Origin of the sequence: Pseudomonas mucidolens (assembly GCF_900106045.1) — a bacterium.
GTDB lineage: Bacteria > Pseudomonadota > Gammaproteobacteria > Pseudomonadales > Pseudomonadaceae > Aquipseudomonas > Aquipseudomonas mucidolens.
The window spans coordinates 3,325,768-3,439,060 of sequence record NZ_LT629802.1 but is presented as its reverse complement, the minus strand read 5'-3'; the positions used below and the strand labels follow the sequence as shown (position 1 = coordinate 3,439,060).

Here is a 113,293-nt window from a genome sequence, read left to right as displayed (position 1 = left end):
GATACGCCAGCGATCAGGTAGCCGATGCCCTGCACGAACGCGGTCAGGCCGCCCGCGCGACGCGGGTTGTGCAAATGGTCCAGCGACAGGATCAAGCTCATGGGAAACAGCCCACCAATGCCCAGGCCCAACAGGCACGGCCACAACAGGCTGAGGTGTTGCGGAGACACAATCAGGCCACAGAAGCCGGCGATGATCAGTACCAGCAAGACTGCGACCACGCCCCGCTTGTCTTGCCGTCGGTTGGCAATGGCCGGAGTGATCAGCCCCGACACCACTTCCATGGCGGTCAGAAAGCCCAGCAACAGCCCGGCATTCTGTTCGCTCCAGCCTTGCTCCACGTAGTACGGCGCCAGCCAGGCCAGTACGCAGGTGTAGGACGCGGTGCCAAGGCCGAAGAAAATCGCCAGCAACCATGCCCGGCGATTGCCGAAAAACGATTCTTGCGCAGCGTCGCGGGCTTGCGGCAGGGGCGGCAACACCGAGCGTTGCGCGTACCAGAACACCAGCGCCAGGACCGCGAGCACGGCCCAGATCGCCAGACCGATGCGCCAACTGCCGGTCTGCATTTGGACGAAGGGGGAGAACGATGCCGCCAGGGCCGCACCGCCCATGATGGCGGTGACGTACAGCCCCATGAACAGTGAAACGTTGTCACTGAAACGCGATTTGATCAGCGCCGGCATCAACGCCTGGATCAATGCAATCCCGACTCCCGCCACGATGGCACTGAGGATCAGTTCGGCGGCGGAATCGAGAAACAGCCGCGACACGGTGGCTAGGCCGATGACCAGCAATGACACGACAATGCTGCGGTGTTCGCCAAACCGCTTGGCCACGCCCATGCCGAAGAACATCGCCAAGCCCATGGCCATCACGGGTAGCATGGTCAGTAACGCGGCACCGCTGAAGCTCAGTGGCACCTCGCCGCGAATCGACGACAACAACGGACCGACCGCGGCCATGGAAGGGCGCAGGTTGAGGGCCACCAACACCACGCTGAGCATCAGCCAAAGGGCGGTGGCGGGTTTTGCGTGAACGTTTTCCATGGGCGGGCCTTGAGCGGACAAGGGCATTATTAGGCCGGGCTGCAAGGGATGGAGGCAAATCAGAAAGTCGCAGGCACTATTGAAAAAATGCGTCCTTGGGCGCTGTTTCGCCCGCCATCAACATCGCCTTTTGTGACAACCACTTCTTCTGTGGCGAGGGGGCTTGTCCCAATGCCGTTCAGTTAAGCCAGTAGCGATCACTGTAGGAGCGAGCTTGCTCGCGAAAAACCTCAACGATAACGTGTGTTTTTTGGATAAACGCGGCACCTATGAGTGGTTCGCGAGCAAGCTCGCTCCTACAAAAAGCCTTAACTGAGCGGTATTGGGGCTAGCTCCATTGCCAAAGAGAGGGGGTGCAAGCCTCAACATCGCTCTGTCTGCGTTCCCGCTTAGTAACCGACGGTGAAGCGCTGGCGTGAGTGTTTCGGGGTTTCCACTTCATCGATCAGGGCGATGGCAAAGTCGGCAAAGCTGATCCAGCTCCGGCCTTCGTTGCTGACCAGCAGATCATCCTGACCCAAACGGAATGTGCCGGTGCGCTCGGTCTCGACAAACTCGGCCGAAGGCGACAGGAAGCTCCAGTCCAGGGCTTTCTCCTGACGCAGAGTGTCGAGGAACACCGCGCCAGCGCTAGCCTCAGCCTTGTATTCGGCAGGGAAGCCGGGGCTGTCGATGACCCGGCTGCCATCGGGCAGCAGCAACGAGCCTGCACCGCCCACCACCAGCAGACGTTGCACGCCGGCCTGTTTTACCGGGCCGATAACGGCGTCGGCCGGTAGCGTGGCGAAATGCGCGGCGCTGATCACCACGTCGTTGCCGCTGATGGCTGCTCGTAACGCCTGCGCGTCCAGGGCATCCGCTTGCTGGACGGTCAGGCCGGGACGCGGGGCGATGGCGCCAGTGTTGCGGGCAATGGCCGTTACGCTGTGGCCGCGACGCAAGGCTTCTTCCAGCAGTTGGCTACCGGCGCGGCCGGTGGCGCCAATGATTGCAATCTTGCTCATGACGTTCTCCAGTGCGGTAAGGGTTGGTTCAATTCACCACTTCATTTCGCCCTTGGCGACTTTGGCGCTCAGTTCCAGCGAACTTTCATCGGCCAGGGTCGGGTAGCGGTTTTTCATGGCGGCGATCAGCGCCGCGGAGTCCTTGGCCTTGGCGGTTTCTTCATCGAAGGCCTTGATGTAATCGCTGGTGAACTTCACCGATTCAGCTGTCGGCGTGCCGAGGTAATGGCCAGGGATCACGGTCTGCGGTTGCAACTGCTCGATCTGCTGCAGAGTGGCCAGCCAGTCGGCATGGGATTGCGCGCCCTGGGTGTCGGCCATCCACAGGTGAATGTTCTGCGAAACCACCACTCCGCCGACAACCGCCTTGAGCGAAGGGATCCATACCACGCTGCGGTCGGGCTGCGGGCCGTCCAGGCCGATGATCTGCAACTGCTTGCCTTCCAGCGTCAGGCTCTGGCTTTCCAGAACCTGCGGGATGATGGTCTTGGCTGGCTTGTCGGTGCCCATTTTCGGCCCCCAGTACGCCAACTTTCCGTCAACCGTGGCCTTGATATGGTCCACCACCGGTTGGCTGGCCAGGACCTTGGCCTTGGGGAACGCCTGGGTCAGTGTGTCGAGACCGAAGTAGTAGTCCGGGTCGCCATGGCTGATGTAGATGGCGGTCAGCTGTTTGCCGCTGGCGCGAATCTTTTGCACCAGTTGCTCGGCCTGGCCTTTGCCGAACTGTGCGTCGACCAGGATCGCGTTTTTCTCGCCGCTGACCAGCACCGAACTGACCGGGAAAATCGCCGTTTCACCGGGGTTGTAGACATCGAGGGTCAAGTCCGCCGCGGCGGCATGGACGGCGAAGCCCAACACGGCGGTTGCCAGTACAAAACGCTTGAAAGTGGTGAACATGTGCAGCTCCAGTTATTGAGGGGGCTTGGCGGGCCATGGAGAGAGCTTAATTGCACGGTTCACAGCAAAAAATGCCATGCTTGAACATAGTTTGTTTCTAAAATCGGGCAAATCATGGATCGTCTTCAAGCAATGCGAGTGTTCGTCAGCGTAGTCGACCTCGGCAGCCAATCGGCCGCGGCCGATCATCTGGACCTGTCGCGCCCGGTGGTTTCGCGCTACCTGGCGGAGCTGGAGAACTGGGTCGGGGCGCGTCTGATGCATCGCACCACCCGTAAGCTCAGCCTGACTGCCGCTGGCAGTGAGATCTTGCCGCGATGCCGACAGATGCTCGAGCTGTGCAGCGACATGCAGGCCGCCGTCAGCGAGCCGAACGATGCGCCGCGTGGTCTGGTGCGCCTGAGTGTCAGTACGTCCTTCGGCCAGGCGCAACTGGCGGCGGCGATGGCGGAATACGTCAAGCGCTACCCGCTCGTCAGCATTGATCTGCAAATGCTCGATCGCACGGTAAATCTGGTGGATGAACGCATCGACCTGGCGATCCGCATGAGCAACGATCTGGACCCCAACCTCATCGCGCGCAAGTTGACGGTGTGCCGCTCGGTCATCTGCGCGTCGCCGGCGTATCTGCTGGAGCATCCGCGACCCCAGCGGGTGGAAGACCTGGTCCGACATAATTGCCTGACGCATGCCTACTTTGGCAAAAGCCTATGGCATTTCGAAGAGGACGGTGAGCCGGTATCGGTACCGGTGCAAGGCAATATCAGCGCCAATGAAGCCAGCACCCTGTTACGGCTGACATTGGCCGGGGCGGGCGTCTCCATGTTGCCCACCTACCAGGCCGGCGACTACATCCGCCGTGGCGAGCTGATTCGCTTGCTACCCCACGCCGAGCCCCGGCAGATGAACATATATGCGGTGTACACCTCGCGCAAACACATGCCCCAGACGCTGCGCAGCCTGCTGGATTTCCTGGTGCTGAAGTTTCCGGCGCAGCCGCCATGGGACGAAGGATTGCAGGCTCGATAAGGCAACTGAATACCCCTCGATACTGGCATCTCGCCCTGGCTGACCTATGCTGAAGACAGCACCTTGCTGTTGTGTTCGGAGGTCAATGCTATGACGATCAAGACAAGAAAGTACCTGATGATTTTCGTCCTCTGCGCCGTTGCCACGGCCCTTTATGGCACGGCTGCCTACCGGGCGGAGCAGGCTCGCCTGCAACCGGGCATGGCCGCCACCTGTAACCACGGACATTGCAGCTATTCGGCGACCCTGAGCGCGTTGCGCTAACCTTTCAGGCCGGCGATCGAGTCGGCCTTCAACTGCTCCCGAAACGCTTTGGGCGAAAATCCGACGCGTCGGCGAAACAGCCGGGAGAAGTTGGTGGGATCGGAAAAGCCCAATACCTCGGACATTTCATTGATGGTCATGCTGGTGTACGTCAGCAAACGCTTGGCTTCGAGCAATTGGCGGTCGTGCATGATCTGCAACGCGGGCTGGCCCCCCAGCTCGCGGCAGGTGCCGTTAAGGTGGGAGACCGAAATGCCCAGCGTATGGGCCAAATCCTCGATCTTCGGGTGCTCGCGGTAATGCTGTTCCACCAACTGGGTGAAACGCCGGAAATACTCACGGCCGCGTGGCATCCGTGAATGACGGCGCTGGATGGCCTGTCGACTGATCCACACCAGCAGCACACTGACCACGGCGTGCATCATCATGTCCCGCGCCGGGAAATCTTCGCTGTATTCGTCCTGCAACCGCGCGAACAGGCTGTTGAGGTGATCACTGTCCTGGCCCGCTGGGTAACTGCCCACGGCACTCAAACCGTCCATCGCCGCGCCCAGTTGGCCTTGCAAATGGGCGATCAGCGGCGCGGCCAGCGTCACTACGTAGCCTTCGATATCCTCGGAAAAACGAAACCCATGCACGCACAAGGGGGGCAGCACCTGCAAGGTGGATTCGCTCAGCGTGCTGCGCTGGCCTTCGATCTCCAGTTGCGCCTGGCCTTTGTGGACATACAGCAACTGGCACAGGTCTGCATGTCGGTGGGGCTGGATTTCCCACTGATACTCACGGCTGCGCCGAGAGATGGTTTCGCAATGCAACAAATCCGGTGTCGGCCACTGTTGGTTTTCACCGTAGAGTTTGAATACTGGAATCGCGGAACTGGCAGCTCTGGTCATGGTTTCAATCCGATACTCAGGATAGTTGTGCGGTAATCGCCCTGATTGGCAAAAAGTGCAGGCTTTGGCTCAGTTTTCACCTTCTGATGCTGGCCACTCAAGTCAAAAATGCCAGCAGCACAAGCAATGACAACACTTTCACTCAATACGTTCGTGCAAAGCCACAGGCCATAAAAATAATGAAAGCGCTGAAAACCCAAGTCGCCATTATCGGTGCTGGTCCTTCGGGACTGCTGCTTGGTCAACTGCTGCACAATGCCGGGATTGAAACCCTGATTCTAGAGCGCCAGGCCCCGGATTACGTGCTCGGGCGCATCCGTGCCGGCGTATTGGAGCAGGGCATGGCCGACCTGTTGCGCCAGGCCCGCGTCGGTCAGCGCATGGATGCCGAGGGGCTTATTCATGACGGCTTCGAGCTGGCGCTGAACGGACACCGGCAACCCATCGACCTGAAATCCCTGACCGGCGGCAAAACCGTGATGATCTACGGCCAGACCGAAGTCACCCGGGATTTGATGGCGGCGCGTCAGCAATCCGGCGCGATCACCTTGTACGAAGCGCGCAATGTCCAGCCCCACGACCTCAAGAGTGAACGGCCTTGGCTGACCTTCGAGTACGCCGGCGAGCAAGTCCGCCTGGAGTGTGACTACATCGCCGGTTGCGACGGCTTCCACGGGGTGGCGCGCCAATCGATCCCGGCCGAGTCCCTGGAGATTTTCGAGCGGGTCTACCCGTTTGGCTGGCTGGGCATTCTCGCCGAGACCCCGCCGGTCCACGATGAACTGGTGTACGCCAAACACCCGCGCGGCTTTGCGTTGTGCAGCATGCGTTCGCCCACGCGCAGTCGCTATTACCTGCAAGTGCCGGCCGATGAGCCGATTGAAGAGTGGTCCGATGAGCGCTTCTGGGAGGAACTCAAGGCCCGCTTGCCAGCGGATCTGGCCGAACGACTGGTGACCGGTCCGTCCATCGAAAAAAGCATCGCGCCGTTGCGCAGTTTCGTCGTGGAACCGATGCAATATGGGCGCCTGTTCCTGCTCGGAGACGCCGCCCATATTGTGCCGCCCACCGGCGCCAAGGGTTTGAATCTGGCCGCCAGCGATGTCAGCACCTTGTTTAATATTTTGCTCAAGGTTTACCGCGAGGGACGTGTGGATTTGTTGGAACGCTACTCCTCGATCTGCTTGCGGCGGGTCTGGAAAGCCGAACGATTTTCCTGGTGGATGACCTCGATGCTGCATCAGTTTCCGCAGGCCGACGGTTTCAGCCAGCGGATTGCCGAGAGCGAACTGGCGTATTTCCTCGACTCCGAGGCCGGGCGCAAAACCATCGCGGAAAACTACGTCGGACTTCCTTACGAGGCTATCGAGTAGTTGGCTATCGAGTAAGATGACGGGCATTCCCACGGGCTTTTTTCCGTGGGCCTTGCCTGCAGGTTCAGTCGTGACTTACCTAAACTCGCCCGTCCACGTCAATCCTTCCGTGCACAGTGTCCTCGTGGCCCTGATGCTGGCGATCTTTCTCGGGGCCCTGGACCAAACCATCGTTGCTGTATCGATGCCGGCCATTTCCGCTCGATTCAACGACGTCAACCTGCTGGCGTGGGTGATTTCGGGCTACATGGTGGCAATGACGGTGGCGGTGCCGATCTACGGCAAGCTGGGTGACCTGTATGGGCGCCGGCCGATGATGCTGATCGGCATGGGGCTGTTCACCCTGGCCTCGCTGTTTTGCGCCATGGCACAAAGCATGGAGCAATTGGTGCTGGCGCGCATCCTTCAGGGCGTCGGCGCAGGCGGGATGATTTCGGTGAGCCAGGCGATCATCGGCGACATTATTCCGCCCCGCGAGCGCGGGCGTTACCAAGGCTATTTCAGCAGCATGTACGCGGTGGCCAGCGTCGCCGGACCGGTGTTGGGCGGCTACATGACGGAGTATTTGTCCTGGCGCTGGGTCTTTCTGATCAACCTGCCATTGGGCGCGGGCGCCTGGTGGGTAGCCCATCGCACGCTGGTGGGGCTGCCGGTGCCGCAACGCAAGCCGGTCATTGATTACCTTGGCACACTGTTGCTGATCATCGGCCTGACCACGCTGCTATTGGGCATCACCGAAATCGGCCAAGGCCACTCCTGGCGCGACGATCACGTGCTGGGCCGGCTGGCGTGTGCGCTGCTGGCGTTGACGCTGTTCGTCTGGCATGAACGTCGTGCGCGGGAACCCTTGCTGCCGATGCACCTGTTCGTCAACCGCAGTGCGGTGTTGTGCTGGTGCACGATTTTCGTCACCAGCTTCCAGGCCATCTCGCTGACCGTATTGATACCGCTGCGTTATCAGACAGTGACCGGCGCGGGTGCCGACAGCGCCGCGTTGCACCTGCTGCCGCTGGCCATGGGTTTGCCGATGGGCGCTTACTTTGCCGGGCGCATGACTTCGGTGACCGGTCGCTATAAACCGATGATCCTCGCCGGTGCATTGCTGAGCCCGATGGCAATCCTGGGCATGGCCTTCAGTGCTCCCCAGGCCTTGGTCTGGAGCAGTGTGTTCATGTTGCTCAGCGGGGTTGCCGCTGGCATGCAGTTCCCGACGTCCCTGGTGGGCACGCAGAATTCGGTGGCGCAGCACGACATTGGGGTTGCCACCAGCACCACCAACCTGTTCCGCTCACTCGGCGGTGCGGTGGGGGTCGCCTGCATGTCGGCCTTGCTGCTGGCGTTGTTGCAGGATTCCAGTTTCGCCAACCTTGCCCGCGGCGCGCTGGCGGCCGAGGGCAGTTCGGGGAATGTCTTGCTGGACGGTCTCAACGCTGCACCTGGCCCCGCGCAAGATGCCTTGCGCGAGGAGTTGCTGGTTACGTTTCGTCAGTTGCTGACGGTCAGCGCGGCCGTTTCACTGCTGGGGCTGGCGGCCGCGATTGCGATGCCCAACCGACTGTTGCGAGGGCGAGAGGACAAAGCTCAATAAGCAGAGGTCTCTACACAAAACTGACGAATTTCCCTGTGGCGAGCGGGCTTGTCCCGCGCGGGGCTGCTTCGCAGCCCAACGCGGGCGATGCGGCGTTCCGACAAGCCCGCTCGCCACGACAGCCCTATCTGCTTGGATTTAAGCATTGAGGCAAAGTTGTGTAGATATCTATGCTCAATAAGCCTTGGACATGCCACCGAAACCTGTCCAAACCCATGCCGTCATGGGCTGTAGTAACCCACCGCGACCAGGAAATGTCCGGTCTTACGCAGGTAGGCGTGCTTGTTTTCCACCCTGCCAGTCACCGGGTTTTTCCAGCGGTATTCATATTCGCCCTGGTCCTGTTTCTTCATCAGATCGAGGATCGGTTCACCCACCGGCTTGCCGTCCGGGTCCTTGATTCTCGCGAAGTCAGTGTTGATCAGGCGCAGGTTGGTCCCGTGGGCCACGTAGCGCCGGGTATCGAGATCGACCACGAACACGTACAGATCATCCTGTAGAAAGCCGCCCTGCAACGCGTTGATTGCCTTGAGGGTACCGGCCTGGTCTTTTTCCAGGTCCTGGACCGCCTTGTCCCGCAGCGCCTTGGCCTGTTCCGGCGAGGCCCGTGGCAGGTAATGACCCACGGCCAGAATGCGCTGGCCGATGCGTTGATAGAACACACGCTTGCGCTCGACCTTGCCGTCGTTCCAGTTCCGCCAGCGATACTCGGCTTGCTGGATGCCATCGCCTTCCGGCACCTTCAGCGCGTCCTCGAAGGATTTTTGCAGGTCCGGCCCGAGCACTTCGGAAACATCACGGCCGATCAGCGCCGATGACGGGCCGCCGCTGGCCAGCAGGATGCCTTGGGTGTCGACCACGAACACGTAGCGGTCCTTGTCGACAAATTCACCCTGGCGGCTGAAGGCGGCAAACGCCTTGTCGCCCTTGTCGTGGTAATACGCCAGGGCTTTTTCCAGCAGTGCCCTGGTTGCCTGGGCGTCCTGTTCCTGGGACAGAGTGGCCTGGCTGAAACACAGCATCAGCAGCAACCCGCTGGCTCGGAGCATTCCCGTCATTGCGCGTCCCTCGTTCTTGTTCAGTGTTTCAAGAGCGTAGACGCTTGTCGGGCGATTGGAACGGCTGGACCGAAGTGATCAAGGCGCCGCCAGCCATTGCTTGACAATAGCGTCGTACACCCCGGTGGCGGTACTCAAATGCAGCCATTGGTCGACGTAGCTTTTCCAGGCGACATCATCACGGGGCAGCATGAAGGCCTTTTCGCTGTACTGCATATAGCGCTCGGGGTTCACTGCACATAGTCCCGGCTTGAGCTTCTGTTGATAACGCGCCTCGCTGGCATCGGTGATCATCACGTCGGCCTTGCCCGCCAGCAGCTCTTCGAAAATCGTCACGTTGTCCGGGAACAGCCGCAACTGCGCCTGGCCCAGATGCGCCCTGGCGAAGATTTCATTGGTGCCGCCCGCGGGTTCGATCACCCGGACCTGAGGCTGGTTGATCTGTTCGACCGTTTGATAGCGCTGTACATCGGCGCAGCGCACCAAGGGGATTTTGCCGTCGACGTTCAGCGCCTGGCTGAAGAAGGCTTTTTTCTGCCGCTCAAGGGACACGGAGATGCCGCCGACGGCAATGTCACAGCGCTGGGCGAGGAAATCCGGCATCAGGGTTTTCCAGGTGGTGGGCACCCACTTCACCTGCACGCCCAGGCTTTTGGCCAGGGCTTCGGCCATCGCGGTATCGATGCCTTCGTAACGGCCGTCCGCCCGCAAATAGGTATAGGGCTTGTAGTCGCCGGTGGTGCAGACCGTCATTTCACCGCGCTGGAGCACCTCGTCGAGGCGCGAAGCGGAAGTCTCTGCCAGGGCAGGCAATGCCAGGCCGGTCAGCAGGCACAGGGTCAAGGGAGCTTTCATCCAGGCGGTTCCTTGGGGCATGAGCGAAGCGCCCATAGTTCCAAATGTTTAGTCCGGGTACAACCAAACTCCGTCAAGACTGAATTGAACGCCTGCATCCGGCATGTGAGGCTGGCCAGTATCTTTTCATTGTGATCCCTGCATGGACGGTTGCCCCGACATTCACCTCGAGCCATCGCCTGGCGCCGTTGCGTCAAGCCGTTTGGTCTGTCGACGGATCCGTGCGGGGGCTTTGCCCTCGGAGTTGACCTTCTGGGCGCTGTGGCATTGCCGCCATGCGCGTCCCCCGGATAACGCTTCCCTACGTTGATTGCCCCGTGGATGCCCTGTGCATCTGACCGGCAGCGCTTGTGTGCCTGCCTGACGCGAACGTATGAGAGTTTTCCATGAGCACCGCCTTTGCCTCCCTGCACGAAGCCCAGACTTTTCTTGAACAGCATCCTGATATCGAGATGTTCGAGTTGTTCATCCTCGACGGCAACGGTGTCCCGCGTGGCAAGTTGCTGCACCGTGATGAATTGCTCGCGGTGTATGAGACGGGTCGACCGCTGCCCAGTACCATCCTCGGCTTGACCATTAATGGTGACGACGTGGAAAACACCGGGCTGGTCTGGGAGGTGGGCGATATCGATTGTCGAGCCTACCCGGTCAGCGGCAGTTTGCAGCGCATGCCGTGGCGGCTGATCCCAACCGCAGCGGTGCAGGTCAGCATGCATCCCGAAGAAGGCATGCCGGCCACCGTGGCCGATCCCCGGCACTTGCTGGCCAACGTCATTGAAGGGCTCAAGGCCGACGGTTACTACCCGGTCATGGCGGCCGAGCTGGAGTTCTATCTGCTCGACCAGAAGCCCGACAGCCATGGCCGACCACAACCGGCGCGGGATGTGGATGGCGGTCGCCCGCGCTCGACCCAGGTCTACGGCCTGCGGGAACTGGAGCAGATCGAACCGTTTCTCGCCGACCTGTACAACGCCTGCAAACTGCAGGGCATTCCCGCGCGCACGGCGATTTCCGAATACGCCCCGGGGCAGGTGGAAATCACCCTGGAACACCGCCACGATGCCTTGCAAGCCATGGACGAAGCCGTGCGTTACAAGCGCCTGGTCAAGGGTGTGGCGCATAAACACGGGATGACCGCGTGCTTCATGGCCAAGCCGTTCGACGATCTCGCAGGCACCGGCATGCACATGCACGTCAGTCTGGCAGATGCCGAGGGCAACAATCTGTTTGCCAGCGAAGCGCCAGACGGTACGCCGCTGCTGCGCCAGGCGGTTGGCGGCATGCTCAGTACGTTACTCGACTCACTGCTGATGTTTTGCCCCAACGCCAACTCTTACCGGCGCTTCCAGAGCAACAGCTACGCGCCGCTGGCAGCGACCTGGGGCGTCGACAATCGCACCGTCAGCCTGCGGGTGCCCGGTGGCCCGGCGCTTTCCCGACATATCGAACACCGGATCTGTGGGGCCGATGCCAACCCTTATCTGGCGGCGGCAGCGATTCTGGCGGGCATCCATCGTGGCATTCGCGAACGCCGCGATCCTGGGGCCCCGGTGGAGGGCAACGGGTATGCGCAGGCCACGGAGTTGCTGCCCTGCGACTGGTTGACCACTTTGCGTGCCCTCGAAGGTTCGGACTGGGCCCGCGAAGCCTTTGGGCCAGAATTTCTGAGGGTGTACCTGGCGGTCAAGCGTGCCGAATACCGCCAGTTCATGGGCGAGGTGAGTGAGCAGGACTGGCGCTGGTACCTGCATCAGGCTTGATCTGGTAGGGACGGACGGTGAGTGTTTCGACCTTTTTTTCACGCGGCGATGGGTAAGCTGGGTCTTCCTGGTCCGTTTACACCGATTCATACACAAGAGTCTTGTGATGCCGTCACCCTCCCTAACATCCATCGAGGCTGAATTCGCCGAGCGCTGTGACCGTGAGCACGCTCGGACTTGTACTGACACACGTCCACAGGGGTGGCTGCGGCGTCTGTGGTTGTGGCGTGATGAGCGCCTGGTGCGCCAGGCGTTGAAAGTGGCAGGCGAGCCGGGGCTGGTATTGGACCTGGCGTGTGGGCCAGGGCGTTTCTGGCCAGTGTTGGCTGAACACGGTAATCGGGTGATCCTGGCCTCGGACCTGTCCCAGGAGAGGCTGGACCACGCCCGGGTTCACCATGCTCCAGTGCTGCTGCGGCGGGTCAAGACCTTCAAGGGCTCGGCGTTTTCCGTGGACCTGTCGGCGAATGCGGTGGACTGCATTTTTTGCCTGGAGTTGTTTCGGCATGTGCCCGTTGCCGAGGCTCGGCGGGTGCTTCTGCAGGAGTTTCATCGGGTCAGCCGCGACACGGTGATTGTCTCGGTCAACAGTGATTCCTTTCAGCGCGCCGCCCGACAGCACAGCGCCTCCCGCGAGCCAGCCACTGCGCTGGCAGAGCCCCCGGTGAGTTTCCGGGCGCAGGTGGAGGCCGAATTCAGGCAAGCCGGTTTCAATATTCTCAACCAGCAAGAGTTCCTGCCCGGTTCAACCTTGTGGCGGGTTTATGTGCTGCGTAAGAGAAGGTAAGTCGAATTCGTAGGTAAATTCCTGGTCTTATGTCGGAGTTTTCATGATTGCTGGCGTACTGCGGGTGCTCGAATGTCCCTCCGGCGATATATACTGCGCGCCATTCTTCAAGGGAGAGCCGTGTGGCCATCGATATTCACTGGATCTGCGACAACGATAGCCTCGGCCAACATTGCGCCGAATGGCAGCAGTTGCCATTCGTCGCCCTCGACACCGAATTCATGCGGGTCGATACCTTCTATCCCATCGCCGGGCTGATCCAGATCGGGGACGGTGTACGCGCTTATCTGATCGATCCCCTGACCATCGATAACTGGCAGCCCCTGGCCGCCTTGCTGGAAAACCCGGCGGTGATCAAGGTGGTCCATGCGTGCAGCGAAGACCTGGAAGTGCTGTTGCGCCTCACGGGTAGCCTGCCGGTGCCGTTGTTCGACACGCAACTGGCGGCGGCTTACCTGAACCTGGGTTTCTCCATGGGCTACTCACGCCTGGTGCAAGCGGTACTCGCTATCGAGTTGCCCAAGGGCGAGACCCGTTCGGACTGGCTGCAGCGGCCATTGTCCGAGACCCAAATCAGCTATGCCGCCGAAGACGCCGTGCACCTGGCCGAAGTCTATATCCGCCTGCGCCCGCAACTGTCCGAGGATAAATACGCCTGGGTCCTGGAAGATGGCGCCGAACTGGTCGCCAATCTGCGCCGGGATGTCGACCCCTACGAGGTGTATCGCGACGCCAAGCTGGCCTGGAAACTGTCACGCGCGCAACTCGCTGTATTGCGCGAGCTGTGCGCCTGGCGCGAGCAGCAGGCCCGTGCCCGCGACCTGCCGCGCAACCGTATTGTGCGCGAACACGCGTTATGGCCCCTGGCCAAATCCCAGCCGGATAATCTTGCCGCGCTGGGCAAAATCGAAGACATGCACCCGCGTACCGTGCGCCAGGACGGCGAGTTTCTGCTGGACCTGATCAAGCGTGCCGCCAGTGTGCCCATGGATCAGTGGCCACCGGCCGTGCCTGAGCCGCTGCCGGTTGACGCTGCTGCGTTGATCAAGCAACTGCGCGCCCTTGGCCAGGCGTTCGCCGAGCGCCTGGACATGGCCCCGGAGCTGATGCTGCGCAAGAAAACCCTCGAAGCACTGGTCAAGAGTGGCTATCCCGAGGGGCCTTACCAATTGCCTGACTCGCTGCGTGGCTGGCGCCGCGAGCTCATGGGCCAGGCGCTGCTGGACAGCCTGGCCACTGCCGGAGAACAGCCTTGAAACGTATTTGCTCCATTTATCGCAGCCTGAAAAAAAACGAGATGTACCTCTACGTGCTGAAAAGCGATGCCCTGGAGCGAGTCCCGGAAACCCTGCTGGCCGCGTTCGGCAAGCCTCACCACGCGTTTGACCTGGTCCTGAGCCCCGAACGCAAGCTGTCGCGCGAAGACATCGACGTGGTCCTGGAAAACCTCGAAAAGCAGGGCTACCACCTGCAAATGCCGCCGGCCGAGGACGAGTACATCGAACACTTGCCCGAAGAGCTGCTGCGCCGTAATGACCCGATGTGATCGGTAAGTACACCGGCCGGTGTACGCTCATCAATGGAATCGAATGACCCGGCGGCCCCGAGACGTGCAGTGAATCTGTCGCCGGCGGCCGCTCGTACTGTTTTTGAAAGGTTTGAACCATGCGCGTTCTGATTGCAGAACAGGACCACCCGCTGTATGCCCGACTGCTGCGCGAAGCAGCGCCGGATCTCGAAGTCTTGACCAGCGGCGACTCGGCCCAACTGTCGCGTCTGGCCGCTGATTGCCCGGTGTGGCTGGGCCAACCGGATCTGTTGGCGACCCTGCTGCGCCAGGGGCATCACCCCAAATGGCTGCAATCGACCTGGGCGGGCATTACGCCGCTGCTGGCTGACGGCTTGCCACGGGATTATCGATTGACGCGTGCCGTGGGCATTTATGGCCAGGTGATGGCCGAGTACGTGCTTACCTACATGCTCGGCCACGAGCGAGAGGTGCTTGCACGGCTGGTCAGCCAGGTCGAGCGCAAGTGGGACAACCGCTTGGGCCAGAGCCTGGCGGGACGCAAGGTGCTGATCGTCGGTACCGGCGATATCGGCCGCAGCGTGGCGCAGTTTCTGCTGCCGTTTGGCGTCGAGCTGTACGGTATCGCCAGTGAAGCTCGGGAACAGTCGCCCTTTGTCGAAGTGGCGGGGCTGGATCAACTGGGACGGTTGGTCGCGGAGGTGGACTATGTGATCAACCTGCTGCCCAACACGCCGGACACCCATGACTTGTACGATGCGGCACTGTTCAAGCAGTTCAAGCCGACCGGCCTGTTCATCAACGTCGGGCGCGGCGTGGCGGTGGTGGATGCTGATCTGGTGGAGGCCCTTAAAGAAGGACATCTGGCCGGTGCGGTGATCGACGTATGCCGGCAGGAGCCGTTGCCGCAGCGCCATCCGTTCTGGACTGCCTGGGGCTTGCTGCTGACCGGACACAGCTCGGCGCCGACCTGCCCACGCATGATGGTGGCGTTGTTTGTCGACAACGTGCGGGCGTATCAGGCCAAGGCGCCGTTGCGTGGCGAAGTGAGTTTCGAGCGCGGTTACTGACCGCCGCGCCAGAGGGTTCCGGCCGAGTCGGTGCCAACGCATGTCATACCGGCAGTCGCAAGCGCTTGGCCCCACGTGGCTTGGGCACTAGACTGACGGCTTTCTCACCGTCCGATATTGATGTAGAACCATGGCCGCCAAAGTCGAACCTTTCTGGATACGTAAAACCCTTGAGCACCTCGACCAGGAGGAATGGGAGTCGCTGTGTGACGGCTGCGGCCTGTGCTGTTTGCAAAAGCTTGAAGACGAAGATGACAACGCGGTCTATTACACGCGTATCGCCTGCAAACTGCTGGACCTGAAGACCTGTCAGTGCACCGACTATCCTAATCGTCGAGACTCGGTGCCTGATTGCATCCAGCTCACACCGGGCCAGGCCGATCAGTTCAAGTGGCTGCCGCCCACGTGCGGTTATCGATTGGTCAGCGAGCGCAAGGACTTGCCGCTCTGGCATCACCTGGTCTGCGGGGATCGCGACGCCGTTCACCACGAACGTATTTCCCAATCCGGGCGCATGCTCAGCGAAGGCAGTGTGGCCGAGGACGATTGGGAGGATTACCTGATTTTCCGCGCGGGCTGAGAAGGAGAGCGCATGACGATTGCACTCAAGCTGGTGGCGAGCCTGCTGTTGCTGGGGTTGAGCGCCTCGGCGTGGTCAGCGAAGAAAGTCGACCTCGATTATCACGTCAAACTGTTGCCCCAGAGTGACCAGGCCGAAGTGCGCTTGAGCCTGTCCCAGGGTTCGGCCGTGCGCAGCCTGGACTTCGCGTTGGGCCGCGATGGCGACTACAGCGATTTCAAGGCCGATGGCCTGTGGCAAATCTTGCCGGGAGCGGCTGACGGTGAACGTCGAGGCCTGTGGCAACCGAGCGCCGACAAGGCCAGCCTGACCTACCGCGTACGTTTGACTCAGGCGCGCAAAGCCGGCACCTACGAAACGCGCATCACCCCCGCTTGGGCGCTGTTTCGCGGTGACGACCTGGTGCCGTCGGCTCGCCTGGATCAGCAGGACGGTATCGAGCTGGTGTCGCGACTGACTTTCGAGCTTCCCGCAGGCTGGAAAAGCGTCGAGACCTCCTGGCCGCGGATCGGCAAGAACAAATTTCGTATCGACAATGTGTCGCGGCTGTTCGACAGGCCTACTGGCTGGATGCTCGCCGGTAACCTGGGCAGCCGCCGAGCGCGCCTGGGGGCCACCGACCTCACTGTCGCCTCGCCCAAGGGCCAGGCCATGCGCCGCATGGACGTATTGACGCTCCTGACGTTCGTCTGGCCCCAAGTGCAGGCAGCGTTCCCCCGGCACCCGGCGAAGTTGCTGGTGGTGGGGGCCAGCGACCCGATGCGCCGGGGGGCGTTCTCCGGATGGGACTCGATCTACCTCAACAGCCGCACGCCGCTGGTCAGCGAAAACGGCAGCAGTCCGTTGCTTCGTGAAGTGGTGCAAGCCATCGGCCGCTTCAATGACCATCAAGGCAGCGACTGGATCAGCGAAGGGCTGGCGCAGTATTACGCCATCGAACTGTTGCGCCGTGCCGGGGGTATCAGCGACGAGCGTTATGCAGCGATTCAGGCCTGGCTGACCAGGGAAGGCAAGGGCGTCAAGACGTTACGCGGCGAGCAGATTGATGCCGCTGGCGTGGCGCGGGCGGTGATATTGCTGCAGGAGCTGGACCGGGAAACCCGTATTAAAACCCACAACAAACGTTCACTCGACGACTTGACCCAGGCAGTGATGCGTCTGGAACGTATCAGCACCGAGGAGTTCTTGCAGATCGCCGAGAGCGTCATTGGCGAAGCGTCAGACGTACTCGACAGCAAACTCCTGCGCTAAGCCCCAACCCATTGATTAATTAACGAACTGTAGGAGCGAGCTGGCTCGCGAAAAACCTCAACGATACCGCGTGCATTCTGGATAAACGCGGCGCCTTTGAGTTTTTCGCGAGCCAGCTCGCTCCTACCGTAATTGTCAGTTGTCGGGGCGGAGCTTCAGCCTACGGTCTTGGTGGCTTTTTCGGCGGCTACTTCGGCCTGGGTCTTGAGGTTTTTCAGCTCTTCCCCGGCGCGTTCGATCTTGGTCCGCACGGTATTCATTTCTTGACGGCTTTTGTCCAGCAGCGACTTGGCCGAGCAGTGGCCGCTGATGCCGCGAGCCAATGCTGCGCCGCCGATCGCCACCTGAATCAACCCGAAAAAGCCGCCCCGGCGAATGCCTTTACCCATCATCACCACGCCGCCGGCCAGCGAGCCGATGCGCTCCCAGCCTTGGACATTTTGCGTCGGTTGGGTCTGGAAGGGCGTGGATTGAATAACAGGCTTCAGGGTTTTGCTGTCGCTCATGATCTATCTCCAACGAAGGGCCATTGATATGCAGCTGACTGCAGGCGAGCCCTGGATGTTCCCGGAAAATCAGTACTTGGGACCCGAACGGGTATTGTTGCCCTTGGCCAGGCGGTCATAGAGCACCACGTTGACGGTTGCCGCGAGGTTCATGCAGCCGGTGGTCGGGATGTACACGACGTCTTCACACCAGTCACGAATTTCCTTGTCCAGCGAGCCGTCTTCCGGACCGAAGATATACAGTGCACGGTCGGGGTGCGTGTATTCCGGGAGCGGGCGGGCACCGTCGACGAGTTCGACCGCGACCGGAATACAGCCAAGCGGCAGGATCTTTTTCAAGTCATCGATGCCGATCAGCGGAATGTCGTGGTGGACCTTCTTGGTGTCGGTAATAAAGTCCCGGGCCCGCTCATACCGTTTACCGGTGTAAAATACCGAAGCCACGCCATAGCAGCCGGCGGCGCGCATGACCGAGCCGACGTTTTCGGGGGATTTGGGGTTGTACAGGCCGATACAGCTGTAGCGTTTATTGCCCACGGGGAAGCCTTAAAAAGGCAGCATTATAGCGGCAAGCTTCAAGCTGCAAGTGAAAAGCAGAGCGGCTTTTTTCGTGCCGCTTCTCACTTCCACGTTCAGTCCTCCTTCTTCATCAACCCGGCCAACGCCGCAAAGGGGTTGTGCGTGGCCTTGGCAATCGTCGGGCTGCTGGTTGAGCCATCGCCGAAATATTGCTGGTCGGTGTAGCGCGAGTGTTCGTTGTCGTGGCAGTACAGGCACAGCAATTCCCAATTCGAGCCGTCCTGGGGATTGTCGTCATGGTTGTGATTGCGGTGATGCACCGTCAGTTCGCTCAAGCGCTTGCCGGCAAACTCGCGAGCGCAACGACCACACACGTGGGGGTACATTTTCAAGGCTTTGTCGCGGTAGCCCATTTCCCGGTCGCGCTGGGCATCGGCGAGGATGCGGTCCAGCTTGGCGGTGTGGGAGGGCGGGTTGGTCGAACTCATCATGGCGCCTGTTGTAGGGGATAGATCACGGGTTGCATTGATTCTAGCTGCTCACCGGCTAATTGGGCAGTGGTTGCCGGTCACTTCAGCCCTTGAGCTTCTCGGCGATCCAGATGGTGTGCCGGGTGCCTTTGTTGCCATGGGCGAACACCTGCACTTCTTCGGCCTTGAAACCGGCCTTGCGCAGTTTGTCGCTGAACAGTCGGTCTGCGCTGGCCGACCAGACCGCCAGTACGCCCTTGGGCCGTAGGGCCTTGGCGCAGGCGCTCAGGCCTGCCGCCGAATACAACCAGCTGTTGGCTTTTTGCGTGAGGCCTTCGGGGCCATTGTCGACGTCCAGCATGATTGCATCAAAGCCTTGTGGCTCGGCTTGCAGCACCTTGGCCACGTCTTCCATGCGGATCACGGTGCGTGGGTCGAGCAAGGGACGCCCGGATTTTTCGCCCAAGGGACCGCGATTCCACTCCACCACGCCAGGCACCAGTTCAGCGACCACCACTTCGGCGCCCTTGCCCAGATGCTTGAGCGCCGAGGCCAGGGTAAAGCCCATGCCCAGGCCGCCAATCAACACCCGTGAACCCGGCCGCCCCGCCACTTTGCGACAGGGAATCTGCGCCAGCGCGTCTTCGGAACCGTGCATGCGGGTGTTCATCAACTGTCCACCGTCACCGCCCTGGATCTTGATGACAAAATCCTCGCCGTATTCGAACAGGCACAAGGCACCGCCGTTGCCAGGAATCGGGGTGGTGTCCAGCAGAACAAAACGTTTCATTGAAATCTCATTGGGAAGGGCATTCTTGTGCAGTTGGGAGTAGCCTGACGACTGGTTTACAGTCAGGCCATGGAGCCATCGATGAAGTGCAGCATTCTAGCGGTCATTGCGTGCGGCGTGCTCACCCTGAGTGTCGCGCATGCTCAAGTGTTGCAACCGGTGCCGAATACGCCTGCGTCCACCACCGGGGCGCCGGGGACCGCAACCCCGACACCATATCCGCAAGTCACGCCGCCCACTGTGCCCAAGGCGCAAGGTGGCGGAGTGCCGTTGCTGCCGCCGATTGAAATGCCCAGGCCGCCCAAGGACCAGCCGCTGCCTGGCCTGCACCAAAGCGACAGCAAGCCGAAGACATCCGGTGCAGGGGTTTAAGCCAGACCCAGCGCCTTGAATACAAATCCATATTCGAGCGCTACATCGCGTAATCCCTGGTAACGACCGCTCATGCCGCCGTGGCCAGCACCCAATTCGGTCTTGAGCAGCAGCAGGTTGTTATCGGTTTTGCTGGCGCGCAACTTGGCCACCCATTTGGCGGCTTCCCAGTACTGCACGCGACTGTCGTTGTACCTGGCGATCACCAGTGTCGCCGGGTAGGCCTGGGCGCTGACGTTTTCGTAGGGCGCGTAGGCCTTGATCCGTGCATACACCTCGGGCTCCTGTGGATTGCCCCACTCGTCGTACTCGGTGACGGTCAGTGGCAGGTCCGGGTCGAGCATGGTGTTGAGCACATCGACGAACGGTACTTCGGCAATCGCCGCTTGAAACAGCTCCGGGCGCTGGTTGAGTACCGCACCGATCAACAATCCGCCGGCGCTGCCGCCGCTGATGACCAGTTGCCTGGCGGTGGTCAGGCCTTCGCCGATCAGGTGCTCGGCGCAGGCGATGAAGTCGCTGAAGGTGTTTTGCTTGTGTTCCTGTTTGCCGGCGCGATACCAGGCTTCGCCTAATTCGCCGCCACCGCGCACGTGCGCAATCGCGAACGCCACGCCGCGCCCCAGCAGGCTCAGGCGCGCATGGGAAAACCACGGGTCGAGGCTTGTGCCGTAGGCGCCGTAGCCGTACAGGTAAAGCGGCGTTGCCTGACCCAGTTGGTCGCGTTTGACCACCAGGCTGATCGGCACCTGGGTGCCGTCGGCGGAGGTTGCCCACAGCCGCTGGCTGACATAGTCATCGGCATTGAAGACACCCAGTACCGGGGTTTCCTTGAGCACCTGTTGCGCGCCACTGGCCAGTTCCAACTGGCGTATCTGAGCGGGGCGGTTCAAGGCTTCATAGCGCAGGCGGATCTTGTCGCTCGCAAACTCTAGGCTGTTCTGTACGTAGAGACTGTAGGCAGCGTCAGGCAATTCCACACGGTAAGCCGGGAGGCCCTGCGGATGTACCTCGATTACCGGTAGCCCGCCGATGCGCAGGCTCAAGGTCATGGCGCTGGCGTTCAGGCTGACGCCGTCGAGCATCACTTTATCGCTGTGGGAGATCAGGTTCTGCCAGTCGTCCTGTGTCGGTACGCAGCCTGTGTCGGTGGTCACGTACAGCGCGTAGTTGATGCCGTCGCGGTTGCTGCGGATAAACCAGGTCCACGCGCCGTCGAGCTTACCGTGGTCGACATCATATTCATGGTCTTCCACCCGTGGCGCGAGGCAGGTGAAAGCCTGCTCCGGCTGGTCGGCGTCCAGGGCCCATATTTCGCTGGTGGTCTTGCTGCCCAGGGACAGCAGCAATTGGCGCTCGGAACTTGAACGGTAGCAATGCATGAAGAAACGTCCGTCGGGCTCATGGAACACTTCCTCGGACGCCGTACCGTTCAGGCGATAGCGATACAGTTTGTGCGGGCGATGGGTGTCGTCCAACTCACCGAAAAACAGCGTCAGGCTGTCGTTGGCCCAGGTCATGCTGCCGTCGCAGTTTTCAAACGCCAGTTCGCTGACCTTGCCGCTGGCCAACTCCTTCACGTACAGGGTGTAAATCTCTTCGCCGCTGGTGTCCAGGCTGTAGGCCAGGCGCCGATGGTCCGGGCTGATGCTGAAGGCGCCAAGCGAGAAAAAGCCGCCGTTGGCCAGTACGTTGGGATCCAGCAGCAATTCCTCTGCGCCTTCATCGATCTGTTGGCTGTCATCGACCGGACGCGGGCAACGGTAATGACGGGCGTACTCGTCACCGGCGGTGGTGCGGGTGTAATACAGGTAAGGCCCCCAAGGGGAAGGCAAGGACAGATCGGTTTCCAGGATACGGCCCTTGATCTCTTGAAACAGCTTTTCGCGCAGGCCTTGCTGGTCCTCAAGCTGTGTCTCTTGCCAGGCATTTTCAGCCTTGAGGTAATCCAGCACTTCAACGCTGTCGCGCTCCTGCAGCCAGGCATACGGGTCTGGCCCCGTAGCCTGGCGGGCAATCGGGGCGGCATTGACGTGGGTCGATGGAGGCATGGATTACTCTCTGTGTGGCGGATGGCCGACGGCGTTGCAGCCGTGACACTGAAAAGCCGTTATCATAGCCGTCTGTTTGCCTACCTTGCCATGGACACCATGACCGAGAACGATTATCTGACCGCTTGGGGCCTGTATGCCTTTGCCGCTTTGGGCTGCCTGTTGGTGTGGTTTCGCCTGACCCGCTGGATGTGGCGTTGGTTGCGCGAACCGCTGCGGTTGCTGATGGCGGTGTTGTTGTTGAGCCCGACCATCGTCGACCCGGTAAAGGAGCAATTTGCCCCCGCCGTCGCCATCACCGCCATGGACATGCTGCTCAAGGTCGGGAATAACGCCTGGCGTGCCGTTTCCGATTTGTTCATGTACGCGATGATCGTCTTCGGCCTGTACCTGGTGTTTGTGCTGATCCGCTGGCCGATCGAGCGCGCCGCCAAGGCGCGCCGTGAGCAAAAAGCCGCCGCCGCCGCCCAGATGGCGGCCGAGCCGGCCGATGACGAGCCCTTCGCAGACGAGCGTTATGGCCGTCCGGCAGCTTCTGTCAGCAGTATGCGGGTCGAACCGCGTCTATAACCTCGTCCGCCCTGCATCGAGAGTTTTGGCATGTGTGAATTATTGGGCATGAGTGCCAACGTACCGACCGATATCGTCTTCAGCTTTACCGGCCTGATGCAGCGTGGCGGACGTACCGGCCCGCACCGCGACGGCTGGGGTATCGCTTTCTATGAGGGGCGCGGCCTGCGCCTGTTTCAGGACCCGGCCGCGAGCAGCGAATCGGAAGTCGCGCTGCTGGTGCAGCGTTATCCCATCAAAAGTGAAGTGGTGATTGGCCATATCCGCCAGGCCAACGTCGGCAAGGTGTGCCTGTCCAACACCCACCCGTTCGTTCGCGAGCTGTGGGGGCGTAACTGGTGTTTTGCGCACAACGGTCAATTGGCCGACTTCAACCCCCAGGCGACTTTTTACCGGCCGGTGGGCGATACCGATAGCGAAGCAGCCTTCTGTGACCTGCTTAACCGCGTCCGCGAGGCGTTCCCGGAACCGGTGGAGATTGAGCAGGTGCTCCCGGAGTTGATCGCGGCCTGCAGTGAGTTTCGCAGCAAAGGCGTGTTCAACTGCCTGCTCAGCGACGGCGATTGGCTGTTTTGCTATTGCTCGACCAAACTTGCACAGATCACCCGTCGTGCGCCGTTTGGTCCGGCGCGCTTGAAAGATGTCGACGTGATCGTCGACTTTCAGGCGGAAACCACCCCCAATGACGTGGTGACGGTGATTGCCACCGAACCCTTGACCGAAAACGAAACCTGGACCCGCTACGTACCGGGTCAGTGGAGCCTGTGGCGACGCGGTGAATGCGTCAGCCAGGGCACGACCGAGTAAGGACGTCGATTATGTTGCTCAGCTATCTGCGCCTGGTGCTGTTTGCCATGGGTTTGTTGGTCGGTGTGCAAGTGCCGGGGTTTGTCAGCGATTACGCCAAGCGTGTCGAAGCGCATCTGATTGAAGCGCAGACCGGCCTGCGTGGCTTTGAAAGCACCGCGCAACAGTTCTTCAAGGGCGACTTGCAGGCCTTGGTGGCCCATTACCGCGCCAGCGATGACCCGGTATTTCGCAGCGATGCCAACAGTCTCGGTACGTTGCTTGATCGCCAGGTGGCATTGGACAAGCAGTACCAGGCCATGCAAGGGCCGTGGTACATCCGCGCCCTGCAGGTCGCCGTGGCGGCCGACCCGGATATTCGCCGGGAAACCTGGGAAGGCTACAGCTATCAGATTCTCCTGACGCCCGAAGCCATGGGCTGGGGGTTGGGCGGGGCGATGCTGCTGTCGTTCGGCCTGGAATGCCTGTTCCGTCTGATCGATTGGGTGGTGCTGGGCGGCAAGCGCCTGCGCCAGAGCCGACCGATCGAAGAGCGTGACCTCAAGGGCTTGTAAGGCCTAGGTAGGGCTTGTGTGGGAGCGGGCTCGCTCGCGATAGCATCAGCTCGGGGAATCTGATCGATCGCGGCGCCTGCATCGCGAGCAAGCCCGTTGCCACAGGTTTAATCGGGCCTTTTCAGCAGGTTTGATTGGCTGAGTACCATGCGCTCTTCACCCACTTCCTCGGCATAGCGCGCCACTACGCGCTGGCACAACGCAACAATCTCCTCCACCAACTCCACCCCAACCCGCCACGACACCACCACCTGCAGGTTCGGCAAGCGCTGTGCCATGGGCAGAATTACTAACTCGCCCCGTGCCAATTCCTCGCTGACCAATACCGGCGGCAGTGCGCCGATGCCAAACCCGTCGCGCAGCAAACGAGTAATCGCCGAGACCGAGTTCACGCAGTTCATGCGTGGGGCCGGCACGCCGTGGGCCTGCATCAGGCTCAGCACGTCCTGATGCGGATGGGAGTTCTTCGAGTAGGTGATGATGCGCTCCTGAGCCAGGTCGGCGAGGGACGCGTAGTCACGGTTGTAGATCGAATGGCTGGCGACAATCCAGCCCATGGGGTGGCTGCCCAGTTCCAGGCTGCGCACGGTTTCCTGGCGCATCAGGTCGGTTTGCAGGATCAGATCGAGGAAGCCTTTTTGCAACTGGTCGCAGAGGTTCAGCGCGGTATCGGCGACCAGCTCGATTTCCACCAAAGGGAAATGATCCATCAGTTCGGTCACCAGCGGACTGAGCCACGTGTGGATCACGGTATCCATCGCGCCGATACGGATCCGTCCGACCTTGCTGCTGGTGGTTTCCAATGATTGCTTGAGCCCCTGCAGCGTGTTCATCATCTGCTCGGCATACTCGAGCACCTTCACGCCGTCCGGGGTCAGGCTCACGCCTCGGGAATCACGCAGGAACAGCTTCACTCCCAACTCGCCTTCCAGTACTGCGATGCGGCTGGAAATCGAGGCCTGGGTGGTGAACAGCTTCTCCGCGGTGAGGCGAAAACTCTTGAGGCGAGCTACCCAGACGAAGGTTTCGAGGAACTTCAAATTCATGGAATCAACTTTTTCTTATGCATGGATCGGTTTTTATTAGTTGGACGCAACGACGACTGCGCGCCAAAAATCGAGCTGTCCCACGATAAGCGTCGGCGGGGCCGGCGACAACAGCGTTGCGAGATCTTGGCAAAAGATCCCACACTACAAAAAAATAAAGCCTACAGGAGTCTTCACCGTGAGCCGCCTGCTTCTGAATTGCGACATCGGCGAGAGTTTTGGCAACTGGACCTTGGGTCTGGATGCCGAAGTCATGCCCTTCATTGACTGCGCCAATATCGCCTGCGGCTTCCATGCCGGCGACCCGAGCATCATGCGCAAAACCGTCAGCCTGGCTTTGCAACATGGCGTGCAAGTCGGCGCGCACCCGGCGTATCAAGACCTGGCGGGGTTCGGTCGGCGTTCCATGGCGTATGCGCCCCAGGAACTGCAGGACCTGTTGCACTACCAGATCGGCGCCCTCGACGGTATTTGCCGGGCCCAGGGGACACGGGTCAGCTACGTTAAACCCCATGGTGCGATGTACAACGACATGATGGCCAATCCTGCACAGCTGCGTGCGGTGATCCAGGCGGTGGCCGCCTACGACAAAAGCTTGCCGTTGATGCTGATGGCGACCCGTGACAACCGTGCGGCGCAAGCGCTGGGCGAGGAGTTTGGCGTGACGCTGTGGTTCGAAGCGTTTGCCGATCGCGCTTATGACAGCGCCGGGCATCTGCTGTCGCGACAACTGCCGGGCGCGGTGCATCACGATCCGGACAGCATCCTCCAGCAAGCCCTGACCATCGCCCGTGGTGAACCGCTCATCGCCAGTGATGGCAGCGCGTTGCGGCTACAGGCAGACACTCTGTGTGTACATGGTGATAACGCCAGTTCGGTGGCGGCCGTGCGACGTATCCGCGAGGCGTTGAAGGCCCAATGAAACCGCGGATTGAAGTGGTGGCCATCGACAGCCTGATGGTGCGTCTGTTTGAGGTGATCGCTGAAGACAACATGCCTTGGATGCTCGCCGCGACGCGTCGCTTGCGTGACGGTTTCGGCGCGGCGCTGGTGGATCTTGTGCCGTCCTACACGACCTTGATGGTGCATTACGACCTGACGGTACTAGGCCCAGGCGAGGCTCGGCAACTGATCGCCGAGGCGCTCGACGGGCTGCAGCCTGAAGCCCAGGGCAGTGGGCAATGCCATGTGCTGCCGGTGTGGTATGACCTGAGCGTCGGCCCCGAGTTGGCGTTGCTGGCTCGGCGCAGCGGCCTTGCTGTGAGCGAGGTGATTCGTCGTCACAGCCAGCATCAATATCAGGTGTTCGCCCTTGGTTTTGCTCCCGGGTTTGCTTTTATGGGGTTGGTGGAATCAACCCTGGCCACGCCGCGTCTCAATACCCCGCGTAAACGCGTGGCTGCCGGCAGCGTCGGGATTGCCGAGCGACAAACGGCTGCTTATCCACTGGAGTCCCCAGGTGGCTGGAACCTGATTGGCCGCACCCCGGCCAAGTTGTTCGACCGTGAACGTGACGGCTACAGCCTGATGCAGCCAGGCGACAGCGTGCGTTTCGAAGCCATCGACCACGCCGAGTTCATCCACCTGGGCGGCGATGATTCGCCGCTGGAGGCCCAGGTATGAGCCGCTTGCTGATCGAGGCCAGTACACCGCTGTGCCTGTTGCAGGATGCCGGACGTTTTGGTGTCAGGCATTTGGGCGTAACCCAGGGCGGCGCCCTGGATTGGGTCTCGATGTCCTGGGCCAATCGGTTGCTGGGTAATCCACTGGATGCGCCGGTGGTGGAAATCACCTTGGGCGGTTTCACTGTCCAAGCCGAAGACTATTGCATATTGGCTTTGGCCGGTGCCGATCTGGGTGCCTATATCGACGAACGCGCCATCAGCCCCGGGCGTAGTTTCATTCTGCAAACGGGCCAGCGCTTGCGTTTCACCCGGCCGTTCAGTGGCGCGCGGGCTTATCTGGCAGCCCCGGGCGGTTTTGATGCGCCCAAGGTGCTGGGCAGTTGCGCCAGCGTCGGACGCGAAGCGTTGGGCGGGCTGGACGGTTGGGGGCGGGCATTGGCCGAGGGGGCGAGTCTGGCGTATTCAGGTTCGGCCAACGGCTTGTGCGAATTACCCGTCGAGCGCTTGTTGAATCTACGGTCCGGGGCATCACTGGAGGTGATTCTCGGGGCGCAGATCGGCCAATTCAGCGGGCAGAGCGTGTTTGATGCGTTCAATACCGAGTGGACGCTGGACAGCCGCGCCGACCGCATGGGCATGCGCTTGCTGGGGACGCCGTTGCAGTACCAAGGGCCGTCGTTGATTTCTGAAGGTATCCCGCTGGGGGCGATCCAGGTCCCGCCGGATGGGCAGCCGATTGTGTTGCTCAACGATCGGCAGACCATTGGCGGTTACCCGCGGTTGGGGGCGGTGACGCCGTTGTCGCTGGCGCGCTTGGCGCAGTGCTTGCCGGGAGAGAAGATCAGGCTGGTGCCGGTGCTGCAGGAAACGGCGCATCGTCAGCACCTTGAGTATATGCAGCGATTTTCCAATCGCTGACAGCCCTGTAGGAGCGAGCTTGCTCGCGAAAAACCTGAGAGCGCCTCGGGGAGCCAGGTTTCCCGCGTCATGGTTAACGACCTTCGCGAGCAAGCTCGCTCCTACAGGCGCAAGCGGAAAACAGCTCGTCTACTTGGACAAAAAGCGCATGCCTTCTTCCAACCCGCGCAAGGTCAGCGGATACATCTGGTCCTCGATCAGGTCCCGTACGATATTGGTTGACGAGGTGTAATCCCACGTATCTTTTGGATACGGATTAATCCAGATCAACTTCTTGTACTTCTCCATGAAGCGCTGCATCCACACATACCCGGGCTCCTCGTTCCAGTGCTCGACACTGCCACCCGCCTGGGTGATTTCATACGGTGCCATCGCCGCGTCGCCGATGAAGATCACTTTGTAGTCGGCGCCGTACTTGTGCAGCAAGTCCTGGGTCGAGGTGCGTTCGGAGGTGCGGCGCAGGTTGTTCTTCCACACCGACTCATAAACGAAGTTGTGAAAGTAAAAGTACTCCAAGTGTTTGAATTCGGTCTTGCAGGCCGAAAACAGTTCCTCGCAGATCTTCACATGGGCATCCATCGAGCCACCGATATCGAACAGCAACAGCAGCTTGACTGTGTTGCGCCGTTCCGGGCGCATCTGGATATTCAGCAGGCCGGCGTCGCGGGCGGTGTGGTCGATGGTGCCATCAATGTCCAGCTCTTCCGCCGCGCCCTGGCGCGCAAACTTGCGCAGGCGGCGCAGGGCCACTTTGATATTGCGCGTGCCGAGTTCGACCGAATCGTCGAGGTTCTTGTACTCGCGCTGGTCCCAGACTTTGACCGCCTTGCCCTGGCGCTTGCCGGCATCCCCCACGCGAATGCCTTCGGGGTTGAAACCGCCGGAGCCGAACGGGCTGGTGCCCCCGGTGCCGATCCACTTGTTGCCGCCGGCGTGGCGCTCCTTCTGTTCTTCCAGACGTTTCTTGAATGCTTCGATCAGTTCGTCCAGGCCGCCGAGGGACTGGATCTGCGCTCGCTCTTCATCACTCAACGAGCGCTCGAACTCCTTGCGCAGCCAGTCTTCGGGAATCAGCGCCTGCAAATGATCGTCGAGTTTTTCCAAACCCTTGAAATACGCACCGAATGCCCGGTCGAACTTGTCGAAATGGCGCTCGTCCTTCACCAGAATCGCCCGGGACAAGTAGTAGAATTCATCCATGTCGGCGAAGGTCACCCGTTGTTTCAGGGCGTTGATCAAGTCCAGCAGTTCGCGCACCGAGACCGGCACTTTGGCTGCGCGCATTTCGTTGAACAGGTTGAGCAGCATGGCAAGGTCCTTATCGAGTGCCGCGACGGCTCATGAACGCCAGGCGTTCAAGCAGTTGCACATCCTGTTCGTTCTTCACCAGGGCGCCGGCCAGCGGTGGGATGGCCTTGGTCGGATCACGTTCGCGCAACACTGCTTCGCCGATGTTGTCGGCCATTAGCAGCTTGAGCCAATCGACCAGTTCGGAGGTGGAGGGTTTTTTCTTCAGGCCCGGTACCTTGCGCACGTCGAAAAACACGTCGAGTGCTTCGCTGACCAGGTCTTTCTTGATGTCGGGGTAATGCACATCGACGATTTTCTGCAGGGTAGTGCGATCGGGGAAGGCGATGTAATGGAAGAAGCAGCGGCGCAGGAACGCATCCGGCAGTTCTTTCTCGTTGTTGGAGGTAATGATGATGATCGGGCGTTTCTTGGCCTTGATGGTCTCGTCGATTTCGTAGACGTAGAACTCCATCTTGTCGAGTTCTTGCAGCAGGTCGTTGGGGAACTCGATATCGGCCTTGTCGATCTCATCAATCAACAGGATCACCCGCTCCTCGGACTCGAACGCCTCCCAGAGCTTGCCTTTCTTCAGGTAATTGCGCACATCGTGAACCTTGTCCACGCCCAGTTGCGAATCCCGCAGGCGGCTGACCGCATCGTACTCGTACAAACCCTGGTGAGCTTTGGTGGTGGACTTGATATGCCAGGTGATCAATCTGGCACCGAAGGATTCGGCCAGTTGCTCGGCGAGCATGGTCTTGCCCGTGCCCGGTTCGCCCTTGACCAGCAACGGGCGCTCCAGGGTGATGGCGGCGTTGACGGCCAGTTTCAGGTCATCAGTGGCAACGTAGGCCTGGGTGCCTTCGAACTTCATCGGTTATTCCTCGAAATCAGCAATGTCCGACTATACCGCGTGGCCTCGGCGACTGTGAACGCAGACGGGTTATTCAGTCTCTGAATGGCCGGTCACGCTCAACTGTGCTTGCAACGCTGTTCATTTAAGAAAGTCGCGTGCCAAACACTATCCAGTGGAGAGGAGGCTTGTCTGTGGCGAGGGGGCTTGTCCCCCGTTGGGCTGCGCAGCGGCCCCAATTAAAGAAGGATGCGGTGTATCAGGCAGTCCTCAGCGGCTGGTTTTTGGGGCTGCTGCGCAGCCCAACGGGGGACAAGCCCCCTCGCCACAGGACAAGCCCCTAGCCACAGACTTACTCCATCAAGCCCTATCGCAGACAAGCCTCGCCACAGTGGTTCAGCCTTGCTTGACCAGGATTGCCTTTTCACTCCGCGCTGGGCTTGGGCTGTTCATAACGGGCGTTGAACGCCTGAATGAAACCATTACGTAAAATCTGCAAAAACGCCTGGAACGCGCTGATATCTTGCTGATGCACGCTGCCACTCAATTCCACGCGGGTGGCAAACTGGTTTTTGCTCTGGTTTTTCAGCAGCGTTTCGCCGGCGCCCACCACCGCCTCCCAGATCGAGCGGAAAATCCCCTTGTCCTTGTCTTCCACGTCCTGCTGCCAGTCGAATACCTCGACGTCGCGCAGCAACGGCTTGATGTAGCCAGTGAGCTGCGCATTCTCGGCCTGGGCTTCGATCACTACGTCGCCGGTACCCGCTTTGAAGTCGAATTTGCCATAGGCCGCGGCGAAGTCATTCATGCGCTTGAGTTGGATGTCACGGGCGCGCAAGCGGAAGTCGAAGTCTTCGAAATCGCTCAGCGGGTCGAAGGTGGCGCTGGCTTCGAGAGGTGCATGTCCGAGCAGCAGGGCTTTACCCTCGAAACGTGCATCACGCTTGCCCTCGACATCCACCACGTTTGTCAGGTTGTAGAGGCTGGCGTTGACGTCGGTGGCGCCGATATTGACCGGGGGTTTTGAGCTGAAGTTACGGAAGGTGATTTTTCCGTCATTGATGCGTACTTCGTTGAGGGTGATGGGGAGGAGCTTGGCCAACTGTTCGCGCCAATCGGTGCCGCGACCTGTCTGGGAGGCCTGCTTATTGGCGCCGCCGTCGACGAAATTCACTTCAGGCTTGATGAATTGCACCTCGGCCACGACCGCCTGGTCGTACCACAACGAATGCCAGCTCACGGCCAGGTCGATCTGCGGCGCATCGACGAACGGCACTGGGACCTTGCCGTCGACCTTGACGATCTGCAGGCCGTTTATCCGATAGGCTCCGCGCCACAGGGCCAGATCTACATCGGTGATCTGGCCCCGGTAGTCGCCCATGTCGGCGAGTTTTTCATTCAAGTAGTCGCGCACCAGATACGGTAGGGCGATGTTCAGTATGACAAGCAAGACCACTAGCCCGGCGACGGTCACTAACGGCCAACTGTAGCGACGTTTCATAAGAGTCTCCTCCCAACGTGTAGGCGATTGACTCTCCAAGTCGCCTCAACGTTCCAGTGACTAGACGCCTTGAAGTCCGAGGCATACCCTTGTTGCCTTCTTGAACGCCGCCTTAAGGATCCCGCCATGAGCCGCATTTTTGCAGACAACGCGCACTCCATCGGTAACACGCCCCTGGTTCAGATCAACCGTATTGCCCCGCGTGGCGTGACCATTCTGGCCAAGATCGAGGGACGTAATCCGGGCTATTCGGTGAAGTGCCGGATTGGCGCGAACATGATCTGGGACGCTGAAAGCAGTGGCAAACTCAAGTCCGGCATGACCATTGTCGAACCCACTTCGGGCAACACCGGCATCGGCCTGGCGTTTGTCGCCGCGGCCCGTGGCTACAAGTTGATGCTGACCATGCCGGCGTCCATGAGCCTGGAGCGGCGCAAGGTCCTCAAGGCCCTGGGAGCGGAGCTGGTGCTGACCGAACCCGCCAAGGGGATGAAGGGGGCGATCGAAAAGGCCACTGAAATCCTCGCCAGCGATCCGGCCAAGTACTTCATGCCGGCGCAGTTCGATAACCCGGCCAACCCGGCGATTCATGAAAAAACCACCGGCCCGGAAATCTGGAACGACACCGATGGCGCGGTGGATGTGCTGGTGGCGGGGGTCGGCACCGGTGGCACGCTTACGGGCGTGTCGCGCTATATCAAGCATACTCAGGGCAAGCCGATTCTCTCAGTGGCCGTGGAGCCCATCAGTTCACCGGTGATTACCCAGGCGTTGGCCGGTGAGGAAATCAAGCCCAGCCCGCACAAGATCCAGGGAATCGGCGCCGGTTTTGTGCCGAAAAACCTCGACCTGTCGATGGTGGACCGGGTGGAGTTGGTCAGCGATGAGGAATCCAAGGCGATGGCCCTGCGTCTGATGCAGGAAGAGGGAATTCTTAGTGGTATCTCCTGCGGCGCGGCGATGGCCGTGGCGGTGCGCCTGGCACAGAAGCCGGAAATGCAGGGCAAGACCATTGTCGTGGTGCTGCCGGATTCCGGTGAGCGCTATTTGTCGAGCATGCTGTTCAGTGATTTGTTTACCGACCAGGAAAACCAGGTTTGACGCAAATCAGCGCGATGGCGCGTGGCCTATGCATAATTGGCCCGCCCTCGCGCTGGATTTAAACTGATTGTTGGAGGGGCGCGGGTTTTTCCCAAGGCTATGAGTGTTTATGATGGCCGGCTGCTACGTCTGGTTTCCCGTTGATGGGAAGTGACTGTCCAGGCACCCATTTTCAGGAGTTGTTGCATGAGCTTTTCTTTGGCCGCCAAGCTGTCGGTGTTGTTGCTGTTTATCGGCAGCACGCTTTACGTGCATTTGCGCGGCAAGGCGCGTTTGCCGGTGTTGCGTCAGTTCGTCAATCATTCGGCGCTGTTCGCCCCGTATAACGCGCTGATGTATCTGTTTTCCGGCGTGCCGTCCAAACCCTACCTGGACCGCAGCAAGTTTCCCGAGCTGGATGTTCTCAAGGACAACTGGGAGGTGATTCGCGACGAGGCCATGCACTTGTTCGACGAAGGTTATATCCGCGCCGCCGAGAACAACAATGATGCCGGTTTCGGCTCATTCTTCAAAAAAGGCTGGAAGCGTTTTTACCTGAAGTGGTACGACAAACCGTTGCCTTCGGCCGAACAGCTGTGCCCGAAAACCGTGGCGCTGGTCAGCAGTATCCCTAACGTCAAGGGCGCGATGTTTGCGCTGTTGCCCGGTGGCAGTCACCTCAACCCGCACCGCGATCCCTTTGCCGGCTCCCTGCGCTATCACTTGGGTTTGTCGACGCCTAACTCTGACGATTGCCGGATCTTCGTCGATGGTCAGATCTATGCCTGGCGCGATGGCGAAGACGTGATGTTCGATGAAACCTACGTGCACTGGGTGAAAAACGAGACCGAGAAAACCCGGGTGATTCTGTTCTGCGATATTGAGCGGCCGCTGAGCAACTCCTTGATGACCCGTATCAACCGGTGGATCAGTGCCCAATTGGGGCGTGCAACCGCTCCGCAAAACCTGGATGACGAGCGCGTTGGCGGAATCAATCAGATCTATGCCTCGAGCAAGCGTTTCAGCGACAGCGTCAGCGGCGTGGTCAAACAGTGGAAGCGCAAGCACCCGAAAGCCTATCGCGTTATGCGGCCGGTGCTGGCGGTGCTGGTGTTGGTGCTGTTGTGGAAATGGTTGTTTGGCTGAGGTGCTTGCCCGGCCCGGAAAACCGCTCGCTGAGCGGTTTTTTTTATGTCACCGATGACTTTTTCTCTTGAGCTCAAGTGGCGAGTGTTTCGAAGTCCAGGTACTTAGCCGATAGCTGTCCCTACTGGCCTTCTGGCAAAACCATTGCAAACCGTGTCACCTGCTGGTTATAGTCCGCGACAGGTGTTTCACGACACTTTTCTTCTCCCTTCAAAAAGATCAGCCCATGCCAGCTTCCCAGCGCATAGCGGTAGTCGATTCAGCGGTCAACGCTGGCGTCGTGCCGTGTGCGGCTCAGCAGCCTGTGCAGATCAGTCATTACCCCCCACCTGTCAGTAGCACGCCGGTGTACGCAGTCGTATCACCGCCGGGTGTCGGCATTTCGGGCTGATCAGCTATCGCTGGTCCGCAGTGCCCGCCTGAACACAATTTACTGAATTTCAGCTTCGACTGAGTTGGCTTTTGCCTGATTACAGGTGGTAATCATGTCTGTTATTTCAAAACAATCCGTGACCGCGGCGGCCTCGACGAGCCTGTTTGTCTTGCTGTGGAGCAGCGGGGCGATTTTCTCCAAGTTGGGCCTGGCCCACGCTTCACCCTTTGCTTTTCTGCTGATCCGTTTTGCCATTGCCCTGGCCGGCCTGGTGATTCTGGTGCCCGTCCTCAAGCTCAAATTGCCGCGTCCGGGCCAACCGATGCGCTATGCCATCGCTACGGGTCTGGTGCTGTTGGGGGCGTATCAGATTTTCTATCTGTTGGCGCTCGACCTGAAGGTGACTCCCGGTGTCATGGCGACCATCATGGGCGTACAACCGATCCTCACGGTGGTGCTGGTGGAGCGCCAGCGTTCCTGGCGCCGAATGTCTGGCCTGGTGCTTGGGTTGGTGGGTTTAATCATGGTGGTCTATCAGGGCATCGGCGTGTCGGGCATGTCGCTGGCCGGGGTGCTCTTCGGCTTGCTGGCGCTGGCGAGTATGACCTTGGGCTCGATCATGCAGAAACGCATTAGCGAAAACCCGTTGGGCACACTGCCCGTGCAATACCTGGCGGGCTTGTTGCTGTGTTCGGTGTTCGTGCCGTTTCAGCCCTTTCATATCGAGCACAGTGCGGGTTTTTACCTGCCGGTTTTGTGGATGGGGCTGGTGGTGTCGCTGCTGGCTACGCTGCTGCTGTATCGCCTGATCGCCCGCGGCAATCTGGTGAACGTCACCAGTCTGTTTTATCTGGTGCCGGCGGTGACGGCGGTGATGGACTACCTGATCTTTGGCAATCGCCTGGCGATGCTGAGCATGGCGGGGATGGGTTTGATCATCGTCGGTTTGATGTTCGTATTCCGTAAAAACTGATGGGGCATGCCCTGTGGGAAACCTCTCCTACAGGGCATAAGTGCCTACGCAGAAACTGACGAATTTCCTTGTGGCGAGCGGGCTTGCCCCGCGTTGGGTTGCGGAGCAGCCCCAAAACCAGCCACTACGGAATATCTGAGGCAGTGCATTCGGCTTACTGGGGCTGCTTCGCAACCCAACGCGGGGCAAGCCCGCTCGCCACAACAGCCCATCTATGCCTACAGGGCTTTTGCCAGTTTCCCCGGCCGCAATACCAACCACAAAGCCCCCGCGATCAACATCCCGCCATACAGGTGCGCCATGGACAGTGGCTCATCCAGCAGCAGCGCGCCCCACAACACGCCGAACGGCGGAATCAGGAAGGTGACTGCCATCGACTTCACCGGTCCGATCGACGTCAGCAAACGGAAGTACAAGATGTAGGCCAGCGCCGTACACAGCAGCCCCAGGCCCAGCAGCGATAACCATACGTTCCAGCCGCCCCAACTGGCGGGTGGCTGGCTGATCGCGCTCCAGCCGAACCACGGCAACAGAAACAAGGTGGCGCCCAGCATGCTGCCCAACGCTGACAAGCGGCTGTCGAGTCCGCCTTGTTGGTCGAGCCAACGCCTGGCGAGGAATCCGGCAAAGCCGTAGCAAGTGGTGGCCAGCAGGCAGGCGAGGGCGCCCATCAGCAGTTCCAGGTCGAATGCCACCGGTCCGGCGCGGGTCAGGATGCCGACACCGAACAATCCCAGGCAGACGCCGGCAACCTTTGACGGAGTCAGCCGCTCATGGAAAAACAGCCCGCCGATCAACACTCCCATCAAGGGAGTGGTTGCATTGAAGATCGCCGAGTAACCCGCCGGCAACACTTGGGCCGCGACCGAATACATGGTGGCGGGAATCCCCGAGTTGATGACTCCCAGTAGCAAAACGGTTTTGAACTTGCCCTGAAAGTCCCAGCGCACGCGCAGCATGGCCAGGATCGCCAATAGCCCAGCGGCGGCAATCGATACCCGGAAAAACGCGGTAGGAAGCGTGCCGATTTCCGGCGCGATAATTCGCATGAACAAAAAGCTCGCGCCCCAGATGGCGGCCAGTGCCACCAGATACAGCGTGTCGACAGGTCTCACGGACAACTCCTTTTTTCAAGGCAAGAGTGTTGCTTAGCGACCCAGCCCGACACAATCCTTAATGCATCATTGAGCGGATAAAACCAGTCACCCGCGCACTGAAGCCCACTGCCAGACGAGGCGCAGCAAATTGCACTTCTCCTGCTTCCAGACACTGGCTAAGCTCAGGTCTTCCGAATGCCCGCAGAGGTCTCCGCCATGCCGCAGCAAACGCCTGCCATCGACGCCGCGCAGTCCATTGCCACGATGATCCTCGGTGGCTTTGACGATTACCGCGAGCATTTTCGCCAGATCACCGATGGCGCCCGCGAGCGTTTCGAAAAGGCTCAATGGCAAGAGGCACAGGCTGCGTCGGCAGCGCGCATCAACCTGTACGAAGACAAGGTCGGTGAGGTCAGCGCACGTCTACGTGGCTCCTTCGCCGATGACACATTGCTCGAGATCCAATCCTGGCCGTTGGTCAAAAGCGCCTATATCAGCCTGATCGACCTGCGTTTCGACGATGAGCTGTCAGAGACCTGGTACAACTCGATCTTTTGCGGGCTGTTCAGCCATGACTTGATCAGCGACGGCTGCATGTTCATCCACACCACTCGCCCAAGCCTGCGTCGTGCCCGTGCCGCGCAAACCCGCAGCTACAAACCCCAGGGCAAACTGGCGGAGATGTTGGAGCAGGTATTCAGCGACTACCGTTTCAGTGAGCCCTACGCCGACCTGGCCGCTGATCTGCGCCGTTTGGAGGCGCAGTTGCGCGAAAACCTGCCGGATTGGGTGTGCAAGGACCCGCAACTGAATGTCGAGCTGTTTTCCTCGGTGCTCTATCGCAACAAGGGTGCCTATCTGGTGGGGCGTCTTTACACCCGGGATGAGCAATGGCCGCTGGTGATTCCATTGCTGCACCGCGAAGGGCGAGGCATCCAGATCGATGCGCTGATCACCGACGAAGCCGAGGTCTCGATCATCTTTTCCTTCACCCGTTCCTATTTCATGGTGGATGTACCGGTGCCGGCGGAATTCATCGGCTTTCTCAAGCGCATCCTGCCGGGCAAGCATATCGCCGAGCTGTACACCTCGATCGGTTTCTACAAGCACGGCAAGTCTGAATTCTATCGTTCCTTGATCAATCATCTGGCGACCACCGACGACCAGTTCATCATGGCCCCCGGTGTGCGCGGCATGGTCATGAGCGTGTTTACGCTGCCGGGTTTCAATACGGTATTCAAGATCATCAAGGACCGTTTTTCACCCTCGAAAAACGTCAACCGCGCCACGGTGATCGAGAAGTACCGGCTGGTGAAAAGTGTTGACCGCGTCGGGCGCATGGCCGATACCCAGGAGTTCGCGGACTTCCGCTTTCCCCTGAGCAAGTTCGAGCCCGCATGCCTGGCGGAATTGCTCGAAGTAGCGGCCGGGACGGTCGAAGTGGAGGGCGATAGCGTGCTGATCCGCCACTGCTGGACCGAGCGTCGCATGACTCCGCTCAACCTGTATCTGGAAAACGCCAGCGAGGCCCAGGTGCGCGAAGCGCTGGAAGATTATGGCCTGGCGATCAAGCAACTGGCGGCGGCGAATATTTTCCCCGGCGACATGCTGCTGAAGAACTTTGGTGTGACCCGGCATGGGCGCGTGGTGTTCTATGACTATGATGAAATCTGTTTCCTGACCGAAGCCAACTTCCGGCACATCCCGACGCCGCGCACACCGGAAGATGAAATGGCCTCGGAGCCGTGGTATTCGATTGGGCCGCTGGATGTGTTTCCCGAAGAATTCCCGCCGTTCCTGTTTGCCGATGCCGGTCAAAGACGCTTGTTCAATGAGTTGCATGGCGAGTTGTACAACGCCGATTACTGGAAGGGTCTGCAGGACGCTATCCGGGCGGGGAAAGTGATCGATGTGTTTCCGTACCGGCGCAAGGGCCTGGAAAACGAATGAGGGACGCGCTTGCCGATGGTTTTCTGCGACAATCCGCCCCCGCTTTTAATTAGACGATCGTTCTGTACCTGATGACTGACCAAGCACCCGCTATCGACCAACTGCTGAAGAATCTCGACCACGCCATGCTCGCTGACCGCCATCGCCTGCGTCGGCAGTTGCTCGAACTGCGCAAGAAGCCTGATGAGGACAAGCTTGCTCAGTGGGTGGCGCGCATGCAGGCGTCTTGCGCCCAGGTCACTGCGCGACGCGCCAGCGTTCCGTCGATTCGCTACGATGACAGCTTGCCCATCGCCGCCAAGCGCGATGAAATCAAAGCCGCGCTGCTCAAACATCAGGTGCTGATCATTGCCGGCGAGACCGGTTCGGGTAAAACCACGCAGTTGCCGAAGATCTGCCTGGAGATCGGTCGCGGCCAATATGGGCTGATCGGTCATACCCAACCCCGGCGGATTGCCGCGCGCAGTGTGGCGAGCCGGGTCGCTGAAGAGTTGGCCACGCCGCTGGGCGCGCTGGTCGGTTATCAGGTGCGTTTCGAGGACCAGAGTGACGGCAACACCCTGATCAAGCTGATGACCGATGGCATCCTGCTCGCGGAAACCCAGAACGATCGCTACCTCGAGCGCTACGACACGATCATCGTCGACGAGGCCCACGAGCGCAGCCTCAACATCGACTTCCTGTTGGGTTACCTGAAAACCCTGCTGCCACGGCGCCCCGACCTGAAGGTCATCATCACCTCGGCCACCATCGATCTGGAACGCTTTTCCAAGCACTTCGACGATGCGCCGATTGTCGAAGTCTCGGGTCGTACCTTCCCCGTGGAAACCTGGTATCGGCCGCTGACGCTGGAGCAGGACGAGGAGGGCAACCGCGTCGAGGACGACTTGACGGTGGATCAGGCGATTCTCGCGACCCTGGATGAAATCGCGGCCTTCGAACGCAGCGAGCGCAAGAGCCCCGGCGATGTGCTGGTGTTCCTGCCCGGTGAGCGCGAGATTCGCGACGCCGCGGACATGTTGCGCAAGGCCCAGCTCAAGCACACCGAGATTTTGCCGCTGTACGCGCGCTTGTCGCCGGCCGAACAGCAGCGCATTTTCCAGTCGCATCCGGGACGCCGCGTGGTGCTGGCCACCAACGTCGCGGAAACCTCGCTGACGGTGCCGGGCATTCGCTATGTGATCGACAGCGGAACCGCGCGCATCAGCCGTTACAGCTACCGTGCCAAGGTCCAGCGCCTGCCCATCGAAGCGGTCTCCCAGGCCAGCGCGAATCAGCGTAAAGGCCGCTGTGGCCGGGTCGAGCCGGGTATCTGCGTGCGCTTGTACAGCGAAGAGGATTTCATCGGGCGTCCGGAATTTACCGACCCGGAAATCCTGCGCACCAACCTCGCGGCGGTGATCCTGCAAATGTTGCACCTGCGCCTGGGCGAGATCACTGATTTCCCGTTTATCGAACCGCCGGATGGCAAGGCCATCAGCGACGGTTTTAATCTGCTGCAAGAGCTGTCCGCGGTGGATCGCAATAGCCAGTTGACCCCGCTGGGCCGCCAGTTGGCACGCCTGCCGGTGGATCCGCGCATGGGCCGCATGTTGCTGGAGGCGGCAAAACTCGGCAGTTTGCAGGAGGTGTTGATCGTCGCCAGCGCGATGTCGATCCAGGATCCCCGCGAGCGTCCTCCGGAGCGCCAACAAGCGGCCGACCAGGCTCACGCACAATGGAAGGACCCGGATTCGGACTTCGCCGGCCTGGTCAATCTGTGGCGTGGCTTTGAAGAGCAGCGTCAGGAATTGACCGCCAGCCCGCTGCGTAACTGGTGTCGCAAGAACTTCCTGAACTACCTGCGCTTGCGCGAGTGGCGCGATTCTCATCGGCAGTTGAGCTTGATCTGTCGCGACATGCAGTTGAGCGTCAACAAAGAGCCCGCGGATTTTCCGAAACTGCACAAGGCGGTGCTTTCCGGCCTGCTGAGTCAGATTGGCCAGAAGACCGAGGACGGCGATTACCTCGGCGCGCGTCAACGGCGCTTCTGGATTCATCCGTCGTCGGGGATTGGCAAGAAGCGCCCGCAATGGTTGATGACCGCCGAACTGGTGGAAACCACCAAGCTGTATGCGCGCATGGTGGCGAAGATCGATGCCGACTGGATCGAACCGCTGGCGGGTCACCTGATTAAGAAAAACCACTTCGAACCCCATTGGGAGAAGAAGCGCGGCCAGGTGGTGGCGTTTGAGCAGATCACTCTGTTTGGGCTGATTGTGGTCGGTCGCCGGCCGGTGCATTACGGGCCGGTGGATCCGCTGGTCTCGCGTGAGCTGTTTATCCGCGAAGGGCTGGTACGTGGTGAGATTCAATCGCGCGCCAAGTGCCTCGCGGCGAATAAACAGCTGTTGGAGCAGCTCGACGAACTGGAAGCCAAGGCCCGCCGTCGCGACATCCTGGCTGATGAAGAAACCCTGTATGCGTTCTACGACGCACGTCTGCCGGCGGAGATTCACCAGACGGCGACTTTCGACAGTTGGTACAAGGTCAACAGCCAGAAGAACCCGCAACTGCTGATCATGCGCGAGGAAGACGTGCTGGCCCGGGAAGCCAGCGAGGTCACCGCCGCGCATTATCCGGACACCTTGCACCTGGGTGACCTGGCCCTGTCCTTGAGTTACCACTTCGAACCCAACCATCCCCGCGACGGCGTGACCGTGCGCGTGCCGGCGCCGCTGTTGCCGGCGCTGCCCGCCGAGCGTCTGGAGTGGCTGGTGCCGGGGCTGATCGAAGCCAAGTGCATCGCCCTGGTGCGTAACCTGCCCAAGGCGTTGCGCAAGAACTTCGTGCCGGTGCCGGACTTCGTCAAGGCCGCGCTGCAACGCATCGAATTCGCCCAGGGCTCGCTGCCCCAGGCGCTGGGGCGCGAGCTGTTGCGCATGACCGGCGCGCGGGTCAGTGACGAGGCCTGGGCCGAGGCTGCACAGCAGGTGGAAAGTCACCTGAAGATGAATCTGGAAGTGGTTGACGCCCAGGGCAAGTTCCTCGGTGAGGGCCGTGACCTGGCGCAATTGACCGCGCGTTTCGTTGAAGCCAGCCAGGCCGCGCTGGCCGTGCCACAAACCGCGAAAAGCCAGCAGCCGGTGGAAGCCAAGGTGTTCGCGGCGGTGGCCGAGAAGACTCAACAAAATATTGCCGGGCTGTCGATGACAGTCTACCCGGCGCTGATCGAAGAAAACGGCACGGTCAAGGAAGGGCGGTTCTCTACGGCCGCCGAAGCCGAATTCCAGCATCGTCGGGCCTTGCAGCGCCTGTTGATGCAGCAATTGGCCGAGCCGGCAAAGTTCCTGCGCGGCAAGTTGCCTGGCTTGACCGAGCTTGGGCTGATGTACCGTGAACTGGGACGCATCGATGCGCTGGTGGAAGACATTCTGCTGGCCAGTCTCGACAATTGCATACTGGAAGGCGAGGCCAGCCTGCCGCGTGATGGCTCGGGCCTGGCCGCGTTGGCCGAGCGCAAGCGCGGCGGTTGGACCGAACATGCCGAGCGCCTGGCGCGGTTGACCCTGGAGGTGCTGAAGCTGTGGCACGGCTTGCAAAAACGCTTCAAAGGCAAGATCGACCTGGCCCAGGCCGTGGCGTTGAACGATATCAAGCAGCAGTTGAGCAATCTGGTCTACCCAGGTTTCGTACGCGAAACGCCCGCGCAGTGGTTCAAGGAATTGCCGCGTTACCTCAAGGCCATTGAGCTGCGTCTAGAGAAACTGCCGGGACAGGTGCAGAAAGACCGGGTCTGGAGCACCGAGTTGAGCGGCCTGTGGAGCCAGTACCAGACGCGCCTGAACAAGCATGCGCAGGAAGGCAAGCGCGATCCGCAACTGGAGCTGTACCGCTGGTGGCTGGAGGAGTATCGGGTGTCGTTGTTTGCCCAGCAGTTGGGTACCAAGGTGCCGATCTCCGATAAGCGTTTGAGCAAGCAGTGGAGCCAAGTGGAAGCCTGAGCCGGCTCAGCGGGTGAAGTGCATGGGTAAAAGGCGCCAAAATCCGCGGTTTATGGCAAACTTCGCGGCTATAAATGCGTGGAACGTCTAGATTGGCTGTATCAGCCTCGACGCAACGCAATACAGCGTTTCCCGCTTGATGCCCGCGATGCGCGCTCGAGCATTTACGGTTTGGTACGGCAGTGCCAATACTTTCTGCCTGAACAGATTTAGAGGAACGACCGTGCATAACGTCGTCATCAGCGGCACTGGCCTGTACACCCCGGCCAACAGCATTTCCAACGAAGAGCTGGTGCAGTCTTTCAATGCTTACGTCCAACAGTTCAATGCCGACCATGCGGTGGCCATCGAGCAGGGCGACGTTCAGGCGTTGACCGAATCCAGCGCAGCCTTTATCGAAAAGGCATCGGGCATCAAGAGCCGCTTTGTCATGGACAAGGAGGGCATTCTCGACCCGCAGCGCATGACTCCGCGCCTTCCCGAGCGCTCCAATGACGAGTGGTCGATCCTTTGCCAGATGGCGGTGGGCGCAGCCGAGCAAGCCTTGCAGCGCGCCGGCAAGACCGCCGCCGATATCGACGGCGTGATTGTCGCCTGTTCCAACCTGCAGCGGGCCTATCCGGCCATTGCCATCGAAGTCCAGGAAGCCCTCGGGATTCAGGGTTTCGGCTTCGACATGAACGTCGCGTGCTCCTCGGCCACGTTCGGTATCCAGAACGCCTGCAACAGCATTCAACTGGGCCAGGCCCGGGCGATCCTGATGGTCAACCCGGAGATTTGCACCGGTCACTTGAACTTCCGTGATCGTGACAGCCACTTCATCTTCGGCGATGCGGCGACGGCGGTGATTCTCGAGCGGGCTGACCTGGCCACCTCCGAGTATCAGTTCGATATCGTCAGCACCAAGCTGTTGACCAAGTTCTCCAATAACATCCGCAACAATTTTGGTTTCCTCAATCGCGCGGCGGAAGAGGGCATTGGTGCGTCGGACAAGCTTTTCGTGCAAGAAGGCCGCAAGGTTTTCCGCGATGTCTGTCCGATGGTTGCCGAGTTGATCGGCCAGCATCTGCTTGAAAACCAGTTGAGTGTCACCGACGTGAAGCGCTTCTGGCTGCACCAGGCCAACTTGAGCATGAACCACCTGATCGTCAAGAAACTGCTGGGTCGTGAAGCCGAGGTGGAAGAGGCTCCGGTGATTCTCGATACGTACGCCAACACCAGCTCGGCAGGTTCGGTGATTGCTTTCCATACCTATCAGGACGACTTGCCCAAAGGGGCGGTCGCGGTACTCAGCTCGTTTGGTGCCGGGTATTCGATTGGCAGTGTGATTCTGCGCAAACGCTAAACACACCGCCCCTGAAAAATCGAGGTTTGAATGGCCGCAGCGGACGACACGCAGTTGCTTGAACGCCTGCTCAAGGGTGAGCAGCAGGCCTACAAAGAGTTGCTCACCACTTACCAGAGCGCCATGCGTGCCGTGGCTTACGCCATCGTGGGCCAGCGTCATGCCGACGAAGTGGTACAAGACGCCTGGCTCTCGGTGGTGCGCAACCTGGCAGCGTTCGAAGGCCGCTCCAGCCTCAAGACCTGGCTGCTGACCATCACTGCCAATTCGGCCAAGGGCCGCTACAAGCAAAACCGCCGCGAAGTGTTGCTGGATGACTTGCCGGCGCCCCATGGGAGCGTCGGCGATGAACGGTTTTCGGCGAGTGACGGCCACTGGCTGGTCGCCCCGTTCGCCTGGCACGAGGACACCCCGGAGGCGCTGCTGACCGCAGGTGAGTTGCGTGAATGCCTGGAGCACACGCTGTTGAGCTTGTCCGAACTGCAAAGCAGCGTGCTGTTGTTGCGAGAACGCCAGGGGTTGGAGCTGGAAGAAATTTGTAATCTTCTGCAGATATCGCTCTCCAATGTTCGGGTGCTCTTGCATCGGGCACGGCTTAAAGTCTTCGCCACGGTGGAGCATTTTGAGGAAACCGGCGAATGTTGACGTGTAGAGAACAAGTGGCGCTTTCCAGCGACTACCTCGACGGGCAGTTGTCCTTTGGTGACCGTCTGTTGATGCGCCATCACTTGATGTTCTGCCCTAATTGCCGACGCTTTATCCGCCAGATGCGCCTGGTGCAGGCTACGCTGCGCGTCATGCCCGAGCCCCCGATGGCCGAGATCGACGAACTCGTCGAGCGGTTGGCTGCCGAGCACGCCCGCAAGCCCTAACGCCGTTCAGTTAAGCCGGTTGCGGGGCAAACACCATCCCCTGGCGAGGCGGCTTATCCTGTGGCTAGGGGACTTGTTCTGTGGCGAGGGGGCTTGTCCCCCGCTGGGCTGCGCAGCAGCCCCAAAAAGGCCGCCCCCGTTCGTCCGGTAAAACCGGGTGCAGGTTTAGGGGCTGCTGCGCAGCCCAGCGGGGGACAAGCCCCCTCGCCACAGAGGTAACTGAACGGCATTACCGTCAGCCCTGAAACTCCGACGACTATTCCAAGCCTGCGCCGCTGCCGGACGCGGGCTTTTTGCGTCCTTCAAAACCTTCAGGTGGATAAATAGTTATTTTTTTTCAGGTTTTTTTCACATTCTATGACCTGCCATTTTCAGCACTTTTTATGCTGAAACCCAGACTGGCCGTGGTCTGTGGCTTATTCCTGTTGGTTGTAAGAAAGTTCCCCTGTAATAAAATATTTATGTTTCGGCAACTTGCCTGAAATATTCGCTCGCCAAGATCCCCTCCCAACACCAGCGGGCCTGAACCCGTGTGTTTTCCAAAGTAAAAGACCACCAATTAGGGGAATTCTTCGATGATCCGTAAGCACTTCGCCGGTTTCGCGGCCAGCGCCCTGGCCCTGGCCGTTACCGCCCAGGCTTTCGCTGGTACTGTCACTACTGATGGCGCCGATATCGTAGTCAAAACCAAGGGCGGCCTTGAGGTTGCTACTACCGACCAGAACTTCAGCTTCAAGCTGGGTGGTCGCTTGCAGGCCGATTACGGCTCATTTGACGGTTTCTACACCAAGAACGGTGACTCCGCCGACGCCGCCTACATGCGTCGCGCTTTCCTGGAACTGGGCGGCACCGTCTACAAGGACTTCAAATACCAGATCAGCTACGATTTCTCCCACAACGCCGGCAACTCTGACGACGGTTACTTCGGCGAAGCTTCCATGTCCTACGTGGGCTTCAAGCCTGTGACCATCCGTGTCGGTCGTTTCGACCCGGATTTCGGCCTGGAAAAAGCCACCAGTTCCAAGTGGGTAACCGGCATCGAGCGTAACTCGGCTTATGAACTCGCCGATTGGGTAAACGGCCACGAAAACGGCCTGGGCATCCAGGTCAGCTCGACAATTGCCGACATGGCCTATCTGTCCGCCAGCGTCGCCTCCAAAGACATCAACGACGAAGACGGCAAAAGCGTGAAGCAATTCAACGGCCGTGCGGTGTTCGCTCCGATGCATGAAGCCGGCAACGTCCTGCACTTCGGTCTGGATGTGGCGGTGCGTGATTTGAGCGATGCGGCATTCGACTCGCGGATCCGTCCTCGTCTCGGCGTGCGTGGTGTGTCGACCAGCGGCGGCAACGATGCCGGCTCCAACGGCAACCGCGCCACTTTTGGCGGCGGCACTGGCCTGACCTCCAACCTGACAGCAGTCGGCGCGTATGACACTGACACCGTGTTTGGCGGTGAATTCGCTTTCGCCACTGGCCCATTGTCGCTGCAGGCTGAATACCTGACTCGCAAAATGAAGGCTGACAGCGACGCTTACCAGGACGTCAAGGCCCGTGGTTTCTACGGCCAGGTGGCGTACACCCTGACTGGCGAAGCGCGCACCTACAAACTCGAAGGCGGCAAGTTCGACACCATCAAGCCCGAAAACAAGCAGTTCGGCGCCTGGGAAGTGTTCTACCGCTACGACAACCTGCGTGTTGACGACAAAAACATCGTGACCAACAGCGCTACCCGCGAAGTCGGTGATGCCAAGGCCAGCCTGAACACCGTCGGTGTGAACTGGTACGCGAATGAGGCGGTCAAGGTATCCCTGAACTACGTCAAGGCCAGCACCGACAAAATCACCAATGCCAACGGTGATGACAGCGGTGATGCGGTTGTAGGTCGTGTGCAGTACGTGTTCTAAGAACGTCGTAATAGCGTGACGCCGCGCTCTTTCTTCATCCGTTAAAGCGCTCCTCGTTTGCTTGCCCCGCCATTTGGCGGGGTTTTTTTTATCTGCAGTCGTGCGGCTCGCGGGAAACCGCTGTACCTCGGGTTCTGTCAGAATGGCCCGATGAACGACCATCGCAAACACGCGTTTACTGTCGAGGATTGGGATGCGGTTACAACGCTTGAATACGCTCTCCGAGATTGCGCCGGATGAATGGAACGCATTGGTTCCCGAGGAGCAGCCGTTTCTACGCCATGGTTTCCTCAGCGCCCTTGAAGACAGTGCCAGTCTCGGTGCGCAATCGGGCTGGCAGCCGGAACATTTGCTGCATTACGAAGGCGGACGGCTGCTTGCCGCATTGCCCAGTTATCGTAAATGGCACTCCTACGGCGAATACGTCTTCGACCATGGCTGGGCCGATGCGTGCGCGCGTGCGGGCATCGACTACTACCCAAAATTGTTGACGGCGGTTCCTTTCAGCCCGGTCAGCGGACCACGGCTGTTGGCAGCGAGTGCGGCGGACGGTTTCGAGTTGCTCAAGAGCCTGCCCGGCTACCTGGAAATCGAAGGGCTTTCCAGCGCCCATATCAATTTCACGGACGCCCTGACCGACGACGCCCTGGCTCAACAGGCGGATTGGCTACAGCGCCTGGGTTGCCAGTTTCATTGGCAAAACCGTGGGTATCGGGACTTCCAGGATTTTCTCGATGCGTTGAGTTCACGCAAGCGCAAACAGCTGCGCAAGGAGCGCGAGCAGGTGGCGGGGCAAGGGATCGAGTTCGAATGGTTGCAAGGTCACGAGCTGAGCGAGGCCCAGTGGGATTTTGTCTACGCCTGTTACGCCAACACCTACGCGGTGCGTCGGCAGGCGCCTTACCTGACCCGAGCGTTCTTCAGTCTGTTGGCTGAGCGCATGCCGCACGCCATCCGCGTAGTGCTGGCCAAACAAGGGACGCGGCCCGTGGCGATGGCGTTCAGCCTGGTGGGTGGTAAGAGCTTTTATGGACGTTACTGGGGCTGTCTTGCCGAGTTCGACCGGCTGCATTTCGAAACGTGTTTCTATCAAGGCATGGACTATGCCATCGAGCATGGCTTGCAACGTTTCGATGCGGGCGCCCAGGGGGAGCACAAGCTGATTCGCGGGTTTGAACCGGTGATTACCCGTTCCTGGCATTACTTGCGCCATCCGGGACTGAAAACGGCGGTGGCGGATTTCCTCGAGCGCGAGCGAATGGGCGTTCTGGCGTATGCCGAAGAAGCGCGCTCAGCCCTGCCGTATCGCCAGGGCTGAACGCGCTTGACTCAGGCTGCTTGTTCTTTGCCCAGCCAACGATAGGTGATACCGCCGATCACCGCGCCAAGGATCGGTGCGAGCCAGAACAGCCACAGTTGTTGGATCGCCCAGCCGCCGACAATCAGCGCAGGCCCCGTGCTGCGAGCCGGGTTGACCGAGGTGTTGGTGACGGGGATGGAAACCAGGTGGATCAGGGTCAGCCCCAGGCCAATGGCAATCGGTGCCAGGCCGGCAGGTGCACGACGGTCAGTTGCACCGAGAATGATCAGCACGAACATCGCGGTCATTACCAACTCGGTGACAAACCCTGCCGCCATGGAGTATCCGCCGGGCGAGTGCTCGCCATAACCATTGGAGGCGAGCCCCGAGGCCAGTTCGAAGCCCGGTTTGCCGCTGGCAATGAAGTAAAGCAATGCCGCGGCCACCACGCCGCCGATCACTTGCGCCACGATGTACGCTGGCAACTCCCTGGCCGGAAACCTCCCGCCCACCACCAACCCCACGGAGACTGCCGGGTTGAGATGACAGCCGCTGATATGGCCGATGGCGAACGCCATGGTCAGTACCGTCAGTCCAAATGCCAGGGAAACCCCCAGTAGACCAATTCCGACACCCGGGAACGCTGCGGCTAATACCGCACTCCCGCAACCCCCCAGCACCAGCCAAAACGTACCTAGACCTTCCGTGACGGAACGTTTGAACAAAGACATGAATACGTCCTTAATAGATTGCTCTATCTAATTTACCGGTCGGTGATGCTTCCCTGCAGTCTGATGTCAGGGCCCTCCTGGACCCCGATTGCAGTACAGCAGAATTTTGATGCAAGACCAGTGAGATAGAGAAAACTGTCAGAATTGTTCGGAATTGGCGGTATTTCGAGGCGCAAGGATCAGTCGATCCCGACAAAACCTCCGGTCTGGTGCTGCCACAAACGCGCGTACAACCCTCGGTGGGCGAGCAGTTCGGCATGGTTGCCACTTTCGGCTATCTGGCCTTTTTCCAGCACCACCAACCTGTCCATTCGAGCAATCGTGGACAGCCGGTGCGCGATGGCAATCACGGTCTTGCCCTGCATCAGGGTTTCCAGGCTTTCCTGGATCGCCGCTTCGACTTCAGAGTCCAGCGCCGAGGTGGCCTCGTCCATGATCAGGATCGGTGCGTCCTTGAGTAACACACGGGCGATTGCGATGCGCTGGCGTTGTCCACCGGAAAGTTTCACCCCGTGTTCACCTACGTGGGCCTCCAGGCCGGTACGGCCCTCGGCGTCGCAAAGCAGTGGGATGAACTCGTCGGCGCGGGCCTTGTGTATGGCTTCCCAGAGTTCTTCATCGCTGGCGTCCGGTTTGCCATACAGCAGATTTTCACGGATTGAGCGGTGCAGCAGCGAGGTGTCCTGGGTGATCATGCCAATGCGTTCGCGCAGGCTTTCCTGCGCCACCTCGGCGATGTTCTGGCCGTCGATCAGAATCCGCCCGCCTTGCAGGTCATAGAGGCGCAGCAGCAGATTGACCAACGTCGACTTGCCGGCGCCGGACGGACCGATCAGGCCGATTTTCTGCCCTGGCTTGATCACCAGGTCCAGGCCGCCGATGATCCCGCTGCTTTTGCCATAGTGGAAATCCACCTGCTCGAAACGCACCTCGCCACGGGGTACCGTCAGGCGTGGGGCGTTTTCGCGGTCGATAACCGCCAAAGGCTGGGCGATGGTTTTCAGGCCATCCTGGACGATGCCGATATTCTCGAAAATACCGTTGACCACCCACATGATCCAGCCCGACATGTTGACGATCCGGATCACCAGCCCGGTGGCCAGGGCGATGGCGCCGACCGAGATCAGTGAATGGGTCCACAACCATAGGGCGAGTCCGGTCGTGGTGACGATCAGCAGGCCGTTCAGGGTGGTGATCACTACGTCCATGCTGGTGACCATACGGCTGGCCAACTGGGTTTTCTCGGTCTGTTCGACGATGGCTTCACGGGCGTAAATCTGTTCGGACTGGGTATGCGCGAACAGCTTCAAGGTGGTGATGTTGGTGTAGCCATCGACAATCCGGCCCATCAGCTTGGAGCGGGCTTCAGAGGACGTCACCGAGCGCGCCTTGACTCGTGGCACGAAGTAGCGCAGGGCCAGGCTGTAGCAGATGATCCACGAAACCAGCGGAATCATCAGGCGCCAGTCGGCTTCGGCGAACAGCACCAGGGAGCTGATGGCGTAGATCGCCACATGCCAGATGGCATCCACCGCCGCCACCGCCGAATCGCGCAGCGAGTTACCGGTTTGCATGATGCGCTGGGCAATGCGTCCGGCAAAATCGTTCTGGAAAAAATTCAGGCTTTGCTTGAGCACATAGCTGTGATTCTGCCAGCGGATCAAGCTGGTCATGCTGGGGCTGATGGTCTGGTGCACCAGCAAGTCATGCAAGGCGCCGAAAATGGGCCGCAACAGCAAGGCGACGACGGCCATCCAGATCAGCTCGCTGGCATGCAGTTCGAAGAAATTGGCGGGTGGCGTGCCCTGTGCCAGGTCGATGATGCGGCTCAGGTAACTGAACAGAGCGACTTCGATCAGCGCGCCGATCAAGCCCACCACCAGCAACGCAGCGAAGCTCGGCCACACCTGGCGCAGGTAATAGAGGTAGAAGGGCAGGACTTTTTCGGGAGGGGCCGCGCTGGGAGCGTCGCGGAAGATATCGATCAGTTGTTCAAAACGACGATAGAGCATTGAGTCTGACGCCCGCGGCGCGGGCTCTCCTGTTCAAATACGCGCGGTACCTTGTGAGCGCCGCGCGGGACATCCGGTGGACCTCAGTCGATGCGCTTGGCCGACTTGATCAGGACCGGATCGATCGGCACGTTTTGCATGCCTTGTTTGGTGGTGGTTTGCGAGTTGACGATGATGTCGACCACGTCCATGCCTTTGACGACTTTTGCGAACACGGCGTAACCGGCATCGCGACCCGGATCAAGAAAGGCGTTGTCGGCCACGTTGATGAAAAACTGGCTGGTGGCCGAGTCCGGATTCGAGGTGCGCGCCATCGACAGCGTCCCGCGCACGTTATGCAAGCCGTTGCTGGCTTCGTTCTTGATCGCCTTATCGGTGGTTTTTTGCGACATCTGCTGGGTAAAACCACCGCCCTGCACCATGAAACCAGGGATCACCCGGTGGAAAATGGTGTTGGTGTAGAAACCTTTGTCGACATAGGCGAGAAAGTTCTTGGTACTGATCGGCGCCTTGACCGGATCCAGTTCAATTTCGATGTCACCGTTGGTGGTGGAGATCAATACATGGGGCGCCTTGGCAGGCTCGGCCGCCATCAGGTTGGCAGCAAACAGAACGGAACCGGCAAAAAACGCGATTTTTTTCAGCATGGGTCAATGATCCTGGGTAGTGGTTTCGACGTTCTTCAGAAAGTCGAGCAGGGTGGTGTTAAAGACTTCGGGTTGATCCAGGGGCGTTGCGTGGCGGGAGTTCTCGATCACCACCAGTTGCGCATCGGGCAGCAGTTTTACATAGATTTCTTTCTGTGCCACCGGGGTGTAGTCATGGTCGGCGCTGATGACCAGGGTTGGACAGGTGATCCTCGAAAGTCGTTCCTGCACGCCCCAGCCCACGATCGCATCGAAGCTGGCGAGGTAAGCATGTTTGTCATTTTTTGCCCAGCGCGCGGTCATCTTGCGCCGCAGATCCGCCTGTTCGGGCGCGGGAAACAGCCTGTTGCTCAACGCCTTGCCGATGGTGTCCAGGCTGAGTATCCGTGCCAGGCTCCAGCGTTTGGCCCATTGCCAATAATCGCTGGCGGTGCGGACCTTGACCTGCGGTGCGCTGTTGACGATGCACAGGCTTCTGAGCAAGTGCGGCTGATCCACCGCCAGTTGAAAGGCAATCATGCCGCCCAGGGACAAACCCACCACGTGGGCTGGCTCCAGGCGCAGGTGCTCGATCAGCGCCAGCAAATCGGCGCTGAATCCTTCGATACTGTAGCGCTCACGGGGCTTGTCGGAGCGACCGTGGCCGCGTATGTCCACCACGACCAGATGATAGTGCTTCGCCAGCACCGGCACCTGCAGCTCCCAATCCTGGCAACTCGAGCCCAGGCCGTGGATCAGGATAAGCGGCACGCCGTGGCCATATTCCTCGTAATGCAGGGTGCAACCTTCATGTTCGAAATAGGCCATCGGTGACCTCCGTGTCAGGCTTGCTGCGGTGCGGCAAAGGGTGCGTCCAGCGGGGCGGTGTCAAAGGTACGCAGCAGTTCCACGAGAATCTGCGTGGCCGGACCCAGGGGTTTGTCCTTGTTTGAGAACAGGTAGAAGGTCGGATGGCGGCTGCCACCTTGCTCCAAGGGCAATTGCTTGAGCACGCCCTCCTTGAGTTCACGCTCGACCATGTGCCGGGGCAGCCACGCAAACCCCAGGCCGCTGCCGACGAAGGCCGCGGCGGTGGCCAGGCTGCCGACGGTCCAGCGTTGTTCCGCCCCCAGCCAGCCGACGTCTCGTGGTTGTTGTCGGCCGGAGTCACGGATCACGACTTGCATCTGGCTTTCCAGGTCCTGGAAGCTCAATTCACGGTTGAGCCGGTGCAGCGTATGTTCGGGATGGGCCACGGCGATAAACTCCACGTCGCTCAGCTCCGTGCCCAGGTAACCGGGAATGCTGAAGCTACTGATTGCAAGGTCAGCCACGCCCTCGATCAGCAGTTCCTCGACGCCGGAGAGTACTTCTTCACGCAGGCGTACGCGGCAGCCGCGGCTTTGCGGCATGAAAGCGCTCAAGGCACGCACCAGTCGGGCGTTGGGATAGGCAGCATCGACCACCAGCCGTACTTCGGCTTCCCAACCCTGTTCCATATGGTGCGCCAGGTCTTCCAGCTGGCTGGCATTTTTAACCAGCTGGCGCGAGCGCCGCAGCAGGACTTCGCCGGCCTCGGTGAGCACGGCCTTGCGTCCGTCGATACGCAACAACGGCACGCCGAGCTGGTCTTGCATGCGAGCCACGGTGTAGCTCACGGAGGACTGCGAGCGGTGCAACACTTCAGCCGCCTGGGCGAAGCCACCGTGGTCGACCACGGCTTGCAGTGTGCGCCATTGATCAAGGGTTACGCGGGGCGCTTTCAAGATGAGCTCCTCTTGTCCTAAGCTGGCAGTCCTTACTGGAGACTGCCGAATGAAGAAATTCTGTTGCGTATTGCTGGCGCTGCTGCCGTTGAGCGCGTTTGCCTATCCCATCGATGTGTCCAAATCGATCAAAGGTGTCAGCATTGATTACATCGCCTCTGACGTTGATGCCGATATCAGCTCCATTCAACTCAGCAACTACGGCGCGAATGACGCTACGTGTAAGGTCGCGTTTACCAACGGTCCGGAGCCGGCTCGTGTGCGCAAGGTGCTGGTTCCAGCGGGTAAAAGTACCAACACCACGGTCAAGTTCAGTCGCTCCATTATCAAGATGCGCATCAAGCTGACCTGCGAACCCAAATAAGCCGGAGCGGAGAAGGCCGCGTGCCGTGCTCCGCTTATAAACAAATTTATAGATGGGTTACAGCAGTTTTTTACGCTTTTTTATCGAAAGGGCTCTGTTTAACCTTCACTCCATCGACTTACAGCAATCTCCGATGGAGCCTACGTAACCATGTCCAATGTTCTGATCATCGAAAGCAGTGCCCGTCAGCAGGATTCGATTTCCCGCCAACTGACCGAGCAGTTCATCAGCCAATGGCGAGCGGCTCATCCTACCGACCAGATCACCTTGCGTGATGTGGCCGTCAACCCGGTTCCACATTTGGACGCCGACCTGCTGGGCGGCTGGATGAGGCCGGCGGAACAGCGCAATGCGCGTGAACAGGCCTCCCTGGAGCGCTCCAACGAATTGACCGCTGAGCTGTTGGCCGCCGATGTACTGGTGATGGCGGCACCGATGTACAACTTCGCGATTCCCAGCACGCTCAAGGCCTGGCTCGATCATGTGTTGCGTGCCGGCGTGACCTTCAAATACACCGCCACCGGTCCTCAGGGGCTGCTCACCGGCAAGCGCGCTTTCGTGTTGACCGCCCGTGGTGGCCTTCATGCCGGAGCCAGCAGCGATCACCAGGAACCGTACTTGCGTCAGGTCATGGGGTTTATCGGTATCCATGACGTCGCGTTCATTCACGCCGAAGGGGTGAATCTGGGTGGCGACTTCCAGGAAAAAGGCTTGAACCATGCCAAGGCGCTGTTGGCACAGGTCGCTTGAGGTGTTAATCGCCAGATAATCACCCGGTGTTTTCATAGCGTCACGCAACCCTTCAAGTGCGTGTACCGAACCTCCCTTTGCACTTGTTGCTCCTGAGTGCTCCGCCCGACTGACGCTTTAGCGAGGTCGGGCTTTTTTTTGCCTTGAGTTTCGTCGTGGATCAAAAAACGCTAAGGTCGCGCCCATTCACGATGAGGCGAGCATGGGCTATTTACTGGTTGTTACCCTGATTCAGGCGTTTTCCTTCAGCTTGATCGGCGAATACCTCGCCGGTCACGTCGACAGTTATTTTGCCGTGCTGGTGCGGGTGTTATTGGCTGGGCTGGTATTTATCCCGTTGACGCGCTGGCGTTCGGTCGAGCCTGCGTTCATGCGCGGGATGTTGCTGATTGGCGCGTTGCAGTTTGGTGTGACTTACGTCTGCTTGTATTTGAGTTTCCGGGTGTTGACGGTGCCGGAAGTGTTGCTGTTCACCATCCTTACGCCGTTGCATGTGACGCTGATCGAGGACGCGTTGAACCGGCGTTTCAATCCTTGGGCGCTGGTGGCCGCGCTGGTAGCGGTGGCAGGCGCGGCGGTGATCCGACTGGATCAGGTCAATCCGGATTTCTTCATGGGCTTTTTGCTGCTGCAATTGGCCAACTTCACCTACGCCGCCGGACAGGTGCTGTACCGGCGCCTGGTGGCGCGTCATCCCAGCGATCTGCCGCACTATCGACGGTTTGGTTACTTTTACCTGGGGGCGTTGGCGGTGGTGTTGCCGGCGTTCCTGGTGTTCGGCAAGGCCGACTTCCTGCCCGAAGCACCGTTGCAGTGGGGCGTGCTGGTGTTCCTGGGGTTGGTCAGTACCGCGTTAGGGCTGTATTGGTGGAACAAGGGCGCATGCTTGGTCAGCGGGGGCACGCTGGCGGTGATGAACAATCTGCATGTGCCGGTGGGCTTGTTGCTGAATTTGTTGATCTGGAATCAGCATGAGCCGTTGGGGCGATTGTTTCTGGGCGGGGCGGTGATTGTGGCGGCGGTGTGGATCAGTCGGTTGGGCGCGCGTTCTTCTGTGCCCGCTGAGTTACGGCAGGTCTGATAGAGGCTTCGGTGGGACGGGCGGAACTCTCAGTAGTCGCGAGTAGTCGCCGCCCGTGACCACGAGAGTCAGATCAACCTTCTTCCAACCACAACCGCAACGGTTTCCCCTCGGCTGGCCAGAAACGCGTCTGCTGAATCGGTGAAATATCCCAACGCTGTACACGCTCAAGTGCCTTGAAAAAGCGCTGTTCCTGCTCCATCAACGCCTCTGGGCAGAGTTTGCGAGTGCTGCCAATCTTGCCAAAGCTGAGCGTGTCACCCTCCAGGGTGTACGGTGCGAACCAATGGTTGCAGCCACCATTGCCATACGCCCGGCCATCGGCGCCGAGGGTGACGGTCAGGTGGGCGTAATCCATCAGTGGTCGTTCACCAATCCACTCCACCACGTAGCTGTGGTCCTGTGTGAGCTTGACCTCGTCGCTGGCGCAGCCGGCAAGGCCGCCTGCCAGTGCTGCGAGCACACCTAGGCGCTTCATTGAGCGGCCTTGCGGCATTTCGGGCAGCGGTGCTTGTCGCCGTCGGTGCTCCAGCCCAACTCGGCGATTCGCGCGTTGGCGGCCGGTTGCAGTGGCTCCTTGGTCAGCTTGGTCTCGACCGAGAACTCAAACTCCAGCACCGCGTCGCAGCTGTCGCAGTTGACGTTCCAGGTGTGAATTTCCAGCTCGCCGAATTTCGGCCCTTGCGCCATGGCAACCCATTGCCCGGCTGGGCGGATGGAGTAACGTGCATCGCCCTCGACAGTCAGTCGCATCGACAGGGTTTTGCTGCCGCGCAGGGTGACGATCAGCACGTCGCCGTGCTTGATCGAGCCACCGTTGCCAGTGACTTGATAACGGCCCGGCACCAGGGCACGGCATTCGATCAGGGTGTGTTGTGGGCTCAGCAAGCTGAAGCGGAAATCGTGTTCGGCCATGGATCCTCCAAATAGGCGCGGCATGCTATCACGGGCGCCTGCTCATCATGCGCGCGGCATGTTACCGCTGATCATCCGTGCACCAGGTTTTGTGGCTGATCGGTTGCCCACGCCGCGATGTTTGCCAGCGTGGTCGCGGCAATCGCCGCCAACGCCTCGCGGGTCAGGAATGCCTGGTGGGCGGTGATGATCACGTTGGGAAACGTCAATAGGCGTGCCAGTACGTCGTCCTGTAGTGGCAGATCCGAGCGATCCTCGAAAAACAACTGAGCCTCTTCTTCATAGACATCCAGCCCCAGATAACCCAACTGGCCGTTCTTCAACGCGTCGATCAGCGCCGGCGTGTCCACCAGGCCGCCACGCCCGGTGTTGATCAGCATGGCGCCGGGCTGCATGTGGGCCAGGGATTGCGCATTGATCAGGTGTCTACTGTCGGTGGTCAGCGGGCAATGCAGGCTGATGATCTGCGCCTCGCCCAGCAACGTCTCCAGGCTTACGTAGCGAGTGCCCAAGGCTTCGACCTGTGGGTTGGGATAGGGATCGTAAGCCAGCAGTGTGCAACCGAAGCCGGCCATGATCTTGGCGAAGGTCGCGCCGATCTGTCCGGTCCCGACCACGCCGACCGTTTTGCCCACCAGATCGAAACCGGTCAGTCCATGCAGACTGAAATCGCCGTCGCGGGTGCGGTTATAGGCGCGGTGCAAGCGGCGGTTCAAGGCCAGGATCAGCGCAACGGCGTGCTCCGCCACCGCGTGAGGCGAGTAGGCCGGCACCCTGGCGATTGTCAGCCCCAGGCGTTTGGCGGCGGCCAGATCGACATGGTTGTAGCCCGCGGAGCGCAGGGCGATCAAACGTGTGCCGCCGGCGGCCAGCTGTTCCAGCACCGGGGCGCTGAGGTCGTCGTTGATAAAGGCACAGACGACCTCGTGCCTGTCTGCCAGGGCTACGGTGTCGAGGTTCAGGCGTGCGGGTTGAAATTGCAGTTGCATGCCGGCTGGCAAAGGTTCAGCCAGAAAACTGTCGCGGTCATAGGTCTGGCTGCTGAAGAGGATGATGCGCATCAAATGTTCCTTTCTTGGCAGGCTCAAGCGTTGACCCGCGCCTCGCTGGCGAGACGGGCAATCGCCATGTCCAGGGCGTCGAGAGCGGCCATGGCCTTGGCGTCGTCCTGCTTGAGCAAGGTTTCGGCGCGCTGGCAGGCCGCGCGCAACTGCGGTACGCCACAGTAGCGGGTCGCACCGTGGAGGCGGTGGACCCGTTCGATCAAGGCATGGTTGTCGTTGTCCGCACGGGCGACGCTGATTGCTTCGCGGTCGGCTTGCAGGGAGGCGAGCAGCATCGCCAGCATGTCCGCCGCCAGGTCAGCCTTGCTGGCGGCCAGGCGCAAGCCTTCCTCCTGGTCCAGCACCGGCAGTTGTACCGTGGGGCCGGTACCTTCGGCACTACGCTCAAGGTTTTGATTGCGCAAGGCCAGGCCCGTCCATTTCAGTACCACCTGGGCCAGTTGCCGTTCGCTGATGGGCTTGGTCAGGTAATCATCCATGCCGCTTTGCAGCAACGCGCGCTTTTCGTTGGCCATGGCGTGGGCGGTCAGGGCGACAATGGGCAACGCTGTACCGTGGCCGGGGCGCTCGCTTTCCCATTGGCGAATCACCTCGGCACTTTGACGCCCGTCCATGCCTGGCATCTGCACGTCCATCAGCACCAGGTCAAAGGTTTCATCTTTCACCGCTTCGATGGCCGCGTAGCCACTTTCCACCGCCTGGACCTTGGCGCCCATGTCTTCCAGCAGGGTCTGCACCAGTAACAGGTTGGCCGGGTTGTCATCGACGCAGAGCACCCGTGGCGCGCGGCTGGACAACGGTTCCCCGGGGTCGCTGCGCAAGGGCCGTGGGCTGATCAGGTCGGACAGGACGCGCTTGAGTTTGCGCGTGCAGGCCGGTTTGGCCTGCAACTGGCTGTTGGGGTTGGGCACGGACAGGCTGAACAGCATCTGCTCGGTGGTCGGGCACAGCACCAACACTTTGCAGCCCAAATGCTCGAGATCCCAAAGGTGCTGGTTGAGGCGCTCTGGCGGAATGTCATTAGCGGTTATGCCGAGCACCGCGAGGTTGATTGCCTGTTCGGTCTGGTGGGCGCTGGTGATCCCGTTGGTGAGGTTTTCCAGGCTGTTGAACGGGGGGACTTCCAGGCCGCAGTCTTCCAATTGATGTTGCAGGGCTTGGCGCGCCAGATCGTGGTTTTCCAGCAAGGCGACGCGTTGACCCAGCAGCGGCGCGCAAGGTAGGTCTTCGATATCGTCGCGGGTTTTCGGCAGGCTCAGGCTGACCCAGAACTCCGAACCTTGCCCTGGTGTGCTTTCGACACCGATTTCGCCGCCCATTTGCTCGATCAGGCGCTTGGAAATCACCAGCCCGAGCCCGGTGCCACCGGGTTGCCGGGACAGTGAGTTGTCTGCCTGGCTAAACGCCTGGAACAGCGCTCGCACGTCTTGGTTGGACAGACCGATGCCGGTGTCCTGGACGCTGATGCGCAGTTGCACGCTGTCTTGTTGCTCATCTTCGAGCATCGCCCGGACGACGATGGTGCCCTCGCGGGTGAACTTGATGGCATTGCTGACCAGGTTGGTAAGGATTTGCTTGAGGCGCAGCGGGTCGCCGACCAGGGACAGCGGCGTATCACGATAAACCAGGCTCACCAACTCCAGTTGCTTGGCGTGGGCGGCGGGCGCGAGGATGGTCAGGGTGTCTTGCAGCAGGTCGCGCAAATTGAACGGAATGCTGTCGAGGACCAGCTTGCCGGCTTCGATTTTCGAGAAATCGAGAATTTCGTTGATGATACCCAGAAGGCTATCGGCGGACTTTTCGATGGCGCCCAGGTAATCCAGCTGACGGGGCGACAGCTCGCTTTTCTGCAAAAGGTGTGTGAAGCCGAGGATACCGTTGAGCGGCGTGCGAATTTCATGGCTCATATTGGCCAGGAACTCGGACTTGATACGACTGGCTTCCAGCGCCTCCTTGCGGGCCAGGTCCAGTTCGATGTTCTGGATTTCGATGGTTTCCAGGTTCTGGCGTACGTCTTCGGTGGCCTGATCGATACTGTGCTGCAATTCTTCTTGGGCATTTTGCAGGGTTTCGGCCATCCGGTTGATGCCCGACGCCAGTTGATCCAGCTCCTGGCTGCCCAGTGGTGACAGGCGGGTCTCCAGGTTGCCGTCCTTGAGTTGCGCCACTGCTTGTTTGATCTGGCCGATGGGGGCGTTGATCGTGCGGCTCATGCGCACCGCCAGGGCGGCGGTACACATCAGGCCAATGGCGATCAGCAACAAGCTGGCGAACAGGCTGCGGTAGCCGCGTAGCAGCATGCCGTTGTGGGACAACTCCAGCTCGACCCAGCCAAGCAGGCGGTCGGACTCATCGGGGATCAACTCGCCGGCGAGATTGCGATGGCGGCCGAACACGGGCAGTAAATAGCGGGTGGCATCATTGCTGGTACGTTGCAGCAGGTGGGAACTGTTGCCGATAGGCGGCTCATTGAGCATGGTCGGGCCGGCGTGGGCCAGCGACGAACGGTCCGGGGCCAGGAAAGACACGGCGCGTACATCGGTTTGCTCCAGGGACTGGGTGGCAATTCGTTCCAGCAGCTTGGTGTTCTTGCTGCCCAGCGCGGGAGCCACCAGCGGCGCCAACTGCTCGGCGATCATCTCGCCACGATTGAGCAGTTGGGTCTGCAGGTCCGCTAACTGCATCCAGGTAAAATAGCCCCCTAGAAGCAACGCCATCAAGCTGGTAGGCAACAAGGTCAGCAACAGTACGCGGCCTTTTATCCCCATTCTTCTAAGCACGCTACTCTCCCGCACCACACCGTTTTCGACATTCTACGCAGGCATCCGGCCCGCACCACCTGCGCAGTGTAGCCATATGCGGAGCATGGAATCTCGCAAAATAATCAGATGAGGTGAAGAGCGTGCCTCGACGACCGCGGGTATCGGGCAATGGCGATTAAGGAAGGCGCCGGGCAGGTGGCTAGCGGTTGCGCAGTTTGCGTTTTTTCCACTGAAGACCCACCCACCAGCGCCAATAGGTCATGGTCAGGCAGTACGCCAGTGCCGCCAGCACCAGGCCCATCACAATCGAGCCCAGTAGAAACGGCTGCCACATCGTTGATAGCTGACCGCTGATCCATTCCCAGGTCAGTTCGTCGGGAAGGCTGCGTGGCGGTATGTTCATCAGCCACGTACCGGTCATATAGGTGCAGAAGAATACGACGGGCATGGTGATGGGGTTGGTCAGCCAGACCAGGCTTACGGCGATGGGCATGTTGCCGCGCACGGAAATGGCGAGGAAGGCCGCCAGCAACATTTGCAAGGGAATAGGGATGAACGCGGCAAACAAGCCTACAGCCATGGCCCGCGCTACCGAGTGTCGGTTGAGGTGCCAGAGGTTGGGGTCATGGAGCAGCTTGCCGAAAAAGCGTAAGGATTTGTGTTCCCTGATGCTGGTCGGATCGGGCATGTACCGTTTGAATAAGCGCCGTGGCATAAGGGGTCCAGGTCAGTTCGAGGGACAAGTATGCCCGGATTCCGTGAACGTGAAATTCAGACTTTGTGACAAAAAATCATAATCCAGGTGCGCGGCCGGGCTGACACTCGACTGTTCACTTTCAAGGAATGACCCATGCGCACAGGGATGTTCGCGCTCGCACTGGGATTGCTTGCCTTGCGTTTCCTGCCGGCGTTGCCGTCGGTCGGTTGGCTGCTGGTCCTACCGGTCGTCGCGTTGATGATGCTACCGTTTCGTACGTATCCGTTGGCTTTTTTCTTACTCGGCTTGGGTTGGGCCTGCCTCAGCGCCCAGTGGGCACTGGATGATCGGCTCGCGTCGGAGCTGGATGGTCAGACACGGTGGGTGGAAGGGCGGGTCACGGGGCTGACCCAGCACACAGAGGGCGTGGTGCGTTTCGAGCTGAGCGACGGCCGCTCGCGCAAAGCCAAACTGCCCAAGCGCATTCGTCTGACCTGGCATGGCGGGCCGCCGGTGCAGGGTGGCGAGCGCTGGCGCTTGGCCGTCACCCTCAAGCGGCCGTCCGGGTTGCTCAATTTTCACGGATTTGACCAGCAGGCCTGGTTATTGACCCGGCGTGTGGGGGCGACCGGATCGGTCAAGGACGGCCAGCGTCTGGCGCCTGCCCGGCACGCCTGGCGAGATTCGATCCGCCAGCAGCTATTAGCGGTGGACGCTCAAGGCCGGGAAGCCGGGCTGGCGGCGCTGGTGCTGGGCGATGGTTCCGGTTTGCTGCGCGAGGACTGGCGTATTTTGCAGGACACCGGCACTGTGCATTTATTGGTGATTTCGGGTCAGCACATCGGCCTGTTGTCCGGGTTGATCTATGCCCTGGTCGCTGGTTTGGCCCGCTACGGGGCGTGGCCCAGGCGCATCCCCTGGCTGCCTTGGGCCTGTGGGCTGGCCTTTGCCGCCGCGCTGGCTTATGGCCTGTTGGCGGGTTTTGAAGTGCCGGTGCAGCGGGCTTGCGTGATGGTCGGGCTGGTGTTGCTGTGGCGCCTGCGATTTCGGCACCTGGGCATCTGGTGGCCACTGTTGCTGGCGCTGAATGCCGTGTTGGTCATGGAGCCATTGGCCAGTCTGCAGCCGGGGTTCTGGCTGTCATTCGCCGCGGTGGCCGTGTTGGTGCTGGCGTTCAGCGGGCGTCTGGGGCCCTGGCGTGTATGGCACGCCTGGACCCGCGCCCAGTGGCTGATCGCGATTGGTTTGTTTCCACTGATCCTGGTGCTCGGCCTGCCGGTCAGCCTGAGCGCCCCTTTGGCTAACCTGTTTGCCGTACCCTGGATCAGCGTGGTGGTGTTGCCGCTGGCAGTGCTCGGAACACTGTTGTTGGCGGTCCCGGTGCTGGGAAGTGGTTTGCTGTGGTTGGCGGGCGGCGCGCTGAACGGGTTGTTCACGGCATTGGGCGTGCTTGCGGGGCAACTACCCGCCTGGATCCCGGCCGAGATGCCCTTCGGATTCTGGTTGTTGAGCTTGATCGGAGCCCTGCTGTTATTGATGCCCACCGGCATTCCTTTTCGTCTGTTGGGATGGCCCTTGCTGCTGTTGGCGGTGTTTGTGCCCGGTGAAGACATTCCCCGTGGACAGGTCGAGGTGGTGCAACTGGATGTTGGCCAGGGGCTGGCAATCGTGCTGCGTACCCGCCACCACACCTTGCTGTATGACGCCGGGCCGCGCCTTGGCGATTTCGATCTCGGCGCGCGGGTGGTGCTGCCGTCGTTGCGCAAATGGGGCGTTACACAGTTGGATTTGATGGTGCTCAGTCATGCCGACGCCGATCACGCGGGCGGCGCAGCGGCCGTCGCCCGCGGGCTGCCGGTCAAGCGGGTGGTGGGCGGGGAGACCGTGGGGCTTGCGCTGTTTTTGCAGGCACAACCGTGTGCCAGCGGTGAGCAATGGGAATGGGACGGCGTGACGTTTCAGCTGTGGCAATGGTCGGATGCCGTTAGCGGTAACCAGAAGTCCTGTGTCTTGCAGGTACAAGCCAGTGGCAAGCGGTTGCTGCTGACTGGCGATATCGATCACCAGGCCGAGCGGGCATTGCTGTCCACGCCCCTGGCCGTCGGCACCGATTGGTTACAAGCGCCTCATCATGGCAGCCGCAGCTCCTCCTCGTGGCCGTTTCTGCAACGGCTGGCCCCCGCGGCGGTGCTGATTTCCCGTGGGCATGGCAACGGTTTCGGTCATCCCCACCCGCGAGTGCTGGAACGTTATCATCAGGTGGGCAGCGCCATTTATGACAGCGCCGAGCAGGGCGCCGTGCGCTTTCGCCTGGGCACCGACGATCCGCCGGTCACGGCGCGTAGCCAGCGTCGTTTCTGGCGTCCACCGGTCATTGGGCGTTACCAAAAACAGCAGCCTGCAACATGATGCTCTTGGGTGGGCGGGTCCTTCCTGGCCCGCCTGTATGCTAAAGTGGCGCACTTTTTCGAAGGGGCATTCACTGTGTGGGAATTGGTCAAATCCGGTGGCTGGATGATGTTGCCGATCATTTTGAGTTCCATCGCCGCACTCGGCATCGTCGCCGAACGCCTGTGGACCCTGCGCGCCAGCCGCGTGACGCCGGACCACCTGCTGGGACAGGTCTGGCGCTGGATCAAGGACAAACAGCTGGACAAGGAAAAACTCAAGGAACTACGGGCCAATTCCCCCCTGGGCGAAATCCTGGCCGCCGGGCTTGCCAATTCCAAGCACGGTCGCGAGATCATGAAAGAATGCATCGAGGAAGCGGCCGCCCGAGTCATTCATGAGCTGGAACGCTATATCAATGCCTTGGGCACCATCGCCGCGATGGCACCGTTGCTCGGCTTGCTTGGCACCGTGCTGGGCATGATCGATATTTTCAGTTCGTTCACGGGCTCAGGCATGACCACCAACGCCGCGGTGTTGGCCGGTGGTATTTCCAAAGCCTTGGTCACCACGGCGGCAGGCCTGATGGTGGGTATCCCGGCAGTGTTTTTCCACCGTTTCCTGCAACGCCGCATCGATGAGCTGGTGGTGGGCATGGAGCAGGAAGCCATCAAGTTGGTAGAGGTGGTGCAAGGCGACCGCGATGTCGATCTGGTTGAGGGCAAAGCGTGAAATTTCGCCGCAAGCCACGGGAAAATGTCGATATCAACCTGGCGTCGTTGATCGACGTGGTGTTCATCCTGTTGCTGTTTTTTGTCGTCACGACCACCTTCACCCGGGAAACCCAGTTGCGCGTCGAGTTGCCCGAGGCCGTCAGCGGCTCGCCGGCCGAAGACCAGCAGATCAAGCAACTTGAGGTGGTTATCAGCGCCGAAGGCGTGTACTCGGTCAATAACCAGTTGCTGGAGAAAAACGATCTGGCCAGCCTGATGGAAGCACTGCAGAAAGAGTCCGACGGTGACACGCAAGTCCCACTGTCGATCAGTGCTGACGGCAAGACCCCGCACCAGGCAGTGGTCACTGCCATGGATGCTGCCGGCAAGCTGGGTTTCAGCCATTTGCGCATGACCACGGTCGAGGCGGCGGATCAACCCTGATGGCTCTCTCCGATCGTCTGCTCAAGGCCTGGTACGACGGCCATCCGGCGCTCGCGTTGCTGCAGCCGCTGGAATCGCTTTATCGCCGGGTGGTGAGGCGTAAGCGCGAACGTTTTCTGGCTGGCGAAGGGACGATCTATCAATCGCCGGTGCCGTTGGTGGTGGTGGGCAACATCACCGTCGGCGGGACCGGCAAGACGCCCTTGATCCTCTGGTTGATCGAGCATTGCCAGCGCAGCGGTTTGCGGGTCGGCGTGGTCAGTCGCGGCTATGGCGCCAAGCCACCGCACTTACCTTGGCGGGTTGAAGCCAGCCACAGCGCCGAGGTGGCGGGTGACGAGCCGCTGTTGATCGTGCAGCGCAGCGGCGTAGCGCTGATGATCGATCCCGACCGCGGTCGCGCAGTGCAAGCCTTATTGGCCAGCGAGCCCCTGGACCTGATCCTGTCCGATGACGGCCTACAACACTACCGCCTGGCCCGTGACCTTGAACTGGTGCTGATCGATGCCGCCCGCGGCCTGGGCAATCGCCGCTGCCTTCCGGCCGGGCCTTTGCGCGAGCCGGTCGAGCGATTGCAAAGCGTCGATGCGCTGCTTTATAACGGCGCCGGCGCGGATCGCGAAGACGGCTTCGGTTTTCGTCTGGTGCCCAGCGCGCTGGTCAATCTGCAAACCGGCGAGCGCCAGCCGCTGGACCATTTTGCCCAGGGCCAGCAGATCCATGCGGTCGCCGGTATCGGTAACCCGCAACGTTTCTTCACGACGCTTGAAACGCTACACTGGCGACCGATACCGCACGCGTTTGCCGACCATGCGCCTTACAGCGCGCAGGTCCTGAATTTCACGCCGTCACTGCCGCTGGTCATGACCGAAAAAGACGCGGTGAAGTGCCGCGCCTTTGCCCAGGCGCACTGGTGGTATCTTGCAGTCGATGCGGCACCGTCACCGGCGTTTATCGCCTGGTTCGACACGCAACTGATGCGTCTGTTGCCCGCTCGTCTTTTGCCTTAAAACGCTTCTTTCCAGGAAATCCCCATGGACACCAAACTGCTTGATATCCTCGCTTGCCCGATTTGCAAAGGCCCGCTCAAGCTCAGTGCCGACAAGACCGAGCTGATCAGCAAAGGTGCCGGCCTGGCTTACCCGATCCGCGATGGCATTCCGGTGATGCTGGAAAGCGAAGCCCGCACCCTGACCACCGACGAGCGCCTGGATAAATGACCACTGCCTTCACCGTTGTCATCCCGTCCCGTTTCGCTTCGACGCGTCTGCCCGGCAAGCCGCTGCAGATGATCGGTGACAAGCCGATGATTCAACGGGTCTGGGAGCAGGCTTGTAAAAGCAGCGCCCAGCGCGTGGTGGTAGCCACCGATGATGTGCGGATTATCCAGGCCTGCCAGGGCTTTGGTGCCGAAGCGGTGCTGACCCGTGAAGACCACAATTCCGGCACCGATCGCCTGGCCGAAGTCGCCACGCACCTGGGGCTGGCAGAGGACGCTATTGTGGTCAACGTACAAGGCGATGAACCGCTGATTCCTCCCAGCGTCATCGATCAGGTGGCGGCGAACCTGGCGGCTCACGCCGAAGCGCGCATGGCGACCCTGGCCGAACCGATCGAAGACATTGAAACCCTGTTCAACCCGAGCGTGGTGAAAGTGGTCAGCGATATCAACGGACTGGCCTTGACGTTCAGTCGCTCGACGCTGCCTTGGGCGCGGGACGACTTTGCGAAAAACCCTGATGTGTTGCCGGTGGGCGTACCCTATCGTCGTCACATCGGCATCTACGCTTACCGCGCCGGCTTCCTCCAGGACTTCGTCAATTGGGGGCCTTGCTGGCTGGAAAACACCGAATCCCTGGAGCAACTGCGCGCCCTTTGGCACGGTGTGCGAATTCACGTGGGCGATGCCCTGGAAGCGCCGCCCGCGGGAGTCGATACGCTGGAAGACCTGGAGCGCGTCCGCCGCCTGCTGGGGGCTTGATGGAAGTTCTGTTTGTCTGCCTGGGCAATATCTGCCGCTCGCCTACCGCCGAAGGCGTGCTGCGGCACAAACTGCGTGAAGCCGGGCTGCAGGGCCGGGTTGAAGTGGCGTCCGCCGGCACCGGTGAATGGCACGTCGGCAAACCACCCGACACGCGTAGCCAACAGGCAGCGTCACGGCGCGGCTATGACTTGTCGGCCCAGCGTGCCCAGCAAGTCTCGCGTGCTGATTTTGCCCGTTATGACCTGATTCTCGCCATGGACCAGAGCAACTTGCGCAACCTCAAGGCGATGCAACCCGCCCAGGGCAAGGCCGAGCTGGATTTGTTGCTGCGCCGCTACGACTCGTCGGTGGACGAAGTACCGGACCCGTATTACGACGGTGAGCAAGGTTTCGAGCGGGTCCTGGACCTGATCGAGGCGGCATGTGATGAGTTGGTGATCGAATTGAAGGGACGCCTATGACCTTGGACATGCGGGCGCAGGTGTCCCTGAAAGCCTTCAACAGTTTTGGCATCGATGTGCGTGCCCAGCTGTTCGCGCAGGCGCGCAACGATGCGGATGTGCGCGAAGCCCTGGCGTATGCGGCCGTGCAGCAACTGCCGTTGCTGGTGATTGGCGGCGGCAGCAACCTGCTGCTGACCCGGGACATTGCGGCGTTGGTGTTGCGCATGGCAACCCGGGGCATTCGGGTGCTGCAGGACGACGGCAGCCAGGTGGTCGTGGAAGCCGAGGCTGGCGAGGCGTGGCACCCGTTCGTGCTGTGGACCCTGGAACAGGGCTTTTCCGGCCTGGAAAACCTCAGCCTGATTCCCGGCACTGTCGGCGCGGCACCGATGCAGAACATTGGTGCCTACGGTGTCGAGATCAAGGATGTATTTGTCGGGTTGACCGCCCTGGATCGCCAGACCGGCGAGTTGCGGGATTTCAACCTGGCTGAATGCAATTTTGGTTACCGCGACAGTCTGTTCAAGCATGAAGTCGGACGCTGGCTGATCCTGCGGGTGCGTTTTGCCTTGAGTCGCGTCGCCCACCTCAAGCTCGATTATGGCCCGGTGCAACAACGCCTGGCCGAACAAGGGATCACCCAGGCCACCCCGAGCGATGTCAGCCGGGCCATTTGCAGTATTCGCCGTGAAAAACTACCGGACCCCGCGCAGTTGGGCAACGCCGGCAGTTTCTTCAAGAATCCGTTGGTTTCCCCGGCGCTGGCCGCAGAGTTGAAGGGCCTGTATCCGGATCTGGTGGCCTACCCTCAGGCCGATGGACAGATGAAACTGGCCGCTGGTTGGCTGATCGACAAGGCTGGCTGGAAGGGCTTTCGCGACGGTGACGCTGGCGTGCATAGCCTGCAGGCGCTCGTGCTGGTCAATTATGGCGCGGCCACCGGCGAGGAAATTGCCGACCTGGCGCAGCGCATCCAGCAGGACATTGCCCAACGATTCAAGGTGGAATTGGAAATGGAGCCCAATCGTTATTGAACTACGCTTGCTGATTGCTGAACCAAGCCCTGTATTGCAGGGCTTTTTTGTTAATGTCGGGTTAACTTGGCCGACTAACGATGTCTGTTTATTGTGTTATAGATCCTGTTTATCAAAGGCCCGGTGAAGACCTGTCTTCACAAGAGAGCCCGATTAGCCTGAGCCATCTGCGTGAACCGACCAGATAGCTCGACCCCATAACCTATTTACTATGCGGGCGTGCCCATGATTACCCTCAAGCTCAACGGTCAAGATCATCAACTGGATGTCACCGAGGACATGCCTCTGCTGTGGGCGATCCGCGATGTCGCGGGTTATAACGGCACCAAATTCGGTTGCGGCATGGGCCTGTGCGGTGCGTGCACCATCCATATCGACGGCGCGCCGGCTCGCAGTTGCATCACGCCGATCGGATCAGTCATCGGCCAGAACGTCAGCACCATCGACAACCTGCACAGCGACCCGGTGGGCCAGGTAGTCCAGCAAGCCTGGTTGGATACGGCCGTCGCCCAATGCGGATACTGCCAGGGTGGGCAGATCATGTCGGCCACCGCATTGTTGAAGACCAACCCCAACCCCAGCGATGCGCAAATCGAGGAAGCCATGGTCGGAAATATCTGTCGTTGTGGCACGTATAACCGGATCAAGACCGCCATCCGTCAGGCCGCAACTCATCTGCAGGGGACCAAGGCATGAGCCAGTTACCGGAAAATTTTGCCCTGAATAACCTCAGCCGCCGTGGGTTCCTCAAGGGTGCCGGCGCCACTGGCGTCTTGATAGTCGCCGCCAGTTGGGGCGTGCCGGATGCGTTTGCCGAAGAGGTAAAAAAATACGGCGCGGATGCAATGCCCAACGGCGTGATCGATGACCCCAAGGTCTACGTCAGCATCGCGACGGATGGCACTGTCACCGTGATCTGCAACCGCTCGGAAATGGGCCAAGGGGTGCGTACCAGCCTGACGATGGTGGTGGCTGACGAACTGGAGGCCGATTGGGCCTGGGTGAAAGTCCAGCAGGCACCCGCTGATGAGGTGCGCTTTGGTAACCAGGACACTGATGGCTCGCGCAGCATGCGGCATTGGTACGAGCCGATGCGGCGTTGCGGCGCTGCCGTGCGGACTATGCTGGAGCAGGCTGCCGCCGAGCAATGGAACGTCCCGGTGGGTGAGTGCCGGGCGCAGTTGCACAAAGTGGTTCACTCAAAGAGTGGCCGCGAACTGGGTTATGGCGCCCTTGCCACCGCCGCCGCAGCGCTGGCGGTGCCGGCGCGCGACAGCCTGCGACTCAAGCAGCCTTCGCAGTTCCGGTATATCGGCAAGGAGGCGACCAAGGCCATCGACGGTGCGGATATTGTCAACGGCCGGGCGGTGTATGGCGCCGATGTGCATTTCGACGGCATGCTGTACGCCACTATTGCGCGGCCGGCAGTGTATGGCGGCAAGGTCAAATCCTTCGATGCCAGCGCAGCGCTGAAAGTCCCTGGGGTGCTCAAGGTCCTGGAAATCGAAAGCCGGCCGCTGCCGTCGGAGTTCCAGCCGCTGGGTGGCGTGGCGGTGGTTGCCAGCAATACCTGGGCGGCGATCAAGGGCCGCGAAGCCTTGCAGATTGTCTGGGACGACGGCGCCAACGCCAGTTACAACTCCGTCGAATACCGCAAGACGCTGGAAACCGCGGCCCGGAACCCCGGCAAAGCCGTGCGCAATACCGGGAACATCGATCAGGCTTTGAGCGATGCCGATAGCACCCTCGACGCCATGTATTACCTGCCGCACCTGGCCCAGTCACCGATGGAACCCATGGTCGCCGTTGCGCGTTTTCAAGACGGTCGCTGCGAAGCCTGGGCACCGAGCCAGGCACCGCAAGTGACCCGCGAGCGGGTTGCCGAGCGCCTGGGCGTGCCGTTCGATAACGTCACGATCCACGTCACTCTGTTGGGCGGCGGTTTTGGTCGCAAGTCGAAACCGGACTTTATCGTCGAAGCCGCGATATTGGCCAAGGAGTTTCCTGGCAAGGCAGTGCGGGTGCAATGGACCCGGGAGGACGATATTCACAACTCGTACTTCCACACGGTTTCCGCTGAATACCTCAAGGCCGGCCTGAACAAGGACGGCATGCCCGCTGCCTGGCTGCATCGCACCGTGGCGCCGAGCATCACCGCGCTGTTTGCGCCGGGCATGAATCACGAAGCGGCGTTTGAGTTGGGCATGGGGTTCACCAACATGGCCTACGCGATTCCCAACGTGCGCCTGGAAAACCCGGAAGCCACCGCATTCACGCGGGTGGGTTGGTACCGCTCGGTATCGAACATCCCCCACGGTTTTGCGATTCAGAGCTTTGTCGATGAATTGGCCCACAAGGCCGGCCAGGATCCGTTGAAGTATCAGCTCAAGTTGTTAGGACCGGATCGTCAGATCGATCCGCGAACCTTGAGTGAAGAGTGGAACTACGGTGAGTCGCCCGAGCGTTATCCCATCGACACCGCGCGCCTGCGTGGTGTGCTGGAAACGGCCGCCAAGGGCGCCGGATGGGGTCGTACGTTGCCCAAGGGGCGTGGCCTGGGGCTGGCGGTGCATTACAGCTTCGTCACGTATGTGGCGGCGGTGATCGAGGTGGAAGTCAAGGACGATGGCACCCTGATCGTCCACAAGGCCGACATCGCCGTGGATTGCGGCCCGCAGATCAACCCGGAACGCATCCGCTCGCAGTTCGAAGGGGCCTGCGTCATGGGCCTGGGTAACGCGGTACTCGGCGAAATCAGCTTCAAGGATGGCAAGGTCCAGCAGGATAACTTCCACATGTACGAAATCGCGCGCATGTCGCTGGCGCCCAAGGAAATCGCGGTGCATCTGGTTACGCCAAAAGGTGACGTGCCGTTGGGTGGCGTGGGGGAGCCGGGTGTGCCGCCGATTGCGCCGGCGCTGTGCAATGCGATCTTTGCCGCCACCGGCAAGCGGGTCCGTAACTTGCCAGTCCGTTATCAATTACAAGGTTGGCAGCAAGAGACTAAGGCCTGATGGACAGTGTCGACCTGAATGTCTTGCGCAGCGTGCTGGAATGGCGCCGCGCCGGGCATCGTGTGATGTTGTACAGCGTGGTTCAGACCTGGGGCAGCGCGCCGCGTCCGCCGGGAGCCATGCTGGCCCTGCGCGGCGATGGCGTGGTGATCGGTTCGGTGTCCGGTGGCTGCATCGAGGATGATCTGATTGCCCGTTTGCAGGATGGCCGTTTGCCGGAAGAGGGGCCGCCGGTGCAGTTGGTGACCTACGGCGTCACTCGCGACGAGGCGGCCCGTTTTGGTCTGCCATGTGGCGGGACCTTGCGTCTGACCGAGGAGCGGGTGAGCGATCCGGCCTGGGTGGCCGAGTTGTTGACGCGTTGTGAAGCGCACGAGATTGTGGCCCGCGAGCTGGTCCTGGCGACCGGTGAAGTGACCTTGAGTAGCGCAGGCAAAACCGACACCTTGAGTTTTGACGGTAAGTGCTTGCGCGCTATTTACGGTCCGCGCTGGCGTCTGCTGCTGATCGGGGCCGGCCAACTGTCGCGTTATGTGGCAGAAATGGCGCGGTTGTTGGATTTTGAAGTGCTGATCTGCGATCCACGCAAGGAATTCGTCTACGGCTGGGAGGAGCAGCACGGTCGTTTCGTGCCCGGTATGCCCGATGAGGCGGTGCTCGCTATCCAGACCGACGAGCGCACCGCGGTTGTTGCCCTGACCCATGATCCGCGACTGGATGATATGGCGCTGTTGACCGCATTGAATTCCAGCGCCTTCTACATTGGCGCCCTGGGTTCGCAGGTCAACAGCCAGAAACGGCGGGAAAACCTGGCGGCGCTCGGTATGGCCGCGCAGGCTATTGCGCGGTTACACGGCCCGATTGGTTTATATATTGGCAGTCATACGCCGGCAGAGATCGCGTTGTCGCTGATGGCGGAGATCGTTGCGATCAAGAACGGGATCGTCGCGGTGCAGAAAAAACCGTTGTCGGTGGCAGTCAGTTGACCGACTCAATCGCCGTGATCGTACTGGCGGCGGGGCAGGGCAGCCGTTTTCGGGCGGTGGCGGGTCAGGACAAGTTGCTGGCGTCCTGCGTAGGTCTCGATGGCGTTACGCGACCGGTGATTGAGCAGGTGTTGGTGAACCTGCCGTGCAGCGTGAAAAAACGCTGCCTGGTGACCCGCCCGGAGCGCACCGAAGTCATACGCCTGGCGCAGCACTACGGATGCGAGGTCGTGCTGCTGGACTCGTCCGGCATGGGCGATAGCCTCGCGGCAGCCGTGACAGCCAGCGGCTCATCGGACGGTTGGCTGGTGCTGCTGGGGGATATGCCGTTTGTGCTGCCATCGAGTGTTGAACGCGTGATCGAAGGACTGCAGGCGCATGGCATCTGCGTTCCGGTTCAGGGCGGCAGCCATGGGCACCCGGTGGGGTTTGGTCGCGCGTTCGGGCCGGGCTTGATGGCACTTTCCGGAGACCGTGGAGCGAAAGCCTTGTTCGCCGGAGCCACGGTGCGGGAAGTGCAGGTGGGTGATCCGGGCGTGCTGTGGGATGTGGATGTGCCACAGCGGCTGGACTTCAAACCCATCGGGCCTGCGTGATGGGTTGAGTCGCGGGAGTCATTTCAAGGTAAGCAATGCGGCATAAAAAAGCCCCGCCTGATCACTCAGACGGGGCTTTTCAGTGGCCGATGGAATCAGGCGAGGGGTTTAGGCTCGTGCTCTTCTTCCAGGGCTTTAGGGTTGTGCTCGATCACTTCCTCGACGGAATGCAGATTCTCGTCGATGGAAGGAGCGGTAGGCTCAACCGCGGCTTCGGTGGACGGGGCTTGCGCCTCGACAACTTCAGCCACAACCGGTGCGGCTTCGACGATGGCCGGAGCCGCAGCGGCGGCCTGTTCGGCTTCCTTCTGCAGACGCTCGGCTTCACGCTTGCGGCGACGCACTTCACGTGGATCGTTCGGCGCTCGACCATTTTCGGTCAGGGCGCTGACTGGCGCTGCAACCACTGGAGCGGCAGCTTCAGCAACCACTGGGGTTTCTTCAGCGACCGGAGCAGGTTCTGCAACCACAACCGGCTCAGCAACCACTACAGGTTCAACCACAACCACCTCGGCAGTTGGAGTCGGAGCTTCTTCCACTGGCGTCGGCGCTGGTGCTTCGACAGCCACGGCTGGCTCGGCAACCCACTGGAAGGCGGTCTGTTCTTCGCGAACTTCACGCACTGGTGGGGTTGGCTCGGCAGCAGGTGTTTCGACAACAGCTTCAGCTACAACCTGTGGCTCGGCCTCGACCACCGGTTCGGCGGCTGCTTTGACTTCAGGCTCGGCTTCAGGAGCCGGAGCAACTTCGACTTCTGGAGCGGCTGGTGCTTCGACCACGGTCGTGGCTTCGACGGCCGGCGCTTCAGGCGTCACGGTTTCCTGCACGGCAGCGGTGGCGCGTTCAGCCTGCTGGTTGGCCTCGACTTCAGCTGGAGCGCTGATGACCGAGCTGGCAACCGCAGCGGTAACGGCCAGGCCGGCAGCCAGATCGGCAGCGGTCGGCTCGCTTGTCGCGGAGGCCTCGGTGGTTTCGGCGTTTTCTTCCGAACCTTCGATCACATTGCCGTTCGCATCGCGTTGACGCTCACGACGGTTGCTGCGACGACGCTGGCCACGGGAGCGGCGGCGTGGACGATCGCTTTCGGCGTTGTCCTGACCGTCTTCCTGCAGTTGCTCTTCGTTGGACAGCAGTTCTTCTTCGCTGGCCGCAGCAGCCTGTTCGGCACGCGGTTGACGCTCTTCACGCGGTGGGCGTGGTGCGCGCTCTTCACGTGGCTGGCGGGCCGGACGTTCTTCGGTGCTGGCGGCAGCGGCGACTGCCGGGGCAGCATCCAGCGGCTCGCGCAGTTCACGTACACGTTCTTCACGCTCGCCACGTGGCTTGCGGTCTTCACGCGGTGCACGCGGAGCACGTTCTTCGCGAGGGGCGCGTGGTGCGCGTTCTTCGCGGGCTACGGCTGGGGTCTCTTCACGGGCTTCGCGAGGCTGACGCTCTTCGCGTGGCGCGCGTTCTTCACGCGGAGCACGTTCTTCGCGCGGTTTGCGCTCTTCGTCGCGGCGACCGTTACGGTTACGGCTTTGCTGGCGACCGTTGCGACGCTCTTCGTTGCGGGCAGGGCGTTCAGTGGCCGGTTTCTCGACGACAACTGGTGCCGCAGGCTCTTCCTTGGTCGCGAACAGGCTGACCAGGGACTTCACCAGGCCCTTGAACAGGCTAGGCTCTGGCATGGCGGCCGGGGCAGCAGCCGGTGCAGCGGCTTCGGTTGGGACCGGCGCGTTGGCACGCGCGGGTGCGGTCTTGACGGCCGCTTCCTGGCGAACCAGGGTGCGGGTTGCGGCGGCCGGCTGGACTTCTTCGACTTCGGCGGCGGCAGCGGCGATTTCGTAGCTGGACTGGTTGGTGTGAGCTTCCGGGCTGTCATCACGCAGGCGCTGCACTTCGAAGTGCGGCGTTTCGAGGTGGTCGTTCGGCAGGATGACGATACGGGCGCGGGTGCGCAGTTCGATCTTGGTGATCGAGTTGCGCTTCTCGTTGAGCAGGAAGGCTGCAACCGGGATCGGCACTTGCGCGCGGACTTCGGCGGTGCGGTCTTTCAGGGCTTCTTCTTCGATCAGGCGCAGGATCGCCAGGGACAGCGATTCAACGTCACGGATGATGCCGGTGCCGTTGCAACGCGGGCAGACGATGCCGCTGCTTTCGCCCAGGGATGGACGCAGGCGCTGACGGGACATTTCCAGCAGGCCGAAGCGCGAGATACGGCCGACCTGTACGCGGGCACGGTCAGCTTCCAGGCATTCGCGGACTTTTTCTTCCACGGCGCGCTGGTTCTTGGCCGGAGTCATGTCAATGAAGTCGATGACGATCAGGCCGCCGATATCACGCAGGCGCAATTGGCGGGCGATCTCTTCAGCCGCTTCCAGGTTGGTCTGCAAGGCGGTTTCTTCGATGTCGCTGCCTTTGGTGGCGCGTGCCGAGTTGATGTCGATGGACACCAGGGCTTCGGTCGGATCGATCACGATGGAGCCGCCGGAAGGCAGTTCGACGACGCGCTGGAAGGCGGTTTCGATCTGGCTTTCGATCTGGAAACGGTTGAACAGCGGAACGCTGTCTTCGTACAGCTTGATCTTGCTGGCGTACTGCGGCATCACCTGGCGGATGAAGGCCAGGGCTTCGTCCTGGGCTTCAACGCTGTCGATCAGCACTTCGCCGATGTCCTGGCGCAGGTAATCGCGGATGGCGCGGATGATCACGTTGCTTTCCTGGTAGATCAGGAATGGCGCGGAACGATCCAGGGACGCTTCTTTGATAGCGGTCCACAGTTGCAGCAGGTAATCGAGGTCCCACTGCATTTCTTCGCTGCTGCGGCCCAGGCCGGCAGTGCGCACGATCAGGCCCATGTCGGCCGGAGCGATCAAGCCGTTCAGCGCTTCACGCAATTCGTTGCGTTCTTCGCCTTCGATGCGACGGGAAATGCCGCCGGCACGTGGGTTGTTCGGCATCAGGACCAGATAACGGCCAGCCAGGCTGATGAAGGTGGTCAGGGCTGCGCCCTTGTTGCCACGTTCTTCTTTTTCGACCTGGACGATGACTTCCTGGCCTTCGCTCAGGACGTCCTTGATGTTCACACGGCCTTCAGGGGCTTTCTTGAAGTACTCGCGGGAGATTTCTTTGAGGGGCAGGAAGCCGTGGCGCTCGGAGCCGAAATCGACAAAGGCAGCCTCAAGGCTTGGTTCGATGCGAGTAATCCGGCCTTTATAGATGTTGGCCTTCTTTTGCTCGCGTGCACCGGATTCAATGTCCAGGTCGTAGAGGCGTTGGCCATCTACCAGTGCAACACGCAACTCTTCGGGTTGGGTTGCGTTAATCAGCATTCTTTTCATGTTGTACCGTCGGTTTCCGGGCTGCCGGAAACGGCGTTCGGCACACACGACTTCTCACGGTCGGTGTCAGGTGCGTCAAGAGTGGTTGGCCACTCCAGTGTCCAGCAATATCGAGCCAATTGGGCCGGTATCGCGACGGACGCGTCCTGCATTGTTAGCTGTGGTGACAAGACACCACTTCAACAAAAGCTAAGGTCAGGAGGAGGAATCAACCGACGACTGTGGACGAGATGAAGCGTCTAAAATAAGCCTAGTGCTACACGGTCCGACGGTTGTGCATCTCCACCCTACACGTATCCCTGATAATTCGGGTGCTGCCGCGCGCAGAATCCGCAGCGGGTTGGCATTTACCGTGTTCTCCAATGGGGAGTTCACGCTCATGGCTAATAACAGGCGTTGTTTCCGAAACATTCGCCGTGGTCTGGTCCAGGACTGACTGCACTTTGTGAACTGGCCGTGAATATCGGCATGAAAGGCGGGTAATGACCCTGCTTTTCAAGCTCGCTTCAGGCCTCATGTCACCTGCGCTTGTTACAATCCTGAGCCTTCCAGGGTGGCGAAAGCCCCGTAGGACGGCCTTGCGTCCTGATGAATTGCGATGGTCAGGGCTGGCAGTCTGTCGCCAGTCCTCTGTCCGGGCCACTTTTGGCGGCGTTCGCGACTATATCAGCAATGATTAAGTGCTTCAATTCCATAAAAAATTGTTATCATTCCCGGCATGACGACTACCGCCCCCCCGACCCCCAGCGTCCAGCTGCTTGAGGTCTCGCCGGAATATGCCGGCCAACGCATCGACAACTTTCTTCTTGCCAGGCTCAAAGGCGTGCCCAAGACCTTGATTTATCGCATTTTGCGTAAAGGCGAAGTGCGCGTGAACAAGGGGCGGATCAAGCCCGAGTACAAGCTGCAGGCGGGCGATATCGTCCGCGTGCCGCCGGTGCGCGTGCCGGAGCGCGACGAGCCGGTCCCGCTGGCCCAGGGTCTGTTGCAGCGCCTGGAAGCTTCGATTGTGTTCGAAGATAACAAGCTGATCGTGATCAACAAGCCCTGCGGGATTGCGGTCCACGGTGGCAGCGGCCTGAGTTTCGGGGTTATCGAAGCCTTTCGTCAGTTACGCCCGGATGCCAAGGAGCTGGAACTGGTCCATCGCCTGGACCGCGACACCTCCGGCCTGCTGATGATTGCCAAGAAGCGCAGCATGCTGCGCCATTTGCATACCGCCTTGCGCGGCGACGGCGTGGATAAGCGCTACATGGCGCTGGTGCGTGGCAATTGGGCCTCTTCGATCAAGAGTGTTCGCGCGCCGTTGCAGAAGAGCAATCTGCGCTCGGGCGAACGGATGGTCGAGGTGGACGAGGAGGGCAAGGAGGCGCTGACGCTATTTAAGGTGCTGCGCCGCTTCGGTGATTTCGCCACCCTGGTCGAGGCCAAGCCGGTGACCGGTCGAACCCACCAGATTCGTGTTCACACCCTGCACGCGGGCCATTCGATCGCCGGCGACAGCAAATACGGCGATGAGGATTTCTCCAGGGAGATTCGTGACCTGGGCGGCAAGCGACTGTTCCTGCACGCCTACATGCTCACGGTACCGTTGCCCGATGGTGGCGAGTTGAAGTTGCAGGCGCCCGTCGATGAGATGTGGGCCAAGACCGTGGAGCGCCTGAGTGTCGCGCCTTGACTACAAGCTACTGATCTTTGATTGGGATGGCACGTTGTGCGACTCCATTGGTCGGATTGTCGAGTCGATGCATATGGCCTCGACGCGTTCGGGGTTTGAGTTGTGTGACGACCTGGCGGTCAAGGGCATCATCGGCCTGGGTTTGCCGGAGGCGATTCGTACCTTGTACCCGCAGATTGCTGACGAGGAGTTAAGAGTCTTTCGTCAGCACTACGCCGATCACTACATTGCCCTGGAGGCTGAACCGTCACCCTTGTTTGAGGGCGTGGTGCAGTCTCTGGAGGCATTGCGCGCCGAGGGTTATCAGTTGGCGGTTGCCACGGGCAAGGCGCGACGCGGCCTGGATCGGGTGCTGAAGGCCAATGGCTGGGAAGATTATTTCGATATCACCCGCGCGGCGGATGAAACTGCCAGCAAACCGCATCCGCTGATGCTCGAGCAGATCATGGCGCACTGCGGGGTGTCGCCGCGCCAGGCATTGATGGTAGGGGATGCGTCGTTCGACCTGATGATGGCGCGCAATGCCGGGATGGACAGTGTCGCCGTCAGCTATGGCGCCCAGTCGGCCGAGGGCCTGCAGGCTTATGAGCCGCGGCTGACGATTGATCGTTTTCCTGAACTGCACGCCTGGCTGGGCCAGGCCAATTAAGTTTTTGCTGGGGTAGATGGCATGACCGATGAGTGGAAAGCGCCGAGTAAGGCCGGTGCGGATGACGGCGATGGAAAAAGCTGGAAGTTGCTGGAAAAGACGCTGCTGGCGGGTGTTCAGGAGCAGCGCCGCGCGCGGCGTTGGGGGATCTTTTTCAAGCTGCTGACGTTTACTTATCTGCTGGGCATGCTGGCGCTCTTCAGTCCTCTGATGGACGTGGAGAAAGGCGCCGGGCTGGGCAGCCATTACACCGCGTTGATCGAAGTGCGCGGAGTGATCGCCGACAAGGAGTCCGCCAGTGCCGACAATATCGTCAGCAGTCTGCGGGCGGCTTTCAAGGATCCGAAAGTCAAAGGCGTGGTGCTGCGCATTAACAGCCCGGGCGGCAGTCCTGTGCAGTCGGGTTATGTGTATGACGAGATTCGTCGTCTGCGCGCCCTGCATCCGGACACCAAGCTATATGCGGTGATTTCAGATCTGGGGGCTTCTGGTGCCTATTATATCGCCAGCGCCGCGGATCAGATTTACGCCGACAAGGCCAGCCTGGTCGGTTCCATTGGTGTGACGGCGGCCGGTTATGGTTTTGTCGGCGCCATGCAAAAGCTGGGTGTGGAGCGCCGGACCTACACCTCGGGCGAGCACAAGGCGTTCCTGGATCCGTTCCAGCCGCAGAAGGCTGACGAAACCGCGTTCTGGCAAGGCGTGCTGGATACCACTCATCGGCAGTTCATTGCCAGTGTGAAGCAGGGGCGCGGTGACCGGCTCAAGGATAAAGAACATCCGGAACTGTTTTCCGGTTTGGTCTGGTCCGGTGAACAGGCGTTGCCCCTCGGCTTGATCGATGGTCTGGGCAGCGCCAGTTCAGTGGCGCGGGATGTGATTGGCGAAAAAGAACTGGTGGACTTCACTGTCGAGGAGTCGCCGTTTGACCGCTTCTCCAAGAAGCTCGGTGCCAGCATCGCGGAAAAGCTTGCGATGTACATGGGCTTCCAGGGCCCAACCCTGCGCTGAAATCCTGTGCTGACATGGCTCAAAATGTGGGAGCGGTGTTCTTAGGGGATCTGTACGCCTTCGGCAAGCAGCATGTCCACCAGGCGAATCAGTGGCAAACCCACAAGGCTGGTGGCATCCGGCCCTTCGGTACCCTGGAACAGACTCACACCCAATCCTTCAGCCTTGAAACTGCCGGCGCAGTCATACGGTTGCTCAATCCGCAGGTAGCGTTCGATGCGTTCGGCACCCAGTTCGCGCATGTGTACGGTAAAGGGAACGCAGTCGACCTGGCACTGGCCTGTTTCGCTATTAAGTAGCGCCAGGCCTGTCAGAAAGCTGACTTGCTTGCCGCTCGCCGCCAGCAGTTGCTCGCGGGCGTTCTCGAACGTGTGGGGCTTGCCGATGATCCGGCCGTCCAGCGCTGCCACCTGATCGGAACCGATGATCAAATGTCCTGGATGGCTGGCGGCGAGGGCGCGAGCCTTTTGTTCGGCCAGGCGCTTGACCAGCTCGATAGCGGACTCATCCGAGTAGGGGCTTTCGTCGATATCCGGTGAGCTGCAGATGAACGGCAGGTGCAGGCGGCTCAGCAACTCCCGGCGATAAATGGAGCTGGAAGCGAGTAATAAAGGTAGCATCGACGTCTCCTCAAGGCAGTCGGGAATTCTAGCGGCGTGACCGGCTGACGCACAGGGCTGAATTTCCTTTGACATGGCCGGGTGCATCCCTATAATGCTGCGCCTATGTTGAATGACCCGATTCCACCTCACGTTGACCCGCGCAAATTGGCTGATCGTGGCACCACCCTTCAAGGTGAGCTGCTGCTAGCCGATTTGGAGAGACTCTGCGACCCGCTTTCCGACACTGTCGGTACGGTGCAGGCTAAATTCGTTTTTGAACGAGATGAACGTAAATCTGTGGTCATTCACAGCTTTATCGACACCGAAGTCAAAATGGTTTGCCAGCGTTGTCTTGAGCTGGTCACCCTGCCGATCCACAGCGAATGCAGTTATGCTGTGGTGAAAGAGGGTGCGAATACCCAGTCGTTGCCGAAAGGTTATGACGTGCTGGAACTGGGCGAAGATCCTTTGGATCTGCATGCACTGATCGAGGAGGAGCTTTTGCTCGCCTTGCCCATTGTGCCTGCTCATCATCCGGAAGAATGCCAGCAGCCGGCGGGCCTCGATGACGAGCCCGAACCGAGCGAGGACGAGGTAACGCGGTCCAACCCGTTCAGTGTATTGGCGCAGTTAAAGCGTGACCCAAACGTTTAGGAGTTAATCAATTATGGCTGTTCAGCAGAACAAAAAATCCCGCTCTGCCCGTGACATGCGTCGTTCCCACGATGCTCTCGAGGCTAGCACTCTGTCCGTAGAAAAGACCACTGGTGAAGTTCACCTGCGTCACCACGTATCGCCAGAAGGCGTATACCGTGGTCGTAAAGTGATCGACAAGGGCGCTGACGAGTAATCACTTGTCTGCTCAAGTCATCGCGATTGACGCAATGGGCGGGGACTTCGGTCCCCGCAGCATTGTTCAGGCCTGTATCGCCAGTCTGTCCGCTACGCCCTCGCTGCACCTGACCCTCGTCGGCCAACCCTCCTTACTTGAAGAATTAATTGCCAGCCATCCGGCGGTGGATCGCGCGCGCCTGACGATTACGCCGGCCAGCGAAACCATTGGCATGGATGAAAAGCCTGCTCAAGCGCTGCGTAGCAAGCCGGATTCGTCGATGCGCGTGGCCCTCGAGCTTGTGCGCGATGGCAAGGCCCAGGCGTGTGTCAGTGCCGGCAACACAGGCGCCTTGATGGCGTTGTCGCGCTTTGTATTAAAAACCTTGCCGGGCATCGATCGGCCAGCGATGGTCGCGGCCATTCCGACCCAGCGCGGTTACTGTCAGTTGCTGGATTTGGGGGCGAATGTCGATTGCAGCGCCGAGCATCTGCTGCATTTTGCCCTGATGGGCTCGGTGGCGGCGCAAGCGCTGGGTGTGGTGCGGCCTCGGGTGGCCTTGCTCAATATCGGTACCGAGGACATCAAGGGGAATCAGCAGGTCAAGTTGGCGGCAAGCCTGTTGCAGCAAGCGCGTGGCTTGAACTACATCGGGTTCGTCGAGGGTGACGGGTTATATCGTGGCGAGGCCGATGTGGTGGTGTGCGACGGCTTTGTCGGCAATATTCTGCTCAAGTCCAGCGAAGGCCTTGCGACAATGATTGCGGCGCGCATCGAGGCGCTGTTCAAGCGCAACCTTGCTTCACGACTGGTTGGCGCGTTGGCGTTGCCGTTGATGCGACGTTTGCAGGCGGACTTGGCACCCGCGCGGCATAATGGCGCAAGTTTTCTCGGGTTACAGGGAATCGTGGTGAAAAGCCACGGTTCTGCCGGGGTCCAGGGTTTTCAGAGTGCCATTGCACGAGCGTTGATCGAGATCCAGGAAAACCTGCCGCAACGCTTGCATGGTCGTCTTGAGGATCTGTTGCCTTAGGCGAATTCGTCCGGGAATGCTTAAATGTGACCGGCCAGTTCAATTGACCATCCAATCTGTCAGTTTCTTGCGCTCCCAGCTGTGGGGCGTCAATTCTCCGACGACCAGATCATTAGGGGCTTGTTACATGTCTACATCCCTCGCATTCGTCTTTCCAGGGCAGGGTTCGCAGTCTCTCGGCATGTTGGCCGAGCTGGGCGCGCAATACCCGCTGATCCTGGAGACTTTCAAGGAAGCTTCCGAAGCGCTCGGTTACGACCTCTGGGCACTGACCCAGCAAGGGCCGGAAGAACTGCTCAATCAAACCGACAAAACCCAGCCGGCCATTCTGACTGCTTCCATCGCGCTGTGGCGTGTATGGCTGGCTGAAGGTGGTGCGCGCCCGGCATTCGTTGCCGGTCACAGCCTGGGCGAATACAGCGCCCTGGTGGCCGCAGGCAGCTTGACCCTAGGTGAAGCGGTCAAACTGGTGGAGCGGCGTGGTCAGCTGATGCAGGAAGCCGTTCCGGCCGGGCAGGGCGGTATGGCCGCCATTCTCGGCCTGGAAGATGCGGATGTGATCGCCGCCTGCGCTGAAGCGGCTCAAGGCGAAGTGGTCAGTGCCGTCAACTTCAACTCCCCGGGCCAGGTGGTGATCGCCGGAGCCAAGGCGGCTGTCGAGCGTGCCATCGAAGGCTGCAAGGCGCGTGGTGCCAAGCGTGCCCTGCCGTTGCCGGTCAGCGTACCGTCGCATTGCGAACTGATGCGTCCGGCGGCCGAGCGGTTTGCCGAGTCGATTGCAGCGATCAACTGGCAGGCCCCGCAGATCCCATTGGTACAGAACGTCAGCGCTGCTGTCGCCCTGGACCTGGAAACCCTCAAGCGAGACCTGTTGGAGCAGCTGTACAAGCCGGTTCGCTGGGTTGAATCGGTCCAGACCCTGGCGGCCAACGGTGCTACCCAATTGGTCGAATGCGGTCCGGGCAAAGTCCTGGCCGGCCTGAACAAGCGCTGCGCCGACGGCGTGTCGACTTCCAATCTCAATACCCCGGATGGCTTCGCGGCCGCCCGCGCCGCACTGGCCTGAACTAAGGAGAAGCCTGCATGAGTCTGCAAGGTAAAGTTGCACTGGTTACCGGCGCGAGCCGTGGCATCGGCCAGGCGATCGCCCTGGAACTGGGTCGTCAAGGCGCTGTTGTGATCGGCACCGCCACCTCCGCTTCGGGCGCTGAGCGTATCGCAGCGACCCTGAAGGAAAACGGTGTGCAGGGCGCCGGTCTTGAACTCAACGTGACCAGCGATGAGTCCGTGGCAGCGGTATTGGCTGAAATTACCGCGCAATTCGGTGCGCCGGCTATTCTGGTGAACAACGCCGGCATTACCCGCGATAACCTGATGATGCGCATGAAAGACGACGAATGGTACGACGTGGTCGATACCAACCTGAACAGTCTGTTTCGCCTGTCCAAAGGCGTTTTGCGTGGCATGACCAAGGCGCGTTGGGGCCGAATTATCAATATTGGCTCCGTAGTGGGTGCCATGGGCAACGCAGGCCAAGTAAACTACGCATCCGCCAAGGCCGGTCTGGAAGGTTTCAGCCGTGCATTGGCACGTGAAGTTGGTTCGCGGTCGATTACGGTCAACTCGGTGGCCCCAGGGTTCATCGACACCGATATGACCCGCGAACTGCCGGAAGCACAGCGTGAAGCCTTGCTGACGCAGATTCCGCTGGGCCGTCTGGGCCAGGCTCAAGAGATCGCGAATGTGGTCACTTTCCTGGCATCCGACGGTGCGGCATACGTGACTGGGGCTACAATCCCGGTGAACGGCGGGATGTACATGAGTTAAATTGTGACGGATCGCTTCAAAAAAATGTCATACGAGCTGTCTAAAATCCGTTATAAAGCTGCAACTTAATTTATAGGCAGGTGGCCGACCGGGTACTGGGTGAAGCTTTCAGTTGAAAAGCTGAAATGGCTTTCTATACACTTACCCACTGGCCAGCTGCCTGAATTTGTCCATTAGGAGTTAAACAAGGTATGAGCACCATCGAAGAGCGCGTCAAGAAAATCGTCGCCGAGCAACTGGGCGTTAAGGAAGAAGAAGTGGTCAACACTGCTTCCTTCGTAGAAGACCTGGGTGCCGATTCCCTTGACACCGTTGAGCTGGTGATGGCTCTGGAAGAGGAATTCGAGACCGAAATCCCGGACGAAGAAGCTGAAAAAATCACTACTGTTCAAGCTGCTATCGACTACGTTACTAGCCACCAGGCGTAATAGTTTGTAGTCGTCGCTTGCTGTCAGGGAAAAACCGCACTGCTGTAACGGCGTGCGGTTTTTTCTTTAGTCCTGACGAAAAGTGAGCGTTGAAACAAAAGCGTCGTCATTAGAAAAAGGAGAGTGCTGTGTCGCGTAGACGCGTCGTAGTCACCGGTATGGGTATGTTGTCGCCACTGGGTACGGATGTGCCGAGCAGTTGGCAGGGCATTTTGGCTGGCCACAGTGGTATTGGTCTGATCGAGCATACGGACCTTTCTGCCTATTCCACCCGTTTTGGCGGCTCGGTAAAGGGCTTCAATGTCGAGGAATATCTCTCGATCAAGGAATCCCGCAAGCTCGACCTGTTCATTCAATACGGCCTGGCAGCCGGTTTTCAGGCGGTGCGTAATGCTGGCCTGGAAGTCACCGATGCCAACCGTGACCGCGTCGGCGTGGCCATGGGTTCGGGTATTGGCGGTCTGACCAATATCGAAGAAACCAGCCGCACGCTGCATGATTCCGGTCCCCGTCGAATTTCACCGTTCTTCGTACCCGGTTCGATCATCAATATGATTTCCGGCTTCCTGTCGATCCACCTGGGTGCACAGGGACCCAACTACGCCATTTCCACTGCCTGTACCACGGGCACTCACTGCATCGGCATGGCAGCGCGCAATATCGCTTACGACGAAGCCGACGTGATGATTGCCGGTGGCGCGGAAATGGCCGCGTGTGGCCTGGGTATGGGGGGCTTTGGTGCGTCCCGTGCGCTGTCGACCCGCAATGACGAGCCGACCCGCGCCAGTCGTCCCTGGGACAAAGGGCGTGATGGCTTCGTGCTCTCCGATGGCGCGGGTGCGCTGGTGCTGGAAGAGTTGGAACACGCCAAGGCCCGTGGCGCGACCATTTATGCCGAACTGATCGGCTTCGGCATGAGCGGCGATGCGTTCCACATGACCTCGCCGCCGGCCGACGGCGCGGGTGCTGCCCGTTGCATCAGCAATGCCTTGCGCGATGCGAAGATCAACGCCGAGCAGGTGCAGTACATCAACGCCCACGGCACCTCGACTCCGACCGGCGACCTGGCGGAAGCCGAGGCCATCAAGTCGGTGTTTGGCGAGTACGCGTATAAGCTGGCGGTCAGCTCGACCAAATCCATGACGGGTCACCTGTTGGGTGCGGCGGGCGCGGTGGAAGCGATCTTCAGTGTGTTGGCAATCAAGGATCAAGTGGCGCCGCCGACGATCAACCTGGATGAGCCGGACGAAGGTTGCGACCTGAACTTCGTCCCCCACGAACCGCAGAAAATGCCAATCGACGTGGTGTTGTCCAACTCCTTCGGTTTTGGCGGGACCAACGGTTCCCTGGTGTTCCGCCGGTTCGCCGAGTGATGTTCAACTGGGTCGACGGTCAGCCAGCGGACGCAGTGTCCCTGAAAGATCGCGGCCTGGCCTACGGCGATGGCTTGTTTGAAACCATTGCCGTAAAAGCCGGGCAGCCGTTGTTGCTCGAGCGGCACCTGCAGCGCCTTGAAGCAGGGTGCGGGCGGTTGGCGATTGTTGCGGATCACGCGCTGATCCGCAGCGAATTGCTGGTCTTTGCCGCGACCCTCGGCGACGGCATACTCAAGTTGATCCTCACCCGTGGCGACGGCCTGCGGGGCTATGGTATCAACGCTGGCGCGCCGGCGCGCCGCATTCTGCAAGGCAGCCCGCCTGCCACCTATCCCGAAGCGCATGGATCATCCGGCATACGTCTTTTTCCATGTGCCACTCGTTTGTCCGAACAACCCTTGCTCGCAGGCCTCAAGCACCTCAACCGGCTTGAACAGGTCATCGCGCGTGCCGAATGGCACGATGCCGATCACGCCGAAGGATTGATGCTGGATATGTCCGGGCGAGTCATTGAAGGCGTGTTCAGCAACCTGTTTTTAGTCGATGACGGCCACTTGCTGACTGCCGACTTGAGTCGCTGTGGAGTTGCCGGCGTCATGCGGGCCGAGCTGTTGGCCCGGGCCGAGGCGTCGGGCATCACGACGCGTGTGGTCGATATCAGCCTTGAGCAGCTGCAACAGGCCGACGAAGTCTTCGTCTGCAACAGCGTTTATGGCATCTGGCCGGTACTTGGGTGTGGGCCAATGAGCTGGTCGGCTGGACCACTCACCCGTAAACTGCAGGGCATTGTTCGCACGCTATTGGGTGTTTGATTTGAGACGTAAATTTATTCTGTTGCTGGAAGTCGGTCTGGTTCTGGCGGGCTTGCTGCTGGGCTTTTCGGCCTGGAAGTTGGACTCGGCCTTGAAGCAGCCGCTGAATCTGTCCCAGGAACAATTACTCGATGTACCGGCCGGCTCGACCCCCACGGGAACCTTCAACCGCCTGGAACAGGACGGTGTGCTCAAGGACGCCTTCTGGTTACGTGTCTACTGGCGCTTCAACCTCGAAGGCCAGCCGCTGCACAGCGGTGAGTACCGCATGCAACCCGGTTTGACCGCCCGGGGCCTGATCGATCTGTGGCAGCGCGCCGAAGTGGTGCAGTACAGCCTGACGCTGGTGGAGGGGTGGAATTTCCGCCAGGTACGCGCCGCGTTGGCCAAGCACGAAAAGATCGAGCAGACCCTGTCTGGCTTGAGTGACCCTGAAGTGATGGAAAAACTCGGTCATCCCGACGAATTCCCTGAAGGGCGGTTCTTCCCGGATACCTACCGTTTTGTGCGGGGCATGACTGACGTCGAGTTCCTGAAAAAAGCCTATGACCGCCTGGATGCCGTGCTCGCCGAGGAGTGGAGCAAGCGCGCGCCAGACCTGCCGTATAAAGAGCCTTACCAGGCGTTGATCATGGCCTCGCTGGTTGAGAAGGAAACCGGTGTGCCGCGAGAACGTGGGCAGATCGCCGGAGTCTTTGTGCGACGCCTGAAAATCGGCATGTTGTTGCAGACAGACCCGACCGTCATCTACGGCATGGGCGAACACTACAATGGCAAGTTGACCCGCGCTCACCTCAGGCAGGCAACGCCCTATAACACTTATGTGAATGCCGGTCTGCCGCCGACGCCGATTGCGATGGTCGGTCGCGAGGCGATTCATGCCGCCTTGAACCCGGTGCCCGGCAGCAGCCTGTATTTTGTGGCACGTGGCGACGGCAGCCATGTGTTCTCGGATAACCTGGGGGCGCATAATGCTGCCGTGCGCGAATTTCAACTCAAGCGCCGCGCCGACTATCGCTCAAGCCCGGGCCCTTCGACGCAGCCTGTGGATGAAGTGCCTGCGTCCCCGGTTGATTCTGTCGATACACCTCAAGATCCGATGCCGCAAAGCCCGCAATGACTCTGATTAAGGACTGCCTGTGACTGGCTTGTTTATTACCCTGGAAGGCCCGGAAGGCGCCGGCAAAAGCACCAACCGCGAATACCTTGCCGAGCGCTTGCGTGCCTCGGGTATCGAAGTGTTGTTGACCCGTGAGCCCGGTGGCACGCCCTTGGCCGAGCGGATTCGCGAGGTGCTGCTGACTCCCGGTGACGAAGTCATGAGTCCGGACGCAGAGCTATTGCTGGTGTTTGCCGCACGTGCCCAACATTTGGCAGAAGTGATTCGTCCGGCCCTGGCCCGTGGCGCGGTGGTGATTTGCGATCGATTCACCGATTCCACCTACGCCTATCAGGGCGCAGGCCGGGGTTTGTCATTAGAACGCATTGCCACGTTGGAGAACTTTGTCCAAGGCCAATTGCGCCCTCATTTGACACTGGTGTTCGACCTGCCGGTAGAGGTCGGATTGGCCCGGGCCAGTGCGCGAGGCCGCCTGGACCGATTCGAGCAGGAAGGCCGGGTATTTTTTGACGCCGTGCGCGGTGCCTATCTCAAGCGTGCCGAAGCCGATCCATCGCGCTATTTCCTGGTGGATGCCGCGCAACCGTTGAGCCAGGTTCAGCAGGCGCTGGATGCCTTGTTGCCGAAACTGTTGGAGCTTTACCGTGGCTGAAGCCTATCCCTGGCAGGACAGCCTGTGGCAGCAACTGGCTGGTCGTACCCAGCATGCCCACGCCTACCTGCTTCACGGGCCGGTGGGCATCGGCAAGCGTGCGTTGGCCGAGCGGCTGATGGCCAGTTTGCTGTGCCAGCAACCGCAAGGTCTGGAGGCATGCGGACAGTGTAAGTCCTGCCTGCTGCTCAAGGCGGGCAGTCACCCGGACAACTACCTGCTGGAACCGGAAGAAGCCGACAAGGCGATCAAGGTCGATCAGGTTCGTGACCTGGTGAGCTTTGTGGTGCAGACCGCGCAGATGGGCGGGCGCAAGGTGGTGCTGATCGAGCCGGTGGAGTCGATGAACATCAACGCGGCCAACGCCTTGCTCAAGAGCTTGGAGGAGCCTTCCGGCGACACCGTGCTGTTGCTGGTCAGTCATCAGTCCAGTCGCTTGCTGCCGACCATTCGCAGCCGTTGCGTGCAGCAGGCCTGTCCGTTGCCGAGCGAGGCCATGAGTCTGCAGTGGCTGGGACAGGCCTTGCCGGAGTGCAGCGAGCAGGAGCGGGTGGAGTTATTGACGCTGGCCGCCGGCTCGCCCCTGGCGGCCGTCAAGTTGCAGGCTCAAGGTGTGCGCGAGCAGCGGGCGCTGGTGGTGGATGGGGTGAAGAAGTTGCTCAAGCAAGAGCAGTCGGCCACGCAATTGGCTGAGGGCTGGAAAGACATTCCGTTGCTGCTGCTGTTCGATTGGTTTTGTGACTGGTCCAGCTTGATCCTGCGTTACCAGTTGACCCAGGACGAAAGCGGCCTGGGCTTGATGGACATGCGCAAAGTCGTGCAATACCTGGCGCAGAAGAGCGCCCAGGACAAGGTCTTGAACATCCAGGACTGGATCCTCGGCCAGCGGCAGAAGGTGCTGAGCAAGGCCAACCTGAATCGGGTGCTGTTGCTTGAGGCATTGCTGGTGCAATGGGTCGGGTTGCTCGGCCGCCGTTAAGATTCTCGGGGCCGACGGCTGTAGCGTTGGCCAGACACTTTCCGTAACGCAAGTTGTAAATTCTTATGCTCGTAGACTCACATTGCCACCTTGATCGCCTTGACCTGAGCCAGCACGGTGGCTCCCTGGATGCCGCCCTCGAGGCTGCCCGTCAGCGCGGCGTGGGACACTTTCTGTGCATCGGTGTCAGTGCCGAAAATGCCGCCGACGTCAAAGCCCTGGCCGAGCGTTACGCTGATGTTGATTGTTCGGTGGGTATCCATCCTCTGGACCTCAAGCCCGGCGAAGCCCCGGCGCTCGATTGGTTGCTGGGCGAGCTCAATCACCCGCGGGTCGTGGCCATCGGCGAAACCGGCCTGGACTACCATTACGAACCGGAGGCTGCCGAGCTGCAGCAGGCCTCGTTCCGCCTGCATCTGCAAGCGGCCCGGCAGACCGGCAAACCAGTGATCGTGCATACCCGCGGGGCGCGTGCCGATACCTTGAGCTTGTTGCGTGAAGCGGCGCTGCCCCAGGCCGGCGTACTGCATTGCTTCACCGAGGATTGGGACATGGCCAAGGCGGCCCTCGACCTGGGGTTCTACATTTCTCTTTCGGGGATCGTCACCTTCCGCAACGCCGATGCCTTGCGTGACGTCGCTCGCCAAGTGCCGGCGGATCGCTTGCTGGTGGAAACGGACTCGCCTTACCTGGCGCCGATCCCTCATCGCGGCAAGCCCAACTTGCCGGAATATGTACGGGATGTGGCGGACTACCTGGCGATGCTGCGGGGTGAGTCGGTCGAGCGTTTTGCCGAGCAGACGACGGCTAACTTCAAGCGTCTGTTCCCGCTGGCTCACGTTTCCTGAGAAACCCACGGCAAAAAAAACCCGGGTTCTGGGGGGGGAATCCGGGCTAAGACCATTAGGAGTAAACAAAGGTACGCAGTCCGTCGGTACCCCTATTGGCGCTTCACTTGGGGGAGATGTCACGCCAACAGTTGAAGTATTGATCAGTATTGCGTTCAGTCCAGCGGCTTTTGCTGGTTTTTTAAACAGATTTGGAATACGCCCGCTTCGCTTGGGTTCTCATGGAATGGTGTACGTCACGAAAGTGAATGTCTTGTTTCTGACCGTTTTCCTTCAAATCGTTGGCGTACTGCAAGTTTAGTGCATGGGTTGTTCATATAGACGTTGCCCAACGACCGTCCAGTCGGGATAATCCCTCGCACCGGGCAAAACGTTCCGCGAGGCATTCTCCAAACGAAGCCGGCGGCGTGCACCCCTTCCCATACTGACCTTTGCAGACCTTTTCTATGCACAAAGAACCCCGTAAGGTCCGTGAGTTTCGCCGCCGTGAGCAGGAAATTCTCGACATCGCACTCAAGTTGTTCCTCGAACAAGGTGAAGACAGCGTTACCGTCGAGATGATTGCGGATGCCGTGGGTATCGGCAAAGGCACCATCTACAAACACTTCAAGTCCAAAGCCGAAATCTATTTGCGCCTGATGCTCGACTACGAGCGGGATTTGAACGAGCTGCTGCACTCGGCCGATGTCGACAAGGACAAGGAAGCCTTGTCCCGGGCTTATTTCGAGTTCCGCATGCGTGATCCGCAGCGCTACCGCTTGTTCGACCGGCTGGAAGAAAAAGTGGTCAAGGGCAATCAGGTCCCGGAAATGGTCGAGGAGTTGCACAAGATCCGTGCCTCGAACTTTGAACGCCTGACCCTGCTGATCAAGGGCCGCATCAGCGAGGGTAAGCTCGAAGACGTGCCACCTTACTTCCACTACTGTGCTGCCTGGGCATTGGTGCATGGCGCCGTTGCGCTGTATCACTCGCCGTTCTGGAGCAACGTGCTGGAAGATCAGGAAGGTTTCTTCCAGTTCCTGATGGATATTGGCGTGCGCATGGGTAATAAGCGCAAGCACAGCAGCGATCAACCGAGCACAGAGACACCCGTCACCTAAGTCATTCGCCAGTCTGATGGCCTGATGATTTAGTGCCGGACGCAGTATCTCAGGAATATACTCAGGCAAGGACCTTGCTAAAATCTGATTTATGAGTCAGGTTTTAGCGCGCCCCCATTTTCCTCTGCCGGAGTGATCCATGATCGTTGATCGTCAAGGCAGGCGTTTTCGCAATTTGCGAATCAGCCTGACTTCAGCCTGCAATTACGCCTGTACTTACTGCGTGCCCAATGGCAAGCGGCTGGTGGCTGCGCAGGACGAACTCTCGGCAGAGGCCATGGCTCGTGGCGTGGCGTACCTGATCGAGGCGGCCGGTATTGATCGCCTGCGGATTACCGGGGGCGAACCGCTGGTCAGCCCCAAGCTTGAAGCCTTCATGGGCGCGGTGGGGCACATGGGCTTGAGTGATATCAGCTTGACCACCAATGGCCAACTGCTGGCGCGTAAACTGCCGTTGTTGGTGGAAGCCGGCATTCGACGGATCAATGTTTCCCTCGACACCCTCGACGCGGACGCCTTTCGCGCCATTGCCCGTGGCGGCGACCTGGCCACGGTCCTTGACGGCATGGACCAGGCGCGGGCAGCCGGGATCAAAATCAAGGTCAACATGGTGCCGTTGCGGGGGCAGAACCTTGATCAAGTGATGCCGCTCCTGGATTATTGCCTGGAACGCGGCTACGAGTTGCGTTTTATCGAGTTGATGCGCATGGGGCATCTGGCCAAGGATTCCAATGCGTTTCTCCAGCAGTTCGTCAGCCTCCAGCAATTGTTGAGCCTGATTGGCGAGCATCACGAATACCTGCAAGCCAACGCGCCGGTGGATGCCACGGCAGTGCGCTACGAAGTGCCAGGCAAAGGCTTCTTTGGCGTGATCGCCAACGAGAGCGTGCCGTTCTGCCGCACCTGCTCGCGACTGCGGCTGTCCTCCACCGGCTGGCTGCATGGCTGCCTGTCGTCGAGCAACCGCCACTACGTCGGCGACCTGCTGGACAAACCCCGCCACCAGGCGCTGCCGGCCTTGCAGGGCCTGCTGATGAAAGCCTTGGGCGACAAGCAGGAAGTCGCCTTCTCCGGCGGTGCAACCGTCATGAAAATCATCGGCGGCTGACTTCTTACTTGCAGCTAGAAACTTGAAGCTTGCAGCTGCTTCTATGGCCCAGAACCTGCATCTCGTACACATTCGCCGGTTTTCCGTCACCGGCTTCTGGAGGATAGGATGCGTAGTCTGGTGTTGTTGCTGGCGTCGTTAGCGCTGGGTGGCTGCATGACCGTCAGTGATATGGCCGAAGGCACTCGCTATCACATGAGTGATGCAGGTTTGTTGGATCACAGCGATACCCGTCGTTCCAACTCGGTCCGCATACAGCCGGACTCGTTTATCTTTATCGCCCAAGGCGCCTTCACGCCACCGGGCAGCGCCTACCCGCGACCTAACGTGGTCGCCGAAGAAGCCTTCAATGGTTTTATCGAATATTTCCCGATGATCCGTCGTGCGCGCGCGCCGCAAGGCCTGGAGCAAGCCATGGCCGAAGCGCGCAGTGTCGGCGCGCATTATTTGTTGTACACCCGCTTTGCCCAAGCCGACGACCGCATCGGGAATGCCGATGAGTGGGCGGATCAGCAGGCCGTGGACCGCCTGGGCATCGACACCGGGGTTATCCAGATCATGCTGATCGAGACCAGCACCCAGTATCTGATTGATACTGCGCGCATTCGCAGTCGTGGTGGTTTACTGACATTCCACGATAATAAACCCGAAGATTTGCTTGGACCGCCACTGCAGCAGTACGCTCGCAGTCTGCTGGGCATGAGCAACCAGTAAATCCAAGGAGCGACGCATGACGGGTTCGATCAAGGCCAATGAGTTGTTGGCGCAGTTGCCCAAGGGCAAGGGACCGGCACCGGTCCATCTGTGGAACCCGGATTTCTGCGGCGATATCGACATGCGCATCGCGCGCGACGGCACTTGGTATTACCTGGGAACGCCTATCGGGCGCAAACCCATGGTCAAGTTGTTCTCCAACATCATTCGCCGCGATGGCGATGATTATTTCCTGATCACGCCGGTGGAGAAGGTTGGGATCAAGGTCGACGATGCGCCCTTTGTCGCGGTGACCCTGGATGTCGAAGGGCAGGGTGAGGCCCAGGTCCTGCGGTTTACCACCAATGTGGACGATCAGGTCGAAGCCGGCCCGGACCATCCGCTGCGAGTCATGATCGACGCGCAAACCCAGGAGCCCGCGCCTTACCTGTTGGTACGTTCTAACCTCGAAGCCTTGGTGCACCGCAACGCTTTCTATCAATTGGTGGAGTTGGCGGTCAGCCGTCAGATCCAGGCGCAGAACTGGCTGGGTGTCTGGAGTAATGGGGTGTTTTTCCCCATCGTCCTGGAACCATGAGATCAGATGTTGTATTTCTCCTGAGATAATTTCCTTGCGGCGGGCCCGGGCTTTCGGTTTCAATTTGTACATGATTAGACATGTCCGATTTGATAAGAAAAAACGCGTCGTCGATGAGCTGATTCGCCGTATCGAAGACGGTGTCATGGCCGACGGTTGCCTGTTGCCGGGTGAGCATCAATTGGCTGAAGAGTTCGGCGTCAGCCGAGGCACCCTCCGTGAAGCCCTGGCCGAACTCAAGCGCCGCCACTACATCGCCACTCAGAGCGGTGTCGGCTCCATCGTGACGTTCGATGGCATGGTGCTCGATCAGCGTAACGGCTGGGCTCAAGCCCTGGCCGACACCGGAGCGCTGGTGATCACTGACATCCTGCGCCTGGAGGCTGTGACCCGTCCGGACCTGCGCAGCCGCTTTGGCAGTGATCAGTTCATCACCCTTGATCGCCGCCGGCGCACCACCGACGGTACTGCCGTGTCCCTGGAGCGCTCGTTGATGCCGGCTGGCGGAGGGCTGGAAAGCTTGCCGCGGGTGGGCCTGATCGATGATTCCCTGACGATTACCCTGGCGGCCTACGGCTACATCGGCGCTGGCGGCGACCAGTGGATCGGGGCCGAACCTTTGAACGAACTCGACGCCGAGCTGCTGGGTCGCCCGGTCGGCACGGTTTTTCTCAAGGCGCTGCGCACCACTTACGATCGTCGCGAGCGCTTCATGGAATACGTCGAAAGTTTGCTCGACCCAGTGCATTTTCGCCTGCACCTGCAATTTGGAGCCTCGAAATGACCCCGCACACTCGCGCCCTTGGTGCGTTCTACGGGTTGGCCTTGGGCGATGCCCTGGGCATGCCCACTCAATCCTTGAGCCGCGAGCAGGTCAAGGCACGCTTTGGCGAAATCACCGCGCTGCAAGATGCGGCCGCCGATCAGCCGATTGCCCCGAATATGCCGGCAGGCTCCATCACCGATGACACCGAGCAGGCGATTCTGGTGGGCCAACTGCTGGTGGATGGCCGGGGCGGGATCGAGCCGACGGTGCTCGCGCAACGGCTGATTGAGTGGGAGGCGATGATGCGCGCCAAAGGCTCCCAGGATCTGTTGGGGCCTTCGACCAAGCGTGCGATCGACATGATCCTCGCGGGCCATACGCCCGAAGAATCCGGGCGGTATGGCACCACCAACGGCGCGGCGATGCGCATCACGCCAGTGGGCATCGCCACGGACGTCAATCACTCCGAGCGCTTTATTCAATCGGTGATCCAGGCCTGTCAGGTGACCCACAACACCACGCTTGGCATTGCCAGCGCCGCGGCGGTTGCCGCAGTGGTTTCGGCCGGGATCAATGGCGAGGACCTGGGACAGGCGCTGAACATCGGCACTCAGGTATCACAACAGGCTGAACAGCATGGGCATTGGGTCGCCGGTGGGCGTATCGCCACCCGCATCAGTTGGGCGCGGACCCTGAGTGTCGGCAGCAGCGACAAAGCGTTGTTTACCGATCTGCTCTACGAACTGATCGGCACGTCCGTCGCCTCCCAGGAGTCGGTGGTGGTGGCCTTCGCGCTCGCACAGCAAGTAGCGGTTGGCGAGATGGACGCGTTCGAAGCCCTGTGCATGGCCGCCAGCCTCGGTGGCGACACCGATACTATTGCAGCGATGCTCGGTGCCATGCTCGGCGCGTGCCTGGGTATGGCGTGCTGGCCAGCGGCGATGATCGAGCAGGTCAAGCAGGTCAATGGCCTGGATTTGCAGCCGCTGGTGGAGGCGTTGTTGGCGTTGCGCTGAGCATCGCCGATGAACTGTGTGAGCGATCAAGCCCACATAGCGGTCGTGTCAGGAAGACCGACCATGGATTCAAACTGCCACAACCAAAAAAACAGGCATCAGGAGCAGCCCATCATGAGTTCGACCACTTCCGGCCAAAGCGCCGGACAACTGGAAACCCGCGGCATCGAGCCGGTCCCGGAAAGTGAGTGCAACGGTCATCCGCTGCAATTGTTCTGGGTTTGGTTCGCCGCCAACATCAGCATCCTCGGCCTGCCTTTGGGGGCAACTCTGGTGGCTTTTCGCGGGTTGGCCATCTGGCAGGCAATTATTGTCGCAATCCTTGGCGCCGCCGGTTCGTTCGCGGTGGTGGGCATCATCTCCATCGCCGGCCGCCGTGGCCGCGCGCCGAGCCTGACGCTGTCCCGGGCGATCTTCGGTGTACGTGGCAATATCGGCCCGACCCTGGTTTCGCTGATGTCGCGCCTGGGCTGGGAAACCGTCAACACCACCACGGCCGCCTTTGTATTGCTGTCGTTGTGCTCGATTCTGTTCAACTCGCCAGTGGCCGCTAAAAGTGCACCGTTGCTGACGTTGCTGTTCATCGGCATCTTTGTGCTGCTGACCCTGGCCGTGTCGGGCCTGGGCCATGCGACGTTGCTGGTGATCCAGAAGTGGGCGACCTATGTGTTTGGCGCGCTGAACATCCTGGTCGGCGGCTTTCTCTGCGCAACCATCGACTGGAGCGCGGTATTCAACGCCACGCCGGCACCGCTCAGTGCCATGATTATCGGCGTCGGCACCATGGCCGCCGGGACCGGTATCGGTTGGGCCAACGCCGGTGCCGACATGTCTCGTTATCAGCATCGCAGCGTCAAGGCCGTGCGGCTGGTGGCATCTGCCGCCTTCGGTGCGGGGATTCCGCTGGTGTTACTGATCACGTTGGGCGGCTTGTTGTCGGTGGGCAATAACGACCTGGCCTCAGCGACTGACCCGATCATTGCGATCCGCGACATGTTGCCGACGTGGATGGCCGTACCGTACCTGATCACTGCGTTTGGCGGACTGCTGCTTTCCAACAACCTGTCGGTGTATTCGGCAGGCCTGACCACCTTGACCCTGGGTTTGAAGGTCAAGCGTGTTCACGCGGTGATTGTCGACATCGTCGCGATCTTCGCCGGCTCGATCTATTTCATGCTGATCGCCGACAGCTTCTACGGCCCGTTTATCACCTTCATTTCCCTGCTGGCCGTGCCGATCACGGCTTGGGTCGGGATCTTCGTGGTCGACCTGATTCATCGTCATTACTACAGCGCCAAGGACCTGCTGGATGTCACACCGAGCAGCGCCTATTGGTATCACGGCGGCATTGAATGGCGCGCCTTTGGCGCCTGGATGCTCGCCATCGTCTTGGGCTTCAGCTTCACCACCATTGGCACCACCGCCGAGAACATTTGGTTCGCCGGGCCCTTGTCCGATTCCTGGCTGGGACATAACGGCCTGGGCTGGATTGTGACCTTCCTGGTCGCCGGTGGGATTTATGCGGTATTGGGTGGCGCGACCGACCGTCGTCCGGCTGTCGTAGAGGGCCACAATGTCTAGACTGATTCACTCAGGCCAGGTGATTGTCGACTTGGTCATGTCCCTCGATACCTTGCCCGCCAGCGGTGGTGACGTCTTGGCCAAATCCGCCAGTTTCGAGGTCGGCGGTGGGTTCAATGTCATGGCCGCCGCTCGGCGTAACGGCTTGCCGGTAGTCTATCTGGGACGCCACGGTAAAGGGCGTTTCGGTGACTTGGCGCGCACGGCGATGCAGGCTGAGGGGATCGAAATGGCGCTGGCTGCCAGTGAGGACAAGGACACCGGTCTGTGTGTGTCCCTGACCGAGGCCACCACCGAACGCACCTTTATTTCCCACCTCGGCGCTGAAGGCGAACTGAGCGCGGAGGACTTGGCCAACGCTGTGCCTCACGCTGACGATTATGTCTACGTCAGTGGTTACAGCTTGTTGCTAGAGGGAAAAGCCCAAGCCTTGCTTGATTGGCTGTTGGCCTTGCCTCGTGAAATACCGGTGGTCTTCGATCCGGGGCCGCTGGTCAAGGCGCCCGACTCATCCGTGATGGCCGCGCTGTTGCCGCGCATTGATATCTGGACCAGCAACGGTCCGGAAGCGCTTGCGTTTACCCAAGCCAAGGACATCGCTGCGGCGCTGATCAGGCTCGACGAACACCTGCCCGCCGAGGTGTTGTTGGTGGTGCGGGACGGGCCGAACGGTTGTTGGGTCAGCCATCACGGCCAGGTAGAGCATGTGCCGGGGTTTAAGGTGCTGGCGGTGGACAGCAACGGTGCCGGTGATGCCCATGCTGGTGTATTTATCGCTGGCCTGGCCAACGGCTTGACCCCGGCTGTCGCTGCACGACGGGCAAATGCCGCCGCTGCTGTGGCAGTCACCCGCTGGGGCCCCGCGACGTCGCCTGGCGCGGCGCAAGTGGATGCGTTGCTGGCAGCGTCTTGAGGCGACAGAACAGGGCTACTCAGAACAGCTGACACGCCTGACTTTCTCGACGGCTACGGCAAAAGGGGGGGCTCGGACGAAGATCTCGCAGGCCCCCCTCGTTCCTACAGTGGCCGCTATTTGCTTTACAGGCCATTTTGCTTCCATGCGGCCTGGTGAAATTCCTCCTGGCCCTTTGCAGCAGGGCCAGGAAGGAAAAAGGTATTACTCGCTTGGCTCGCTTTCCAGCTTGCGGGCTGTCTCGACGCCAGACGCTGTCAGCTTGATCGGCAGATTCAGCGCGTGCTCGCCGGCTTCATTGCAGGTGACGTGACCGTCCTTGATCAACCCGCGTTCCTGAAGCGTGGCCAAGGTGCCGGCCACCACTTTTTCGCCCCGGTAATTATCCAGCACCTCCTTGCCCAAGCCGTTGGGATGAGCGTGCAGCAGGCGGGTGAGCACTTCTTTCTCAAGGTTTTTATCCACGTTCATGCATACCTCTTCAATGGGAGTGGTCGGGTAGCGTTCGCTGGCTAAAAGATCAAGGTTGTTTCGCAGCGCCCGGGAGGTCCTGGTCGTCAGCGTTCGGCATGGCATTTTTGCCCGGACCTATTTTGCCGTTCTCCACGTCCGTATCGAGGCCTTGGCGATTACTGTCGTTGCCTTGGGTCCGTGGGTCGGTGCCATCCTGAATGATGGCGCCACCATTGGTGTCGAGGCCGGTGCCCATGGACTCTTTGGTTTCTTCGGTCGCGGCATTGGGCGGGCTGCCAATCGGGTCGGTCTTGCCGGTGGAATGATCCGAGGCGGCAAAGCTGCTCAGCGAAACGGCAGACAACAGGCCGGTGAGGGCGAGGGCGGTCAATTTGGAACTGATCATGGTGGAGCCTCCATATGATTAAGGTCCTTACCTCATATTGGTCAGCTCACGTTTGCGGTTTGTGCCTAGGTGGCGACGAACGGTTCTAGCTCACCTGTAAGATTTTGTGTGCCGAGACGGGGCACCGGCCCCGGATTTTTCAGGGCGCGCAGACGTAACGGTGCATATAAATCACTGCAGGTGGTCATGAAACAGCCTTAATATGTGTCCTTTCCTTTTGTCCCAAGGCCTGTCCATGACTATCGAGATACGCCCCGCTGTGCCCAGCGATGCTGCGCAGATCCTGACCTTCATTACGGAACTCGCCGACTACGAGAAAGCCCGGCATGAAGTGATTGCCAGCGTGGTGGATATCGAGCGCAGCTTGTTCAGTGAGGGCGCCACTGCCCATGGTTTGATCTGTTTGCGTGAGGGTGTACCGATCGGGTTTGCAGTGTTCTTTTTCAGTTATTCGACGTGGCTGGGCAGCAACTGTCTGTACCTTGAGGACCTGTACATCAACCCCGAGCAACGCGGCGGTGGCGCGGGTAAAAAATTGCTGCGGCATCTGGCGAAAATTGCTTTCGACAACGACTGTGGCCGCTTTGAGTGGAGCGTGCTGGATTGGAACGAGCCGGCCATTGCGTTCTATAAAACCATCGGTGCGCAGCCTCAGGAAGAATGGGTTCGCTACCGGATGGAGGGTGATGCCCTGCGGGAGTTTGCCCAGGGTTGAGTTAGGTAAATGCTTGACGCTTTGGGATGCCAGATTTCCCGTGTCATCGTTAACGACCTTCGCGAGCAAGCTCGCTCCTACAGGGATTGAATGTTTGTTCTCAATATGTGGGATGAATAATTATATATTGAGATGTTTTGCGCTCTAGGTTTATAGTCGTCCGCATCAGCACTCACTACCAAAAAATAAAACAGGTGAAGCGATGCAGGCACAACCGCTGTCATTACCCGCGGTGCCCGAGCCTACCTACGGCGAGCGGCTCAAAGATAAAGTGGTGATCATCACTGGCGCCGCCCAAGGCATTGGCGAGGCTATCGTCGCCTGCTTCCAGGCTCAGCAAGCTTGCCTGGTGATCGCGGATATCCAGGCCGAAAAGCTCGAAAAACTCGCCACACACTGGCGCGAACACGGCGCCCGAATCTACGCGCAGCCAATCGACATTACCTCCAATGACCAGTGGCGCGCCTTGGTCGATGTTGCCCTCGAGCGTTTCGGACGGGTCGATGTGCTGGTCAATTGTGCGGGCGTCAACGTGTTCCGCGACCCGCTGCAAATGAGCGACGAAGACTGGCGCCGATGCTTCGCCGTCGACCTGGACGGCGCCTGGTTCGGCTGCCGTACAGTGTTGCCGCACATGATCGAGCAAGGCATCGGCAACATCATCAATATCGCCTCCACCCACTCCAGCCACATCATCCCCGGCTGCTTCCCCTATCCGGTGGCCAAGCACGGCCTGCTCGGCCTGACACGCGCGCTTGGCATCGAATACGCGCCTAAAGGCATCCGCGTGAATGCCATTGCACCGGGCTATATCGAAACCCAGCTCAACGTTGACTACTGGAACGGTTTCCCCGACCCCCATGCCGAACGCCAGCGCGCGTTTGACCTGCATCCGCCCAAACGCATCGGCCAACCGGTCGAGGTGGCGATGACCGCATTGTTTCTGGCCAGCGATGAAGCGCCGTTTATCAATGCGACCTGCCTGATGATCGATGGCGGGCGCTCGGTGATGTACCACGATTAGAACTTGTCGCTCACGCATAACAACAAGAGGTGCCGTTCATGAAAAAAGGACTCCGCGTTCTCGCTGCCGCCGTCGCGCTAAGCGGCTTAAGCACACTCGCATTCGCCGAAGAAGTGAAGATCGGCTTCCTGGTCAAGCAGGCTGAAGAGCCCTGGTTCCAGACCGAATGGGCGTTCGCCGAAAAAGCCGGCAAGGACCATGGTTTCACCGTGATCAAGATCGCCGTGCCGGATGGCGAGAAAACCCTGTCGGCCATCGACAGCCTGGCCGCCAACGGCGCCAAGGGCTTTGTGATCTGCCCACCGGACGTCGCCCTCGGCCCGGCCATCGTCGCCAAGGCCAAGCGCAATGGCTTGAAAGTCATGGCGGTGGATGACCGTTTCGTCGATGCCAAGGGCAACTTCATGGAAGACGTGCCGTACCTGGGCATGGCCGCCTTCGAAGTCGGCCAGAAGCAGGGCGCCGCGATGGCCGCTGAAGCGAAAAAACGTGGCTGGGACTGGAAAGACACCTACGCGGTGATCAATACCTACAACGAACTCGACACCGGTAAAAAGCGCACCGACGGCTCGATCCAATCCCTGAAAGAAGCGGGCATTCCCGAAGACCATATCCTCACCACGGCCCTCAAAACCCTGGACGTCCCCGGCAGCATGGACGCCACTAACTCGGCCCTGGTCAAGCTGCCCAGCGGCGTGAAGAACCTGATTATTGGCGGGATGAACGACAACACGGTGCTGGGCGGTGTGCGCGCCACCGAAAGTGCCGGGTTTGCCGCCGCCAACGTGATCGGTATCGGCATCAACGGCACCGATGCCATCGGTGAACTGAAGAAGGCCAACAGCGGCTTCTTCGGCTCGATGCTGCCCAGCCCGCACATCGAGGGCTACAACACCGCGAAGATGATGTTCGACTGGGTAACCAAAGGCACCGAGCCGCCGAAGTACACGGCGATGGACGAAGTGACGCTGATCACCCGCGACAATTTCAAGCAGGAACTGGAAAAGATCGGCCTGTGGAAATAAGGCCGTTCGCTTTCCTCGGCGGCCCTGGCCACAGGGCTGCCTGATCGGTGTGATGAGGTGGTTATGCACGTGCAACTGAATGAACAACAACCCATTGCCGGAGCCAGTCTGCGTTTTGACGGCATCGGCAAAACCTTCCCTGGCGTCAAGGCACTGGATGGCATCAGCTTCAGCGCACAGCCAGGCCAGGTGCATGCCTTGATGGGCGAGAACGGCGCGGGCAAGTCGACGCTGCTGAAAATCCTCGGCGGTGCCTATATTCCGAGCAGCGGCACTGTGCAGATCGGTGCGCAGGTCATGGCCTTCAAATGCGCCGCCGACAGCATCGCCTGCGGCGTGGCGGTGATCCACCAGGAACTGCACCTGGTGCCGGAAATGAGCGTCGCCGAAAACCTCTTCCTCGGGCATTTGCCGTCGCGCTTTGGCGTGGTCAATCGTGGGCTGCTGCGTCAGCAGGCGCTGGCGTGCCTGAAGGGCCTGGCCGACGAAATCGACCCACAGGAGAAACTCGGTCGCTTGTCCCTGGGCCAGCGGCAACTGGTGGAAATCGCCAAGGCGCTGTCCCGCGGCGCCCATGTGATTGCCTTCGACGAGCCCACCAGCAGCCTCTCGGCGCGCGAGATTGACCGCTTGATGGCGATCATCGCGCGCTTGCGCGATGAGGGCAAAGTGGTGCTGTACGTTTCCCATCGCATGGAAGAAGTCTTTCGTATCTGCAACGCGGTGACCGTGTTCAAGGACGGTCGCTACGTGCGCACCTTCGACGACATGCAGGCGCTGACCCACGACCAACTGGTCACCTGCATGGTCGGGCGTGACATCCAGGACATCTACGATTACCGCCCGCGTGAACGGGGCGAGGTGGCGCTCAAGGTCGACGGTATAACCGGGCCGGGTCTGCGTGAGCCGGTCAGTTTCGAGGTGCACAAAGGCGAGATCCTCGGGCTGTTCGGGCTGGTGGGCGCGGGGCGTACCGAACTGTTTCGTCTGTTAAGCGGGTTGGAGCGTGCCACGGCCGGCCAGTTGCAACTCTGCGGTGAAAAACTGCAGCTGCGCTCACCGCGCGATGCCATCGCCGCCGGCGTGCTGCTGTGCCCGGAAGATCGCAAGAAGGAAGGCATCATCCCGCTGTCCAGCGTCGCTGAGAACATCAATATCAGTGCCCGTGGCAGCCATTCGGCCTTTGGTTGGCTGTTGCGCGAGGGGTGGGAAAAGACCAACGCCGACCAGCAAATCCAGGCCATGAAAGTCAAGACTCCGAGCGCGGCGCAGAAAATCATGTACCTCTCCGGCGGCAATCAGCAGAAGGCGATTCTGGGTCGCTGGCTGTCGATGCCGATGAAGGTGCTGCTGCTCGACGAGCCGACGCGAGGTATCGATATCGGTGCGAAGGCGGAGATTTACCAGATCATCCATAACCTGGCGGCCAGCGGCATTGCGGTGATCGTGGTGTCCAGCGACTTGATGGAAGTGATGGGTATCTCCGATCGTATCCTGGTGCTGTGTGAAGGCGCGTTGCGCGGCGAAAAAAGCCGCGAACACGCCACTGAATCCAATCTGCTGCAATTGGCTCTGCCGAGCCAACGTGCCGACGGCCTGGCGAACTGAAGAGGTGAATATGACAAGCCAAAACAACGCGTTGCCGACGGCGCGCAAACCCCTGGACCTGCGTAGCCTGCTCGACAACTGGGCAATGCTGATGGCGGCGGCGGGGATCTTTCTGCTCTGCGCCTTGCTCATTGACAACTTCCTGTCTCCGCTGAACATGCGCGGACTGGGCCTGGCGATCTCCACCGTGGGCATCGCGGCCTGCACCATGCTGTATTGCCTGGCTTCGGGGCACTTCGACTTGTCGGTGGGCTCGGTGATCGCCTGTGCCGGGGTGGTGGCGGCGATCGTGATGCGCGATACCGAGAGCGTCATGCTGGGCATCGGCGCAGCATTATTGATGGGACTTGTCGTCGGGCTGATCAACGGCATCGTGATTGCCAAGCTGCGAGTCAACGCCTTGATCACCACCTTGGCGACCATGCAGATCGTGCGCGGCCTGGCTTATATCTTTGCCGACGGCAAAGCGGTCGGGGTATCGCAGGAGCAGTTCTTCGTATTTGGCAACGGCCAGTTGTTCGGCGTGCCGGTGCCCATCCTGATCACCATCGCCTGCTTCGTGTTTTTTGGCTGGTTGCTCAACTACACCACTTACGGTCGCAACACCATGGCCATCGGTGGCAACGCGGAAGCGGCATTGCTGGCTGGGGTCAACGTTGATCGAACCAAGATCATCATCTTCGCCGTACACGGCTTGATCGGCGCGCTGGCCGGGGTGATCCTCGCTTCGCGCATGACCTCCGGCCAACCCATGATCGGCCAGGGCTTCGAACTGACAGTGATATCCGCTTGCGTGCTGGGCGGGGTGTCGCTGAGCGGCGGCATCGGCATGATCCGTCATGTGATTGCCGGGGTATTGATCCTGGCAATCATCGAGAACGCGATGAACCTGAAGAACATCGACACGTTCTACCAGTACGTGATTCGCGGTTCGATCCTGTTGCTGGCGGTGGTGATCGATCGGATGAAACAGCGCTGATTCAGTCATAATGCCGCTGGTTTTCGTCACTCCCTATAGGCCCGATATGCAGGAAAACGCCCACCCTCCCGTCAAAGATGCTGCCCCTACCGGCACGCAGACCTTGCTTCGTGGTCTCGGCGTGGTGCAGGCCGTGGCGGCCGGCGCGCGGGATCTCAAGGAAATTGCCCGGCGCATCGGTACCACCCGCAGCACTACCCACCGCCTGGTCAGTTGCCTGGTGGACGAGCGCTACCTGCGTGTGGTGCCGCAGGTCGGCTACCTGTTGGGGCCGAAGCTGATCGAGCTGGGCTTCCAGGCACGCGAAGAGCTGCCGCTGGTGACGCTGGCGATACCGTATCTGGACGAGCTGTCCGCGCTGACCGGTGACACCATCCACCTGGCGGTCCGCGAATGCGACGACGTGCTGTATCTGCACAAGAACCCCGGCCGCAATGGCCCGGAAATGCGTTCGCGGGTCGGCCATCGCATGCCGCTGGCGCGTACCGGTATCGGCAAGGCCTTGCTGCTGGATGACGCGCAAGAGGAATGGCAGCGCTTGTATCAAGTGAGCCTGCCGGAGGGCGGGAAAAACCTGCAATGGCCGCAGCACCCGGAACAATCCTGGGCGCAATTCGAGCAGCGCATGCGCGACTACGTGACGGGCGGTTATGCATTCGACCTGGAAGACAACGAACCGTCGATCCGCTGTGTCGCGGCCCCGGTGCGCGATGCCAGCCGGCGCATTGTCGCCGGCATCAGCATCGCCAGTACCGTGCCCTATATGCCGCTGGAAAAAATGGCCGAGCTGATACCTGTGATCAAACAGGTCGCGGCAAGGCTGTCAGCGGAACTGGGCGCGAAGGCCTGATCAGGCCTTCAAGGTCGCCATGTCGATCACGAAGCGGTACTTCACATCGCCGGCGATCATGCGGGCGTAGGCTTCGTTGATCTGACGGATGTCGAGCATTTCGATGTCGCAGGTAATCCCGTGCTCGGCGCAGAAATCCAGGACTTCCTGGGTTTCGGCAATGCCGCCGATCAGCGAGCCGGCCAGCACCTTGCGGCCCAGTACCAGCTTGGCCGCATGGACGGGTGGGTCCACTGGTTCAATCAAGCCCACCAGAATATGCACGCCGTCAAAGCGCAGAGTATCGAGGTAGGGGTTGAGGTCGTGTTGTACCGGAATGGTATCCAGCAGGAAGTCGAAATGTCCGGCGGCGGCCTGCATTTGTTCGGCATCGGTGGATACGATCACGTGATCGGCGCCCTGGCGACGACCTTCTTCAGCCTTGCTGGCGGAGCGGGTGAACAGCGTCACTTGTGCACCCATGGCCTTGGCGAACTTGATGCCCATATGACCCAGGCCGCCCATACCGAGAATCCCGACCTTGTCGCCGGCCTTGACGCCGTAGTGCTTGAGCGGCGAGTAGGTGGTGATACCGGCACAGAGAATCGGCGCCGCGCTGGCCGGGTCGAGCTTGGCCGGGATCTTTACCACAAAGTGCTCGCTGACCACGATGCTGTCGGAGTAACCGCCCATGGTGTTGCTACCGTCGACCCGGTCCGGGGTGGCGTAGGTCATGGTCGGGCCTTCGAGGCAATATTGCTCAAGGTCGGATTTGCAGGCTTCACAGTGACGGCATGAGTCAACCATGCAACCGACACCTACCAGATCGCCGACTTTGTGCTCACTGACGCTGGCACCGACTGCAGTCACCTTGCCGACAATCTCGTGACCCGGCATCAGCGGGTACACCGCGATGCCCCATTCGTTACGGGCCTGATGGATATCAGAGTGACAGACGCCGCAGTATAGAATCTCAATCGCCACATCATCGGCACGCGGACTGCGGCGCTCGAAGGACATGGGGGCGAGGGGAGTGGTGGCCGACTGGGCGGCATAACCGATGGCGGTGTACATGCAGAAACCTCGCAAAAGGAATGACTAGGGAGGCGGTGAATTCTCCGCTTCAGGCCAGGCCACGGCCATGGCGATTGCTCCGAGTCTTATGCCTATTCATCCGGGACTGCCCTTAGTTCAGCGTCATCGGGGCCCAGACCTGCGATGATGCTCTCATCCCTTTTTTACGAAGTTTTTGCCATGTTGTTGACCCGTCATCTCGACGCTAACGCCGCGCTGGTTGCGCTGATCGAACCGCTGACACCCTGCGATGGTTTCTCCCCCACGAACCTGCCTGGCGTGCAGGTGTTGCGTGCCAGCTGCGATGTGGCGCGCGGACCGCAGATCTACGAGCCGAGCCTGATGATTGTCGCCCAAGGCAGCAAAGTCGCGTACTTGGGCCCGCGGACCCTGGAATATGGCGCCGGGCACTACCTGATCCAGGCGATGCCCGTGCCCTTTGAGTGCGAGACTTTTGCCTTGCCCAACGCGCCGTTGTTGGGGGTGACGGTGGGGATTGATCGAGTGATGCTGGGGGAGTTGGTAATGGCCATGGGCATCAGGCCGGGTCCTGCGCCGGCCGCGCAGACGTTGGAGTCGATGAGCTCGGTGGTACTGGATGATGCGATGCGCGGCTGTGTCGAGCGATTGTTGCAGTGCCTGCACGATCCGCTGGAGAGCCGGATATTGGGCCCGGCCCGGGTGCGCGAGTTGCTGTTCACCGCTTTGCGCGGGCCCCAGGCGGATGTGTTGCGGGCGCTGGTCGAGCAGCAGGGGCAATTCTCGCGGATCGCCACGTCCTTGAATCACCTGCATGACCATTACGCCGAGCCACTCAATATCGGGACCCTGGCGGGGTACGCCAACATGAGCGCGTCCACCTTTCACGAGCATTTCAAGCGTTGCACGCTGTTGTCGCCGGTGCAGTACCTCAAGCGTCTGCGGCTGCTCAAGGCCCAGCAGTTGCTGCTGGTGGACGGCATGGGCGTGGCACAGGCGGCGCACAACGTGGGCTACCAGAGTACCTCGCAGTTCAGTCGCGAATACAAACGCTACTTTCTGCGTAACCCGGGAGAGGAGCGAGCGGCCTAGTTATCCCAGGCAAATACTCATCCAGATGTGGGAGCGGGCTTGCTCCCACATTTGATCTATGTCGACCAAAAAAAAGGCCCTGATTCGGGCCTTTTTAAGCAGATTTACATATTCGGGTAAGTCGGCCCGCCCGCGCCCTCAGGTGTGACCCAGGTGATGTTCTGCGCAGGGTCCTTGATGTCACAGGTCTTGCAGTGCACGCAGTTCTGGGCGTTGATCTGGAAGCGTTTCTCGCCGTCTTCCTTGGTGATCACTTCATACACGCCAGCCGGGCAGTAGCGTTGTGCCGGTTCATCGTAGAGCGGCAGGTTGGTGCCGATCGGAATGCTTGGGTCCTTGAGCTTCAAGTGGCACGGTTGTTCTTCTTCATGGTTGGTGCCGGAGATGAACACCGAGCTCAGCTTGTCGAAGCTCAGCTTGCCGTCGGGTTTCGGGTAGTCGATTTTCTCGCTGTCCTTGGCCAGCTTGAGGCAGGCGTAGTCCGGCTTGGTGTCGTGCAGGGTAAACGGCATTTTGCCGCCGAGAATGTTCTGGTCGAACCAATTGAAACCAGCACCGACGATCGGACCGAACTTGTGCATCGCCGGGCCGAAGTTACGGGTGGCGAACAGTTCTTCGTAGAGCCAGCTGGCTTTGAAACTGTCGACGTAGGCGGTCAGTTCATCACCCCCTTCAGACTCGGCGAACAGACGATCAGCCACGGCCTCGGCGGCGAGCATGCCGGACTTCATCGCAGTGTGGCTGCCTTTGATCTTGGCGAAGTTCAGGGTGCCGAGGTCGCAACCGATCAGCGCGCCGCCCTTGAAGACCATCTTCGGCAGCGAGTTCAGGCCGCCTTTGCAAATGGCGCGCGCGCCGTAGCTGATGCGCTTGCCACCTTCCAGGTATTGCTTGAGCACCGGGTGATGCTTGAGGCGCTGGAACTCATCGAACGGTGACAGGAAGGTATTGCTGTAGGACAGATCGACGATCAGGCCGACGACCACTTGATTGTTTTCCAGGTGATAAAGGAACGAGCCCCCGGTGTTCTCGCTGCGCATGATGTCCAGCGGCCAGCCGGCGGTGTGCACCACCAGGCCTGGCTGATGTTTGGCCGGATCGATTTCCCAGATTTCCTTGAGGCCGATGCCGTAGTGCTGGGCATCAGCGTCGCTGTCCAGGTTGAAACGCTGGATCAGTTGCTTGCCGATGTGGCCACGGCATCCTTCGGCGAACAACGTGTACTTGCCACGCAGTTCCATGCCTGGGGTGTAGAGGCCTTCTTTAGGCTGGCCTTCACGGTCGACGCCGAGATCGCCGGTGATGATCCCGCGGACCACGCCATTTTCGTCAAACAAGGCTTCCTGGGCAGCGAAGCCCGGGTAGATCTCCACGCCCAGGTTCTCGGCCTGCTGGGCCAGCCAGCGGCACAGGTTGCCCAGGGAAATGATGTAGTTGCCTTCGTTGTGCATGGTCTTGGGCACAAAGAAGTCCGGGACCTTGGTGGAGGCTTCTGCACTGCGCAGCACATAAATGTCATCGCGCACCACCGGGGTGTTGAGCGGAGCGCTGAGCGCTTTCCAGTCCGGGAACAACTCGTTCAGGGCCCGTGGTTCAAACACGGCGCCAGAGAGGATGTGAGCACCGACTTCGGAGCCTTTTTCGACCACGCAGACGCTGATTTCCTTACCGGCTTCGGCGGCCTTCTGCTTCAGGCGGCAGGCGGCAGACAGGCCCGCCGGGCCAGCGCCGACGATGACCACGTCGAATTCCATGTATTCGCGTTCCACAGGCTATCTCCTACTCAAGGCTCTACAGTTTTTTTTCTAATGGGTGGAGGTTCGGTGTTTCATCCATCATTGCCCGCATGAATTTCGTGCAATAGCGCAGGATGGGTCACCTTTCTCTCTAGGTGGCGCATTATATCTACACCACTCTCAGCGTCCAATACAAACGTTTGTTTGAATTGCCTGCAAGCTAGGTAAATCAAAGCAGCGCGGCTTATAACTGACCATTTTGGCGTATTGACCGGAATAGGTGTTCCGGTCAATATACGGTCGGTTTTGCGCTTCCCGTAGGCGGACAGCCGGTTTCAAGGCCACCTCCAAAGGCAAGGCAACGGCCATGCAGAGTGATGCGTACGTCATTGGCGGCACGCAGTTTACACGCAACGAGAATGAATGACTTGTCGGTCACCCCTGACGAACGGTCTTTATTATTGAGTACGTGCAACGTTAGCTGTCATGACTGCCTGCGTTTTTAGAGGTGCCCTTGTGCGCCGTTGAGCATCTACCGCCAGGTTTATCCAGGCGGCTTCCTTTTCACCGGAGAGTAACGAGGAATCCATGAAGGTTCTTGTAGCTGTCAAACGCGTTGTCGATTACAACGTGAAAGTTCGCGTCAAGGCGGACAATTCCGGCGTCGACCTTGCTAACGTCAAGATGTCGATGAACCCGTTCTGCGAAATCGCCGTGGAAGAAGCCGTACGCCTGAAAGAGAAAGGTGTTGCGACTGAAATCGTCGTCGTTTCCATCGGTCCGACCACTGCCCAGGAGCAGTTGCGTACCGCCCTGGCGTTGGGTGCCGATCGCGCCGTTCTGGTCGAATCCGCTGAAGAGCTGACCTCGCTGGCCGTTGCCAAGCTGTTGAAAGCCGTTGTCGACAAGGAACAGCCTCAGTTGGTGATCCTCGGCAAGCAGGCCATCGATAGCGACAACAACCAGACGGGCCAGATGTTGGCCGCACTGACCGGTTACGGTCAGGGCACCTTCGCTTCCAAAGTGGAAGTCAGCGGCGACAGTGTTGCCGTGACCCGCGAAATCGACGGCGGTGCGCAGACGGTTTCCTTGAAGCTGCCGGCCATCGTCACCACCGACCTGCGTTTGAACGAGCCGCGCTACGCGTCCCTGCCAAACATCATGAAAGCCAAGAAGAAGCCTCTCGAAGTGCTGACTCCGGATGCTTTGGGCGTTTCCACCGCCTCCACCAACAAGACCGTCAAAGTCGAAGCGCCGGCAGCACGCAGCGCCGGTATCAAGGTCAAGTCGGTGGCTGAACTGGTCGAGAAACTGAAAAACGAAGCGAAGGTGATCTGATCATGACTATCCTCGTAATCGCCGAACACGATAACAAAGTGCTGGCCCCGGCCACCCTGAATACCGTGGCCGCTGCCGCCAAAATCGGTGGCGACATCCACGTGCTGGTTGCAGGCCAGGGCGCTGGCGCCGTGGCTGAAGCCGCTGCAAAAGTCGCTGGCGTGAGCAAAGTACTGCTGGCCGACAACGCCGCTTACGCTCACCAGTTGCCGGAAAATGTCGCGCCACTGGTTGCAGAACTTGGCGCCGGCTACAGCCACATCCTGGCTGCCGCGACCTCCAACGGCAAAAATATCCTGCCGCGCGTCGCTGCGCAGTTGGACGTTGATCAGATCTCCGAGATCGTTTCGGTCGAAAGCGCCGACACCTTCAAGCGTCCGATCTATGCCGGTAACGCTATCGCTACCGTCCAGTCCAACGCCTCGGTCAAGGTCATCACCGTGCGTGCCACCGGTTTCGACCCGGTTGCAGCTGAAGGTGGTTCGGCCGTCGTTGAAGCGGTCGCTGCTGCCCACGACGCGGGTACTTCCAGCTTCGTTGGCGAAGAGCTGGCCAAGTCCGATCGCCCTGAGCTGACTGCGGCGAAGATCGTCGTTTCCGGTGGCCGTGGCATGCAGAACGGTGACAACTTCAAACACCTGTACGCCCTGGCCGACAAGCTGGGCGCCGCGGTCGGTGCTTCCCGCGCTGCCGTCGACGCAGGGTTCGTACCCAACGACATGCAGGTCGGCCAGACCGGCAAGATCGTTGCCCCACAGCTGTACATCGCCGTCGGTATCTCCGGTGCGATCCAGCACTTGGCCGGTATGAAAGACTCCAAAGTGATCGTTGCGATCAACAAGGACGAAGAAGCGCCGATCTTCCAGGTCGCCGATTACGGTCTGGTGGCGGATTTGTTCGAAGCCGTACCTGAGCTGGAGAAGCTGGTCTAATCCAGCCGCTTCACTTATAAAGAGCCCGGTCCTTGACCGGGCTTTTTTTATGCTGCCATTTTTTGATCGGAGAACCCTGCCATGGACCTGCGTTTCTGGACTGTACTGTTTGGCCTGACGCTGCTACCGACCTTGTCCGTGGCCGCCGGCAAATGTGAGCGTCTGATCGTGACCGGCAGCCCGGACGCGCCACCCTACTTGTGGCGCGATCCCCAGGATCCTACCCATTTGATTGGCGCCAATGCCGATGTGCTGCAGCAAGTGGCCAAGGAACTGGGGCTGAAAATCGATCTGCTGTACGGTGGTAAACGCTCACTGGCCCTGGACGAAGTGCGCAGCGGGCGCATGGACCTGCTGGCGGATGCACCGCTGAGTCTCAACGAGCTGGAAACCCTGGACTATGTCTATCCGGCGCTGATGCACGCAGATTATCGAGTGTGGACCCGCATGGATTCGCCGCTGGTCTACAACGGGGCCGCTGACTTGCATGGCTACAAGGGCGCTGTATCGGAAAAGGCGCGCCTGGGTCGGGCTTTTGAAGCGTTCGCCGGGGAGCATTTGACCCTGCAGCGCATGCCCACCCTGACCCCGGCCTTTCAAAAGTTATTGTTGGGTGAAGTGGACTACGTACTTGCCGAGCATTATTCCGGCATCGCCCTGGCCCAGACTCTGGGCATGAGCAACGATCTGATGGCGCGTGAACTGCCTATCACCCAGCCGGGCCTGCACCTCGCCATTTCCCATGACTCTGCCTGCAATGATCCGTGGTTGCGCGGACAGCTCGCAAAAAAGATGACAGAATTGTCCGCGTCCGGCCTGACGGAAACTGCGTTGCAACGCAACCTGGAGCGCTGGAAACTGCAATTGCAGCAACCCGTCAGTGCCCCAACAAAGTAGGGATTTTTAGTGATTATTCGACCTCTTTTCGCCGCCCTCGCCGTTGTAACGCTGGCGGGCTGTGCCGCAGATCCTGCGCCGAATGAACAAATGCGCCTGACCCGACAGGCGCTGGAGCAAGCCGCGGCGGTCGGTGCCGTCGTTGATGACATACCGGAGTTGAAACTGGCCGAGGGCAAATTCGCCCAGGCCAACGCCGATATGGCTGATGAGTCTTACAAGGAAGCCCGCATGCAGGCTGAACAAGCCGAGTTGGATGCCCGTCTGGCCGAGGCCCGGGTACTGACGCAGAAGAGCCAGGAACAGTTGAACGTACTCGACACCCGTATCACCCGCTTGCGCAAACAGTTGGGAGACGCCCAATGAGTCCGCTGATTCGAGGGTTGAGCGCTGGGGTATTGCTGGCCAGCGCGGTGCTGGGCGGTTGCGCCAGCCACTCCGACAGCGCTACTGCGCTGCAGCAGGCGGGCAATGACTTCCAGAAGGTCAAGGAAGACTCCAATGTGTTGCGTATCGCGCCCAAGGATGTCATTCGGGCCGGTGAATCCCTGGCCCGCGCCGATCGCCTTTCCAGCTACTGGGGCAGCGGTGCGGACGTGGTGCACTACGCCTACCTGAGCCAGCGCTACAGCGCGATCGCCCGGGAACATACCAATCTGGCACTCAACGAGGAGCGCGGCGCCAAGCTCGAATTGGAGCGCCAGCGCCTGCAATTGGCCTTGCGTGAAACCAAGCTGCTGAGCGTGCAGAAACAGGGCAAGTGGCTTGAAGAACAGATTGCCAGTCTGACCACCCAGACGGATCGTGGCTTGGTGATGACCTTGGGTGACGTGTTGTTCGATACTGGCGAAGCGGAATTGAAAAACTCCGCCAACCGCACGGTCTTGAAGATCGTCCAGTTTCTGCAACTGAACCCCAAGCGCGTGGTGCGCATCGAGGGTTACACCGACAGTACCGGCGGCGAGCAGGAAAACCTCAAACTGTCCCGGAACCGTGCCCAGGCGGTAGCGGATATGCTGGTGGACCTGGGGATTAATGAAAAACGCATCCAGGTGGAAGGCTACGGCGATCAATATCCGGTAGAAGTGAACGCCTCGGAACGAGGGCGCGCGCAGAATCGCCGGGTCGAAATCGTGTTTTCCGACGAGAAAGGCCGACTGGGCGCTACCCGTGGATAAAAGCTGATTGCCCGTGCAGGCGTGCGCTCGCTCGCGGCTACAGGACACCGTGTAGCCTATAACCCGATCACTGATCGGGTTTTTACTGCCTGCAATTCAGTGCTCAACCCCCACAGTTTTTTCTATCACTGTCGCTCATCCTCGACTATTGTGACGACTGTCCCCGTACACTTCTTAACTGTGCCGGTATGTTTCACACAAAAATAAAATACCCGTGAAATCGAGTGCTGCGTCATGACCAATCTTTTGCTGTACCAACGGATCGCCCAGCAACTGGCTGAGGATATCCGACGTGGTGTCTACCAACCCGGTGAGCGTGTGCCGTCGGTGCGTAAGATGAGCTCCCAGCTTAACGTCAGCCACGCCACGGTATTGCAGGCCTACGCCAACCTTGAGGACCAAGGCTTGATTCGCGCACGGCCACAGTCTGGGTACTACGTCCACCAGACCCCGGCCCTGACCGCACCGACGCCGGATATCGCGCGGGTCGAACGTCCTGGCCTGGTAACCCGCAGCAGTATTATCCAACAGGTATTGGTGGAATCTCGCCGCGAAGGTGTGTTCCCGTTGGGCGCTGCCGTGCCGAGTGTCGACTACCTGCCCGTCAGGGCGCTGCACCAGCAACTGGCCAAGGTCACGCGCTTCCAGAGCCCTCGGGCTTTCAGCTATATGTTCAGCCCCGGTTTTGAGCCGTTGCGTCGCCAAGTGGCGATCCGCATGCGGGATGCCGGCGTGGTGGTCGACCCTTCCGAGGTGGTCATCACCCACGGTTGTGTCGATGCATTGCAGATGTCGCTGCGGGTGCTGACCCGCCCGGGTGACCTGATCGCGGCCGAGTCACCGACCTATTATGGTTTGTTGCAACTGGCCGATTTATTGGGGCTCAAGGTCATCGAGATTCCCAGCGACCCGGTCACGGGCATGAGCCTGGAGGCGCTGCAACTGGCGGCCAACCAATGGTCGATCAAGGCGTTGGTACTGACCACGCGCCTGAGCAATCCCCTGGGTGGCACCATGCCCGAAGAACGGCAGAAACAGTTACTGCGCCTGGCTTCGGATTTCGATATCCAGATTGTTGAAGACGATATCTACGGCGAACTGATGTTTGAGCTGGGCCGGACCAAGGCGCTGAAAGCCTATGACCGGCTGGACCGCGTGATTTATTGCTCGAGCTTTTCCAAAACCCTGTCACCGGGCGTTCGTATCGGCTGGATGATTGCCGGCAAGTACCAGCAGGAAATCCAGCGACTGCAAATGTTCAGTACGCATTCGGCGTGCAGCGTCACCCAGATGGGGGTGGCGGCGTATCTGGAGAACGGCGGTTACGACCGGCACCTGCGTTACATCCGGCAAGAATACCGCAAGAACCTCAGCGCCTTTCAACTGGCCGTGCAGCAGTATTTTCCTGAAGGTACCCAGATGAGCCGTCCGACCGGCGGTTTTATCCTGTGGGTCAGTCTGCCGGGGCGGGTCAATGCCCAGGAACTGCATGTGCGTGCTTTGCAGCAAGGTATCAGCATCGCACCGGGACTAATTTTCAGTAATACGGAACAGTTCAACCACTGTATTCGCCTCAATTGCGGTACACCGTGGAATCGCGAGGCCGAGCGGGCATTGATGACCCTGGGAATGCTGGCGAGCCAGCTATGTCAGGAGGCAGCGGGCGGTTTTTGAGCCTTCAAGAAGGGGCGAAAGCGATAGCAAGGCACTCACCGCGCTTGTCATGCAGGGCTCAACAAGCGAGCATATGGCCTTCTGCCGTTAATGCCGTTGGCGATATGACCTCTACTCTTTCTGCCGCGCTGTTGATCTGTCTGGTTAGCCTG

General features: G+C 60.1%; 112 protein-coding genes and 1 pseudogene (2 of these 113 running past the window's edge). 80 read left to right on the top strand and 33 right to left on the bottom strand.

From position 1 onward, the window contains the following. The 3 genes from BLU75_RS15850 to BLU75_RS15840 all read right to left on the bottom strand — a co-directional run. Window positions 1-1,049 carry the 5' portion of a cyanate transporter gene (locus BLU75_RS15850; protein ID WP_084376893.1) on the bottom strand. 139 nt of this gene lie to the left of the window's left edge, so only the first 1,049 of its 1,188 coding nucleotides appear in the window; it begins with the start codon at window positions 1,047-1,049; the stop codon falls past the left edge of the window. A gap of 389 nt (window positions 1,050-1,438) precedes the next feature. Then, window positions 1,439-2,053: an NAD(P)-dependent oxidoreductase gene (locus BLU75_RS15845; RefSeq protein WP_084376892.1), complete on the bottom strand. Its 615-nt coding sequence runs from the start codon at window positions 2,051-2,053 to the stop codon at window positions 1,439-1,441. Between the two features lie 33 nt (window positions 2,054-2,086). Then, window positions 2,087-2,953 (bottom strand): MBL fold metallo-hydrolase, encoded by an 867-nt coding sequence (locus BLU75_RS15840; RefSeq protein WP_090221505.1) that lies wholly within the window; start codon window positions 2,951-2,953, stop codon window positions 2,087-2,089. 114 nt (window positions 2,954-3,067) lie between these two features. On the opposite strand from BLU75_RS15840, the gene BLU75_RS15835 reads away from it, so the two are divergent. Continuing rightward, entirely contained in the window at window positions 3,068-3,982 is a 915-nt protein-coding gene (locus BLU75_RS15835) for a LysR family transcriptional regulator (protein ID WP_084376889.1), read from the top strand. 90 nt (window positions 3,983-4,072) lie between these two features. After that, window positions 4,073-4,246: a hypothetical protein gene (locus tag BLU75_RS27515; RefSeq protein ID WP_165447446.1), complete on the top strand. Its 174-nt coding sequence runs from the start codon at window positions 4,073-4,075 to the stop codon at window positions 4,244-4,246. On the opposite strand, the gene BLU75_RS15830 is transcribed toward BLU75_RS27515, so the two are convergent. After that, window positions 4,243-5,139, bottom strand: coding sequence for a helix-turn-helix domain-containing protein (locus BLU75_RS15830; RefSeq protein ID WP_084376888.1), 897 nt, complete (start codon window positions 5,137-5,139; stop codon window positions 4,243-4,245). The genes BLU75_RS27515 and BLU75_RS15830 overlap by 4 nt on opposite strands. Window positions 5,140-5,327: 188 nt before the next feature. Here BLU75_RS15830 and pobA point away from each other — a divergent pair, with 188 nt between their 5' ends. Both pobA and BLU75_RS15820 read left to right on the top strand, forming a co-directional pair. Next, window positions 5,328-6,512: a 4-hydroxybenzoate 3-monooxygenase gene (gene pobA, locus BLU75_RS15825; protein WP_172832102.1), complete on the top strand. Its 1,185-nt coding sequence runs from the start codon at window positions 5,328-5,330 to the stop codon at window positions 6,510-6,512. Between the two features lie 70 nt (window positions 6,513-6,582). Further along, on the top strand, window positions 6,583-8,100 hold the full coding sequence (locus BLU75_RS15820; RefSeq protein ID WP_084377333.1) for an MDR family MFS transporter: 1,518 nt from the start codon (window positions 6,583-6,585) through the stop codon (window positions 8,098-8,100). Between the two features lie 221 nt (window positions 8,101-8,321). Here BLU75_RS15820 and BLU75_RS15815 read toward each other — a convergent pair whose 3' ends face one another. Next, complete coding sequence (locus BLU75_RS15815; protein WP_084376885.1) at window positions 8,322-9,158, bottom strand: cache domain-containing protein; 837 nt, start codon at window positions 9,156-9,158, stop codon at window positions 8,322-8,324. Window positions 9,159-9,236: 78 nt separating this feature from the next. After that, window positions 9,237-10,013 (bottom strand): transporter substrate-binding domain-containing protein, encoded by a 777-nt coding sequence (locus BLU75_RS15810; RefSeq protein ID WP_084376883.1) that lies wholly within the window; start codon window positions 10,011-10,013, stop codon window positions 9,237-9,239. A 386-nt stretch (window positions 10,014-10,399) separates the two neighbouring features. Here BLU75_RS15810 and BLU75_RS15805 point away from each other — a divergent pair, with 386 nt between their 5' ends. The 7 genes from BLU75_RS15805 to BLU75_RS15775 all read left to right on the top strand — a co-directional run bounded on the left by BLU75_RS15805 (window position 10,400) and on the right by BLU75_RS15775 (window position 16,989). Next, complete coding sequence (locus BLU75_RS15805; RefSeq protein ID WP_090221504.1) at window positions 10,400-11,773, top strand: glutamine synthetase family protein; 1,374 nt, start codon at window positions 10,400-10,402, stop codon at window positions 11,771-11,773. Between the two features lie 106 nt (window positions 11,774-11,879). Then, on the top strand, window positions 11,880-12,560 hold the full coding sequence (locus BLU75_RS15800) for a class I SAM-dependent methyltransferase (RefSeq protein WP_084376880.1): 681 nt from the start codon (window positions 11,880-11,882) through the stop codon (window positions 12,558-12,560). A 122-nt stretch (window positions 12,561-12,682) separates the two neighbouring features. Further along, on the top strand, window positions 12,683-13,816 hold the full coding sequence (rnd, locus tag BLU75_RS15795) for a ribonuclease D (protein WP_084376878.1): 1,134 nt from the start codon (window positions 12,683-12,685) through the stop codon (window positions 13,814-13,816). Then, on the top strand, window positions 13,813-14,106 hold the full coding sequence (locus BLU75_RS15790; protein WP_084376877.1) for a YcgL domain-containing protein: 294 nt from the start codon (window positions 13,813-13,815) through the stop codon (window positions 14,104-14,106). The genes rnd and BLU75_RS15790 overlap by 4 nt, the downstream gene beginning before the upstream one ends. Before the next feature lie 119 nt (window positions 14,107-14,225). Further along, window positions 14,226-15,158, top strand: coding sequence for a D-2-hydroxyacid dehydrogenase (locus tag BLU75_RS15785; RefSeq protein WP_084376875.1), 933 nt, complete (start codon window positions 14,226-14,228; stop codon window positions 15,156-15,158). A gap of 130 nt (window positions 15,159-15,288) precedes the next feature. Beyond that, window positions 15,289-15,738 (top strand): YcgN family cysteine cluster protein, encoded by a 450-nt coding sequence (locus BLU75_RS15780; protein ID WP_084376874.1) that lies wholly within the window; start codon window positions 15,289-15,291, stop codon window positions 15,736-15,738. A gap of 12 nt (window positions 15,739-15,750) precedes the next feature. Further along, the gene (locus tag BLU75_RS15775; RefSeq protein WP_084376872.1) at window positions 15,751-16,989 is read left to right on the top strand and encodes a M61 metallopeptidase family protein; all 1,239 of its coding nucleotides are present in this window, start codon (window positions 15,751-15,753) and stop codon (window positions 16,987-16,989) included. Window positions 16,990-17,144: 155 nt separating this feature from the next. Here BLU75_RS15775 and BLU75_RS15770 read toward each other — a convergent pair whose 3' ends face one another. From BLU75_RS15770 to BLU75_RS15755, 4 genes are all read right to left on the bottom strand, one after another. Continuing rightward, window positions 17,145-17,495, bottom strand: coding sequence for a YgaP family membrane protein (locus BLU75_RS15770; protein WP_084376871.1), 351 nt, complete (start codon window positions 17,493-17,495; stop codon window positions 17,145-17,147). A 69-nt stretch (window positions 17,496-17,564) separates the two neighbouring features. Next, complete coding sequence (locus BLU75_RS15765; RefSeq protein ID WP_084376870.1) at window positions 17,565-18,032, bottom strand: RNA methyltransferase; 468 nt, start codon at window positions 18,030-18,032, stop codon at window positions 17,565-17,567. A 95-nt stretch (window positions 18,033-18,127) separates the two neighbouring features. Continuing rightward, window positions 18,128-18,502, bottom strand: coding sequence for a YajD family HNH nuclease (locus tag BLU75_RS15760; RefSeq protein ID WP_084376869.1), 375 nt, complete (start codon window positions 18,500-18,502; stop codon window positions 18,128-18,130). Between the two features lie 85 nt (window positions 18,503-18,587). Continuing rightward, window positions 18,588-19,274: a spermidine synthase gene (locus tag BLU75_RS15755; protein ID WP_084376868.1), complete on the bottom strand. Its 687-nt coding sequence runs from the start codon at window positions 19,272-19,274 to the stop codon at window positions 18,588-18,590. Between the two features lie 81 nt (window positions 19,275-19,355). Here BLU75_RS15755 and BLU75_RS15750 point away from each other — a divergent pair, with 81 nt between their 5' ends. After that, entirely contained in the window at window positions 19,356-19,646 is a 291-nt protein-coding gene (locus BLU75_RS15750; RefSeq protein ID WP_084376867.1) for a hypothetical protein, read from the top strand. Here BLU75_RS15750 and BLU75_RS15745 read toward each other — a convergent pair. Continuing rightward, a complete protein-coding gene (locus BLU75_RS15745) occupies window positions 19,643-21,697 on the bottom strand; it encodes a S9 family peptidase (RefSeq protein ID WP_090221503.1) in 2,055 nt (684 codons plus the stop codon). The genes BLU75_RS15750 and BLU75_RS15745 overlap by 4 nt on opposite strands. Before the next feature lie 21 nt (window positions 21,698-21,718). Between BLU75_RS15745 and BLU75_RS15740 the strand changes: the two genes are divergently transcribed. From BLU75_RS15740 to BLU75_RS15730, 3 genes are read left to right on the top strand one after another with little or no spacing between them, the layout of a single operon-like run. Further along, window positions 21,719-22,267 carry an MFS transporter gene (locus BLU75_RS15740; protein WP_084376865.1) on the top strand — a complete coding sequence of 183 codons (549 nt, stop codon included), beginning with the start codon at window positions 21,719-21,721 and terminating at the stop codon, window positions 22,265-22,267. A gap of 30 nt (window positions 22,268-22,297) precedes the next feature. Next, on the top strand, window positions 22,298-23,074 hold the full coding sequence (locus BLU75_RS15735) for a class II glutamine amidotransferase (protein WP_084376864.1): 777 nt from the start codon (window positions 22,298-22,300) through the stop codon (window positions 23,072-23,074). Window positions 23,075-23,085: 11 nt separating this feature from the next. Beyond that, a complete protein-coding gene (locus BLU75_RS15730) occupies window positions 23,086-23,628 on the top strand; it encodes a DUF2937 family protein (protein ID WP_084376863.1) in 543 nt (180 codons plus the stop codon). 107 nt (window positions 23,629-23,735) lie between these two features. Here the strand turns inward: BLU75_RS15730 and BLU75_RS15725 are convergent, their stop codons facing one another. Next, window positions 23,736-24,674 (bottom strand): LysR family transcriptional regulator, encoded by a 939-nt coding sequence (locus tag BLU75_RS15725; protein WP_090221502.1) that lies wholly within the window; start codon window positions 24,672-24,674, stop codon window positions 23,736-23,738. 178 nt (window positions 24,675-24,852) lie between these two features. On the opposite strand from BLU75_RS15725, the gene BLU75_RS15720 reads away from it, so the two are divergent. From BLU75_RS15720 to BLU75_RS15710, 3 genes are read left to right on the top strand one after another with little or no spacing between them, the layout of a single operon-like run. Then, the gene (locus tag BLU75_RS15720; RefSeq protein ID WP_084376861.1) at window positions 24,853-25,596 is read left to right on the top strand and encodes a 5-oxoprolinase subunit PxpA; all 744 of its coding nucleotides are present in this window, start codon (window positions 24,853-24,855) and stop codon (window positions 25,594-25,596) included. Continuing rightward, on the top strand, window positions 25,593-26,297 hold the full coding sequence (locus tag BLU75_RS15715; RefSeq protein WP_084376860.1) for a 5-oxoprolinase subunit B family protein: 705 nt from the start codon (window positions 25,593-25,595) through the stop codon (window positions 26,295-26,297). Before BLU75_RS15720 ends, BLU75_RS15715 begins: the two co-directional genes overlap by 4 nt. Continuing rightward, window positions 26,294-27,217, top strand: coding sequence for a 5-oxoprolinase subunit C family protein (locus BLU75_RS15710; RefSeq protein ID WP_084376859.1), 924 nt, complete (start codon window positions 26,294-26,296; stop codon window positions 27,215-27,217). Before BLU75_RS15715 ends, BLU75_RS15710 begins: the two co-directional genes overlap by 4 nt. A gap of 2 nt (window positions 27,218-27,219) precedes the next feature. Here BLU75_RS15710 and BLU75_RS27910 read toward each other — a convergent pair. From BLU75_RS27910 to BLU75_RS15695, 4 genes and pseudogenes are all read right to left on the bottom strand, one after another. Then, window positions 27,220-27,310: pseudogene (locus BLU75_RS27910) on the bottom strand (outer membrane lipoprotein carrier protein LolA); the annotation flags it as partial. Between the two features lie 36 nt (window positions 27,311-27,346). Continuing rightward, window positions 27,347-28,525, bottom strand: a complete 1,179-nt coding sequence (locus BLU75_RS15705; protein ID WP_084376858.1) for a vWA domain-containing protein — start codon at window positions 28,523-28,525, stop codon at window positions 27,347-27,349. 10 nt (window positions 28,526-28,535) lie between these two features. Beyond that, on the bottom strand, window positions 28,536-29,381 hold the full coding sequence (locus tag BLU75_RS15700) for an AAA family ATPase (protein WP_029292347.1): 846 nt from the start codon (window positions 29,379-29,381) through the stop codon (window positions 28,536-28,538). Window positions 29,382-29,784: 403 nt separating this feature from the next. Then, a complete protein-coding gene (locus tag BLU75_RS15695) occupies window positions 29,785-30,861 on the bottom strand; it encodes a DUF748 domain-containing protein (RefSeq protein ID WP_084376857.1) in 1,077 nt (358 codons plus the stop codon). 126 nt (window positions 30,862-30,987) lie between these two features. Between BLU75_RS15695 and cysK the strand changes: the two genes are divergently transcribed. The 3 genes from cysK to BLU75_RS15680 all read left to right on the top strand — a co-directional run bounded on the left by cysK (window position 30,988) and on the right by BLU75_RS15680 (window position 34,433). After that, the gene (gene cysK / locus BLU75_RS15690; RefSeq protein ID WP_084376856.1) at window positions 30,988-31,962 is read left to right on the top strand and encodes a cysteine synthase A; all 975 of its coding nucleotides are present in this window, start codon (window positions 30,988-30,990) and stop codon (window positions 31,960-31,962) included. 186 nt (window positions 31,963-32,148) lie between these two features. Beyond that, window positions 32,149-33,087 (top strand): aspartyl/asparaginyl beta-hydroxylase domain-containing protein, encoded by a 939-nt coding sequence (locus BLU75_RS15685; protein ID WP_084376855.1) that lies wholly within the window; start codon window positions 32,149-32,151, stop codon window positions 33,085-33,087. A 485-nt stretch (window positions 33,088-33,572) separates the two neighbouring features. Beyond that, on the top strand, window positions 33,573-34,433 hold the full coding sequence (locus BLU75_RS15680) for a DMT family transporter (RefSeq protein WP_084376854.1): 861 nt from the start codon (window positions 33,573-33,575) through the stop codon (window positions 34,431-34,433). 218 nt (window positions 34,434-34,651) lie between these two features. Here BLU75_RS15680 and BLU75_RS15675 read toward each other — a convergent pair whose 3' ends face one another. Beyond that, window positions 34,652-35,548: a DMT family transporter gene (locus tag BLU75_RS15675; RefSeq protein ID WP_084381267.1), complete on the bottom strand. Its 897-nt coding sequence runs from the start codon at window positions 35,546-35,548 to the stop codon at window positions 34,652-34,654. A gap of 198 nt (window positions 35,549-35,746) precedes the next feature. Between BLU75_RS15675 and aceK the strand changes: the two genes are divergently transcribed. The 7 genes from aceK (at window position 35,747) to BLU75_RS15640 (ending at window position 46,905) form a co-directional block, all read left to right on the top strand. Next, complete coding sequence (gene aceK, locus BLU75_RS15670) at window positions 35,747-37,480, top strand: bifunctional isocitrate dehydrogenase kinase/phosphatase (RefSeq protein ID WP_084381274.1); 1,734 nt, start codon at window positions 35,747-35,749, stop codon at window positions 37,478-37,480. Window positions 37,481-37,551: 71 nt separating this feature from the next. Continuing rightward, window positions 37,552-41,463 (top strand): ATP-dependent RNA helicase HrpA, encoded by a 3,912-nt coding sequence (gene hrpA, locus BLU75_RS15665; RefSeq protein WP_084381266.1) that lies wholly within the window; start codon window positions 37,552-37,554, stop codon window positions 41,461-41,463. 223 nt (window positions 41,464-41,686) lie between these two features. Next, the gene (locus BLU75_RS15660) at window positions 41,687-42,808 is read left to right on the top strand and encodes a beta-ketoacyl-ACP synthase III (RefSeq protein ID WP_084381265.1); all 1,122 of its coding nucleotides are present in this window, start codon (window positions 41,687-41,689) and stop codon (window positions 42,806-42,808) included. A 30-nt stretch (window positions 42,809-42,838) separates the two neighbouring features. Then, window positions 42,839-43,453 carry an RNA polymerase sigma factor gene (locus BLU75_RS15655; protein WP_084381264.1) on the top strand — a complete coding sequence of 205 codons (615 nt, stop codon included), beginning with the start codon at window positions 42,839-42,841 and terminating at the stop codon, window positions 43,451-43,453. Further along, window positions 43,447-43,680: an anti-sigma factor family protein gene (locus BLU75_RS15650; RefSeq protein ID WP_084381263.1), complete on the top strand. Its 234-nt coding sequence runs from the start codon at window positions 43,447-43,449 to the stop codon at window positions 43,678-43,680. The genes BLU75_RS15655 and BLU75_RS15650 overlap by 7 nt, the downstream gene beginning before the upstream one ends. A gap of 575 nt (window positions 43,681-44,255) precedes the next feature. After that, the gene (locus BLU75_RS15645; protein ID WP_084381262.1) at window positions 44,256-45,587 is read left to right on the top strand and encodes an OprO/OprP family phosphate-selective porin; all 1,332 of its coding nucleotides are present in this window, start codon (window positions 44,256-44,258) and stop codon (window positions 45,585-45,587) included. Window positions 45,588-45,780: 193 nt separating this feature from the next. Further along, entirely contained in the window at window positions 45,781-46,905 is a 1,125-nt protein-coding gene (locus BLU75_RS15640) for a GNAT family N-acetyltransferase (RefSeq protein WP_084381261.1), read from the top strand. A gap of 11 nt (window positions 46,906-46,916) precedes the next feature. Here the strand turns inward: BLU75_RS15640 and aqpZ are convergent, their stop codons facing one another. The 5 genes from aqpZ to BLU75_RS15615 all read right to left on the bottom strand — a co-directional run bounded on the left by aqpZ (window position 46,917) and on the right by BLU75_RS15615 (window position 52,022). Beyond that, window positions 46,917-47,618, bottom strand: a complete 702-nt coding sequence (aqpZ, locus tag BLU75_RS15635; RefSeq protein ID WP_084381260.1) for an aquaporin Z — start codon at window positions 47,616-47,618, stop codon at window positions 46,917-46,919. 179 nt (window positions 47,619-47,797) lie between these two features. Beyond that, the gene (locus BLU75_RS15630; protein ID WP_084381259.1) at window positions 47,798-49,630 is read right to left on the bottom strand and encodes an ABC transporter ATP-binding protein; all 1,833 of its coding nucleotides are present in this window, start codon (window positions 49,628-49,630) and stop codon (window positions 47,798-47,800) included. 83 nt (window positions 49,631-49,713) lie between these two features. Next, a complete protein-coding gene (locus BLU75_RS15625) occupies window positions 49,714-50,277 on the bottom strand; it encodes a peptidylprolyl isomerase (protein WP_084381258.1) in 564 nt (187 codons plus the stop codon). A 3-nt stretch (window positions 50,278-50,280) separates the two neighbouring features. Further along, window positions 50,281-51,084: an alpha/beta fold hydrolase gene (locus tag BLU75_RS15620; protein ID WP_084381257.1), complete on the bottom strand. Its 804-nt coding sequence runs from the start codon at window positions 51,082-51,084 to the stop codon at window positions 50,281-50,283. 14 nt (window positions 51,085-51,098) lie between these two features. Continuing rightward, window positions 51,099-52,022 carry a LysR family transcriptional regulator gene (locus BLU75_RS15615; protein WP_084381256.1) on the bottom strand — a complete coding sequence of 308 codons (924 nt, stop codon included), beginning with the start codon at window positions 52,020-52,022 and terminating at the stop codon, window positions 51,099-51,101. Window positions 52,023-52,071: 49 nt separating this feature from the next. On the opposite strand from BLU75_RS15615, the gene BLU75_RS15610 reads away from it, so the two are divergent. The 3 genes from BLU75_RS15610 to BLU75_RS15600 all read left to right on the top strand — a co-directional run bounded on the left by BLU75_RS15610 (window position 52,072) and on the right by BLU75_RS15600 (window position 54,217). Further along, the gene (locus tag BLU75_RS15610) at window positions 52,072-52,386 is read left to right on the top strand and encodes a 3-phosphoglycerate kinase (RefSeq protein WP_084381255.1); all 315 of its coding nucleotides are present in this window, start codon (window positions 52,072-52,074) and stop codon (window positions 52,384-52,386) included. Between the two features lie 150 nt (window positions 52,387-52,536). After that, window positions 52,537-53,136: an FMN-dependent NADH-azoreductase gene (locus tag BLU75_RS15605; RefSeq protein ID WP_090221501.1), complete on the top strand. Its 600-nt coding sequence runs from the start codon at window positions 52,537-52,539 to the stop codon at window positions 53,134-53,136. Between the two features lie 202 nt (window positions 53,137-53,338). Then, window positions 53,339-54,217, top strand: coding sequence for a carboxylate/amino acid/amine transporter (locus BLU75_RS15600; RefSeq protein WP_084381253.1), 879 nt, complete (start codon window positions 53,339-53,341; stop codon window positions 54,215-54,217). Window positions 54,218-54,290: 73 nt separating this feature from the next. On the opposite strand, the gene BLU75_RS15595 is transcribed toward BLU75_RS15600, so the two are convergent. The 5 genes from BLU75_RS15595 to BLU75_RS15575 form a co-directional block, all read right to left on the bottom strand. Beyond that, complete coding sequence (locus BLU75_RS15595) at window positions 54,291-54,695, bottom strand: META domain-containing protein (RefSeq protein ID WP_084381252.1); 405 nt, start codon at window positions 54,693-54,695, stop codon at window positions 54,291-54,293. Next, window positions 54,692-55,132, bottom strand: coding sequence for a hypothetical protein (locus BLU75_RS15590; protein WP_084381251.1), 441 nt, complete (start codon window positions 55,130-55,132; stop codon window positions 54,692-54,694). The genes BLU75_RS15595 and BLU75_RS15590 overlap by 4 nt, the downstream gene beginning before the upstream one ends. A 71-nt stretch (window positions 55,133-55,203) precedes the next feature. Beyond that, a complete protein-coding gene (locus BLU75_RS15585) occupies window positions 55,204-56,193 on the bottom strand; it encodes a 2-hydroxyacid dehydrogenase (RefSeq protein ID WP_090221500.1) in 990 nt (329 codons plus the stop codon). Between the two features lie 23 nt (window positions 56,194-56,216). Then, complete coding sequence (locus BLU75_RS15580) at window positions 56,217-58,976, bottom strand: ATP-binding protein (RefSeq protein WP_084381249.1); 2,760 nt, start codon at window positions 58,974-58,976, stop codon at window positions 56,217-56,219. Between the two features lie 181 nt (window positions 58,977-59,157). Next, window positions 59,158-59,673 (bottom strand): DUF2062 domain-containing protein, encoded by a 516-nt coding sequence (locus BLU75_RS15575; protein WP_084381248.1) that lies wholly within the window; start codon window positions 59,671-59,673, stop codon window positions 59,158-59,160. Between the two features lie 135 nt (window positions 59,674-59,808). Between BLU75_RS15575 and BLU75_RS15570 the strand changes: the two genes are divergently transcribed. The 12 genes from BLU75_RS15570 to BLU75_RS15515 all read left to right on the top strand — a co-directional run bounded on the left by BLU75_RS15570 (window position 59,809) and on the right by BLU75_RS15515 (window position 71,257). Next, window positions 59,809-62,064 carry a DNA internalization-related competence protein ComEC/Rec2 gene (locus tag BLU75_RS15570; RefSeq protein ID WP_111769976.1) on the top strand — a complete coding sequence of 752 codons (2,256 nt, stop codon included), beginning with the start codon at window positions 59,809-59,811 and terminating at the stop codon, window positions 62,062-62,064. 75 nt (window positions 62,065-62,139) lie between these two features. After that, complete coding sequence (locus tag BLU75_RS15565) at window positions 62,140-62,775, top strand: MotA/TolQ/ExbB proton channel family protein (protein WP_165447450.1); 636 nt, start codon at window positions 62,140-62,142, stop codon at window positions 62,773-62,775. Next, a complete protein-coding gene (locus BLU75_RS15560; protein WP_084381247.1) occupies window positions 62,772-63,200 on the top strand; it encodes an ExbD/TolR family protein in 429 nt (142 codons plus the stop codon). Before BLU75_RS15565 ends, BLU75_RS15560 begins: the two co-directional genes overlap by 4 nt. Beyond that, window positions 63,200-64,210 (top strand): tetraacyldisaccharide 4'-kinase, encoded by a 1,011-nt coding sequence (gene lpxK, locus BLU75_RS15555; RefSeq protein WP_084381246.1) that lies wholly within the window; start codon window positions 63,200-63,202, stop codon window positions 64,208-64,210. Before BLU75_RS15560 ends, lpxK begins: the two co-directional genes overlap by 1 nt. Before the next feature lie 24 nt (window positions 64,211-64,234). Continuing rightward, window positions 64,235-64,420: a Trm112 family protein gene (locus tag BLU75_RS15550; RefSeq protein ID WP_003174668.1), complete on the top strand. Its 186-nt coding sequence runs from the start codon at window positions 64,235-64,237 to the stop codon at window positions 64,418-64,420. Then, complete coding sequence (gene kdsB / locus BLU75_RS15545) at window positions 64,417-65,181, top strand: 3-deoxy-manno-octulosonate cytidylyltransferase (RefSeq protein ID WP_084381245.1); 765 nt, start codon at window positions 64,417-64,419, stop codon at window positions 65,179-65,181. Before BLU75_RS15550 ends, kdsB begins: the two co-directional genes overlap by 4 nt. Next, window positions 65,181-65,645, top strand: coding sequence for a low molecular weight protein-tyrosine-phosphatase (locus BLU75_RS15540; protein ID WP_084381244.1), 465 nt, complete (start codon window positions 65,181-65,183; stop codon window positions 65,643-65,645). The genes kdsB and BLU75_RS15540 overlap by 1 nt, the downstream gene beginning before the upstream one ends. After that, the gene (gene murB / locus BLU75_RS15535) at window positions 65,642-66,661 is read left to right on the top strand and encodes a UDP-N-acetylmuramate dehydrogenase (RefSeq protein WP_084381243.1); all 1,020 of its coding nucleotides are present in this window, start codon (window positions 65,642-65,644) and stop codon (window positions 66,659-66,661) included. The genes BLU75_RS15540 and murB overlap by 4 nt, the downstream gene beginning before the upstream one ends. A gap of 225 nt (window positions 66,662-66,886) precedes the next feature. Beyond that, window positions 66,887-67,357: a (2Fe-2S)-binding protein gene (locus BLU75_RS15530; protein ID WP_084381242.1), complete on the top strand. Its 471-nt coding sequence runs from the start codon at window positions 66,887-66,889 to the stop codon at window positions 67,355-67,357. Beyond that, the gene (locus tag BLU75_RS15525) at window positions 67,354-69,675 is read left to right on the top strand and encodes a xanthine dehydrogenase family protein molybdopterin-binding subunit (protein ID WP_084381241.1); all 2,322 of its coding nucleotides are present in this window, start codon (window positions 67,354-67,356) and stop codon (window positions 69,673-69,675) included. Before BLU75_RS15530 ends, BLU75_RS15525 begins: the two co-directional genes overlap by 4 nt. After that, window positions 69,675-70,661, top strand: a complete 987-nt coding sequence (locus tag BLU75_RS15520) for an XdhC family protein (protein WP_084381240.1) — start codon at window positions 69,675-69,677, stop codon at window positions 70,659-70,661. The genes BLU75_RS15525 and BLU75_RS15520 overlap by 1 nt, the downstream gene beginning before the upstream one ends. Continuing rightward, window positions 70,658-71,257, top strand: coding sequence for a nucleotidyltransferase family protein (locus tag BLU75_RS15515; protein ID WP_084381239.1), 600 nt, complete (start codon window positions 70,658-70,660; stop codon window positions 71,255-71,257). The genes BLU75_RS15520 and BLU75_RS15515 overlap by 4 nt, the downstream gene beginning before the upstream one ends. Window positions 71,258-71,352: 95 nt before the next feature. On the opposite strand, the gene rne is transcribed toward BLU75_RS15515, so the two are convergent. Then, on the bottom strand, window positions 71,353-74,580 hold the full coding sequence (gene rne, locus BLU75_RS15510) for a ribonuclease E (protein ID WP_084381238.1): 3,228 nt from the start codon (window positions 74,578-74,580) through the stop codon (window positions 71,353-71,355). A 718-nt stretch (window positions 74,581-75,298) separates the two neighbouring features. Between rne and rluC the strand changes: the two genes are divergently transcribed. From rluC to BLU75_RS15495, 3 genes are read left to right on the top strand one after another with little or no spacing between them, the layout of a single operon-like run. After that, on the top strand, window positions 75,299-76,258 hold the full coding sequence (gene rluC / locus BLU75_RS15505) for a 23S rRNA pseudouridine(955/2504/2580) synthase RluC (RefSeq protein WP_084381237.1): 960 nt from the start codon (window positions 75,299-75,301) through the stop codon (window positions 76,256-76,258). Then, window positions 76,245-76,907, top strand: a complete 663-nt coding sequence (locus BLU75_RS15500) for an HAD-IA family hydrolase (RefSeq protein WP_084381236.1) — start codon at window positions 76,245-76,247, stop codon at window positions 76,905-76,907. The genes rluC and BLU75_RS15500 overlap by 14 nt, the downstream gene beginning before the upstream one ends. A 21-nt stretch (window positions 76,908-76,928) precedes the next feature. Then, on the top strand, window positions 76,929-77,918 hold the full coding sequence (locus BLU75_RS15495) for a S49 family peptidase (RefSeq protein ID WP_084381235.1): 990 nt from the start codon (window positions 76,929-76,931) through the stop codon (window positions 77,916-77,918). Between the two features lie 41 nt (window positions 77,919-77,959). On the opposite strand, the gene BLU75_RS15490 is transcribed toward BLU75_RS15495, so the two are convergent. After that, window positions 77,960-78,538: a Maf family protein gene (locus BLU75_RS15490; protein WP_084381234.1), complete on the bottom strand. Its 579-nt coding sequence runs from the start codon at window positions 78,536-78,538 to the stop codon at window positions 77,960-77,962. Between the two features lie 105 nt (window positions 78,539-78,643). Between BLU75_RS15490 and BLU75_RS15485 the strand changes: the two genes are divergently transcribed. The 20 genes from BLU75_RS15485 to BLU75_RS15390 all read left to right on the top strand — a co-directional run bounded on the left by BLU75_RS15485 (window position 78,644) and on the right by BLU75_RS15390 (window position 96,202). Beyond that, window positions 78,644-79,174 (top strand): YceD family protein, encoded by a 531-nt coding sequence (locus tag BLU75_RS15485; RefSeq protein WP_090221499.1) that lies wholly within the window; start codon window positions 78,644-78,646, stop codon window positions 79,172-79,174. 13 nt (window positions 79,175-79,187) lie between these two features. Continuing rightward, complete coding sequence (gene rpmF / locus BLU75_RS15480) at window positions 79,188-79,370, top strand: 50S ribosomal protein L32 (protein ID WP_003179396.1); 183 nt, start codon at window positions 79,188-79,190, stop codon at window positions 79,368-79,370. Window positions 79,371-79,374: 4 nt separating this feature from the next. Next, window positions 79,375-80,385, top strand: a complete 1,011-nt coding sequence (gene plsX / locus BLU75_RS15475; protein ID WP_084381232.1) for a phosphate acyltransferase PlsX — start codon at window positions 79,375-79,377, stop codon at window positions 80,383-80,385. A 127-nt stretch (window positions 80,386-80,512) separates the two neighbouring features. After that, window positions 80,513-81,451, top strand: coding sequence for an ACP S-malonyltransferase (gene fabD, locus BLU75_RS15470; protein ID WP_084381231.1), 939 nt, complete (start codon window positions 80,513-80,515; stop codon window positions 81,449-81,451). 17 nt (window positions 81,452-81,468) lie between these two features. Continuing rightward, window positions 81,469-82,212: a 3-oxoacyl-ACP reductase FabG gene (fabG, locus tag BLU75_RS15465; protein WP_084381230.1), complete on the top strand. Its 744-nt coding sequence runs from the start codon at window positions 81,469-81,471 to the stop codon at window positions 82,210-82,212. 191 nt (window positions 82,213-82,403) lie between these two features. Then, window positions 82,404-82,640 carry an acyl carrier protein gene (gene acpP / locus BLU75_RS15460; RefSeq protein WP_003175607.1) on the top strand — a complete coding sequence of 79 codons (237 nt, stop codon included), beginning with the start codon at window positions 82,404-82,406 and terminating at the stop codon, window positions 82,638-82,640. Between the two features lie 128 nt (window positions 82,641-82,768). Continuing rightward, window positions 82,769-84,013 carry a beta-ketoacyl-ACP synthase II gene (gene fabF / locus BLU75_RS15455; protein ID WP_090221498.1) on the top strand — a complete coding sequence of 415 codons (1,245 nt, stop codon included), beginning with the start codon at window positions 82,769-82,771 and terminating at the stop codon, window positions 84,011-84,013. Further along, window positions 84,013-84,828: an aminodeoxychorismate lyase gene (gene pabC, locus BLU75_RS15450; RefSeq protein ID WP_084381228.1), complete on the top strand. Its 816-nt coding sequence runs from the start codon at window positions 84,013-84,015 to the stop codon at window positions 84,826-84,828. The genes fabF and pabC overlap by 1 nt, the downstream gene beginning before the upstream one ends. Before the next feature lies 1 nt (window position 84,829). Further along, window positions 84,830-85,948, top strand: a complete 1,119-nt coding sequence (mltG, locus tag BLU75_RS15445; protein ID WP_084381271.1) for an endolytic transglycosylase MltG — start codon at window positions 84,830-84,832, stop codon at window positions 85,946-85,948. Window positions 85,949-85,967: 19 nt separating this feature from the next. Next, on the top strand, window positions 85,968-86,600 hold the full coding sequence (tmk, locus tag BLU75_RS15440) for a dTMP kinase (RefSeq protein WP_084381227.1): 633 nt from the start codon (window positions 85,968-85,970) through the stop codon (window positions 86,598-86,600). After that, the gene (locus BLU75_RS15435; RefSeq protein ID WP_084381226.1) at window positions 86,593-87,579 is read left to right on the top strand and encodes a DNA polymerase III subunit delta'; all 987 of its coding nucleotides are present in this window, start codon (window positions 86,593-86,595) and stop codon (window positions 87,577-87,579) included. Before tmk ends, BLU75_RS15435 begins: the two co-directional genes overlap by 8 nt. A 65-nt stretch (window positions 87,580-87,644) precedes the next feature. Then, window positions 87,645-88,427: a TatD family hydrolase gene (locus BLU75_RS15430; protein ID WP_084381225.1), complete on the top strand. Its 783-nt coding sequence runs from the start codon at window positions 87,645-87,647 to the stop codon at window positions 88,425-88,427. A gap of 446 nt (window positions 88,428-88,873) precedes the next feature. Further along, window positions 88,874-89,527 (top strand): TetR/AcrR family transcriptional regulator, encoded by a 654-nt coding sequence (locus BLU75_RS15425; RefSeq protein WP_084381224.1) that lies wholly within the window; start codon window positions 88,874-88,876, stop codon window positions 89,525-89,527. 139 nt (window positions 89,528-89,666) lie between these two features. Next, a complete protein-coding gene (locus BLU75_RS15420; RefSeq protein ID WP_084381223.1) occupies window positions 89,667-90,635 on the top strand; it encodes a GTP 3',8-cyclase MoaA in 969 nt (322 codons plus the stop codon). Window positions 90,636-90,743: 108 nt separating this feature from the next. Further along, the gene (locus tag BLU75_RS15415) at window positions 90,744-91,349 is read left to right on the top strand and encodes a DUF4823 domain-containing protein (protein ID WP_084381222.1); all 606 of its coding nucleotides are present in this window, start codon (window positions 90,744-90,746) and stop codon (window positions 91,347-91,349) included. 16 nt (window positions 91,350-91,365) lie between these two features. Then, window positions 91,366-91,926 carry a DUF1285 domain-containing protein gene (locus BLU75_RS15410; protein WP_084381221.1) on the top strand — a complete coding sequence of 187 codons (561 nt, stop codon included), beginning with the start codon at window positions 91,366-91,368 and terminating at the stop codon, window positions 91,924-91,926. 70 nt (window positions 91,927-91,996) lie between these two features. Beyond that, window positions 91,997-92,710 carry a GntR family transcriptional regulator gene (locus BLU75_RS15405; RefSeq protein WP_084381270.1) on the top strand — a complete coding sequence of 238 codons (714 nt, stop codon included), beginning with the start codon at window positions 91,997-91,999 and terminating at the stop codon, window positions 92,708-92,710. After that, window positions 92,707-93,708 (top strand): ADP-ribosylglycohydrolase family protein, encoded by a 1,002-nt coding sequence (locus BLU75_RS15400; RefSeq protein ID WP_084381220.1) that lies wholly within the window; start codon window positions 92,707-92,709, stop codon window positions 93,706-93,708. The genes BLU75_RS15405 and BLU75_RS15400 overlap by 4 nt, the downstream gene beginning before the upstream one ends. Window positions 93,709-93,822: 114 nt before the next feature. Continuing rightward, complete coding sequence (locus BLU75_RS15395; protein WP_084381269.1) at window positions 93,823-95,289, top strand: purine-cytosine permease family protein; 1,467 nt, start codon at window positions 93,823-93,825, stop codon at window positions 95,287-95,289. Then, the gene (locus BLU75_RS15390; RefSeq protein ID WP_084381219.1) at window positions 95,282-96,202 is read left to right on the top strand and encodes a PfkB family carbohydrate kinase; all 921 of its coding nucleotides are present in this window, start codon (window positions 95,282-95,284) and stop codon (window positions 96,200-96,202) included. The genes BLU75_RS15395 and BLU75_RS15390 overlap by 8 nt, the downstream gene beginning before the upstream one ends. 204 nt (window positions 96,203-96,406) lie before the next feature. Here BLU75_RS15390 and BLU75_RS15385 read toward each other — a convergent pair whose 3' ends face one another. Next, complete coding sequence (locus BLU75_RS15385; RefSeq protein WP_084381218.1) at window positions 96,407-96,673, bottom strand: hypothetical protein; 267 nt, start codon at window positions 96,671-96,673, stop codon at window positions 96,407-96,409. Window positions 96,674-96,722: 49 nt separating this feature from the next. Continuing rightward, window positions 96,723-97,061 carry a hypothetical protein gene (locus BLU75_RS15380; RefSeq protein ID WP_084381217.1) on the bottom strand — a complete coding sequence of 113 codons (339 nt, stop codon included), beginning with the start codon at window positions 97,059-97,061 and terminating at the stop codon, window positions 96,723-96,725. A 235-nt stretch (window positions 97,062-97,296) separates the two neighbouring features. Here BLU75_RS15380 and BLU75_RS15375 point away from each other — a divergent pair, with 235 nt between their 5' ends. The 6 genes from BLU75_RS15375 (at window position 97,297) to BLU75_RS15350 (ending at window position 103,262) form a co-directional block, all read left to right on the top strand. After that, a complete protein-coding gene (locus tag BLU75_RS15375) occupies window positions 97,297-97,776 on the top strand; it encodes a GNAT family N-acetyltransferase (RefSeq protein WP_084381268.1) in 480 nt (159 codons plus the stop codon). A 202-nt stretch (window positions 97,777-97,978) separates the two neighbouring features. Next, window positions 97,979-98,800 (top strand): SDR family oxidoreductase, encoded by an 822-nt coding sequence (locus tag BLU75_RS15370; protein ID WP_084381216.1) that lies wholly within the window; start codon window positions 97,979-97,981, stop codon window positions 98,798-98,800. A gap of 38 nt (window positions 98,801-98,838) precedes the next feature. Beyond that, entirely contained in the window at window positions 98,839-99,825 is a 987-nt protein-coding gene (locus tag BLU75_RS15365; protein WP_090221497.1) for a substrate-binding domain-containing protein, read from the top strand. Between the two features lie 63 nt (window positions 99,826-99,888). Then, window positions 99,889-101,433, top strand: a complete 1,545-nt coding sequence (araG, locus tag BLU75_RS15360; RefSeq protein WP_090221496.1) for an L-arabinose ABC transporter ATP-binding protein AraG — start codon at window positions 99,889-99,891, stop codon at window positions 101,431-101,433. Between the two features lie 10 nt (window positions 101,434-101,443). Then, on the top strand, window positions 101,444-102,412 hold the full coding sequence (araH, locus tag BLU75_RS15355) for an L-arabinose ABC transporter permease AraH (RefSeq protein WP_090221460.1): 969 nt from the start codon (window positions 101,444-101,446) through the stop codon (window positions 102,410-102,412). A 46-nt stretch (window positions 102,413-102,458) separates the two neighbouring features. After that, on the top strand, window positions 102,459-103,262 hold the full coding sequence (locus BLU75_RS15350) for an IclR family transcriptional regulator (protein ID WP_084381951.1): 804 nt from the start codon (window positions 102,459-102,461) through the stop codon (window positions 103,260-103,262). Here the strand turns inward: BLU75_RS15350 and BLU75_RS15345 are convergent, their stop codons facing one another. Further along, window positions 103,263-104,315 (bottom strand): NAD(P)-dependent alcohol dehydrogenase, encoded by a 1,053-nt coding sequence (locus tag BLU75_RS15345; protein WP_084381950.1) that lies wholly within the window; start codon window positions 104,313-104,315, stop codon window positions 103,263-103,265. A gap of 180 nt (window positions 104,316-104,495) precedes the next feature. Here BLU75_RS15345 and BLU75_RS15340 point away from each other — a divergent pair, with 180 nt between their 5' ends. Continuing rightward, on the top strand, window positions 104,496-105,386 hold the full coding sequence (locus BLU75_RS15340; protein ID WP_084381949.1) for an AraC family transcriptional regulator: 891 nt from the start codon (window positions 104,496-104,498) through the stop codon (window positions 105,384-105,386). Window positions 105,387-105,490: 104 nt separating this feature from the next. On the opposite strand, the gene BLU75_RS15335 is transcribed toward BLU75_RS15340, so the two are convergent. Further along, complete coding sequence (locus tag BLU75_RS15335) at window positions 105,491-107,155, bottom strand: electron transfer flavoprotein-ubiquinone oxidoreductase (protein ID WP_090221495.1); 1,665 nt, start codon at window positions 107,153-107,155, stop codon at window positions 105,491-105,493. Window positions 107,156-107,710: 555 nt separating this feature from the next. On the opposite strand from BLU75_RS15335, the gene BLU75_RS15330 reads away from it, so the two are divergent. The 7 genes from BLU75_RS15330 to BLU75_RS15300 all read left to right on the top strand — a co-directional run. Continuing rightward, on the top strand, window positions 107,711-108,460 hold the full coding sequence (locus BLU75_RS15330) for an electron transfer flavoprotein subunit beta/FixA family protein (protein ID WP_084378987.1): 750 nt from the start codon (window positions 107,711-107,713) through the stop codon (window positions 108,458-108,460). Between the two features lie 2 nt (window positions 108,461-108,462). Further along, complete coding sequence (locus BLU75_RS15325) at window positions 108,463-109,392, top strand: electron transfer flavoprotein subunit alpha/FixB family protein (protein WP_084378986.1); 930 nt, start codon at window positions 108,463-108,465, stop codon at window positions 109,390-109,392. 81 nt (window positions 109,393-109,473) lie between these two features. Further along, window positions 109,474-110,289, top strand: coding sequence for a substrate-binding periplasmic protein (locus BLU75_RS15320; RefSeq protein WP_084378985.1), 816 nt, complete (start codon window positions 109,474-109,476; stop codon window positions 110,287-110,289). A 9-nt stretch (window positions 110,290-110,298) separates the two neighbouring features. Next, entirely contained in the window at window positions 110,299-110,655 is a 357-nt protein-coding gene (locus BLU75_RS15315; RefSeq protein WP_084378984.1) for a DUF4398 domain-containing protein, read from the top strand. Then, window positions 110,652-111,467: an OmpA family protein gene (locus tag BLU75_RS15310; protein ID WP_084378983.1), complete on the top strand. Its 816-nt coding sequence runs from the start codon at window positions 110,652-110,654 to the stop codon at window positions 111,465-111,467. Before BLU75_RS15315 ends, BLU75_RS15310 begins: the two co-directional genes overlap by 4 nt. Before the next feature lie 234 nt (window positions 111,468-111,701). After that, window positions 111,702-113,141, top strand: a complete 1,440-nt coding sequence (locus BLU75_RS15305; RefSeq protein WP_084378982.1) for an aminotransferase-like domain-containing protein — start codon at window positions 111,702-111,704, stop codon at window positions 113,139-113,141. Between the two features lie 104 nt (window positions 113,142-113,245). Continuing rightward, window positions 113,246-113,293, top strand: partial view of a translation initiation factor 2 gene (locus tag BLU75_RS15300; RefSeq protein ID WP_084378981.1) — the 5' portion only. It continues 426 nt past the right edge of the window; the window shows 48 of its 474 coding nt (coding positions 1-48); it begins with the start codon at window positions 113,246-113,248; its stop codon lies beyond the right edge, outside the window.

Bases quoted from the DNA above. Each gene is read 5' to 3' on its own strand.
- BLU75_RS15845 (WP_084376892.1), bottom strand. From the start codon at position 2,053: ATGAGCAAGATTGCAATCATTGGCGCCACCGGCCGCGCCGGTAGCCAA.
- BLU75_RS15325 (WP_084378986.1), top strand. From the start codon at position 108,463: ATGACTATCCTCGTAATCGCCGAACACGATAACAAAGTGCTGGCCCCG.
- rluC (WP_084381237.1), top strand. From the start codon at position 75,299: ATGACGACTACCGCCCCCCCGACCCCCAGCGTCCAGCTGCTTGAGGTC.
- BLU75_RS15610 (WP_084381255.1), top strand. From the start codon at position 52,072: ATGAAGAAATTCTGTTGCGTATTGCTGGCGCTGCTGCCGTTGAGCGCG.
- BLU75_RS15735 (WP_084376864.1), top strand. From the start codon at position 22,298: ATGTGTGAATTATTGGGCATGAGTGCCAACGTACCGACCGATATCGTC.
- BLU75_RS15415 (WP_084381222.1), top strand. From the start codon at position 90,744: ATGCGTAGTCTGGTGTTGTTGCTGGCGTCGTTAGCGCTGGGTGGCTGC.
- BLU75_RS15520 (WP_084381240.1), top strand. From the start codon at position 69,675: ATGGACAGTGTCGACCTGAATGTCTTGCGCAGCGTGCTGGAATGGCGC.
- BLU75_RS15740 (WP_084376865.1), top strand. From the start codon at position 21,719: ATGGCCGACGGCGTTGCAGCCGTGACACTGAAAAGCCGTTATCATAGC.
- murB (WP_084381243.1), top strand. From the start codon at position 65,642: ATGACCTTGGACATGCGGGCGCAGGTGTCCCTGAAAGCCTTCAACAGT.
- BLU75_RS15420 (WP_084381223.1), top strand. From the start codon at position 89,667: ATGATCGTTGATCGTCAAGGCAGGCGTTTTCGCAATTTGCGAATCAGC.
- BLU75_RS15625 (WP_084381258.1), bottom strand. From the start codon at position 50,277: ATGCTGAAAAAAATCGCGTTTTTTGCCGGTTCCGTTCTGTTTGCTGCC.
- BLU75_RS15770 (WP_084376871.1), bottom strand. From the start codon at position 17,495: ATGAGCGACAGCAAAACCCTGAAGCCTGTTATTCAATCCACGCCCTTC.
- fabG (WP_084381230.1), top strand. From the start codon at position 81,469: ATGAGTCTGCAAGGTAAAGTTGCACTGGTTACCGGCGCGAGCCGTGGC.
- BLU75_RS15640 (WP_084381261.1), top strand. From the start codon at position 45,781: ATGCGGTTACAACGCTTGAATACGCTCTCCGAGATTGCGCCGGATGAA.
- BLU75_RS15400 (WP_084381220.1), top strand. From the start codon at position 92,707: ATGACCCCGCACACTCGCGCCCTTGGTGCGTTCTACGGGTTGGCCTTG.
- araG (WP_090221496.1), top strand. From the start codon at position 99,889: ATGCACGTGCAACTGAATGAACAACAACCCATTGCCGGAGCCAGTCTG.
- BLU75_RS15745 (WP_090221503.1), bottom strand. From the start codon at position 21,697: ATGCCTCCATCGACCCACGTCAATGCCGCCCCGATTGCCCGCCAGGCT.
- BLU75_RS15595 (WP_084381252.1), bottom strand. From the start codon at position 54,695: ATGAAGCGCCTAGGTGTGCTCGCAGCACTGGCAGGCGGCCTTGCCGGC.
- BLU75_RS15345 (WP_084381950.1), bottom strand. From the start codon at position 104,315: ATGTACACCGCCATCGGTTATGCCGCCCAGTCGGCCACCACTCCCCTC.
- BLU75_RS15340 (WP_084381949.1), top strand. From the start codon at position 104,496: ATGTTGTTGACCCGTCATCTCGACGCTAACGCCGCGCTGGTTGCGCTG.
- BLU75_RS27515 (WP_165447446.1), top strand. From the start codon at position 4,073: ATGACGATCAAGACAAGAAAGTACCTGATGATTTTCGTCCTCTGCGCC.
- BLU75_RS15490 (WP_084381234.1), bottom strand. From the start codon at position 78,538: ATGCTACCTTTATTACTCGCTTCCAGCTCCATTTATCGCCGGGAGTTG.
- BLU75_RS15585 (WP_090221500.1), bottom strand. From the start codon at position 56,193: ATGCGCATCATCCTCTTCAGCAGCCAGACCTATGACCGCGACAGTTTT.
- BLU75_RS15385 (WP_084381218.1), bottom strand. From the start codon at position 96,673: ATGAACGTGGATAAAAACCTTGAGAAAGAAGTGCTCACCCGCCTGCTG.
- BLU75_RS15530 (WP_084381242.1), top strand. From the start codon at position 66,887: ATGATTACCCTCAAGCTCAACGGTCAAGATCATCAACTGGATGTCACC.
- BLU75_RS15320 (WP_084378985.1), top strand. From the start codon at position 109,474: ATGGACCTGCGTTTCTGGACTGTACTGTTTGGCCTGACGCTGCTACCG.
- araH (WP_090221460.1), top strand. From the start codon at position 101,444: ATGACAAGCCAAAACAACGCGTTGCCGACGGCGCGCAAACCCCTGGAC.
- BLU75_RS15350 (WP_084381951.1), top strand. From the start codon at position 102,459: ATGCAGGAAAACGCCCACCCTCCCGTCAAAGATGCTGCCCCTACCGGC.
- hrpA (WP_084381266.1), top strand. From the start codon at position 37,552: ATGACTGACCAAGCACCCGCTATCGACCAACTGCTGAAGAATCTCGAC.
- rpmF (WP_003179396.1), top strand. From the start codon at position 79,188: ATGGCTGTTCAGCAGAACAAAAAATCCCGCTCTGCCCGTGACATGCGT.
- BLU75_RS15715 (WP_084376860.1), top strand. From the start codon at position 25,593: ATGAAACCGCGGATTGAAGTGGTGGCCATCGACAGCCTGATGGTGCGT.
- BLU75_RS15630 (WP_084381259.1), bottom strand. From the start codon at position 49,630: ATGCTCTATCGTCGTTTTGAACAACTGATCGATATCTTCCGCGACGCT.
- BLU75_RS15390 (WP_084381219.1), top strand. From the start codon at position 95,282: ATGTCTAGACTGATTCACTCAGGCCAGGTGATTGTCGACTTGGTCATG.
- BLU75_RS15620 (WP_084381257.1), bottom strand. From the start codon at position 51,084: ATGGCCTATTTCGAACATGAAGGTTGCACCCTGCATTACGAGGAATAT.
- BLU75_RS15655 (WP_084381264.1), top strand. From the start codon at position 42,839: ATGGCCGCAGCGGACGACACGCAGTTGCTTGAACGCCTGCTCAAGGGT.
- BLU75_RS15695 (WP_084376857.1), bottom strand. From the start codon at position 30,861: ATGAAACGTCGCTACAGTTGGCCGTTAGTGACCGTCGCCGGGCTAGTG.
- rne (WP_084381238.1), bottom strand. From the start codon at position 74,580: ATGAAAAGAATGCTGATTAACGCAACCCAACCCGAAGAGTTGCGTGTT.
- BLU75_RS15835 (WP_084376889.1), top strand. From the start codon at position 3,068: ATGGATCGTCTTCAAGCAATGCGAGTGTTCGTCAGCGTAGTCGACCTC.
- BLU75_RS15685 (WP_084376855.1), top strand. From the start codon at position 32,149: ATGAGCTTTTCTTTGGCCGCCAAGCTGTCGGTGTTGTTGCTGTTTATC.
- BLU75_RS15645 (WP_084381262.1), top strand. From the start codon at position 44,256: ATGATCCGTAAGCACTTCGCCGGTTTCGCGGCCAGCGCCCTGGCCCTG.
- aqpZ (WP_084381260.1), bottom strand. From the start codon at position 47,618: ATGTCTTTGTTCAAACGTTCCGTCACGGAAGGTCTAGGTACGTTTTGG.
- BLU75_RS15700 (WP_029292347.1), bottom strand. From the start codon at position 29,381: ATGAAGTTCGAAGGCACCCAGGCCTACGTTGCCACTGATGACCTGAAA.
- BLU75_RS15395 (WP_084381269.1), top strand. From the start codon at position 93,823: ATGAGTTCGACCACTTCCGGCCAAAGCGCCGGACAACTGGAAACCCGC.
- BLU75_RS15805 (WP_090221504.1), top strand. From the start codon at position 10,400: ATGAGCACCGCCTTTGCCTCCCTGCACGAAGCCCAGACTTTTCTTGAA.
- BLU75_RS15810 (WP_084376883.1), bottom strand. From the start codon at position 10,013: ATGAAAGCTCCCTTGACCCTGTGCCTGCTGACCGGCCTGGCATTGCCT.
- BLU75_RS15575 (WP_084381248.1), bottom strand. From the start codon at position 59,673: ATGCCACGGCGCTTATTCAAACGGTACATGCCCGATCCGACCAGCATC.
- BLU75_RS15310 (WP_084378983.1), top strand. From the start codon at position 110,652: ATGAGTCCGCTGATTCGAGGGTTGAGCGCTGGGGTATTGCTGGCCAGC.
- BLU75_RS15705 (WP_084376858.1), bottom strand. From the start codon at position 28,525: ATGCTGCTCAACCTGTTCAACGAAATGCGCGCAGCCAAAGTGCCGGTC.
- BLU75_RS15680 (WP_084376854.1), top strand. From the start codon at position 33,573: ATGTCTGTTATTTCAAAACAATCCGTGACCGCGGCGGCCTCGACGAGC.
- BLU75_RS15375 (WP_084381268.1), top strand. From the start codon at position 97,297: ATGACTATCGAGATACGCCCCGCTGTGCCCAGCGATGCTGCGCAGATC.
- BLU75_RS15750 (WP_084376867.1), top strand. From the start codon at position 19,356: ATGAAGTGCAGCATTCTAGCGGTCATTGCGTGCGGCGTGCTCACCCTG.
- BLU75_RS15365 (WP_090221497.1), top strand. From the start codon at position 98,839: ATGAAAAAAGGACTCCGCGTTCTCGCTGCCGCCGTCGCGCTAAGCGGC.
- BLU75_RS15730 (WP_084376863.1), top strand. From the start codon at position 23,086: ATGTTGCTCAGCTATCTGCGCCTGGTGCTGTTTGCCATGGGTTTGTTG.
- BLU75_RS15755 (WP_084376868.1), bottom strand. From the start codon at position 19,274: ATGAAACGTTTTGTTCTGCTGGACACCACCCCGATTCCTGGCAACGGC.
- BLU75_RS15815 (WP_084376885.1), bottom strand. From the start codon at position 9,158: ATGACGGGAATGCTCCGAGCCAGCGGGTTGCTGCTGATGCTGTGTTTC.
- cysK (WP_084376856.1), top strand. From the start codon at position 30,988: ATGAGCCGCATTTTTGCAGACAACGCGCACTCCATCGGTAACACGCCC.
- fabD (WP_084381231.1), top strand. From the start codon at position 80,513: ATGTCTACATCCCTCGCATTCGTCTTTCCAGGGCAGGGTTCGCAGTCT.
- BLU75_RS15570 (WP_111769976.1), top strand. From the start codon at position 59,809: ATGCGCACAGGGATGTTCGCGCTCGCACTGGGATTGCTTGCCTTGCGT.
- BLU75_RS15830 (WP_084376888.1), bottom strand. From the start codon at position 5,139: ATGACCAGAGCTGCCAGTTCCGCGATTCCAGTATTCAAACTCTACGGT.
- BLU75_RS15605 (WP_090221501.1), top strand. From the start codon at position 52,537: ATGTCCAATGTTCTGATCATCGAAAGCAGTGCCCGTCAGCAGGATTCG.
- BLU75_RS15305 (WP_084378982.1), top strand. From the start codon at position 111,702: ATGACCAATCTTTTGCTGTACCAACGGATCGCCCAGCAACTGGCTGAG.
- BLU75_RS15540 (WP_084381244.1), top strand. From the start codon at position 65,181: ATGGAAGTTCTGTTTGTCTGCCTGGGCAATATCTGCCGCTCGCCTACC.
- BLU75_RS15430 (WP_084381225.1), top strand. From the start codon at position 87,645: ATGCTCGTAGACTCACATTGCCACCTTGATCGCCTTGACCTGAGCCAG.
- BLU75_RS15550 (WP_003174668.1), top strand. From the start codon at position 64,235: ATGGACACCAAACTGCTTGATATCCTCGCTTGCCCGATTTGCAAAGGC.
- BLU75_RS15840 (WP_090221505.1), bottom strand. From the start codon at position 2,953: ATGTTCACCACTTTCAAGCGTTTTGTACTGGCAACCGCCGTGTTGGGC.
- BLU75_RS15760 (WP_084376869.1), bottom strand. From the start codon at position 18,502: ATGAGTTCGACCAACCCGCCCTCCCACACCGCCAAGCTGGACCGCATC.
- BLU75_RS15425 (WP_084381224.1), top strand. From the start codon at position 88,874: ATGCACAAAGAACCCCGTAAGGTCCGTGAGTTTCGCCGCCGTGAGCAG.
- acpP (WP_003175607.1), top strand. From the start codon at position 82,404: ATGAGCACCATCGAAGAGCGCGTCAAGAAAATCGTCGCCGAGCAACTG.
- BLU75_RS15525 (WP_084381241.1), top strand. From the start codon at position 67,354: ATGAGCCAGTTACCGGAAAATTTTGCCCTGAATAACCTCAGCCGCCGT.
- BLU75_RS15780 (WP_084376874.1), top strand. From the start codon at position 15,289: ATGGCCGCCAAAGTCGAACCTTTCTGGATACGTAAAACCCTTGAGCAC.
- BLU75_RS15725 (WP_090221502.1), bottom strand. From the start codon at position 24,674: ATGAATTTGAAGTTCCTCGAAACCTTCGTCTGGGTAGCTCGCCTCAAG.
- BLU75_RS15600 (WP_084381253.1), top strand. From the start codon at position 53,339: ATGGGCTATTTACTGGTTGTTACCCTGATTCAGGCGTTTTCCTTCAGC.
- BLU75_RS15650 (WP_084381263.1), top strand. From the start codon at position 43,447: ATGTTGACGTGTAGAGAACAAGTGGCGCTTTCCAGCGACTACCTCGAC.
- BLU75_RS15710 (WP_084376859.1), top strand. From the start codon at position 26,294: ATGAGCCGCTTGCTGATCGAGGCCAGTACACCGCTGTGCCTGTTGCAG.
- BLU75_RS15495 (WP_084381235.1), top strand. From the start codon at position 76,929: ATGACCGATGAGTGGAAAGCGCCGAGTAAGGCCGGTGCGGATGACGGC.
- kdsB (WP_084381245.1), top strand. From the start codon at position 64,417: ATGACCACTGCCTTCACCGTTGTCATCCCGTCCCGTTTCGCTTCGACG.
- lpxK (WP_084381246.1), top strand. From the start codon at position 63,200: ATGGCTCTCTCCGATCGTCTGCTCAAGGCCTGGTACGACGGCCATCCG.
- BLU75_RS15380 (WP_084381217.1), bottom strand. From the start codon at position 97,061: ATGATCAGTTCCAAATTGACCGCCCTCGCCCTCACCGGCCTGTTGTCT.
- BLU75_RS15330 (WP_084378987.1), top strand. From the start codon at position 107,711: ATGAAGGTTCTTGTAGCTGTCAAACGCGTTGTCGATTACAACGTGAAA.
- pabC (WP_084381228.1), top strand. From the start codon at position 84,013: ATGTTCAACTGGGTCGACGGTCAGCCAGCGGACGCAGTGTCCCTGAAA.
- BLU75_RS15485 (WP_090221499.1), top strand. From the start codon at position 78,644: ATGTTGAATGACCCGATTCCACCTCACGTTGACCCGCGCAAATTGGCT.
- BLU75_RS15590 (WP_084381251.1), bottom strand. From the start codon at position 55,132: ATGGCCGAACACGATTTCCGCTTCAGCTTGCTGAGCCCACAACACACC.
- BLU75_RS15800 (WP_084376880.1), top strand. From the start codon at position 11,880: ATGCCGTCACCCTCCCTAACATCCATCGAGGCTGAATTCGCCGAGCGC.
- aceK (WP_084381274.1), top strand. From the start codon at position 35,747: ATGCCGCAGCAAACGCCTGCCATCGACGCCGCGCAGTCCATTGCCACG.
- BLU75_RS15410 (WP_084381221.1), top strand. From the start codon at position 91,366: ATGACGGGTTCGATCAAGGCCAATGAGTTGTTGGCGCAGTTGCCCAAG.
- BLU75_RS15405 (WP_084381270.1), top strand. From the start codon at position 91,997: ATGATTAGACATGTCCGATTTGATAAGAAAAAACGCGTCGTCGATGAG.
- BLU75_RS15785 (WP_084376875.1), top strand. From the start codon at position 14,226: ATGCGCGTTCTGATTGCAGAACAGGACCACCCGCTGTATGCCCGACTG.
- BLU75_RS15775 (WP_084376872.1), top strand. From the start codon at position 15,751: ATGACGATTGCACTCAAGCTGGTGGCGAGCCTGCTGTTGCTGGGGTTG.
- BLU75_RS15370 (WP_084381216.1), top strand. From the start codon at position 97,979: ATGCAGGCACAACCGCTGTCATTACCCGCGGTGCCCGAGCCTACCTAC.